The 110532-nt window shown below is 68.3% G+C and carries 109 protein-coding genes, 3 tRNA genes and 2 pseudogenes (1 of these 114 running past the window's edge); 52 read left to right on the forward strand and 62 right to left on the reverse strand.

What is annotated here, in order from left to right; genetic code table 11:
- Positions 1-23 precede the first annotated feature (23 nt).
- Positions 24-146 (forward strand): annotated as a pseudogene (locus ACP7AI_RS15160) (PEPxxWA-CTERM sorting domain-containing protein); the annotation flags it as partial.
- A 51-nt stretch (positions 147-197) separates the two neighbouring features.
- Here the strand turns inward: ACP7AI_RS15160 and rplA are convergent.
- From rplA to ACP7AI_RS15185, 5 genes are all read right to left on the reverse strand, one after another.
- Positions 198-896 (reverse strand): 50S ribosomal protein L1, encoded by a 699-nt coding sequence (gene rplA / locus ACP7AI_RS15165; RefSeq protein ID WP_426169076.1) that lies wholly within the window; start codon positions 894-896, stop codon positions 198-200.
- A 4-nt stretch (positions 897-900) separates the two neighbouring features.
- A complete protein-coding gene (rplK, locus tag ACP7AI_RS15170) occupies positions 901-1335 on the reverse strand; it encodes a 50S ribosomal protein L11 (RefSeq protein WP_426169079.1) in 435 nt (144 codons plus the stop codon).
- 96 nt (positions 1336-1431) lie between these two features.
- Entirely contained in the window at positions 1432-1968 is a 537-nt protein-coding gene (gene nusG, locus ACP7AI_RS15175) for a transcription termination/antitermination protein NusG (RefSeq protein ID WP_426169082.1), read from the reverse strand.
- A 17-nt stretch (positions 1969-1985) separates the two neighbouring features.
- A complete protein-coding gene (gene secE, locus ACP7AI_RS15180) occupies positions 1986-2234 on the reverse strand; it encodes a preprotein translocase subunit SecE (RefSeq protein ID WP_426169084.1) in 249 nt (82 codons plus the stop codon).
- A 155-nt stretch (positions 2235-2389) separates the two neighbouring features.
- Positions 2390-2465 (reverse strand) — tRNA-Trp (locus tag ACP7AI_RS15185).
- A 91-nt stretch (positions 2466-2556) separates the two neighbouring features.
- Between ACP7AI_RS15185 and ACP7AI_RS15190 the strand changes: the two genes are divergently transcribed.
- The 6 genes from ACP7AI_RS15190 (at position 2557) to ACP7AI_RS15215 (ending at position 6948) form a co-directional block, all read left to right on the forward strand.
- A tRNA-Gly gene (locus ACP7AI_RS15190) sits at positions 2557-2630 on the forward strand.
- Between the two features lie 93 nt (positions 2631-2723).
- The gene (locus tag ACP7AI_RS15195; RefSeq protein ID WP_426169087.1) at positions 2724-3770 is read left to right on the forward strand and encodes a diguanylate cyclase; all 1047 of its coding nucleotides are present in this window, start codon (positions 2724-2726) and stop codon (positions 3768-3770) included.
- Positions 3771-3853: 83 nt separating this feature from the next.
- Positions 3854-3939 (forward strand) — tRNA-Tyr (locus ACP7AI_RS15200).
- 102 nt (positions 3940-4041) lie between these two features.
- Positions 4042-4584, forward strand: coding sequence for a hypothetical protein (locus ACP7AI_RS15205; protein WP_426169089.1), 543 nt, complete (start codon positions 4042-4044; stop codon positions 4582-4584).
- A 47-nt stretch (positions 4585-4631) separates the two neighbouring features.
- Positions 4632-5393, forward strand: a complete 762-nt coding sequence (rlmB, locus tag ACP7AI_RS15210; RefSeq protein ID WP_426169092.1) for a 23S rRNA (guanosine(2251)-2'-O)-methyltransferase RlmB — start codon at positions 4632-4634, stop codon at positions 5391-5393.
- 133 nt (positions 5394-5526) lie between these two features.
- Positions 5527-6948 carry a porin gene (locus ACP7AI_RS15215; RefSeq protein ID WP_426169095.1) on the forward strand — a complete coding sequence of 474 codons (1422 nt, stop codon included), beginning with the start codon at positions 5527-5529 and terminating at the stop codon, positions 6946-6948.
- On the opposite strand, the gene ACP7AI_RS15220 is transcribed toward ACP7AI_RS15215, so the two are convergent.
- Complete coding sequence (locus tag ACP7AI_RS15220) at positions 6949-8322, reverse strand: glutamate--cysteine ligase (protein ID WP_426169097.1); 1374 nt, start codon at positions 8320-8322, stop codon at positions 6949-6951.
- A 114-nt stretch (positions 8323-8436) separates the two neighbouring features.
- Here ACP7AI_RS15220 and ACP7AI_RS15225 point away from each other — a divergent pair, with 114 nt between their 5' ends.
- Positions 8437-8943 (forward strand): hypothetical protein, encoded by a 507-nt coding sequence (locus tag ACP7AI_RS15225; RefSeq protein WP_426169099.1) that lies wholly within the window; start codon positions 8437-8439, stop codon positions 8941-8943.
- 36 nt (positions 8944-8979) lie between these two features.
- Here ACP7AI_RS15225 and ACP7AI_RS15230 read toward each other — a convergent pair whose 3' ends face one another.
- Positions 8980-9381, reverse strand: a complete 402-nt coding sequence (locus tag ACP7AI_RS15230; protein ID WP_426169102.1) for a DUF3224 domain-containing protein — start codon at positions 9379-9381, stop codon at positions 8980-8982.
- A gap of 150 nt (positions 9382-9531) precedes the next feature.
- Here ACP7AI_RS15230 and ACP7AI_RS15235 point away from each other — a divergent pair, with 150 nt between their 5' ends.
- Complete coding sequence (locus ACP7AI_RS15235) at positions 9532-11274, forward strand: N-acyl-D-amino-acid deacylase family protein (protein WP_426169104.1); 1743 nt, start codon at positions 9532-9534, stop codon at positions 11272-11274.
- 3 nt (positions 11275-11277) lie between these two features.
- Here ACP7AI_RS15235 and ACP7AI_RS15240 read toward each other — a convergent pair whose 3' ends face one another.
- Entirely contained in the window at positions 11278-11838 is a 561-nt protein-coding gene (locus ACP7AI_RS15240; protein ID WP_426170182.1) for a hypothetical protein, read from the reverse strand.
- A 170-nt stretch (positions 11839-12008) separates the two neighbouring features.
- Positions 12009-12467, reverse strand: a pseudogene (locus ACP7AI_RS15245) (MgtC/SapB family protein); the annotation flags it as partial.
- Positions 12468-12497: 30 nt separating this feature from the next.
- Here ACP7AI_RS15245 and ACP7AI_RS15250 point away from each other — a divergent pair.
- Complete coding sequence (locus tag ACP7AI_RS15250; RefSeq protein WP_426169106.1) at positions 12498-14816, forward strand: penicillin acylase family protein; 2319 nt, start codon at positions 12498-12500, stop codon at positions 14814-14816.
- Here the strand turns inward: ACP7AI_RS15250 and ACP7AI_RS15255 are convergent.
- Positions 14813-15580 (reverse strand): 16S rRNA (uracil(1498)-N(3))-methyltransferase, encoded by a 768-nt coding sequence (locus tag ACP7AI_RS15255; protein ID WP_426169109.1) that lies wholly within the window; start codon positions 15578-15580, stop codon positions 14813-14815. The genes ACP7AI_RS15250 and ACP7AI_RS15255 overlap by 4 nt on opposite strands.
- 18 nt (positions 15581-15598) lie before the next feature.
- Between ACP7AI_RS15255 and ubiA the strand changes: the two genes are divergently transcribed.
- The 4 genes from ubiA (at position 15599) to ACP7AI_RS15275 (ending at position 19421) form a co-directional block, all read left to right on the forward strand.
- Entirely contained in the window at positions 15599-16522 is a 924-nt protein-coding gene (gene ubiA, locus ACP7AI_RS15260) for a 4-hydroxybenzoate octaprenyltransferase (protein WP_426169112.1), read from the forward strand.
- A 54-nt stretch (positions 16523-16576) separates the two neighbouring features.
- On the forward strand, positions 16577-17011 hold the full coding sequence (locus tag ACP7AI_RS15265; protein ID WP_426169115.1) for a hypothetical protein: 435 nt from the start codon (positions 16577-16579) through the stop codon (positions 17009-17011).
- Between the two features lie 208 nt (positions 17012-17219).
- Complete coding sequence (locus ACP7AI_RS15270; RefSeq protein WP_426169118.1) at positions 17220-18566, forward strand: TldD/PmbA family protein; 1347 nt, start codon at positions 17220-17222, stop codon at positions 18564-18566.
- Positions 18567-18572: 6 nt separating this feature from the next.
- Positions 18573-19421 carry an inositol monophosphatase family protein gene (locus tag ACP7AI_RS15275; RefSeq protein WP_426169120.1) on the forward strand — a complete coding sequence of 283 codons (849 nt, stop codon included), beginning with the start codon at positions 18573-18575 and terminating at the stop codon, positions 19419-19421.
- Here ACP7AI_RS15275 and ACP7AI_RS15280 read toward each other — a convergent pair.
- Together ACP7AI_RS15280 and ACP7AI_RS15285 are read right to left on the reverse strand one after the other, a co-directional pair.
- Entirely contained in the window at positions 19375-19818 is a 444-nt protein-coding gene (locus ACP7AI_RS15280) for a CoA-binding protein (RefSeq protein ID WP_426169123.1), read from the reverse strand. The genes ACP7AI_RS15275 and ACP7AI_RS15280 overlap by 47 nt on opposite strands.
- Before the next feature lie 55 nt (positions 19819-19873).
- Entirely contained in the window at positions 19874-20899 is a 1026-nt protein-coding gene (locus ACP7AI_RS15285) for an Mrp/NBP35 family ATP-binding protein (RefSeq protein WP_426169125.1), read from the reverse strand.
- A gap of 113 nt (positions 20900-21012) precedes the next feature.
- Here ACP7AI_RS15285 and hflK point away from each other — a divergent pair, with 113 nt between their 5' ends.
- The 4 genes from hflK to ACP7AI_RS15305 all read left to right on the forward strand — a co-directional run bounded on the left by hflK (position 21013) and on the right by ACP7AI_RS15305 (position 26435).
- On the forward strand, positions 21013-22122 hold the full coding sequence (gene hflK / locus ACP7AI_RS15290; RefSeq protein ID WP_426169127.1) for an FtsH protease activity modulator HflK: 1110 nt from the start codon (positions 21013-21015) through the stop codon (positions 22120-22122).
- Positions 22123-22131: 9 nt separating this feature from the next.
- Positions 22132-22977 (forward strand): protease modulator HflC, encoded by an 846-nt coding sequence (hflC, locus tag ACP7AI_RS15295; RefSeq protein WP_426169130.1) that lies wholly within the window; start codon positions 22132-22134, stop codon positions 22975-22977.
- Between the two features lie 208 nt (positions 22978-23185).
- Positions 23186-24775 (forward strand): Do family serine endopeptidase, encoded by a 1590-nt coding sequence (locus tag ACP7AI_RS15300; protein WP_426169132.1) that lies wholly within the window; start codon positions 23186-23188, stop codon positions 24773-24775.
- A 109-nt stretch (positions 24776-24884) separates the two neighbouring features.
- Entirely contained in the window at positions 24885-26435 is a 1551-nt protein-coding gene (locus ACP7AI_RS15305; protein ID WP_426169134.1) for a helicase HerA-like domain-containing protein, read from the forward strand.
- 55 nt (positions 26436-26490) lie between these two features.
- On the opposite strand, the gene ACP7AI_RS15310 is transcribed toward ACP7AI_RS15305, so the two are convergent.
- The 8 genes from ACP7AI_RS15310 to thyA form a co-directional block, all read right to left on the reverse strand.
- Complete coding sequence (locus ACP7AI_RS15310; protein ID WP_426169137.1) at positions 26491-27204, reverse strand: DUF642 domain-containing protein; 714 nt, start codon at positions 27202-27204, stop codon at positions 26491-26493.
- A gap of 168 nt (positions 27205-27372) precedes the next feature.
- Positions 27373-27795: a DUF3035 domain-containing protein gene (locus tag ACP7AI_RS15315; protein WP_426169139.1), complete on the reverse strand. Its 423-nt coding sequence runs from the start codon at positions 27793-27795 to the stop codon at positions 27373-27375.
- Positions 27796-27801: 6 nt separating this feature from the next.
- A complete protein-coding gene (gene lspA, locus ACP7AI_RS15320; protein ID WP_426169141.1) occupies positions 27802-28266 on the reverse strand; it encodes a signal peptidase II in 465 nt (154 codons plus the stop codon).
- On the reverse strand, positions 28263-31262 hold the full coding sequence (locus ACP7AI_RS15325) for an isoleucine--tRNA ligase (protein ID WP_426169143.1): 3000 nt from the start codon (positions 31260-31262) through the stop codon (positions 28263-28265). Before ACP7AI_RS15325 ends, lspA begins: the two co-directional genes overlap by 4 nt.
- Before the next feature lie 181 nt (positions 31263-31443).
- The gene (locus tag ACP7AI_RS15330) at positions 31444-32367 is read right to left on the reverse strand and encodes a bifunctional riboflavin kinase/FAD synthetase (RefSeq protein WP_426169145.1); all 924 of its coding nucleotides are present in this window, start codon (positions 32365-32367) and stop codon (positions 31444-31446) included.
- 9 nt (positions 32368-32376) lie between these two features.
- Entirely contained in the window at positions 32377-33561 is a 1185-nt protein-coding gene (locus tag ACP7AI_RS15335) for a dipeptidase (RefSeq protein WP_426169148.1), read from the reverse strand.
- A gap of 13 nt (positions 33562-33574) precedes the next feature.
- On the reverse strand, positions 33575-34075 hold the full coding sequence (locus ACP7AI_RS15340) for a dihydrofolate reductase (protein WP_426169151.1): 501 nt from the start codon (positions 34073-34075) through the stop codon (positions 33575-33577).
- Positions 34072-34992: a thymidylate synthase gene (thyA, locus tag ACP7AI_RS15345; RefSeq protein WP_426169154.1), complete on the reverse strand. Its 921-nt coding sequence runs from the start codon at positions 34990-34992 to the stop codon at positions 34072-34074. Before thyA ends, ACP7AI_RS15340 begins: the two co-directional genes overlap by 4 nt.
- A gap of 296 nt (positions 34993-35288) precedes the next feature.
- Between thyA and ACP7AI_RS15350 the strand changes: the two genes are divergently transcribed.
- Together ACP7AI_RS15350 and ACP7AI_RS15355 are read left to right on the forward strand one after the other, a co-directional pair.
- A complete protein-coding gene (locus ACP7AI_RS15350) occupies positions 35289-36698 on the forward strand; it encodes a glycosyl transferase family protein (RefSeq protein ID WP_426169156.1) in 1410 nt (469 codons plus the stop codon).
- Complete coding sequence (locus ACP7AI_RS15355; RefSeq protein ID WP_426169159.1) at positions 36698-37870, forward strand: hypothetical protein; 1173 nt, start codon at positions 36698-36700, stop codon at positions 37868-37870. The genes ACP7AI_RS15350 and ACP7AI_RS15355 overlap by 1 nt, the downstream gene beginning before the upstream one ends.
- 60 nt (positions 37871-37930) lie before the next feature.
- On the opposite strand, the gene ACP7AI_RS15360 is transcribed toward ACP7AI_RS15355, so the two are convergent.
- Complete coding sequence (locus ACP7AI_RS15360; protein WP_426169162.1) at positions 37931-38629, reverse strand: MerR family transcriptional regulator; 699 nt, start codon at positions 38627-38629, stop codon at positions 37931-37933.
- A 138-nt stretch (positions 38630-38767) separates the two neighbouring features.
- On the opposite strand from ACP7AI_RS15360, the gene ACP7AI_RS15365 reads away from it, so the two are divergent.
- Both ACP7AI_RS15365 and ACP7AI_RS15370 read left to right on the forward strand, forming a co-directional pair.
- A complete protein-coding gene (locus ACP7AI_RS15365) occupies positions 38768-40363 on the forward strand; it encodes a cisplatin damage response ATP-dependent DNA ligase (RefSeq protein WP_426169164.1) in 1596 nt (531 codons plus the stop codon).
- Positions 40364-40846: 483 nt separating this feature from the next.
- Positions 40847-41503 (forward strand): PEPxxWA-CTERM sorting domain-containing protein, encoded by a 657-nt coding sequence (locus ACP7AI_RS15370; RefSeq protein WP_426169167.1) that lies wholly within the window; start codon positions 40847-40849, stop codon positions 41501-41503.
- A gap of 76 nt (positions 41504-41579) precedes the next feature.
- Here ACP7AI_RS15370 and ACP7AI_RS15375 read toward each other — a convergent pair whose 3' ends face one another.
- Together ACP7AI_RS15375 and crcB are read right to left on the reverse strand one after the other, a co-directional pair.
- Positions 41580-42650 carry an RluA family pseudouridine synthase gene (locus tag ACP7AI_RS15375; protein ID WP_426169169.1) on the reverse strand — a complete coding sequence of 357 codons (1071 nt, stop codon included), beginning with the start codon at positions 42648-42650 and terminating at the stop codon, positions 41580-41582.
- Entirely contained in the window at positions 42650-43039 is a 390-nt protein-coding gene (crcB, locus tag ACP7AI_RS15380) for a fluoride efflux transporter CrcB (RefSeq protein ID WP_426169172.1), read from the reverse strand. The genes ACP7AI_RS15375 and crcB overlap by 1 nt, the downstream gene beginning before the upstream one ends.
- A 114-nt stretch (positions 43040-43153) precedes the next feature.
- Between crcB and ACP7AI_RS15385 the strand changes: the two genes are divergently transcribed.
- The gene (locus tag ACP7AI_RS15385) at positions 43154-44419 is read left to right on the forward strand and encodes a patatin-like phospholipase family protein (RefSeq protein WP_426169174.1); all 1266 of its coding nucleotides are present in this window, start codon (positions 43154-43156) and stop codon (positions 44417-44419) included.
- On the opposite strand, the gene ACP7AI_RS15390 is transcribed toward ACP7AI_RS15385, so the two are convergent.
- From ACP7AI_RS15390 to ACP7AI_RS15425, 8 genes are all read right to left on the reverse strand, one after another.
- Positions 44416-45231, reverse strand: coding sequence for a hypothetical protein (locus ACP7AI_RS15390; RefSeq protein WP_426169177.1), 816 nt, complete (start codon positions 45229-45231; stop codon positions 44416-44418). The two genes, ACP7AI_RS15385 and ACP7AI_RS15390, sit on opposite strands and share 4 nt — an antisense overlap.
- Positions 45228-45557 carry an MmcQ/YjbR family DNA-binding protein gene (locus ACP7AI_RS15395; RefSeq protein ID WP_426169179.1) on the reverse strand — a complete coding sequence of 110 codons (330 nt, stop codon included), beginning with the start codon at positions 45555-45557 and terminating at the stop codon, positions 45228-45230. The genes ACP7AI_RS15390 and ACP7AI_RS15395 overlap by 4 nt, the downstream gene beginning before the upstream one ends.
- Entirely contained in the window at positions 45544-46860 is a 1317-nt protein-coding gene (locus ACP7AI_RS15400; RefSeq protein ID WP_426169182.1) for a replication-associated recombination protein A, read from the reverse strand. The genes ACP7AI_RS15395 and ACP7AI_RS15400 overlap by 14 nt, the downstream gene beginning before the upstream one ends.
- A gap of 6 nt (positions 46861-46866) precedes the next feature.
- Complete coding sequence (locus ACP7AI_RS15405; protein ID WP_426170156.1) at positions 46867-47103, reverse strand: DUF3297 family protein; 237 nt, start codon at positions 47101-47103, stop codon at positions 46867-46869.
- 270 nt (positions 47104-47373) lie between these two features.
- Complete coding sequence (gene rplI / locus ACP7AI_RS15410) at positions 47374-47976, reverse strand: 50S ribosomal protein L9 (protein WP_426169185.1); 603 nt, start codon at positions 47974-47976, stop codon at positions 47374-47376.
- Between the two features lie 11 nt (positions 47977-47987).
- A complete protein-coding gene (gene rpsR, locus ACP7AI_RS15415; protein ID WP_152578201.1) occupies positions 47988-48212 on the reverse strand; it encodes a 30S ribosomal protein S18 in 225 nt (74 codons plus the stop codon).
- A gap of 15 nt (positions 48213-48227) precedes the next feature.
- On the reverse strand, positions 48228-48689 hold the full coding sequence (gene rpsF / locus ACP7AI_RS15420) for a 30S ribosomal protein S6 (RefSeq protein WP_426169188.1): 462 nt from the start codon (positions 48687-48689) through the stop codon (positions 48228-48230).
- Between the two features lie 263 nt (positions 48690-48952).
- Entirely contained in the window at positions 48953-50470 is a 1518-nt protein-coding gene (locus ACP7AI_RS15425) for an amidase (protein ID WP_426169191.1), read from the reverse strand.
- A gap of 364 nt (positions 50471-50834) precedes the next feature.
- Between ACP7AI_RS15425 and ACP7AI_RS15430 the strand changes: the two genes are divergently transcribed.
- Positions 50835-51431, forward strand: a complete 597-nt coding sequence (locus ACP7AI_RS15430; RefSeq protein ID WP_426169194.1) for a PEPxxWA-CTERM sorting domain-containing protein — start codon at positions 50835-50837, stop codon at positions 51429-51431.
- Between the two features lie 101 nt (positions 51432-51532).
- A complete protein-coding gene (locus ACP7AI_RS15435) occupies positions 51533-52078 on the forward strand; it encodes a gluconokinase (RefSeq protein WP_426169196.1) in 546 nt (181 codons plus the stop codon).
- Here ACP7AI_RS15435 and ACP7AI_RS15440 read toward each other — a convergent pair.
- Positions 52041-53579: a 2-isopropylmalate synthase gene (locus ACP7AI_RS15440; protein WP_426169198.1), complete on the reverse strand. Its 1539-nt coding sequence runs from the start codon at positions 53577-53579 to the stop codon at positions 52041-52043. The genes ACP7AI_RS15435 and ACP7AI_RS15440 overlap by 38 nt on opposite strands.
- 240 nt (positions 53580-53819) lie before the next feature.
- On the opposite strand from ACP7AI_RS15440, the gene ACP7AI_RS15445 reads away from it, so the two are divergent.
- Positions 53820-54254, forward strand: a complete 435-nt coding sequence (locus ACP7AI_RS15445) for a YHS domain-containing (seleno)protein (RefSeq protein WP_426169201.1) — start codon at positions 53820-53822, stop codon at positions 54252-54254.
- Here ACP7AI_RS15445 and ACP7AI_RS15450 read toward each other — a convergent pair.
- Complete coding sequence (locus ACP7AI_RS15450) at positions 54238-55023, reverse strand: glycosyltransferase family 2 protein (RefSeq protein ID WP_426169204.1); 786 nt, start codon at positions 55021-55023, stop codon at positions 54238-54240. The genes ACP7AI_RS15445 and ACP7AI_RS15450 overlap by 17 nt on opposite strands.
- A gap of 166 nt (positions 55024-55189) precedes the next feature.
- Here ACP7AI_RS15450 and ACP7AI_RS15455 point away from each other — a divergent pair, with 166 nt between their 5' ends.
- From ACP7AI_RS15455 to ACP7AI_RS15465, 3 genes are all read left to right on the forward strand, one after another.
- A complete protein-coding gene (locus ACP7AI_RS15455) occupies positions 55190-55651 on the forward strand; it encodes a DUF2721 domain-containing protein (protein WP_426169207.1) in 462 nt (153 codons plus the stop codon).
- Positions 55652-55669: 18 nt separating this feature from the next.
- Complete coding sequence (locus tag ACP7AI_RS15460; protein ID WP_426169210.1) at positions 55670-56107, forward strand: YHS domain-containing (seleno)protein; 438 nt, start codon at positions 55670-55672, stop codon at positions 56105-56107.
- 169 nt (positions 56108-56276) lie between these two features.
- Complete coding sequence (locus ACP7AI_RS15465) at positions 56277-56981, forward strand: PEPxxWA-CTERM sorting domain-containing protein (protein WP_426169213.1); 705 nt, start codon at positions 56277-56279, stop codon at positions 56979-56981.
- Between the two features lie 72 nt (positions 56982-57053).
- Here the strand turns inward: ACP7AI_RS15465 and ilvC are convergent, their stop codons facing one another.
- The 6 genes from ilvC to miaA all read right to left on the reverse strand — a co-directional run bounded on the left by ilvC (position 57054) and on the right by miaA (position 63358).
- Entirely contained in the window at positions 57054-58073 is a 1020-nt protein-coding gene (ilvC, locus tag ACP7AI_RS15470) for a ketol-acid reductoisomerase (protein WP_426169216.1), read from the reverse strand.
- Between the two features lie 108 nt (positions 58074-58181).
- The gene (ilvN, locus tag ACP7AI_RS15475) at positions 58182-58691 is read right to left on the reverse strand and encodes an acetolactate synthase small subunit (RefSeq protein ID WP_426169219.1); all 510 of its coding nucleotides are present in this window, start codon (positions 58689-58691) and stop codon (positions 58182-58184) included.
- Entirely contained in the window at positions 58688-60439 is a 1752-nt protein-coding gene (locus tag ACP7AI_RS15480; protein ID WP_426169221.1) for an acetolactate synthase 3 large subunit, read from the reverse strand. Before ACP7AI_RS15480 ends, ilvN begins: the two co-directional genes overlap by 4 nt.
- 116 nt (positions 60440-60555) lie before the next feature.
- Complete coding sequence (locus ACP7AI_RS15485) at positions 60556-61527, reverse strand: SGNH/GDSL hydrolase family protein (RefSeq protein WP_426169224.1); 972 nt, start codon at positions 61525-61527, stop codon at positions 60556-60558.
- A gap of 100 nt (positions 61528-61627) precedes the next feature.
- Positions 61628-62311: a PEPxxWA-CTERM sorting domain-containing protein gene (locus ACP7AI_RS15490; protein WP_426169226.1), complete on the reverse strand. Its 684-nt coding sequence runs from the start codon at positions 62309-62311 to the stop codon at positions 61628-61630.
- Positions 62312-62449: 138 nt separating this feature from the next.
- On the reverse strand, positions 62450-63358 hold the full coding sequence (miaA, locus tag ACP7AI_RS15495; RefSeq protein ID WP_426169229.1) for a tRNA (adenosine(37)-N6)-dimethylallyltransferase MiaA: 909 nt from the start codon (positions 63356-63358) through the stop codon (positions 62450-62452).
- On the opposite strand from miaA, the gene serB reads away from it, so the two are divergent.
- A complete protein-coding gene (gene serB, locus ACP7AI_RS15500; RefSeq protein ID WP_426169232.1) occupies positions 63339-64235 on the forward strand; it encodes a phosphoserine phosphatase SerB in 897 nt (298 codons plus the stop codon). The two genes, miaA and serB, sit on opposite strands and share 20 nt — an antisense overlap.
- A 1-nt stretch (position 64236) precedes the next feature.
- Here serB and ACP7AI_RS15505 read toward each other — a convergent pair whose 3' ends face one another.
- The 3 genes from ACP7AI_RS15505 to ACP7AI_RS15515 all read right to left on the reverse strand — a co-directional run bounded on the left by ACP7AI_RS15505 (position 64237) and on the right by ACP7AI_RS15515 (position 67716).
- Positions 64237-64698, reverse strand: coding sequence for a hypothetical protein (locus ACP7AI_RS15505; protein WP_426169234.1), 462 nt, complete (start codon positions 64696-64698; stop codon positions 64237-64239).
- Positions 64699-64703: 5 nt separating this feature from the next.
- Positions 64704-67013: a hypothetical protein gene (locus tag ACP7AI_RS15510; RefSeq protein ID WP_426169236.1), complete on the reverse strand. Its 2310-nt coding sequence runs from the start codon at positions 67011-67013 to the stop codon at positions 64704-64706.
- 85 nt (positions 67014-67098) lie between these two features.
- Positions 67099-67716 (reverse strand): TetR/AcrR family transcriptional regulator, encoded by a 618-nt coding sequence (locus ACP7AI_RS15515; protein ID WP_426169239.1) that lies wholly within the window; start codon positions 67714-67716, stop codon positions 67099-67101.
- 78 nt (positions 67717-67794) lie between these two features.
- Between ACP7AI_RS15515 and ACP7AI_RS15520 the strand changes: the two genes are divergently transcribed.
- The gene (locus tag ACP7AI_RS15520) at positions 67795-68907 is read left to right on the forward strand and encodes an aldo/keto reductase (protein ID WP_426169242.1); all 1113 of its coding nucleotides are present in this window, start codon (positions 67795-67797) and stop codon (positions 68905-68907) included.
- Positions 68908-68960: 53 nt separating this feature from the next.
- Here ACP7AI_RS15520 and ACP7AI_RS15525 read toward each other — a convergent pair whose 3' ends face one another.
- Genes ACP7AI_RS15525 through ACP7AI_RS15540 form a run of 4 tightly spaced genes read right to left on the reverse strand, consistent with a single transcriptional unit; the run spans position 68961 to position 72895 of the window.
- Positions 68961-69851 carry a LysR family transcriptional regulator gene (locus tag ACP7AI_RS15525; RefSeq protein WP_426169245.1) on the reverse strand — a complete coding sequence of 297 codons (891 nt, stop codon included), beginning with the start codon at positions 69849-69851 and terminating at the stop codon, positions 68961-68963.
- Position 69852: 1 nt separating this feature from the next.
- Positions 69853-70635 carry a hypothetical protein gene (locus ACP7AI_RS15530; RefSeq protein WP_426169247.1) on the reverse strand — a complete coding sequence of 261 codons (783 nt, stop codon included), beginning with the start codon at positions 70633-70635 and terminating at the stop codon, positions 69853-69855.
- Positions 70635-71744 (reverse strand): CaiB/BaiF CoA transferase family protein, encoded by a 1110-nt coding sequence (locus tag ACP7AI_RS15535; RefSeq protein ID WP_426169249.1) that lies wholly within the window; start codon positions 71742-71744, stop codon positions 70635-70637. The genes ACP7AI_RS15530 and ACP7AI_RS15535 overlap by 1 nt, the downstream gene beginning before the upstream one ends.
- Positions 71744-72895, reverse strand: coding sequence for an acyl-CoA dehydrogenase family protein (locus ACP7AI_RS15540; RefSeq protein WP_426169252.1), 1152 nt, complete (start codon positions 72893-72895; stop codon positions 71744-71746). The genes ACP7AI_RS15535 and ACP7AI_RS15540 overlap by 1 nt, the downstream gene beginning before the upstream one ends.
- A gap of 126 nt (positions 72896-73021) precedes the next feature.
- On the opposite strand from ACP7AI_RS15540, the gene ACP7AI_RS15545 reads away from it, so the two are divergent.
- From ACP7AI_RS15545 to ACP7AI_RS15565, 5 genes are read left to right on the forward strand one after another with little or no spacing between them, the layout of a single operon-like run.
- Complete coding sequence (locus tag ACP7AI_RS15545; protein ID WP_426169255.1) at positions 73022-73564, forward strand: hypothetical protein; 543 nt, start codon at positions 73022-73024, stop codon at positions 73562-73564.
- Positions 73564-74130, forward strand: a complete 567-nt coding sequence (locus ACP7AI_RS15550; RefSeq protein ID WP_426169257.1) for a thiamine pyrophosphate-dependent enzyme — start codon at positions 73564-73566, stop codon at positions 74128-74130. The genes ACP7AI_RS15545 and ACP7AI_RS15550 overlap by 1 nt, the downstream gene beginning before the upstream one ends.
- Positions 74127-75263 carry an NAD(P)/FAD-dependent oxidoreductase gene (locus ACP7AI_RS15555; protein WP_426169260.1) on the forward strand — a complete coding sequence of 379 codons (1137 nt, stop codon included), beginning with the start codon at positions 74127-74129 and terminating at the stop codon, positions 75261-75263. Before ACP7AI_RS15550 ends, ACP7AI_RS15555 begins: the two co-directional genes overlap by 4 nt.
- A 10-nt stretch (positions 75264-75273) precedes the next feature.
- Positions 75274-76053, forward strand: coding sequence for an SDR family NAD(P)-dependent oxidoreductase (locus ACP7AI_RS15560; RefSeq protein WP_426169262.1), 780 nt, complete (start codon positions 75274-75276; stop codon positions 76051-76053).
- Positions 76050-76490 (forward strand): VOC family protein, encoded by a 441-nt coding sequence (locus ACP7AI_RS15565; protein ID WP_426169266.1) that lies wholly within the window; start codon positions 76050-76052, stop codon positions 76488-76490. Before ACP7AI_RS15560 ends, ACP7AI_RS15565 begins: the two co-directional genes overlap by 4 nt.
- Here ACP7AI_RS15565 and ACP7AI_RS15570 read toward each other — a convergent pair.
- The 4 genes from ACP7AI_RS15570 to ACP7AI_RS15585 form a co-directional block, all read right to left on the reverse strand.
- A complete protein-coding gene (locus tag ACP7AI_RS15570; RefSeq protein WP_426169268.1) occupies positions 76487-77365 on the reverse strand; it encodes an alpha/beta fold hydrolase in 879 nt (292 codons plus the stop codon). The two genes, ACP7AI_RS15565 and ACP7AI_RS15570, sit on opposite strands and share 4 nt — an antisense overlap.
- Positions 77362-78159 (reverse strand): glutathione S-transferase family protein, encoded by a 798-nt coding sequence (locus ACP7AI_RS15575; protein ID WP_426169270.1) that lies wholly within the window; start codon positions 78157-78159, stop codon positions 77362-77364. Before ACP7AI_RS15575 ends, ACP7AI_RS15570 begins: the two co-directional genes overlap by 4 nt.
- Positions 78160-78225: 66 nt before the next feature.
- Positions 78226-79227: a nuclease-related domain-containing protein gene (locus ACP7AI_RS15580; RefSeq protein ID WP_426169272.1), complete on the reverse strand. Its 1002-nt coding sequence runs from the start codon at positions 79225-79227 to the stop codon at positions 78226-78228.
- Between the two features lie 94 nt (positions 79228-79321).
- Positions 79322-80083: a dimethylarginine dimethylaminohydrolase family protein gene (locus ACP7AI_RS15585; RefSeq protein WP_426169274.1), complete on the reverse strand. Its 762-nt coding sequence runs from the start codon at positions 80081-80083 to the stop codon at positions 79322-79324.
- Between the two features lie 391 nt (positions 80084-80474).
- Here ACP7AI_RS15585 and ACP7AI_RS15590 point away from each other — a divergent pair, with 391 nt between their 5' ends.
- On the forward strand, positions 80475-81179 hold the full coding sequence (locus ACP7AI_RS15590; protein ID WP_426169276.1) for a L,D-transpeptidase: 705 nt from the start codon (positions 80475-80477) through the stop codon (positions 81177-81179).
- A 1-nt stretch (position 81180) separates the two neighbouring features.
- On the opposite strand, the gene gatB is transcribed toward ACP7AI_RS15590, so the two are convergent.
- The 4 genes from gatB to ACP7AI_RS15610 all read right to left on the reverse strand — a co-directional run bounded on the left by gatB (position 81181) and on the right by ACP7AI_RS15610 (position 86539).
- Positions 81181-82647, reverse strand: coding sequence for an Asp-tRNA(Asn)/Glu-tRNA(Gln) amidotransferase subunit GatB (gatB, locus tag ACP7AI_RS15595; RefSeq protein ID WP_426169279.1), 1467 nt, complete (start codon positions 82645-82647; stop codon positions 81181-81183).
- A gap of 23 nt (positions 82648-82670) precedes the next feature.
- Complete coding sequence (gene gatA / locus ACP7AI_RS15600; RefSeq protein ID WP_426169281.1) at positions 82671-84137, reverse strand: Asp-tRNA(Asn)/Glu-tRNA(Gln) amidotransferase subunit GatA; 1467 nt, start codon at positions 84135-84137, stop codon at positions 82671-82673.
- On the reverse strand, positions 84134-84421 hold the full coding sequence (gene gatC / locus ACP7AI_RS15605; RefSeq protein WP_426169283.1) for an Asp-tRNA(Asn)/Glu-tRNA(Gln) amidotransferase subunit GatC: 288 nt from the start codon (positions 84419-84421) through the stop codon (positions 84134-84136). Before gatC ends, gatA begins: the two co-directional genes overlap by 4 nt.
- Positions 84422-84490: 69 nt before the next feature.
- Entirely contained in the window at positions 84491-86539 is a 2049-nt protein-coding gene (locus ACP7AI_RS15610; RefSeq protein ID WP_426169286.1) for an amidohydrolase family protein, read from the reverse strand.
- Positions 86540-86638: 99 nt separating this feature from the next.
- Between ACP7AI_RS15610 and ACP7AI_RS15615 the strand changes: the two genes are divergently transcribed.
- The 3 genes from ACP7AI_RS15615 to ACP7AI_RS15625 all read left to right on the forward strand — a co-directional run bounded on the left by ACP7AI_RS15615 (position 86639) and on the right by ACP7AI_RS15625 (position 89733).
- Positions 86639-87772 carry an alpha/beta fold hydrolase gene (locus tag ACP7AI_RS15615; protein WP_426169288.1) on the forward strand — a complete coding sequence of 378 codons (1134 nt, stop codon included), beginning with the start codon at positions 86639-86641 and terminating at the stop codon, positions 87770-87772.
- A gap of 7 nt (positions 87773-87779) precedes the next feature.
- Positions 87780-88793 carry a potassium channel family protein gene (locus ACP7AI_RS15620; RefSeq protein ID WP_426169291.1) on the forward strand — a complete coding sequence of 338 codons (1014 nt, stop codon included), beginning with the start codon at positions 87780-87782 and terminating at the stop codon, positions 88791-88793.
- 157 nt (positions 88794-88950) lie between these two features.
- Entirely contained in the window at positions 88951-89733 is a 783-nt protein-coding gene (locus tag ACP7AI_RS15625) for a hypothetical protein (protein ID WP_426169293.1), read from the forward strand.
- Between the two features lie 486 nt (positions 89734-90219).
- Here the strand turns inward: ACP7AI_RS15625 and ACP7AI_RS15630 are convergent, their stop codons facing one another.
- The 4 genes from ACP7AI_RS15630 to ACP7AI_RS15645 form a co-directional block, all read right to left on the reverse strand.
- Positions 90220-91905 carry an N-acyl-D-amino-acid deacylase family protein gene (locus ACP7AI_RS15630; protein ID WP_426169295.1) on the reverse strand — a complete coding sequence of 562 codons (1686 nt, stop codon included), beginning with the start codon at positions 91903-91905 and terminating at the stop codon, positions 90220-90222.
- 63 nt (positions 91906-91968) lie between these two features.
- Positions 91969-92607: a PadR family transcriptional regulator gene (locus tag ACP7AI_RS15635; protein WP_426169298.1), complete on the reverse strand. Its 639-nt coding sequence runs from the start codon at positions 92605-92607 to the stop codon at positions 91969-91971.
- A gap of 20 nt (positions 92608-92627) precedes the next feature.
- Entirely contained in the window at positions 92628-93116 is a 489-nt protein-coding gene (locus ACP7AI_RS15640; protein WP_426169301.1) for a hypothetical protein, read from the reverse strand.
- 57 nt (positions 93117-93173) lie between these two features.
- Positions 93174-94106, reverse strand: coding sequence for an L-threonylcarbamoyladenylate synthase (locus tag ACP7AI_RS15645; protein WP_426169304.1), 933 nt, complete (start codon positions 94104-94106; stop codon positions 93174-93176).
- Between the two features lie 45 nt (positions 94107-94151).
- Here ACP7AI_RS15645 and ACP7AI_RS15650 point away from each other — a divergent pair, with 45 nt between their 5' ends.
- Both ACP7AI_RS15650 and ACP7AI_RS15655 read left to right on the forward strand, forming a co-directional pair.
- Positions 94152-95906 (forward strand): acyl-CoA dehydrogenase, encoded by a 1755-nt coding sequence (locus tag ACP7AI_RS15650; protein WP_426169306.1) that lies wholly within the window; start codon positions 94152-94154, stop codon positions 95904-95906.
- Positions 95907-95977: 71 nt separating this feature from the next.
- Positions 95978-96979 (forward strand): fumarylacetoacetate hydrolase family protein, encoded by a 1002-nt coding sequence (locus tag ACP7AI_RS15655; RefSeq protein WP_426169308.1) that lies wholly within the window; start codon positions 95978-95980, stop codon positions 96977-96979.
- Here ACP7AI_RS15655 and ACP7AI_RS15660 read toward each other — a convergent pair.
- Positions 96976-98229, reverse strand: coding sequence for a cation:proton antiporter (locus tag ACP7AI_RS15660; RefSeq protein WP_426169311.1), 1254 nt, complete (start codon positions 98227-98229; stop codon positions 96976-96978). The two genes, ACP7AI_RS15655 and ACP7AI_RS15660, sit on opposite strands and share 4 nt — an antisense overlap.
- Before the next feature lie 154 nt (positions 98230-98383).
- Here ACP7AI_RS15660 and argS point away from each other — a divergent pair, with 154 nt between their 5' ends.
- The 6 genes from argS to ACP7AI_RS15690 all read left to right on the forward strand — a co-directional run bounded on the left by argS (position 98384) and on the right by ACP7AI_RS15690 (position 104975).
- Positions 98384-100105: an arginine--tRNA ligase gene (gene argS / locus ACP7AI_RS15665; RefSeq protein WP_426169313.1), complete on the forward strand. Its 1722-nt coding sequence runs from the start codon at positions 98384-98386 to the stop codon at positions 100103-100105.
- Positions 100105-100959, forward strand: coding sequence for an SPOR domain-containing protein (locus ACP7AI_RS15670; RefSeq protein ID WP_426169315.1), 855 nt, complete (start codon positions 100105-100107; stop codon positions 100957-100959). Before argS ends, ACP7AI_RS15670 begins: the two co-directional genes overlap by 1 nt.
- Before the next feature lie 2 nt (positions 100960-100961).
- On the forward strand, positions 100962-102005 hold the full coding sequence (locus ACP7AI_RS15675; protein ID WP_426169317.1) for a glycoside hydrolase family 3 N-terminal domain-containing protein: 1044 nt from the start codon (positions 100962-100964) through the stop codon (positions 102003-102005).
- Positions 102006-102146: 141 nt separating this feature from the next.
- Positions 102147-102911 carry a segregation and condensation protein A gene (locus ACP7AI_RS15680; RefSeq protein WP_426169319.1) on the forward strand — a complete coding sequence of 255 codons (765 nt, stop codon included), beginning with the start codon at positions 102147-102149 and terminating at the stop codon, positions 102909-102911.
- 40 nt (positions 102912-102951) lie between these two features.
- Positions 102952-103521, forward strand: coding sequence for an SMC-Scp complex subunit ScpB (gene scpB, locus ACP7AI_RS15685; protein WP_426169321.1), 570 nt, complete (start codon positions 102952-102954; stop codon positions 103519-103521).
- On the forward strand, positions 103521-104975 hold the full coding sequence (locus ACP7AI_RS15690) for a S41 family peptidase (RefSeq protein ID WP_426169323.1): 1455 nt from the start codon (positions 103521-103523) through the stop codon (positions 104973-104975). Before scpB ends, ACP7AI_RS15690 begins: the two co-directional genes overlap by 1 nt.
- 143 nt (positions 104976-105118) lie before the next feature.
- On the opposite strand, the gene ACP7AI_RS15695 is transcribed toward ACP7AI_RS15690, so the two are convergent.
- Positions 105119-105811 carry a cell cycle transcriptional regulator TrcR gene (locus ACP7AI_RS15695; RefSeq protein ID WP_426169326.1) on the reverse strand — a complete coding sequence of 231 codons (693 nt, stop codon included), beginning with the start codon at positions 105809-105811 and terminating at the stop codon, positions 105119-105121.
- A gap of 157 nt (positions 105812-105968) precedes the next feature.
- Between ACP7AI_RS15695 and ACP7AI_RS15700 the strand changes: the two genes are divergently transcribed.
- The 3 genes from ACP7AI_RS15700 to ACP7AI_RS15710 are packed head-to-tail and all read left to right on the forward strand — an operon-like array spanning position 105969 to position 108308.
- Entirely contained in the window at positions 105969-106382 is a 414-nt protein-coding gene (locus tag ACP7AI_RS15700) for a phosphate-starvation-inducible PsiE family protein (protein WP_426169329.1), read from the forward strand.
- A 25-nt stretch (positions 106383-106407) separates the two neighbouring features.
- Entirely contained in the window at positions 106408-107064 is a 657-nt protein-coding gene (locus tag ACP7AI_RS15705) for a hypothetical protein (protein ID WP_426169332.1), read from the forward strand.
- Positions 107061-108308: a kynureninase gene (locus tag ACP7AI_RS15710; protein WP_426169334.1), complete on the forward strand. Its 1248-nt coding sequence runs from the start codon at positions 107061-107063 to the stop codon at positions 108306-108308. Before ACP7AI_RS15705 ends, ACP7AI_RS15710 begins: the two co-directional genes overlap by 4 nt.
- A gap of 3 nt (positions 108309-108311) precedes the next feature.
- On the opposite strand, the gene ACP7AI_RS15715 is transcribed toward ACP7AI_RS15710, so the two are convergent.
- Positions 108312-109373, reverse strand: a complete 1062-nt coding sequence (locus ACP7AI_RS15715) for an SDR family oxidoreductase (RefSeq protein WP_426169337.1) — start codon at positions 109371-109373, stop codon at positions 108312-108314.
- 91 nt (positions 109374-109464) lie between these two features.
- A complete protein-coding gene (locus tag ACP7AI_RS15720) occupies positions 109465-110214 on the reverse strand; it encodes a hypothetical protein (protein ID WP_426169339.1) in 750 nt (249 codons plus the stop codon).
- Between the two features lie 155 nt (positions 110215-110369).
- On the opposite strand from ACP7AI_RS15720, the gene ACP7AI_RS15725 reads away from it, so the two are divergent.
- On the forward strand, positions 110370-110532 hold the start of the coding sequence (locus ACP7AI_RS15725; protein ID WP_426169342.1) for a glycine zipper 2TM domain-containing protein. The gene runs 374 nt beyond the window's last position; only the first 163 of its 537 coding nucleotides appear in the window; the start codon lies at positions 110370-110372; its stop codon lies off the right edge, out of view.

The following is a 110532-nucleotide window of genomic DNA, read 5'->3' on the forward strand; positions in this document are numbered from 1 at the left end:
GCACGACGACCTTCACGGCAACGGCGGCCGCCGTGCCCGAGCCGGCGAGCTGGGCGCTGCTCGTCGGCGGCTTCGGCGTCGTCGGTGCGACGTTGCGCAAGCGCCGGATGGCCAGCGTCACCACTGAGGTCGCCGCCCGAACATGAAAAGGGCCGGGATCGCTCCCGGCCCTTTTGCACATCAGTCGGCGCGAACGATCAGACCGTGTGGCCGACCGTCGTCGTGTCGACGCGGACGCCGGCGCCCATCGTCGAGCTGACCGCGACCTTCTGCAGATACTTGCCCTTGGCACCCGACGGCTTGGCGCGGACAACCGCGTCGAGCAGCGCGTCGAAATTGGCGCGCAGGTCTTCCTGGGGGAAGCTCGCCTTGCCGAGCATGCCGTGGATGATCCCGGCCTTCTCGACGCGATATTCGACCTGGCCGCCCTTGGCCGCCTTGACCGCCTCACCGACGTTCATGGTGACGGTGCCGAGCTTCGGGTTCGGCATCAGGCCCTTGGGGCCCAGCACCTTGCCGAGGCGACCGACGAGACCCATCATGTCCGGGGTGGCGATGCAGCGATCGAAATCGATGGTGCCGCCCTGGACGATCTCGAGCAGGTCTTCGGCGCCGACGACATCGGCACCGGCCGCACGGGCTTCATCCGCCTTGGGACCGCGGGCGAAAACGCCGACGCGGACGGTCTTGCCGGTGCCCTTGGGCAGGGTGACGACGCCGCGGACCATCTGGTCGGCGTGGCGCGGATCGACGTTGAGGTTGATGGCGACTTCGATGGTCTCGTCGAACTTGGCGGTCGCGTTGGCCTTCACCATCGCCAGCGCCTGGTCGAGATCATAAAGCGTTTCGGGATTCACCGCGGCAGCGAGCGCCTTGGCCTTCTTGGACTGTGCCATGATCTTAGCCCTCCACCACTTCGAGGCCCATTGCGCGGGCGCTGCCTTCGATCGTCTTCATCGCCATCTCGATGTTGTTGGCGTTGAGGTCGGGCATCTTCTGCTCGGCGATCGCCTTCAACTGCGTGGTGGTGATCTTGCCGGCGGGCGCACCCTTGCCGGGGGTCGTGCCGCCCGACTTGAGACCGGCCGCCTGCTTGATCAGGAACGACGCCGGCGGCGTCTTGGTGATGAAGCTGAACGAACGATCGGCATAGACCGTGATGACGGTCGGGATCGGGGTGCCCTTTTCGAGGGATTCGGTCTTGGCGTTGAACGCCTTGCAGAATTCCATGATGTTGACGCCGCGCTGGCCCAGCGCGGGACCGATCGGCGGCGACGGGTTGGCACTGCCGGCTTTCACCTGCAGCTTGATGTATCCGGTAATCTTCTTTGCCATGATGGCTCTCCTGTTGTGGTGCGAACGGCCCGAAAGCCTCCCACGGTGAAATCGAAAAGCAGTTTTCCGTTGACCTCTCGCCCCGCGGCTGTCGGCTTACTTCTGCTTCTCGACCTGTTCGAAGCCGAGCTCGACGGGCGTTGCCCGACCGAAGATCGACACCGAAACCTTGACGCGGCCATGGTCGAAGTCGATTTCCTCGACAAGGCCGTTGAACGACGCGAACGGGCCATCGAGAACGCGAACCTGGTCGCCGATCTCGAAATTGGCCTTGCGCTTGATCTTTGCAGCCGGGGTTTCCTCGGCCTTGGTATTCAGGATGCGCGCCGCTTCGCTCTCGCTGATCGGCTGCGGCTTGTTCTGCTGGCCAAGGAAGCCCGTCACCTTCGGCGTGTTCTTGACGAGGTGATAGACGTCGTCGGTCATGTCGAGCTTCGCCAGCACATAGCCGGGAAACACCTTCTTCTCGACGGCGCGCTTCTTGCCCTTGAAGACCTCGTTGACGGTCTCGGTCGGCACCGACACTTCATCGATGAAGGCGTCGAGGCCCATGCGCGTCGCCTCGGTCAGGATCGCCTCGCGAACCTTGTTCTCGAAGCCCGAATAGGCGTGAATGATGTACCAGCGCGACATGAAAGTCCTTTTACCCCTTAACCGGCGAGACTGAGCAGGAACTTGACCAGCCGGCCGAGGACCTGGTCGACACCGAGGAAAAACACCGAGAGAATCAGCGTCATGATCATCACCATGATGGTCATGCGAATGGTGTCGCCGCGGCTCGGCCACGACACCTTGGCGATCTCGGCCTTCACCTGGTTGACGAAGGTGCCGATCGACACGCGCGGCTTTGCCGGGGCCGGAGCCGCCTTGGTCAGTTTTGCCTTTGCCTCGATCGCCATCGAATCAGCCAATCTTCACTTGCCGAACAGCAGGAAACACCAAAATCCGGCTGTTGCCCCATTTCGCCGGGGCGGACAACCGGTGCCTAATCTCGTACCGACCCAACATCGTCGGGCTTCAAGTCTGTCGCCGGCCCCGCCTTTTCAAGCAGGACTGGCAGGAGTGGAGGGGTTCGAACCCCCGGCCCTCGGTTTTGGAGACCGATGCTCTACCAGCTGAGCTACACTCCTAGGGTCGGGCTGCGGCCTATACCGATGCCGGCGGACCGGCGCAAGCGTGACGGTTGAATCAACCGGCCTTGGCGACTATGGCCGTCCGCACGCGGGTATAGCTCAATGGTAGAGCACTAGCCTTCCAAGCTTGTGATGCGGGTTCGATCCCCGCTACCCGCTCCATATTCCATGTTCCGGCGCCTAAATCCGCCGCCGCTGCCGCCGTTCACCCGGCCATTCAGGGCGGAGAGTCGAATGCAGATGGAGAGCGGGCGCATGCGGGCCGTCGCCGAAGTGCCGCTGCCGGCAGAGCTCGGGGACCAGGACCTGCACTGGTTCGACCAGGTCCGCGGGTTGCTGGTCGCCACGCGCCTGCCGCCATTGCCCGACATCTACGAGCTGTTCTGGCGCTATGTTCGCGACGAGGACCACGACCTGTCGCTCGCCGTCGACAGCGCCATCGCACTTGGCGATCTGAACCTTGCCGGCGTTGCCGCGCTGCGCCGCGCCCACTGCGGCGATGTCGGTGCCTCCGAAGTCGCCGCGCTGGTCGCCGCCGCGCGCCACCAGGCCGAGGCGCTGACCGGGCTCATCGAGGCCGGGCGCACCGATCTTGCGGATTACGGCCGGGCAATCGCCGACGGCGGTGCCCGGCTGGCGGCGCCGGTCGATCCGGCCGGGCTCGCCGCCCTCCTCGAACAGCTCGGCGCCGCCACCACCGCCATGCAGGCGGCGAACGCGCGCCTTGCCACCGAGCTGGCGACCGCTGCCGCCGAGGCGCGCGGCCTGTCGGAACAGCTCGGCCGCGCCGAACGCGCCGCGATCACCGACCAGCTGACCGGCGTGCTCAACCGCCGGGGCACCATCGAGGCGCTGCAGCGGGCCCAGGCCGACACCCGCGCCACCGGCACGCGGCTGGCGCTGGCAATGGTCGACATCGATCACTTCAAACGCTTCAACGATCGCTTCGGCCATGCCCTGGGCGACGAGGTGCTGCGCTTCGTCGCCCGCCATGTCGCCGATCACGTCGCACCGACAGGGGGCAGCGTCGGACGCCTGGGGGGCGAGGAATTCATTGCGCTGCTGCCCGACCATGACGTGTTGGCCGCCGCCGCGATCATCGACCGGGCGCGGGCAGAGCTTGCCGGACAGATCATCCGCAACGCCGCCGACGGGTCGTCGATGGGCCGCGTCAGCTTTTCTGCAGGGATCGCCGGCGATCGTCACGACGACGACGCCGACAGCCTGATCGAGCGCGCCGACCGGGCGTTGTACTCGGCAAAGCGCATGGGCCGCGATCGCGTGGTGCCCGACCGCAGCTAGAAAATGCGCGCCGAGCGTTGACACCCGCCCCCCCATTCGCCACTAGGCCCGCTCTTCGTCGGACGTCGCGGCGAGGGCTCCGTGGAGGGGTGGCCGAGCGGTCAATGGCAGCAGACTGTAAATCTGCCGGGTTTTCCCTACGTTGGTTCAAATCCAACCCCCTCCACCACTTGCCGCATCTATGCAGGCGTTCACCGCACGATCGCAGCCAATTGCGTCGCGATGCATTAGGTTCCGTGTCCGGCATGATCCGGCTCATCAGGAGGCTTAAATGCGTGCCATTCCCCTGGCTTTGGCCAGTCTTGTTTTTGTTGCCGGCGCCGCGAGTGCCCAACAGGCCCCCGCCGCGCCTGCCGCTGCGGCAGCCCCCGCAGCGCCGGCACTCGCCGCCGGCAGCAAGGTCTATGACCCGCAGGGCACCGAAATCGCGACGATCGATTCGGTCGCCGGTGGCAACGTCGTCGTGTCGACCGGCACCAACAAGGTCACCATCCCTGCGAGTTCGTTCGGGACCAGTCCGAACGGCCCGGTGATCGCTGCGACCCGCGCCCAGCTCGACGCCGCCGCCGCCCAGGCCGCTGCCGCCAACAAGGCTGCGCTTGATGCCCAGCTTGTCGCCGGCGCCGATGTCCGCGGCGTCAGCGGTGTCGTCGTCGGCAAGGTCAAATCGCGCGACGAATCGGGCGTGCTGCTGACGACGCCGAATGGCGACGTGCGCGTGCCGCTGACATCGTTCACCACGGCCGCCAATGGCGCCGTCATCGGCATGACCGCCGCCGAGTTCGAGGCCGCCGTGGCTGCTGCCAAGAGCTGACCGGCACGGTACATGACACGGCGGGGCTTAGCGGCTAAGCCCCGCCGATGGGCCGCAGACCACATCCGAAAACTCCCGCCGGGCAGAAGAGCCCGTATCCGCGCCTGTACGGGCGCCACGCGGTGTTCGCCGCGCTCGACAATCCGCATCGGGTGTTCCGCAAGCTGCATGTTACCCATGCCACCGCCAAGACCATCGTCATTCCGCGCGGCCTTGCTGTCCAATATGGCGACGATGCCGATCTTGGCCGGCTGGTCCCGTCCGACGCGCCGCACCAAGGCTTCGTGCTGGAGGTGGAGCCGCTCGAATCGGTCTGGCTCGGCGATGTGCTCGCCGACGCGCAGCGCGACAATGCCAACCGCCCGATCATCGTGCTCGACCAGGTCACCGATCCGCACAATGTCGGCGCGATCATGCGCTCCGCCGCCGCCTTTAATGCCCGCGCGCTGGTCACCCAGGATCGCCATGCGCCCGGCGAATCGGGGGTGCTGGCGCGATCGGCCTCGGGCGCCCTGGAGATGCTGCCCTGGTGCCGGGTCGTCAATCTGGCCCGCGCCCTCGACGAGATCGGCGACGCCGGCTTCTGGCGCATCGGGCTGGAGGGTGAGGCCACCGTCGAGCTCGAAGCCGCGCTTGCCAAGACCCAGCCGTGCCTCGTGCTCGGTGCGGAAGGCGAGGGCATGCGCGCCCTGACCCGCGAGCGCTGCGACCAGCTGGCCAAGCTGCCGATCGCCGCCGCAATGGAAAGCCTCAACGTGTCGAACGCCGCGGCGATCGCGCTTTACGCGGCCGCGCGCCGGGGACTCTGACCCGGCCGCCGCGCGGCTGTCATCAAACACCGCTATCGACGCTCCAGGGAAATCCCGCGTCCACCGGTCGGCTGTCATCAATCTGTCTTGCAACGGTGGTTAGGGGAGTTCGTTACAGATTGAAGGCAGATTGATGACACGCGCTCTGACTGCGCTGCTTCTGTGCAGCGCCCTGACCGCGCCCGCGGCCGCGGCCGAGCCCACCGTGGCCGAGCTGCAGCGGCAGATCGACGAGCTGAAGGCGATGGTGCAGGAGCTGAAGGCGGCGCAGCGCGGCACGGCGGCCGCAGCCCCGCCGATAACCGCCGCAGCCCCGCCGCCCGCGCCGGCCCGCGAGGTCGCGGCCACACCGCCAGCGCCGGCCGTCCAACAGGCTGCTGCACACGTCCCCTCGCCCAAGGGCAAGGCCTGGTACGAGCGCCTGACGCTGCGCGGCTATACCCAGATGCGCCTCAACGAGATCGTGTCGGGCGATCGCACCGCGCCCGCCGGCCTGTCGCGGCTGCGTTCGGTGCAAGATTCAGGGATAAGCGACCAGAACAACTTCTCGCTGCGGCGCGTCCGCCTCGTCCTGCAGGGCGACCTCGGCGACAATGTCAGCCTCTACCTGCAGCCGGACTTCGCCACGGCGGTCAGCAACCAGTCCGCCAATGAGCGTCGCGAAGGCTTTGGCCAGTTGCGCGATGCCTATGTCGACCTGCACTGGGGCAAGGCGGACGAGTTTCGCCTGCGTTTCGGCCAGTCGAAGGTGCCCTTCGGCTGGGAAAACCTGCAATCCTCATCGAACCGGCTGGCGCTGGACCGCACCGATGCCATCAATTCCGCCACGCCCGGCGAACGCGACCTGGGCGTCGTCGCCTACTACACACCGGCCCATGTCGCGCGAATCTGGAAGCGGCTGGGCGACGATGGTCAGAAATTGTTCGGCAATTACGGCGCCTTCGGCCTGGCGCTGTACAATGGCCAAGGCATCGGCCGCACCGAGACCAACAACAACCTGATGACGGTGGCGATGGCAACCTGGCCGTTCGAGCTCGACGGCCTCGGGTCGGCATTCGAAGGCCAGGTGATCGAGGTCGGCGGCTCCGGCATGCTGAACAAATACCAGCCGGAGCTGCGGTCCGGCGGCGTCAGCCCGGTGGCGTTCGACGACAATCGGGTCGTCGTCCATGCCATGCTCTATCCGCAGCCCTTTGGCATCCAGGCCGAATGGACCTGGGGCCGCGGTCCCGAATTCGACCAGCCGACCAATCGCATCGCCACCAAGTCGCTCAACGGCGGCTATATCCAGTCGATGTTCCGGGTGAAGGATTCGCCGATCGGCGCTTTCATGCCGTTCGCGCGCTGGCAATATTACCGCGGCGGCTTCAAATCCGGGCTGAATGCCCCGCGGCTCGAAACCGACGAGATCGAGTTCGGCGTCGAGTTCCAGCCGATCAAGCCGATCGAATTTACCCTGTCCTATTCGCACATGAAGCGCCGCGAAGCCGACGAACGGCGATCGGGCCAGGCCGAAGGCGACCTGATCCGCGCCCAAGTGCAGTTCAACTACTGATCAGTAACTCTCCGCCGCATACACCTTCGACACATCACCGCCCCAGGCGCCTTCATACAACGCCAGCATGCGGTCGGCATTGGTCAGGCCGCTCGCAGCGATCTCGCGCAGCGGGTTGAGGAAGCCCTGCTCGGTATCGCCCATGCGGTTGAGCCGGGCGCGGCGGGCAAGGCCCCTGTCGGCAATCTCCAGCACCTGTTTCGCCAGGTCCTGCAGCGTGCCGCCGTTGGGGCTCGCCGCCTTCAGCGCCAGTCGCGGCACCTCGACGCGCAGCCGGTCATGGTCGGCATGGCTCCAGCCCTTGACCAGGTCCCAGGCCGCATCCATCGCGACATCGTCGTACAACAGCCCGACCCAGAAGGCCGGCAACGCGCAGATGCGATCCCAGCGGCCACCATCGGCGCCGCGCATCTCCAGATAGCCCTTCATGCGGACCTCCGGGAACGCCGTCGACAGATGGTCCTTCCAGTCGCCGAGCCTTGGCTTTTCACCCGGCAGCACCGACAATCTGCCGTCGAGGAAATCCCGAAAACTGAGCCCGGCGGCGTCGATGTACTTGCCGTCGCGGTAGACGAAGTACATCGGCACATCGAGCGCATAGTCGGTGTAGCGTTCGAAGCCGAAGCCGTCCTCGAAGACGAACGGCAGCGTGCCGGTGCGCGCCGGATCGGTATCGGTCCAGATATGGCTGCGGAAGGACTTGAAGCCGTTGGGCTTGCCCTCGGTGAAGGGCGAATTGGCGAACAGCGCCGTCGCCAGCGGCTGCAACGCCATCGACACGCGGAACTTCAGCACCATGTCGGCTTCGCTGGCGTAATCGAGGTTGGTCTGGATGGTACAGGTGCGCAGCATCATGTCGAGGCCGAGATTGCCGACGCGCGGCATGTGGCTGCGCATGATGACATAGCGGCCCTTGGGCATCACCGGCAGCTCGGCGCGCGTCTTGTCGGGCCAGAAGCCCAGCCCCAGGAAACCGAGGCCAAGCCGGTCGCCGACGTCGCGGCATTGGGCGAGGTGGCGGTTCGATTCGGCGCAGGTTTCGTGGATGCTGTCGAGTGCGGCGCCCGACAGCTCGAACTGGCCCGCGGGCTCCAGGCTGACGGCGCCGTCGGCCCCCTTCAGCGCAATGACGTTGCCGCCCTCGATGACCGGTTCCCAGCCGAACGCCGTCATGCCGTCGAGCAGGTCGCGGATGCCGCCGGGCTCGTCATAGCTGGGGGCGCGATGGTCGCTGGTCCGATAGACGAATTTCTCGTGCTCGGTACCGATCCGCCAGCCGGCCTTGGGCTTGTTGCCCGTTTCGAACACGCCGACGAGCTGTGCCCGGTTTTCGATGGGGGCGTCATCGCCCGTGGCCGCGACTTGATTGCTCATGGACCGCCTCTAGCCGGGCCGTTGCCGTCGCGCAATTGAGCGGCGCTTGAACTTTGACTCTTCCCGTCGCGCCCGTAACATCCGGCTTCCGTTCGGATCGAAAGGCGTCGCTCGATGCGTCATACATTGGCCCTGCTGTCCCTGGCCCTCGGGCTCGCCGCTTGCGGTGGCGACAGCGATACGACAACGACGGTCAGCACCGCCGACGGCGATGTCGCCGTCACCACCAGCCGCGATGGCCAGTCGACGGTGACGGTGAAGGGCAGCGACGGCAGCGGCATCACCATCGACGCCGGCGCCACCAGCTGGCCTGCCGATGCCCCGGCCCACGCCCCGCCCTACCCCGGCGGCACGATCACCGGCGCCATGAAGAGCGTCGGCAAGGGCACGACCGGCAGCCAGGTGATCTTCGAAACCGGCGATGCCCCGGCCAGCGTTATCGCCTTCTACAAGCAGCGCGCCGAAAAGGCCGGCCTGCCCGAGCAGGCGACACTGACCAATGCCACCACGGCGCTGTACAGCGCCGGCGCGAATAACGGCCCGAGCATCATCATCCAGGCGTCGACCGAAGCCGGCAAGACCACGGCCGTCCTGACCTTCGGCAACGGCGTCGCCGGCTAGCGGGAGAGCGTGGACCCGCCTGCCTGCACGCACCCGTCAGCGCTGCTCGGGCAACCTGTACGCGAGGTCGTAATGATGAACGCCGCCATCATCGATCCGCATCGTCATCGCGCCGCTGATGCCGGCCAGCCCGCCGCTGCCGCTGTCGGGAACGATGCTGATATGCTGGTCGGGCTTGCCGCGATCCATCGTGGCATGGTGCATGAAGGCAAAGCTGCCGGCCTTGCCGTCGATGCTGCCGGTAACCCGCTCGATCAGCACATAGGCAGCCGATTCGGGCACGGCGCCGGCGGCGGTCAGCATGTCGCCTTCCGCCGTCGCGGTCATTCCGCCGCTGAACGCCTTGGTCACCGTCATGCGCGCCAGCGCCACGCCGCCGGCGCTCGTCTGCGCGGCGGGCGCCATCTTCACGGCGAACGTCCCGGTGGCGTGCTGCATGACTGTCTCCCCGAGTGCCGGCGCAGCAATCAGCATGGCCGCAACTGCAATATGTTCCGCATATGTTCGCCTCCCGTGCCCTTGTACTTCGCATAGTGCCTCCGTCAACCACATGATGATACCCTGCCGGGAAATCTCGGGAGTCGAAGCATGCACGACATGGTCATCCGCAACGGCACGATCGTCGACGGCACCGGCGCCCCGGCCTTCACCGGCGACATCGCCATCGACGGCGGGCTGATCAGCGCCGTCGGCACCGTCACCGCAAGGGGCCGCGAGGAAATCGACGCCACCGGCCTCACCGTCGCCCCCGGCTTTGTCGACATCCACACCCATTATGACGGCCAGGCGACCTGGGATTCGGAAATGGCGCCATCGTCGTGGCACGGCGTCACCACCGTCGTCATGGGCAATTGCGGCGTCGGTTTCGCGCCCGCCAAGCCCGACAAGCACGACTGGCTGATCGCGCTGATGGAAGGCGTCGAGGACATTCCCGGCACCGCGCTCGCCGAAGGCATGGCGTGGAACTGGGAAACCTTCCCCGAGTACATGGACGCGCTGGCCCAGCGGCCGCGGACCATCGATGTCGCGACGCACGTGCCGCACGGCGCCGTCCGCGCCTATGTCATGGGCGAGCGCGGCGCCCGCAACGAGGCCCCGACCGAGCACGAGATCGCGCAGATGAGCGCCATCGTCGAGGAAGGCCTGAAATCCGGCGCGCTCGGTTTCTCGACCAGCCGCACCGTCCTCCACAAATCGATCGACGGCGAACTGGTGCCCGGCACGACGGCCACCAAGGAAGAGCTGATCGGCATCGGGCGCGCCGTCGCCCGCGCCGGGCATGGCGTGTTCGAAATGGCCAGCGACCTCAGGCGCGAATGGGACGAATTCGGCTGGATGGGCGCGCTATCGAAGGAAACCGGGCTGCCCGTCACCTTTGCCATGCTGCAGTCGATCGCCAAGGAACTGCCCTGGCAGGAACAGATGTCCGAAACCGCGCGCTGGAATGCCGAAGGCGCCAACATCGTCGCCCAGATCGCACTGCGCGGCAACGGCATCCTGATGGCCTGGCGCGGCACCGTCCACCCCTTCAAGTTCAAGCCAAGCTGGGCCGCAATCGACGCCGCCCCCTGGGCCGAGCAATGGGCGAAAATCTCCGACCCGGCATGGAAGGCACGGCTGCTCGCCGAGGCCGATGTCATCCCCGAATCGGATGTGCAGGCGCTGCTCCATGTCGTCGCCCAGGGCTTCGGCCTCCATTACGAAATGGGCACCGATTTCGATTATGAACCCACCCAGGACCAGACGATTGCAGCCCGCGCCGCCGCCGCCGGCGTCAGTCCTGCCGAATATACCTATGACCTGCTGTCGGCGAACCAGGGTACCGGCTTCATCTATTTCCCGATCCTCAACTATGCCGACGGCAACCTCGATTTCGTCGAGGGGCTGCTGCAGCGCGACGATGTGGTGATCTCGCTGTCCGACGGCGGCGCCCATTGCGGCACCATCTGCGACGCCGCCAGCCCGACCTTCCTGCTCCAGCATTGGGTTCGCGACCGGAAGCGCGGCACCATCACCATCGAAAACGCCATCAAGCGCCAGTGCAGCGACACAGCGCGCCTGTACGGCATGAACGATCGCGGCGTGCTGGCGCCGGGCTATCTCGCCGACATCAACCTCATCGACATGACCCGGCTGAAGCTGGGCGCGCCCTGGATGGCGTTCGACCTGCCCGCCGGCGGCAAGCGCCTGCTGCAAAAGGCGGATGGCTATGTCGCGACCATCAAGTCGGGCGTCGTCACCTTCCGCGAAGGCGCGATGACCGGGGAACTCCCCGGCGTGCTGATCCGCGGCCCGCAGGATCGGCCGGCACTGGCGATCGCGGCGGAATAGCGTTCAACGGCGACCCGGCCGCGCCGGCCTGGCCGCCTGTGGCCAGGCCGCGCTGCCAATGACGATGGCGATGCCAACCAGTTCCAGCACCGTGTGCAGCTTCAGGCCCTGCACCGGGGTTCGCATCGCCACGTCGATGTGATGGAATGACGCCAGCCGCACCAGCACGAAGGCCCCGAGCAGCCCCAGACCTGCCAGCGCCGCCAGCACGCGCGGCGAAAGGCCCCGAACCAGCCAGGCCAGCCCCGCACCGATCACCATCGCCACCAGCGCGACACCGATAACGAACTCCTTCTGATACGCGCGGCGCTGCGCGTACCAGCCGCCGTCGCGCGCCATCTGCCGCCCCCAGCCGGTCAGCAGCGTCTGCAGATCGAGCTGCTTGTTGAGCCCCAGCGCCAGCATCGCCAGTGCCGCCGCCAGCCAGAACAGCCGCTCCCGCCCACTGCCGGCGCCGCCGCGCCGCCACAGGCACAGGCCGGCGCCGACCAGATAGCCGGCGACCGCCAGCCAGGGCAGCGTGCCGGCATCCTGGCTCGCCCATGTCGAAGCCGCTTCGCGCATCGGTCGTCCCTACTGCAATTGCAAAGTGGACGTCGATGCCGCGCGGCGTCCGTCAGCCTTCGACCGGGTCGCGCAGGTCTGCTTCCGGGCTGAGCGTACGCTTCATCGGCGACAGCAGCCAGGGTGACCAGCGTCGTCAGCGACACCATGATCGCCACCTCATGGCTGCCCAGCCCGACCGACACGCCGATGGCGCCGGTGGCCCACAGGCTGGCAGCGGTGGCGGTGCCGGTCACCGCCGTCTTCAGCCGGAGGATGGCGCCGCCACCGATGAAGCCCATGCCGGTGATCAGCCCTTCGACGATGCGCGCCATCGCCTCCGGATTGCCGACGACCAGCGTCTCCGACGCCTGGATGAAGCCGCAGGTCGCGATTGCCACCAGCGGAAAGGTGCGCAGGCCGGCACTGCGCGCCGATCGCTCGCGATTCCAGCCGATCGGCAGCGCCAGCACATAGGCGATCGCCAGGGCAGTGAAGTGCGGCAGCAGGTCGAGCGTGCCGAGGCCGAACGGCAGTGTCATCATCTTGTCATATCCTTCCTCCCGGCAAACACGCCCGGCGCCGCGTTTCGCCCCGCCGGCAGGCATTTCGGCACCGGCCTTGACGCCGGCGGCCGGTGCGCGCGACATCGCCGCCCCGACCCAGGCCAAGGAACCGACATGCTGCGCCACGGCCTTGCCATCGCTCTCGTCCTCACGGCCACGACGACCGCTGCAGCGCCGTCCCGCGAGGCCGCCCGCGCCGCCGGCCTCGCTGCGCCCGGCGAGATCGTCATCGACCGCTGGGGCATCTCGCACATCTATGCCGGCAGCAGCCGCGACGCCTTCTTCCTGCAGGGCTATGCGGTGGCGCGCGACCGGCTGTGGCAGATCGACCTGTGGCGCAAGCGTGGCCTCGGCCGCCTTGCCGCCAGCTTCGGGCCAGCGTTCGTCGCCCAGGATCGCGCCGCACGCCTGTTCCTCTATCGCGGCGACATGGCCGCCGAATGGGCGGCCTATCCCACCGAGGCGAAGGGCTGGACCGCAGCTTTTGCCGCCGGCATCAACGCCTATGTCGGCGACGTCGCCGCCGGCCGCCGGCCGCTGCCCGAGGAGTTTCGCGCCACCGGCTCCACCCCCGAACGCTGGCAGGCCGATGACATCGTCCGCATCCGCTCCAATGCGCTGGCCAGCAACCTGCCCTCCGAACTCGCCCGCGCCCGCAGCCTGTGCGCGGGTGGCCTCCCCTATGAACCGCTGCGCCGCAAGCTCGAGCCGCCGCATGCCATCGTGCCGCCCAAGGGGCTCGACGCCTGCGTGCTTACGCCCGAGGTGCTGACCGACTACGCGCTCGGCACCGCCGGCGTGCGCTTCGACGCCGGCAAGGTCGTCGCCCAGACGCCGGCCGAACGCCTCGCCGCCGCCGCCGACCCGGAGATGCGCGAGGGCAGCAACAACTGGGTGATCGCGCCGGCGCGCAGCGCCACCGGCCGCGCCATCCTCGCCAACGACCCGCACCGCGAACATTCGGTGCCGTCGCTGCGCACGCTGGTGCACCTTGAGGCACCCGACCTGCACATCGCCGGCGCCGGCGAACCCGCCCTGCCCGGCGTCAGCTTCGGCCACAATGAAGACGCCGCCTGGGCGCTAACGATCTTCTACATCGACCAGCAGGACCTGGTCGTCGCCGACGCCGGGTCGGCGATCCGCGATGTCGTCGAGACCATCGCCGTCAAGGGCGAGGCACCGCGCCAGGTCACGCTGCAGTTCACCGCCGACGGCCCCGTCATCCACCGCGACGCCGCCGGCCGCGCCTTTGTCCTGCGCGCCACCTGGGACCGGCCGGGCGCATCGGCCTATTTCAACGCGTCCTGGCTGTTCCGCGCCAAAAGCTGGGCCGATTTCAAGATCGCACAGGCGCATTGGGGCGCACCGCCGCTCAACCTCCTCTACGCCGATCGCAGCGGCGACATCGGCTGGGCGGCGGCGGGCTTTGCGCCGGTGCGGGCCGGCGGCGATGGCCTGCTGCCGGTGCCGGCGGGTGGCGCCTATCGCTGGGACGGCCTGCTCGATGCGGGGCTGCTGCCCAGCCTGCACAATCCGGCGCGCGGCTGGCTCGCCACCGCCAACGAGATGAACCTGCCCGCCGATTATCCGGCCGAGGCGCGCAAGCTGGGCTTCGAATGGGCCGACCGCTCCCGCATCGACCGCATCGAGGCGGTGATCGCGGCAAAGCCGAAATTCTCGCTCGCCGATGCCATGGCGTTGCAGACCGACACCCACAGCCCGCTGGCTGCCCGCGCCGTCGCGCTGCTGAAGGGTCTCAACGGCGAAGATGCCGACCAGCAGGCGGCGCTGCGGCTGCTGGCGGGCTGGGACGGCAACGAGAGCGCCGACAGCGCCGCCGCGGCGCTCTACGAGGTCTGGGCCGGGCGCCATCTCGGCGATGCGGCGATGCGGCTGGCGGTGCCGGCGGCGGTGGCGCGCGGCATGGACGGGCCGTCGATCCCGGCGCTGATCGCCCTGATGGAGCGCCGCGACCCGCTGGTCGAAGCGCAGCGCGCCGCTATCCTGAAAACTTCGCTCGGCGCCGCCTGGCGGGCGACTGCCACGCGCCTCGGCCCCGATCCGGCGCGCTGGCGCTGGGACCAGCTGCACAAAGCCGTCTTCACCCCGGCACTGGCGATTCCCGGCCGCGAGGCCCAGCGCCAGGTCGGGCCGGCCGGCGTCGGCGGATCGGGATCGACGCCGATGGCGACCAGCCCGCGCGCCGACCTGACCGTCGCCGGCGGCGCGTCGGTGCGCATGGTCCTCGATGTCGGCAACTGGGACGATTCGATGGTGATCAACACGCCCGGGCAATCGGGCGACGCCGACAGCCCGCATTACGGTGACCTGTTCCCGCTCTGGGCCCAAGGCCGCTATGTGCCCTTCCGCTGGACCCGGGCCGCGGTCATGCGCGATGCGGACCTCGTGCTGACGGTGTCGCCGACGCCTTAGCGTCCGTCCCCCATCACAGCCTGCCAGACTCCCACTGCCACCGCCGCCGCGGTATCGGCGCGCAGGATCCGCGGCCCCAGCGACACCGGCCGGCACTGCGGCAGCGCCCGGATGGCATCGCGCTCGGCGGCGTCGAAGCCACCCTCCGGCCCGATGAGGATCGCCGCAGGGGCCGGGGCCGCACGCAACGCCTCGGCGAGGGGGGCGCCGCCGGTTTCGTCGGCGAATATGAGTGCACGCTCCGCCGGCCAGGCCTTCAGCAGCGCCGTCAGCGTCACCGGCTCCACCAGCTCCGGCAGCGCCGTCCGCTCGCACTGTTCCGCCGCCTCGACCATGTGCGCGCGCAGCCGGTCGAGGTTCAGCTTGTCGACAACCGTCCGCCGCGTCAGCACCGGCACCAGCCGGGCGACACCCAGCTCGCAGCCCTTCTCGACCACCCAGTCGATCCGCCCGCGCTTCAGCGGCGCAAAGCACAGCCACAGGTCGGGCACCGTCTCGCGGGGCGAAATCCGGGTCTCGATGCGCACCTCCACGGCCTTGCGGCCCGCCACCAGTACCCGCGCCGCCCATTCGCCCGACCGGTCGTCGAACAGCCGCACCATGTCCCCCGGCTGCCGCCGCATCACCTGCGCCAGATAATGCGATTGCGGCACCGGCAGCGTCAGCACCGCGTTGGCCGCCAGCGCCAGGTCGACATACAGCCGCGGCGTCCCCGGCAATGTTTCGGGGTGCGTGGTTGACAGATCGGGCCCGTTCTCGCTCATGACGCCGTGGCTAGCACAGTGCCCCCTTCCCCGAAACACGGGGCCACGCCGGATGCCCAGCCGGGCTGGATCGACCGCCTTCCCGCGTCATGGCAGCCCTATGCCCGGCTGGCGCGGCTCGATCGCCCGGCGGGCAGCTGGCTGCTGTTCTGGCCCTGCGCCTGGGGCGTCGCGCTCGCCGACGGGCTGGTCGCCGATGCGGCCCTGATCGCCTGGTTCGCGCTCGGCAGCGTCACCATGCGCGCCGCCGGCTGTGTCTGGAACGATATCATCGACCGCGATCTCGACGCCCAGGTCGAACGCACCCGCGCCCGCCCCGTCGCCAGCGGCGCGATCCCGGTGCGCAAGGCGCTGGCCTTCGCGATCGCCCTGTCGCTGATCGGGCTGCTCGTCGTCCTCCAGCTCCGCCCGCTGGCGCAGTTCGTCGCCGTCGCGAGTCTCGGCCTTGTCGCCGCCTATCCGTTCATGAAGCGCATCACCTGGTGGCCGCAGGCCTGGCTCGGCCTTACCTTCAACTGGGGGGCGCTGGTCGGTTTCGTCGCCATCACGGATCCGGTGCCGGCGATGGCGCTGCTCTATGCCGGCGGCGTCGCCTGGACGCTCGGCTACGACACCATCTACGCGCTGCAGGATATCGAGGACGATGCCATGGCGGGCATAAAGTCCTCCGCCCGCGCGCTCGGCCCCCGCGCCCGCGGCGGCGTGGCGTTCTTCTATGGCGCGGCGCTGCTGCTCTGGGCCGGCGCGCTGTGGCTGGTCCGGCCCGATCCGCTGACACTGCTGGCGCTGCTGCCGCTGGCCGGGCATTTCGCCTGGCAGGTCTGGCGGCTTGCCGACACCGCCCCCACCAATGCGCTGGCGCTGTTCCGCTCGAACCGCACCGCCGGCCTGCTGCTGTTTGCCGCAACCACCGTCACTGCTCTCGACCGCAGTTTTATGTAGCACTCGCTACATAAACGCGGTACGTCTGCAACCCTGATCACAGGGAGACAGGTGATGACGACATTCTGGCGTAACTGGATGCTGGCCTGGTGCCTCGGGGTGACGCTGTTCGGCCTTGTCCTCGCCGGGGCAGGCTTTGCGGAAACGAGCGGCCCGGCGCAGGCGCTTATCGACCGGATGAATGGCGAGCCCCTGCCGCTCGACAGGCCCTTGCGCTTCGCCATCGGCTTGCAGGGCGCGCTGTCGATCGCCATCGCCGGCCTGGCCTGGGGCGCGATCCGCGGCGCCGACGCACTGGGCCCGGATGGCGCGCCGGTGTGGCGCCTGCTCCTGTGGTCGATGCTGGCCTGGTATGTCATCGACAGCGCGATCTCGTGCGCCAACGGTTTCTGGCTCAATGCCGTGTCGAACACGCTGCTGATGGTCGCGCTGCTCGTGCCGCTGATGGCGTCGGGCGTCCTCCGGTCCGCCACCCCGGCGCGGGTCTAGCGCCGGGGGGCCGGCCGGGTGGAGGCCGCTCGCGCCGCGCGGAGGGAAGACGCGCCGCGTTGGAAAGGCTGCGGGTCGATGCCGGATTGGCCGTCGACCCGCGCCGATATCGTGACAAATAGCCGGCGACGTCGCGGCGCGATTGCACAAAAGCGGCAAAAGCGCGTCGGGGCATGACAATCGCCTGTCCACGACCTAAGTCAGGGTCATGCTCTCAGTACCCCAAGCTCTCGACCGCCTCGATGCCGCGCTCGCCGCGGCCCGCACCGCCGGCGCCGATGCCGCCGACGCCCTGTATGTCGGCGACGGGTCGACTTCGGTCAGCGTCCGCCTCGGCAAGCTCGAGGATATCGGCCGCAGCGAAGGCGAGGAGGTCGGCATTCGCGTCTTCGTCGGCCAGCGCTCGGCCAGCGTGTCGTCGTCCGACCTGTCGGTCGCTGCGCTCGCCACCGCCGCCACCCGCGCCGTCGCCATGGCGCGCCTTGCGCCCGAAGACCCCTGGGCCGGGCTCGCCCCTGCCGACCGGCTGTTGCAGGGCGACGCCCCCGACCTCGACATCGACGACGGCGGCGATCCCAGCGCCGAAATGCTCCGTGACCGCGCCATGGCCGCCGAAGATGCCGCCCGTGTCGTCGCCGGCGTCACCAACAGCGAAGGCGGCGGCGGCTCGGCCGGCCGCGTCGTCACGGCGCTCGCCACGTCCACCGGCTTTCGCGGCGGCAAGCGCTCGACGAGCTATGGCTGTTCGGCCAGCGTCCTCGCCGGCGAGGGCGGCGACATGCAGCGCGACTATGCCTGGCATTCGTCGCGGCACTTCAGCGATCTCGAGGATGCCGCCATCATCGGCCGCCGCGCCGGCGGACGCGCCGTCCGGCGCCTCAATCCGATCAAGCTGGAAACCAGCCAGCTGCCGATCATCTTCGACCCGCGTGTCGGCTCGACGCTGATCGGACACCTGGTCGGCGCCATCACCGGCAGCGCCATCACCCGCGGCACCAGTTTCTTGAAGGACGCGCTCGGCACTGCGGTGTTCGGCAGCCACATCACCATCATCGACGATCCGCTGCGCCCGCGCGGCCTGCGCTCACGCGGTTTCGATGGCGAGGGCCTGCCCGTGCAGCGCTCGGCCCTCGTCGATCGCGGTATCCTGACCGGCTGGCTGCTCGATGCCGCCAGCGCGCGGCAGCTCGGCCTGCAGCCGACCGGCCATGCCGCCCGCGGCACCTCGGGGCCACCGGGCGCCGGCGCCAGCAATCTGCATCTCGAGTCCGGCACCGACACGCCGCAGGCACTGATGGCCGGGGTGAAGCGCGGCTTCTACGTCACCGAACTGATCGGCATGGGCGTCAACGGCCTCACCGGCGACTACAGCCGCGGCGCCAGCGGCTTCCTGATCGAGGACGGGGAGATCACCGTGCCCGTCGCCGAAGTGACCATCGCCGGCAATTTGAAGGACATGTTCAAGGCCCTGGTGCCCGCCAACGACCTGCAGTTCCGCCATGCCAGCAACGTGCCGACGCTGCGCATCGACGGGATGACGGTCGCCGGCGCGTGATGCCGCGTGGCTGACTCCGCGGCACCGGCGACGCGACGGCAGAGCGATCTCGCTGTCGCCGTCCGTGCTGCCCACGCCGCCGGCGAACTGGCGCTGCGCCATTTCAACGCCAAGTCGGAATGGTGGGACAAGTCGCCCGGCAACCCGGTCGGCGTCGCCGATCTCGAATGCGACGCCTATCTGAAGGAACGGCTCCTCGGCGCCCGGCCCGACGACGGCTGGCTGTCGGAGGAAACCGCCGACACTGCCGATCGCCTGACCAAGCGGCGCCTGTGGGTCGTCGATCCCATCGACGGCACGCGTGACTTCATCCGCGGTCGCACCGGCTGGGCGGTGTCGGTCGCGCTGGTCGAGGATGGCGAGGTCACCGTCGCTGCCCTGGCCGCTCCGGCGCGCGGGCAGCTGTTCGCCGCCCTGCGCGGCCGCGGTTCACAGCTGAACGGCAAGCGGCTGCGGGTCAGTGGCCTTGCCACGCTCGACGGCATCCGCCTGCCGATCGACGCCGCCAACATGAATGCCGCGTTCTGGCCCGAGCCCTGGCCCGGCGAGGCCGTCGAAAAGCCCAACAGCCTGGCCTTGCGCATGGCCAAGCTGGCGGCGAACGAGGCCGATGCCTGGATGGAGGGCCGCACCATCGCCGAATGGGACGTCGCGGCGTCGGCGCTGATCCTGGCCGAAGCCGGCGGCGTGGTCACCGACCGCGCCGGCGAGCCGCTGGCATTCAACAAGCCCGACCCGGTGCTCCATGGCATCGCCGCCGCGACGCCGGCGCTGCACGGGGTGGTGCGCGACCGGCTCGACCATGCGCTCAGGTCGCTTGCGGCGGCGCGACGGGGTCGATCCCCAGCCGCCTGATCTCGATCTTGGGGCAATGGTCCATGACGACCTTCAGCCCCGCCGCTTCGGCCCTGGCAGCGGCTTCTTGGTTGATCACGCCCAGCTGCATCCAGATCGCCTTGGCACCTGCCGCAATGGCATCGTCGACGATGGGGCCGACGGCGTCCGACCGCCGGAAAATGTCGACGATGTCGATCGGCATGCCGAGCTGGTCGATGCTTTCCCAGACATATTCCCCGAGCACATGCGTGCCGGTGATCTGCGGATTGATCGGCAGCACGCGATAGCCATGCTCCTGCAAGGCACCCATCACGCCATAGCTGGCGCGATCGGGCCGATCCGACGCGCCGACGAGCGCGATGGTGCGGGCATTGGTCAGCAGGTCACGGATCTCGGCATCGGTGGTAAGGGGCATGGGTATTCTCCTTGTCGTTCCCTGGCCTAACGCGAAACGGTGAACGCCGGGTCCGTCACAACCCCACCGTCACCCGCACTGCCTGCGCTATCGCGTCGAACACCGCCGCCTGCTCGCCCTCGCCTGGCCGGCCCGCATCCGACGCCAGCCGCAGCGCGAGGTCGAGCGGCACGCGCCCCAGGAACGGCACGCCCATCGCCGTCGCCTCGTCCTCGGCGCCACCATGGCCGAACGGGTCGCTGGCCTCGCCGCAATGCGGGCAGCGATAGCCGCTCATGTTCTCGACGATGCCCAGCACCCGCACGTCGACCTCGGCGAACATCGCGACCGCGCGGCGCGCGTCGATCAACGCGAGGTCCTGCGGCGTCGACACGATCACCGCGCCGTCGGGCTTCAGCTTTTGCGCCAGCGTCAGCTGGATGTCGCCGGTGCCAGGCGGCATGTCGATGACCAGCACGTCGAGCACGCCCCAGTCGGCCTGCTCCACCATCTGCACCAGCGCCGAGCTCGCCATTGGCCCGCGCCAGACGATCGCCTTGTTCGGATCGGTCATCATGCCCATCGACAGCGCCTTGATGCCATGCGCCGCCGCCGGTTGCAGCCGGTTGCCGGCCAGCGCGGCGCGGCCGGTGACCCCGAGCAGCGTCGGCACCGACGGCCCGTAGATGTCGGCGTCGAGCAGGCCCACGGCAAAGCCCTGCCGGGCCAGCGCCACCGCCAGGTTGACCGCCACCGTCGACTTGCCGACTCCGCCCTTGCCGCTGGCGACCGCCACCAGCTTGCGGATGCCGGGCACCGTGGGTGCCACCGGCCGGGCGCCCGGTGCCGGCGCGCCGGTGCGATCGGCGGTCAGGATGATGCGCGCCGCCGTCACGCCCTCCACCCGGTTGACCGCCACCTCGACCGCCGCCTGCAGGCGCTCCGCCGCGACCCGGTCGAGGCCGTCGACGGCCAGCACCAGCCCGACGCTGCCATCCGCACGCGCGACGATCCCGCTCGCCCGGCCGGCGGTGATGACGCTGCCCCCGGCCGGATCGGCGACCCCCGCCAGCGCCGCCGTCACATCGTCTTTCAATGGCATCGAAAATGATCCTTGTAGGGGAGCGGCAACAGCGACATCGGCGCGCCCTCGCAATCCCTGAATGGTCACCGTATATAACCGTCAAGCTTTGGAAGACGAGACCTGGAAACCGGATGCCCTGGCAGAACAACAACGACGGCGGATCGCAGGACCGTGGCCCCTGGGGAGAAGGTGGCGGCTCGGGCGGCGGCGATGGCCCGCCACCGCGCAATCCGTGGGGTGATGGCCCGCCGCGCCGGCCGAATGGCCCGCGCCCCGGCGGCAATCGTGATTTCGACGACATCATCCGCCGCGGCCAGGAAAAGCTGCGCCAGTCGTTTCCCGGCACCGGCGGCGGCCGCGGCGGCTTCGATCCGCTCGGCGGCACCAATTGGCTGTGGATCGCCGGTGGCCTGTTCATCCTCTGGATCGCGCTGAGCAGCGTCTACAAGGTCGATGCCCAGGATCGCGGCGTCGTGCTGCGCTTTGGCGCCTATGCCGGCACCACCGACCCGGGCCTGCACTTCAAGCTGCCCTGGCCCATCGACAGCGTCGTCATGCGCAAGGTGGAGCAGATCAATTCGGTCGACATCGGCGCCGGGGACGGCAGCAACGAGAACCTGATGCTGACCGGCGACCAGAACCTCATCAACCTTGCCTACGCCGTGCGCTGGAAGATCCGCAATCCGGAGCTGTTCCAGTTCGAGCTCGCCGAGCCCGAGCAGACCGTCCGCGAAGTCGGCGAATCGGCGATGCGCGCCGAAATCTCGAAGGCATCGCTGACCGACGCCATCGGACCGCAGCGCGCCCAGATCGCCGAGCAGGTGCGTGAGCGGATGCAGGAGATTCTCGACAGCTATCGTTCGGGCATCGAAGTCCGCGGCGTCGACATCAAGCAGGCCGATCCTCCCGCCGCCGTCGACGACGCCTTCAAGGACGTGACGGCCGCGCAGCAGGATTCGCAGGCCTATCTGAACAAGAGCCGGGCCTATGCCCAGCAGGTGCTCAACCGCGCCCTCGGCGAGGCGGCACAGTTCGACGCGCTTTATGCCCAGTACAAGCTGGCCCCCGAGGTGACCCGCAAGCGGCTGTACCTCGAGACCATGGAGAATGTGCTGTCGAAGGTCGACAAGACCGTCGTCGAGCCCGGCAGCGTGCAGACCTATCTGCCACTGCCCGAAGTCCAGAAGCGCGCACGGCCGGCCGATACGGCCACGACCGTCACCGCGTCGCCCGCACAGTAAGGCGCAGCCATGACCCTGACCCGCAACCCCATCCTCTGGGCCGCCCTCGCCTTCGTGCTGATCGTCGTCGCGATGGCGAGCCTGTACACCGTGCCCGAGACCAAGCAGGCCATCGTGCTCCGCCTCGGCAAGCCCGAGCGGATCGTCAACGCCTATGACGTCAAGGCGCCGTTCGGCACGTCGGGTGCCGGCCTCGTCATGAAGGTGCCGTTCGTCGAGAACGTCATCTTCGTCGACAAGCGGGTGCTCGACCTCGACATGGAGGCACAGACGGTGCTGACGACCGACCAGTTGCGCCTGGTTGTCGACGCCTTCGCCCGCTTCCGCATCATCGATCCGCTGCGCATGGTGCAGACCGTGGGCTCTGAACAGAATGCCAATGACGCGCTGAAACGCATTCTGGCATCCAAGCTCAGGAACGAACTCGGCAAGCAGCCCTTTGCGGCCCTGCTCAGCCCCGAACGCGGCTCGCTGATGGAGGAGATTCAGCAGACGGTGAACCGCCAGGCCCGCCAGTACGGCGCCGAAATCGTCGACGTCCGCATCAAGCGCGCCGACCTGCCGACGGGTGCGACACTCGATTCCGCCTATCAGCGCATGCGTTCGGCGCGGCAGCAGGAGGCGGCGACGATCCGCGCACAGGGCCAAAAGCAGGCGCAGCTGGTCACCGCGGCCGCCGATGCCCAGGCCGCCAGCACCTATGCCACCAGTTTCGGCAAGGACCCCGACTTCTACGCCTTTTACCGCGCCATGCAGGCGTATCGGACGACGTTCAGCGACAACAGCTCCACGGTTATCCTGTCGCCGAACAACGAGTTCCTGCGGGAATTCGAAGGTCGGCGGCCCAATCGCTAGCAGCACAGACCGGGAGCCCGTGCCATTCGCCGGCTCCCGGCAACGTTTCGTCGTGCACAGCCTTCCGTTCATCGCAGGTTAGTTTCCGGCGCGGCAAGGGTGCGATGATGTCGCGGCACAGCTTTTCCGGCGGGTCTGCCCCTTGCCTGCCGGATGCCGACACCGCACATCATGGACAGTTTCCCGATCCCGAAAGGTTCGCCATCCCGTGCGTATTGCCCGCAGCCTGATCCCAGCCGCCCTGATCCTCGGTGGCGCCGCCGCCGTATTGATGCCCGCCGGTGCGCAGACCCCCAATCAGCCGCAGCCGTCCGCGACCATGCCACCGCCGCAGAACGCCGTGCCGCCGGCCGTGCCGGTGTCGCCCCCGGGCGGTGCGCCGCGCAGCTTCGCCGACCTGACGGCACGGTTGACTCCGGCCGTCGTCAACGTTTCCACGACGCAAAAGGTCGAGGTCGGCAAGATGCGCGGCATCCCGCCCGGCTCTCCGCTCGAGGAGCTGTTCCGCCGCTTCCAGGAACAGCAGGGTGAAGCCGGCGAGCCGGTGACCCGCGAGGCGACGTCGCTCGGGTCGGGCTTCATAATCTCGCCCGACGGCTATGTCGTCACCAACAACCATGTCATCTCGGCCGAGGCGGGCAAGGATTCGCCGGTCGAGACCATCACCGTCACCCTGTCCGACCGCACCGAATACAAGGCGCGTATCGTCGGCCGTGACCCGCTGACCGATCTCGCGCTGCTGAAGATCGACGCGACCAATCTGCCCTATGTGAAGTTCGGCAACAGCCAGGCCGCGCGCGTCGGCGACTGGGCGATCGCCATCGGCAACCCGTTCGGCCTTGGCGGTACCGTTACCGCGGGCATCGTGTCGGCACTCCACCGCAATATCGGCTCCGGCCAGTATGATCGCTACATTCAGACCGATGCGTCGATCAACCAGGGCAATTCCGGCGGGCCGCTGTTCGATCTCGAGGGCAATGTCATCGGCATCAACACCGCGATCTTTTCGCCGACCGGCGGCAATGTCGGGCTCGGCTTCTCGATCCCGGCCGAACTCGCCAAGCCGGTCGTCGACCAGCTGCGCGCCACCGGCACCGTCAAGCGCGGCTATCTGGGCGTCGCCATCCAGCCGCTGTCGACCGACATCGCTGCGGGGCTCGGCTTGCCCAAGGACAAGGGCGAGATCGTTGCCTCGGTGGAGGCCAACGGCCCCGCCGCGCGTGCCGGCATTCGCCAAGGCGACGTCATCGTCAAGATCAACAACAGCGACGTGACCTTCGACAACACGCTGTCCTATGTCGTGGCCAACACCCCGATCGGCGCCACCGTGCCGATCGAGCTGGTCCGTGACGGCACCCGCCGCACGATCACGGCGACGATCAGCCAGCGCCCGGCGGAATCGGTCGTCCAGGCCCGTGCCGGCCTGATCCCCGACGCCACCGATTCGCCTGACAGCAAGACGACGCCGGGTGCCGCATCGGCGCGCGCCAGCCTCGGCATCACCCTCCAGCCGCTGACCGCGCAGTTGCGCCAGCAGCTGAAGATTCCCGAGACCGTCCGCGGTGTCGTCGTCGCCGGCATCAACCCGGCGAGCGATGCGGCGTCGAACGGGCTGCAGCGCGGTGACGTCATCCTGCAGATCAACCAGCGCCCCACCACCACCCCGGCCGAAGCCGCCGAGGCCGTCGATGCCGCCCGCAAGGCCGGCCGCGACACGGTGCTGATGCTGGTCCAGCGCGGCACCAACCCGCCGCGTTATGCAGGGATCAAGCTGATGGCGAAGGGCGACGGAAAGTAGCGCCAGGCGCCGAGACGTTGCGGCGCGGGCCTCCCCGCGCTGCAACGCCCCTCCCCTTCTACCTCCGCCCAAAACCCGCTATCCCCGTGTCACAAGCAGGGGAACAGCAATGGCCGACAGCATCTTCATCGGTAAGGGCGAGGAGCACGCGCAGGCGCTGGTCCTGAAACGCGCCAATCGCCACGGGCTCATCGCCGGCGCCACCGGTACCGGCAAGACCGTCACGCTGCAGACATTGGCCGAAGGCTTTTCGCGCGAAGGCGTGCCGGTATTCCTCGCCGATGTGAAGGGCGATATCGCCGGCATGGCGATGGCCGGCAGCAGCGATGCCGGCTGGACGGCCAAGCGCGCCACCGAGATCGGCGTCACCGATTACGACTATGCCGCCAACCCGGTCGTTTTCTGGGACCTGTTCGGCGACCAGGGCCACCCCGTCCGCACCACCATCAGCGAAATGGGTCCGCTGCTGCTCGCCCGGCTGATGGGGCTCAACGAAACCCAGGAGGGCGTGCTGTCGGTCGCTTTCCGCTACGCCGACGACCTCGGCCTGTTGCTCCTCGACCTGAAGGACCTGCAGGCGATGCTGACCTTCTGCGCCGAAAATGCCGGCGAGCTGGCGAGCAGGTACGGCAATGTCACCAAGGCGACGATCGGCATCATCCAGCGCCAGCTGCTCCAGCTCGAAGGCCAGGGCGCGACGCATTTCTTCGGCGAACCGGCGTTCGACATTCATGATTTCATGCATGTCGACGGCAACGGCATGGGCCAGGTCAACATCCTCGCTGCCGACAAGCTGATGCAATCGCCGCGGCTCTATGCCAGCTTCCTGCTCTGGCTGCTGTCGGAACTGTTCGAGACACTGCCGGAGATCGGCGACCCCGAAAAGCCCAGGCTGGTGTTCTTCTTCGACGAAGCCCATCTGCTGTTCGACGAAGCGCCGCCGGCGCTGCTCGACAAGGTCGAACAGGTCGTGCGCCTGGTCCGCTCCAAGGGCGTCGGCGTTTACTTCATCAGCCAGAACCCGATCGACATCCCCGAAAAGGTCGCCGGCCAGCTCGGCAACCGTGTCCAGCACGCATTGCGCGCCTTTACGCCGCGCGATCAAAAGGCCGTGCAGTCGGCGGCGACGACATTCCGGGCAAATCCCAGGGTCGATGTCGCGACGGCAATAACCGAGCTGAAGGTCGGCGAGGCGCTGGTGTCGCTGCTGCAGGCCGACGGCGCGCCTTCGATGGTCGAGCGCACGCTGATCATGCCGCCGCGCTCGCGGGTCGGGCCGGTCACGCCGGCGGAGCGCGAGGCGATCCTGCGTGCCAGCCCCTATGGCGACAAATACCGCCAGAGCGTCGACCGCGAATCGGCCTATGAAAAGCTGAACACCCGTGCCCTGGCAGCGGCCGAGCAGGCGGCGCAGTCGGCGGCCGAAGTCGCAGCGCGGAAACAGGCGACGTTGCAGGCCAAGCTCGACGCCGCCGAAGCCGCCGCAGCGGCCAAGCAGGCGGCGGCGGCAGCGCGCGCCGAGGCCGCGGCACGCCGCGCCCAGCCGGCAAGCTTTACCGAGAAGCTGATCCAGTCGACGATCCGGTCGGCGGCATCATCGGCGGGCCGGCAGCTGACGACCAAGCTGCTGCGCGGCCTGCTCGGCGGCTTGCTGAAATAACGAAAACGGCCGCGGTGCCATCGCACCGCGGCCGTTTGTTCGTCGGGTCGCCAGGTCAGGCGGCGACGGCGGTCTTGCGACGGCGGGCCGCGAAGCCGATCATGCCGAAGCCGGCGATCATCATCATCCAGCTTTCGGGCTCAGGCACCTGGGTGGCGAAGGTCTGCGCGATGGCAACATTATCGAGCGCGATGCCGGCAGACTTCAACGATGCGCGCGCGCTGGCAGCCAGCGGCACGCCGGCAAAGGTGAGCAGCGCGGTGTTCCCCGTCGCAATGAACGTGTAGCTTTGCGTCGACCAGTTCATGTCGGCCCGCGTGCGGGTCGGATCGAGGAACGTGAAGGTCGTCGGCGTCAGGGCGCCGACCGACAGCAACAGCGAACGCGGCGCCGCGCCAGCGCCGGGGTTCGACGAGATATCGAACGTGATGGTGTACGAGAATCCGGTGGTAAGGCCGGTCAGCGTCTGGGAGATCGAGCCGGCATCACGAGCCGCGAGATCGAGGCTGTAGCTACCATCCGACGCCTGCCAGAAGCTGCGGACGACATCGACGCCGGCGCTCCCCAGCGGGCCCGACAGGCCGACCATCCAGCCCGGCAGAGCAACGGCGTTGGGCGCCAGCACTTCGCGATAGCTGTTGTTGGCCGGCGTCGCCGGAATGGTGATGCCAACCGTCTCGAAGCTGCCATTGACGATCGACACGGCACTGGCGGCCCCGGCCGATCCGATGGCCGCGATAGCGGCGGCAACGGCGAATATCTTGTTCATTTCTCAACCCCCAGATGATTTGTTCAGTGAATGCATTGCAAGTTCCGGGCCAACCAACACGCCTGCCAGATTCAATGATATTTCAGAGTGTTAGGAGATAAAAAAGGGGTTAACAGAATATTAGTGTAAAATCTGCCGACACTTTGAACATTACTGGACCGATCCGTGTCAGTTCGGCGCCGTCACGGCTGCAACCTCGGCATTGCGCGTCGCCGCCGGGGCATCCATCAGTTCCCGCAGGAAGGCGCCCTTGTTGACCGTCGGCGTCTGAGGGTCGCCAGCCTGGCTGCGGATCGACGGATCGGTGGCGGCCGCACCGGCACGATCGAGCAGCTGCTGCTCGGCCGGCGACTTCGGCGGCACCTTCACGCCGGGGCCGAACAGCGCCTCCATCGCGGCACCCTGGGCATCCTGGCCTGCGGCGCGCGGCGCGCCAGGCCGCGGCGGCGTCAGCGCGAAATCCTGCGGCACGACCAGTGGCGCATTGCGGCTGATCGCCAGCTCGTCGGGTGCATTATGCGCCGCCAGGCCCGATTTCCCGCACGCCGCCAGCGCCATCGCCGCGCCGCAAATCACCAGAATATTACGCATGACCCATCATCCTTTCGGCGCCAGCAGCGCCCGCAGCAGCAGCAATAGCACACCTGCGGTGATCGCTGCATCAGCAACGTTGAACACCCAGAAACTGTGCGCACCCCAGAAGAAGTGCAGGAAATCGACGACATAACCGAACCGTACGCGATCGATGATGTTGCCCAGCGCTCCGCCCAGGATCAGCCCCAGCGCCACGACCTCGCCGCGCTGCTTCTCGCGCGCGATCCACACCGCGACGATCAGCGCGATGCCCGCCGTCAGCGCGACCAGCAGCCAGCGCCCGCCGTCCGAATTGGCGCGGAACATGCCCATCGACACACCTATATTGCCGACGAACGTCAGCCGGAAAAACGGCAGCACATCGACAAAGCCGCGTTCTGGCAGCCGCACGATCGCCAGGATCCAGTATTTGACCAGCTGGTCGATAGCGAAAACGACGGCGGCAAGCCCGTAACCCAGCCGCATCATGCCGCGACGACTTCCGCACAGCGGCTGCACAGGCCGGTTTCCGGTACCACATCGGGCAGGTGCCGCCAGCAGCGGGCACATTTCTCGTCACCCACAGGCCCCACCGACAGGCCCTCGCCACCATCGGTCTTCTGCACCAGCACCCGGCCGACGATCAGCATTTCGGCCAGGTCGACCCCCGACAGCTCGACGAAGCGGTCCTCGTCGGCGACCTGGATATCGACCCCGGCCTCCAGGAAGCTGCCGATCACCTTGTCACGGCGCAGCACTTCCAGCTGCAGATACACGGTGTCGCGCAGCACCCGCAGGCGGCCGATGCGCGCCGACAGCGCATCGTCGCGCCAGCCGCTGTCGATCGCCGGCCATTCGAGCAGATGGACCGAGCCACCATCCGGGTTCAGCGTGCCCCACACCTCCTCCGCGGTGAACACCAGCACCGGCGCCAGCCAGCGCGTCAACGCCTGGAACAACGTGTCGAGCACGGTGCGATAGGCGCGCCGCTTGGGGTCGTGCACCCCGTCGCAATAGAGCGAATCCTTGCGGATATCGAACACGAACGCCGACAGGTCGTTGTTCACGAAGGTCGAGATCGTCGTGACATAGGTGTTGAAATCATAGTTGCCGACCGCCACCCGCAGCTCGCTGTCGATCACCGCCAGACGGTGCAGCACCCAGCGCTCCAGCTCCGGCATGTGCTCAGGCCCCACCCGCTCGCTCGCGTCGAAGCCTTCGAGCGCGCCGAGCAGGTAGCGGAAGGTATTGCGCAGCTTGCGATACTGGTCGGCGACACCGGCCAGGATCTCCTTGCCGATGCGGTGATCCTCGGTGAAATCGACCGTCGCCGCCCACAGCCGCAGGATATCGGCGCCATATTCGCGCATCAGGTCGAGCGGATTGGTGGTGTTGCCGAGCGATTTCGACATCTTGCGGCCCGACTGGTCCATGGTGAACCCATGGGTCAGCACGGCATTGTACGGCGCCCGGCCACGCGTGCCGCAGCTTTGCAGCAGGCTCGACTGGAACCAGCCGCGATGCTGATCGCTGCCTTCGAGGTACAGGTCCGCCGGCCATTTCAGATCGGGCCAGCGGCCGGATGCCAGCACGAAGGCATGGGTGCAGCCGCTGTCGAACCAGACATCGAGAATGTCGGTGACGCGCTCATAATCGGCGAGGTCGTGATCCGGCCCGAGCAGGTCGGCGGCGGCCGCCTCGCTCCAGGCATCGACGCCCTGTTCGCGCACCGCGGCGACGATGCGCGCGTTGACTTGCGGGTCGCTGAGATACTTCCCCGTCGCGCGATCGACGAACAGCGTGATCGGCACGCCCCAGGCGCGCTGCCGCGAGATCACCCAGTCGGGCCGCCCCTCGACCATCGATCCCAGCCGGTTGCGACCCTTTTCGGGAATGAAGCGGGTGTGGGCGATGGCGCGCATCGCCGTCTTGCGCAACGTCGTACCTTCGGGATCGGTGTCATAGGCCGAATCCGAACCGCCCCGGCCATCCCAGGGCAGTTCCACATCCTGGTCCATCGGGATGAACCACTGCGGGGTGCAGCGGTAGATGACCTTCTTCTTCGACCGCCACGAGTGCGGATAGCTGTGCTGGAACTTGTCCGCCGCCAGCAGCGCCCCGGCCTCGCGCAGCGCCGAGCAGATGGCGCCATCGGGGGCATTCAACTTGTCGCTGATGACATTGCCCTGGCCCTGCAGCCACAGCCAGTCGGGCCGATCGGTGCGATAGGTGCCATCGCCGAGCACAGCGAACACCGGATCGATGCCATGCGCCTTGCACAGGGTGAAATCGTCCTCGCCATGGTCGGGCGCCATATGGACGAGCCCCGTGCCGGCGTCGGTGGTGACGAAATCGCCGGGCAGGAACGGACGCGGCGTCGCGTAGAAGCCGCCAAGATGGTGGAGGGGGTGACGGGCCAGCGTGCCGGCAAGGTCGGAGCCCTTGATCGTGGACACCCGGACCTGCCCACCGTCCTCGTCGGTCACCGCGGCAAGTGCAAACCGCATGCCGGTGATGCCGAGGTCCGTCACGTCGATCGAAGCAAGCGCCGCGTTCAGCCGGGCGTTGACCGCCTCCAGCAGCGGCTGGGCGATAAGGAACAACTGTCCATCGGCAAACCACGGCACGACATCGGCGACGCGCGCCATGGCCTCGCTTGACGCGTCATCCGACACATCGCCATCGAATCCGAGCCACAGGTCCGCCAGCGCGTATTCGACATCCGGCCCATAGGCCAAGGCCTGGTTGACCGGGATGGTCCACGGCGTTGTCGTCCAGATCACCGCATAGGAGCCTATCAGTTCCTCGATCGGCGCCTCCACGATCTCGAACGCCACATCGACCTGTGTCGAGATGATGTCCTCATATTCGATCTCGGCCTCGGCGAGCGCGGTCTTTTCCACCGGCGACCACATCACCGGCTTGGCGCCGCGATAAAGCTGGCCCGAATCCGCGAACTTCAGCAATTCCGACACGATCGTCGCCTCGGCCTGGAAATCCATTGTCAGATAGGGATGGTCCCAGTCGCCGTTGATGCCCAGCCGCTTCAGCTGCTCGCGCTGCACATCGACCCAGCTTTGCGCATAGGCGCGGCATTCGGCGCGGAATTCCTTCGCCGGCACCTCGTCCTTGTTGAGCTTTTTCGCCCGGTATTTCTCCTCGACCTTCCATTCGATCGGCAGCCCGTGGCAGTCCCAGCCCGGCACGTAGGGCGCATCCTTGCCGAGCAGGCTCTGCGTCCGCACCACCAGGTCCTTCAGGATATGGTTGAGCGCATGGCCGATGTGCATGTCGCCATTGGCATAGGGCGGGCCGTCGTGGAGGGTGAACGTCTCGCGCCCCTGCCGGCTCTCGCGCAGCCGCTCGTACAGGCCGTCGGCGCGCCACTTCGCCAGGATGGTCGGCTCCTTTTCGGGGAGGCCAGCCTTCATGGGGAAATCGGTCTTCGGCAGGAAGACGGTGCTGCGGTAATCAGGGAGGGTCATGGTGGGACGCGTCTAGGGCAGCGGCGACCGCATTTCTACCCCTCTCCCGCCTGCGGGAGAGGCGAGAGACGCGCCACTTGGCGCGGCCCGGGTGAGGGTGTTTTCACGCGCCGACGCCGGGCACACCCTCCCCCGCCGCGCGGGCGCGCGCGTCGCCTCTCCCGCAAGCGGGAGAGGAAAGCTAAGCCAGCACCCCTCGCGCCGCATCCGCATCCGCGGCAATCTGCGCCTTCAGCGCGTCCAGCCCATCCAGCTTCATCTCCGGCCGCAGATAGGCCACCAGCTCGACCTCGATGACCTTGCCGTACAAATCGCCATCCCAATCCATCAGCCAGGTTTCGAGCAGTTCCACCGGCGGCTCGATCATCGGCCGGATGCCGAGGTTGGCGACGCCGGCGACGCGCTTGCCGCCCGGCAGCCGCACCCGAACCGCGTAAACGCCATAGGCCGGCCGCTGGTAATCGCCGAGCCGCAGGTTGGCGGTCGGAAACCCAAGCGTCCGCCCCAGCTTGGCGCCATGCTCGACCATGCCGCGGATGGTGAACGGCCGGGTCAGCAGCGTCGCAGCACCGGCCGGATCGGCTTCGCGCAACAGCGCCCGCACCCGGCTCGACGAGATGGTGCCGCCGCTGTCAGCGACCGGCGCCACGACCTCGGCCGTAAAGCCAAGCGCCTCGCCCAGCGCCGCCAACTCGGCGACATCGCCGCTGCGGCCCTTGCCGAAGGTGAAATCGCCGCCGGTGACGACGCCCGTCAGCCCCAGCCGCCGCACCAGCCACTGGTTGACGAAATCGGGCCCCGACAGCGCCGCCAGTTCGCGAGTGAAGGGGATCATCACCGTCGCGTCGATGCCGAACGCCGCCAGCAGGTCCATGCGCTGCGACACCATCGTCAGCGCGAACGGCGCCAGTTCGGGCTTGAACAGCCGCGCCGGGTGCGGGTCGAAACTCGCCACAAGCGCCGGCACCTCGCGTTCCCGCGCCAGCGCCAGCGCGCGGCCGACGACGGCCTGGTGGCCGGCGTGAAAGCCGTCGAAATTGCCCAGCGCCGCGACGCCGCCGCGAAACCGTTCGGGCAGTATCGCCCCGCCTGTGATGCGTTCCATGCCCTGCGCTTATGCGGGCAACGGCTTGGGGGCAAGCGGCCGCAACCCCGCCGCGATCAGCCGCAAGGCGTTGCCGCCCATCACCTTGGCGATATCGGCCTCCGCCATGCCGGCGCGCAGCAGCGCATCGGTGATGGCGGCGACATGGGCGGTATCGAAGCCCGTCGTGGTCGCCCCGTCGAAATCCGACCCCAGCCCGACATGGTCCACCCCAGCCACCCGCACGGCATGGACGATCGCCCGGGCCGTCGCATCGGGCGTCGCCGCGCAGACCGCCGCGTCCCAGTAACCGATGCCGATCATGCCGCCATTGGCCGCCAATTGCCGCAGTTCCGCATCGGTCAGGTTGCGATTGGTGTCGCACGTCGCCTTGACGCCGCCATGGCTGACGACGACCGGCCGCGTCGCCATCGCCATCACATCGGCAAAGGCGCGGTGGCTGCTGTGCGCCAGGTCGATGATGATGCCCTTTTGCTCCATCGCCGCCACCGCCTGGCGGCCGAGCGGCGTCAGCCCGTACTTGCCCTCGCCATGCATCGACCCGGCGATCTGATTGTCGAAGAAATGCGCCAATCCCATCATGCGAAAGCCGGCACGATACAGCACGTCGATATTGGCGACCTTCCCTTCGAGGTTCTGCGTGCCCTCGGTCGACAGCAGCGCACCAGTGACCAGCTGACCCGCCGCCCGTGCGGCGAGCAGGCGGTCGACATCGTCCGGGCCGCGCACGATCAGCAGCCGGCCCTCGGCACGTGTCGCGGCGGCACGCAGCTTTTCGGCATGCCACAGCGAGCGTTCGAGCAGGCTCGTCCAGGTCCGCACCGGCTGGGCCTGGGCCACCGCCAGCAGCGTGATGTTGTCGGTCCGGTCGCTGTTGGACTCGTAATTCTGGCCCTTGGGGGTCTTGGTGACGCTCGAAAACACCTGCAGTGCGACATTGCCGGCCTCCAGCCGCGGCAGGTCGACATGGCCGCGCGTCGCCAGCGCATCCAGGTGCCGCTGCCACATCAGCGTGTCGCTGTGCAGGTCGACGATCGTCAGCCTTTTGTGCAGCGCCGCGGCCTCCGCCGACACCGGCCAGCGACCGCCGGCAACCTTGTTCATCGATTTCTCGGCCAGCATGGGGGCGAGGCCGAAGAAGCCCGCTACCGCGACGGCGAAGATGACCAGCAGGCCGATCAGAAATTTGCGCATGGTCCCCCGATTGTCACGCCCGCACCAACGTCACGAAGGCAAAGCCCGGCCGTTCGCCGTCGGCCGGATGCGCCTCGCGCGTCACCTCGCGCCAGCGCGCCGGATCGAACGCCGGCAGCAACGTGTCTCCCACGGGCTCGGCATCGACCTCGGTCAATTCGATCCGCGTCGCCGACGGCAGCGCCTCGGCATAGACCTGCGCCCCGCCGATGACCATGATGCCATCGGCGCGGGCCCGCGGGTCAAGCCCGGCAGCCGCCACCGCCTCCGCCAGGTTCGGCACCACGGTGACCCCATCGGCCCGCCAGCCGCCATCGCGCGTCAGCACGATGTTGTGGCGGCCGGGCAGCGGCTTGCCGATCGATTCGAAGGTCTTCCTGCCCATGATCACCGGCTTGCCGACGGTCATCCGCTTGAAGCGCTTCAAATCCTCCGGGATCTGCCAGGGCAGCGCGCCATCCTTGCCGATGACGCCGTTGCGCGCCCGCGCCACGACCAGCACCAGATCGATCATACCGCCACCGGCGCCGGGATATGCGGGTGCGGATCATAGCCGGTGACGATGAAATCCTCCGGGCGGTAGCCGAAGATGTCGTCCGGCCGGCGCACGATATCCAGTGTGGGAAATGCCCGCGGCGTTCGCGCCAGTTGCTGTGTTACCAGATGCTCGTGATTGACGTATAAATGACAGTCCGCGCCCATCCAGACAATTTCGGCCGGCCTGAGATCGCATTGTTGCGCCAGCATGCGAAGAAGCAGCGACGCTTCGAAGATGTTGAAGGCGAAACCCAGTCCGAGGTCGCACGACCGCTGATACAAAATGCCGCTGAGACTGTTTTCGTTAACGAAATATTGATATGTCATATGGCACGGCGGCAACGCCATCTGATCGAGTTCGGCCACGTTCCAGCCGGTAAAAATGTGGCGACGGCTATTGGGGTTGTGCTTCAGACCATGAACAAGGGCCGAAATCTGGTCGAAGCCGGCGGGGCTGCGTGCGTAATGCCCGTCGCCGGTCGTGTCATAGGTCGGCCAGTGCCGCCATTGCGCGCCGTAAACCGGACCCAGATCGCCCCATTCCGCCGCAAAATCCGCGTCGGCCAGGATGCGCGCCTCGAAGCCATCCCGGTCGAGCCCCTCGCCAGTCGCGGCGTTGAACCGCGCCAATGGCCAGTCGGTCCAGATATGGACGCCCTGCGCAACGAGCGTCCGGATATTGCGGTCGCCCGACAGGAACCAGATCAACTCCTTCACCGCCGATTTCCAGAAGACGCGCTTCGTCGTCAGCAACGGGATCGTGCCGTCGGACAGGTCGAACCGCATGGTCTCGCCGAACAGCGCCCGGGTGCCGGTGCCGGTCCGGTCGCCGCGCAGCGCGCCGCCGTCCCAGACACGGCGCATCAGGTCGAGATACTGCAATTCGGCGGTCATGACCCCCTATCGGGGATATGGGGCGGCGAAATCAACCGCGGCATTGCACGCAGGCGCCGAGCACCGCCGCGAGGGCGCAGGGCCCGGCTGCTTGGCTACCGGGGTTCGACGGAACCGCGTCCGGCACCCGTCCAGAACGATCGGCGGCGGCGGCGCAGTGGAGTCTTGACCCTGCACAACCGCCAGCGGCTGCCGAGGGTGCCCCTGGGCACGGCGACACGGGCACACGGTCCTCCTCGTCTGCCGCCGTGCCGTGTTCAAGGGGCACCCACCCGATCCGGACCGCCGCCGCTCCGATGACCGACAGCGGGGGGCCGTCACTGTTGCTCCTGGTCGCCTGGCACGCCGTGCTGGGCGAGCTGCTGCTGGTCGCCGCGATCGGCATCGCGCTGTCCAGCCTCGACGACCTGTTCATTGATTGCGTCTATTTCGCCCGGCTGCTGTGGCGGCGGATCACCGTCTATTCGCGTCACCACCGCGCCACCGCCGAATCGCTGCGCAGCGACGATCCGGCGCCGATCGCCATCATCGTGCCGGCCTGGGACGAGGCCGCGGTGATCGGCGCCATGCTGCGCAACCTGATCGCCCGGCTCGACTATCCGCGCTACCGGGTGTTTGTCGGGGTCTATCCCAACGATCCCGAAGGCATCATGGCGGTGTCGCGCATCGGCGACTACCGGCTGCACACCGTCGTCTGTTCCGATGCGGGCCCGACGACCAAGGCCGATTGCCTGAACCATCTCTGGGCCGCCGTCGTCGCGCACGAGGGCCGGGTCGGCGTGATATTCAAGGCGGTGGTGCTGCACGATGCCGAAGACGTCGTCCACCCCCAGGAACTCTGGGTCTATGATGCGCTGATCCCGCGGATGGCGATGGTGCAGCTGCCGGTGCTGCCGCTTCCCGACGCCGGTTCGCGCTGGATCAGCGGGCATTACCTCGACGAATTCGCCGAAAGCCATGCCAAGGACCTGGTCGTTCGCGAGGCGCTGGGCGCTGCGGTCCCCTCTGCCGGCGTCGCCTGCGCCATCGACCGGCACATGCTCGGCCGCATCGCCGCGGCCGCCGGTGGCAAACCCTTCGACGCCACCTGCCTGACCGAGGATTACGAGCTCGGCCACCGCATCAAGGCGCTCGGCGGCCACGGCGCGCTGGTCCGGCTGCGCAGCGGCGACGACCGCATCATCGTCGCCACCCATGAACATTTTCCCGACAGCTTCGCGACCGCCTTGCGCCAGAAAAGCCGCTGGCTGACCGGCATCGCGCTCGCCGGCTGGGATCGCATCGGCTGGCCCGGCGGGCTCGCCGACCGCTACATGCTGCTGCGCGACAGGAAGGCGCTGCTGACCGCGCTGCTGACCGTGATCGGCTATGCGGTAGCGCTGCTGGTCCTTGCCGACGCCATGCTGCGCGCCGCGCTGCCGGCGGCGGCCGCCATGCCCCCGCTGGCCGGCAAGGGGCTGACGGCACTGCTGTGGATCAACGCCGCGCTGCTCGCCTGGCGGCTGCTGATGCGCGCGCTGTTCACCGCCCACGCCTATGGCCCGGTGGAGGGCATCCGGTCGATCCCGCGCGCACTGGCCAGCAACGCCATCAATGCCGCCGCGGCATGGGTCGCCGCCCGTCGCTATGCCGCCATGCTGCGCGGCGCGCCGGCGATGGGATGGGACAAGACGGCGCATCGTTATCCGGCAGGCGACAGCGGCTGATGGCAAGCCGGGGGGCCGCAACGCAGGGGACGATCGGCCGGCCGCAGCGGGCGCTGGCCTGGCTTGGCCTGATACTGGCGCTCGGCCTGTCGGCACGGCTGCCGGCGCTGATGGCCGATGCCGGGGCAACGCTGGTGGCGTTGCGCCCGCGGCTGCCGGTCCCGGTGGCTGAACCGCCGGTCGAATTCGCCGCCACGGCACCGCCGACGTTGCTGGCGATCGCCGCCCCGTCGCTGCCGCCACCACCACCGCTGCTCGCCAGGCCGGCGCCGGCCGCACCGGGCGCCAGCGTGCTCGCGATGCCAGCGCTGGCCTACAGCCTTCCCGCGGCGTCGCCGGCCGCAACGGCCGCCGCCGCAACCACCTTGCCCGCCATTCCGGCACCCGATCCCGCTTCTCCCGGCGCTCTTGCTACCGCCGCCTATGCGCGGCTGGCCGCCGACGATCGCCGCGCCGCGGCCCGGCTGTTCGACGCCGCGCTTGTCGCAGGCCCCGACCCCCGCGCGGGCCAGTGGCAGCGCGATCGCCGTGCCCTGTCGCGCCGCTGGTCGGCCGACGCCTATGCGCTGCTCCGCGACGGCGGCATCGCCGGGCCGGCGGCATCGCCGGTGCTGGGTGGCGGCCAATCGGGTGTCAGCCTCGCCTGGACGCTCGATCCGCTCGCGCGCCGCCCGCTGGCCATCGTCGCGCGCAGCAATGCCGCCAACGATGATCCGCAGTCGGCCCAGGCCGCACTCGGTCTGCGCTGGCGGCCGCTGCCGGGCATCAGCATCGCCGCCGAGCGGCTGTTCGCCATCGGCAGCACCGCGCGCAGCGACTGGACCCTGCGGATTGCCGCGGGCGCCGACGGTCAGCGCGGGCGCCTGCGCTGGCGCGGCTATGGCGAGGCCGGCGTGCTCGGCAACGGCGACATCTATACCGGCGGCCAGGCGCGGACGGTGCTGCCGCTGGCGCGTTTCGGCCCGGCGGACCTGGCCATCGGGCCGGCCGGCTGGGCCAGCCTCCAGACCGGCGACTTCACCACCGGCCGCTTCGACCTGGGACCGACCATCGTTGCCACCACACCCGTCGCAGGCTTTGCGGTGGAAGTATCGGCCGACTGGCGATTTCGTGTTGCCGGCAATGCCGATCCGGGCAGCGGCCCGGCGCTCACCGTCTCGACGCGCTTCTGATCCGGATAAGGCCCCTCCCGCCGCGTCGGCGGCAGAAGGGGCCAGCCCTCCCCGGCTAGCTCAGCTGTTGTCGTTGGCGACGCGGCGCCGTTCGCCCAGTTTACGCAAAAGCGCCCGCGTCCGCAGTTGGGACAGCAGATCGTTCACCGCTGAAACGCCACGCTCTGCCATGTCGAGCGCCCTTGCCTCGCCGACATGGCCGGCGGTGCGCTCGAAGAACAGCCGCATTTCCTGGTTGGTGACCCATTCGATGAAATCGATGTAGAACCGTACCTGGTCACCAACAAAGCCCAGGTCCTCGGTAAAGCCGATGTCGGCCAGTTCCTTCAGCGATCGGAGGATGGCGACATCGCGCGCGGATACCGTGCCGGCGGCATCGACGGCGATCATGCCGGTCGCGGTATGTTCGGCGATGACCTTGGTGTCGATGCCCAGCTGGTCGATGACATCGCCGATCGCAACGCGCTCCTGGCCGGCGCCGAGCCGCGCCGCGAGCATCGAATCGAGCATCGGAAACGCCGCCGGCGCCAGCCAGCGCTCGCCATCCTCGGCTTCCAGCAGGCTGCGGATGACCGCCAGCGGCAGGAACCGTTCCTCCTGCAGGCGCTTGATGGCGCGCAGCCGGCTGACATGGTCGTCGCTGTAGAATGCCGAATTGCGGCTCGCCCGCGCCGGTTCGGGCAACAGGCCTTCGCGGATGTAATAGCGGATGGTTTCCCGCCCGACGCCGCTGGCCTTTTCCAGTTCGCGCATGCGCATTGGCGAGATAAACCCCTGGTTGCTGTCGGCCCCGCTGTATCGCGGCGGCATGTAGCAGAATCTGCGGAGTGTGGATACGCGGAACGTTACCGGAATGGCAATCGTTCTCAGGGCTTGCTGCTGCTACACAGGGTTTCGATGCTCGCCTTCGCCGCCCTGCTCGACGCGCTGCTCTACACGACATCGCGGAATGCCAAATTGCGCCTGATCGGCGCCTATCTGCGCGCCACGCCCGATCCCGATCGGGGCTGGGCATTGGCGGCGCTCACCAGTGGCCTCGACCTGAAGGCGATCCAGCCGCGGCTGATCCGCGAGCTGATCGCCGCCCGTGTCGATCCGGTGCTGTTCGCGATGAGCCATGATTTCGTCGGCGACATGGCCGAAACCGTGTCGCTGCTCTGGCCCGACCCGCCCGGCGAGCAGCCGCCGGCGCCCTCCCTCGACACAATCGTCTGCGAGCTGTCGGCGCTCACCCGCGCCACCGCCCCCGCGGCGCTGACGGCGCTGATGGACCGGCTGCCGGCACAGGGGCGCTATGCCCTGCTCAAGCTGGCGACCGGATCCTTGCGCATCGGCGTGTCGGCGCGGCTGGCCAAGACGGCGCTCGCCGAAGCCTTCGACCTCGATGTCGAGGCGGTCGAGGAGGTCTGGCACGGCCTGCAACCGCCCTATGCGCCGCTGTTTGCCTGGGCCGAGGGCCGCGGCCCGCAACCGACCGCCGGCGATGTGCCGGTGTTCCGGCCGTTCATGCTCGCTCATCCGCTGGAGGAGGGCACGGTCGCTCTCGCCGATTATGCCGCCGAATGGAAATGGGACGGTATTCGTATCCAGCTCGTCCATATCCCCGCGTCGGACACTGGCGACCGCGCCGCCACCACCCGGCTGTTCAGCCGCGCCGGCGACGACATCACCGGCAGTTTCCCCGACATCGCCGCGGCCTTCACCACCGAGGCGGTGCTCGATGGCGAGCTGCTCGTCCGCGGCCAGGCGCAGATGGGCGAGGCGGCGAGCTTCAACGCGCTGCAGCAGCGGCTCGGCCGCAAGGCGCCGCCGGCCAAGACGCTGAGCGACTTCCCGGCCTTCGTGCGGCTGTATGATGCCCTGTCGATCGGCCGCGCCGACCTGCGCGCCCTGTCCTGGACCGAGCGCCGGTCACGGCTGGAAGCGATCGTGCCGCGCCTCGACGCCACCCGCTTCGACATCTCGACGATCGTCGAGGCGCCGGACTTCGCCGCCCTCCAGGCGCTGCGCGACAATGCCCGCGACAGCGCCATCGAAGGGCTGATGCTGAAGCGCCGCGACAGCCCTTATGTCGCCGGGCGCCGCGTCGGCCTTTGGTACAAATGGAAGCGCAGCCCGCTCACCTGCGACTGCGTGCTGATGTATGCCCAGCGCGGCCACGGCAAACGATCGAGCTATTACAGCGACTACACCTTCGGTTGCTGGTCCGCCGAAGGCGAGCTGCTGCCCGTCGGCAAGGCCTATTCGGGCTTCACCGACGAGGAACTGCGCTTCCTCGACAAATGGGTGCGCAGCCACACGACCGCCAAGTTCGGCCCGGTGCGCGAAGTCGAAAAGGCGCTGGTGCTCGAGGTGGCGTTCGATTCCATCCACCTGTCGAAACGCCACAAATCCGGGCTCGCCATGCGCTTTCCGCGGATCAGCCGCATCCGTACCGACAAGCCGGCCCATGAGGCCGACACGGTGGCAACGCTGCTGAACGCTGCAACCTGAGGCAGCCCCTGCAGCACCAGCGCCGCGACGACTCTGCGCGGCACGATTGCACCAACAGTAGCGGCCGCATCACCGACCCGGCGACTGTGCTGGCGAGGCAGGCGACTGGCCTGCACATGTTCCCGAAGGCAGTCGATCGCCGCATCTTGCCGCGCAATTTCCTGTTCGACTGCAGACAGACCTTCGCTCTCCGCGGCCCCTACGGGTGACGTGCTATCCCTGAATGATCGAATACCTCCTGATTTGCGCCATTTCGTTCATCAGATATTATTGTCGTTTCGTGCACTTTACGAAGTGATTACTTCGGCGTTATATTGGCCGTTGTGGTATATTCTTCGCCTAATAGTGTCGGATTATTTTACATTCCGCGTCGTTAACGAAGATGCAAGGTTTTGATATCGCTTCATCGCGACGATTGGCACAAACATTGCAGAGAGGTTTCTGCGGGGTGAACCACGGGGGGTTTGCAAAGGAAGCCACAACATGCGTGTTAAGATACTGCCCGTCATTGCCGCCGCGCTCGCGGCCACGATGGCAATGCCGGCTGCTGCGGTGACGGTCTCCACCGTTTTCGGCGCCCCGGATCCGGGCGCTCCCGGCCAGACCCTGCTCGTCGATTTCGAAGGTGACCTGCCCGACGGCTATACGCTCAGCGGTGACTATGGCCTGCAGACCGGATCGAACGGCAGTGCGGCAGCGCCGGCCGGCAACGATACCCAGTATCTGTTCGTCTCCTCGGCCATTCCGAACGGTTCGGCGACCCTGTCGACACTCGACCTGACCGCGGTCAGCTTCTATTGGGGCTCGATCGACAGCTACAATTCGGTCGACATCCTGCTGTCGAACGGCAGCATGTTCACCATCGCCGGCGACGCGCTGCCGCCCGCCAATGGCAACCAGGACCTGCCGTCGACCAACCGCCGCGTCTTCTTCACCGCCGAAGGCGATGAGCTGATCAGCGGCATCCGCTTCAATTCGACCGGCGTCGCCTTTGAAGTCGATGACGTCTATGGCGTCCTCAGCGAGGGCGGTGCCGGCGCCACGGTGCCAGAGCCCGCGTCCTGGGCCATGCTGATTGCCGGTTTCGGCCTGGTTGGCGCCGCCGCCCGTCGCCGCCGGATGGCAGTCGTCAGCGCCTGATCTTCAGGGCCTGATCTTCAGGGCCTGATCGAATGGAACGGCCCGGCGCCTCGCGCCGGGCCGTTTTCATTGCCCGTCAGCCGCCGCGTGAACGGCGCTCGCCGCGACGGTTGCCACTCGTCGCCGACGACAGCCGCCGCGACTTGGGCTTGGGTGTCGCCGATTTCGGCACCTCGACCAGCGGCGCGCCGAGCGCCGGGTCGAACCCCAGCAGGGCAAAGCTTTCGGCGATGTGCGCCGGAAGTTCGGCGCTGATATCGATCTTGCCGCCATCGGGCGCGTCGATGACCAGCCGCCGCGCATGCAGGTGCAGCTTGCGGCTGATGCCGCCGGTGAGGAACGCGTCCTTGCCGCCATATTTGCCGTCGCCGACAATGGCATTGCCGATCGCCGCGGCATGGACACGGATCTGGTGGGTCCGGCCGGTCAGCGGTGAAAATTCGACCCAGGCGGCGCGTCCGGCGGCGCGATCGAGCACGCGATAGCGCGTCCTGGCCTTCAGCCCGCCTTCGGGATCGACATGCATCTTCTCGCCGCCAGTGCCGGGCTGTTTCGACAGCGGCGCGTCGATTTCGCCCGATTCGACATTGGGTACGCCGATGGTCAGCGCCCAATAGGTCTTGCGCGCATCGCGACCGGCGAACGACTTGGAGAAAAACGCCGCCGCCCGCGCCGTGCGCGCCAGGAGCAGCACGCCCGACGTGTCCTTGTCGAGCCGGTGCACCAGCTTGGGCCGCGTCGCCGCATCGAACTGCAACGCATCGAGCAGCCCGTCGACATGGGTGGTGATGCCGCTGCCGCCCTGCGTCGCCAGCCCTGGCGGCTTGTTGATGACGATGGCGTGCGCATCCTGGTGGATGATCATGCCGCGGATATAGCCGATCTGCGCATCGCTCAGGGGCTCGCGATACTCGACCTCCGCCCGCGCGCGCGTCGCCGCCGATGGCTCGGGCAGGTGATCGGGATAGAGCAGGGTCTGCCCCGCCGCGATCCGGTCCCCCGGCGCCGCTTTGGCGCCATCGAGCCGGATGCCGCCGGTGCGCGCCCAGCGCGACACGATGTTGAAGCTGGTGTCGGGCGCGTGCCGCTGGAACCAGCGGTCGAGCCGGATGCCGTCGTCGTCGTCGGCTATGATAATCGTCGGCATCAGTTTCTCATCACATAAACGCCGGTCATCACGGCGAGCACGCTGCCGGCGACCGAGGACACGGCATAGGCAGCGGCAAGGCCGATGTCGCCGCGGTTGATCATGGCGAACAGCTCGAGGCTGAACGCCGAAAAGGTGGTGAAGCCGCCGAGCACGCCGACGCCGAGCAGCAGGCGCAACTGCTCGCCGCCCTCGTCGACCCGTGCCAGCCAGCCCACCAGCAGACCCATCAGCAGCCCGCCGGCGATGTTGACGGCCCAGGTGCCGGCAGGGAAATTGGTGCCGAAATTCACCAATGCCCAGCGCCCGACCAGATAGCGCAGCATCGATCCGATGCCGCCGCCAATGGCAACGAGCAACAGGGGCGGGACGGACGACAGCACGGGCATCGCCACCCCTTAGCGCGAGGCGGCGCTTTTGACCAATCGAAGCCGCTTGTTACGCAGGCAGTCGCGCCATAGACTGGCGGCAAAACAGGTCGCGCCAGCCAAGGGAGCACCGCCATGATGGCGAAGACCGGCCTGTTGCTGTCCGTTGCCGCCCTCACCCTCGCAGGGTGCGCGCACAAGCCCATCGATGTCACAGGCTGCGACCTGCCGCTGTCGGCGCTGTCGACACCGCCGCCGCCCCCGGGGCTGGAAGCGGTCGGCGCTCCCCCCAGTGCGTATGAAGCCGCCATCGCCGCCGCGCTCGCGCCGCCGACGACCGAGACGCCGCAGTCGAACCGCGCCGCCCTGCTGCGGCCCGTCTCGCTGTTCCTGTCGGGCGGCAGCCAGAACGGTGCCTTTGGTGCCGGCTTCATCGACCAGTGGCGCACCGGTGGCGGCGGCAGCCTGCCCGAATTCCGCGTCGTCAGCGGCATCAGCACCGGCGCGCTGATCGGCACCACGGTGTTCACCGGCCATAGCGACCGTGCCGTCGCCGGCTACACGATCGACAGCGAGGCCGACCTGGTCGACGTCAAGGCGCGCGGCCTCATCGGCCGGGTCCGCGAAGGCGCCGCCGGCACGCTCGACCCGCTGCGCCGCCGGCTGGGTGGCACGCTCGACGACACGCTGCTGGGGGAAATCGCCGCCGCTGATGCCGCCGGTCGCAAGTTTTTCGTCGGCGTCGTCGATGTCCGCGACGGCGAGGCCTATGCCGTCGACATGACCGCGCTCGCCTCGCGCTGGGCCGCCGCCGACCCCGCCGCCCGCCCGCGCCTGAAGCAATGCTATATCGAGGCGCTGATCGCCTCGTCATCGGTGCCGCTCGCTGCGCCGCCGGTCTATATCGACGGCCGCATGCTCGTCGACGGCGGCATGCGCTTCGGCGTGTTCCGCGCCGCCGAGGCCAGTGGCGCGGCGCTGGCCCGCAGCCTGGCGGCCGACCAGCGCAGCCCGGCACCCGCCAGCTTCGTGATCGTCAACGGCACGCTGGCCATCGAGAAACAATGCCCGTTCGCCGCCAACAAGGATGGCAGCTGCCCCGCCGCCGGCGTGCCAAAGGACTGGGACCTCGTCGACCTCGGCCTGCGCTCGGTCGATATCCTCACCAACCAGGTCTATCGCTTCTCCGCCGGTGCAGCGGCGCCGGCCGGCACCAGCTTCGTCCGCATCGAGCCCGACGCCCGCGCCCATGTCTTCAACGGCCGCAGCTGCGCCGACTGGCGGGCGCTCGACAAGGCCGACAAGCCGCCACCGGTGCAGTTCCACAAGCGCGAGATGCTGTGCCTGATCGACTATGGCCGGGCGCGGTCGCGGGCGGCCAAATGGTGGGAGCGGGACTAACCGACCCCGAACGTCCACCCCTCCGTCACCGCAATCCCCGGCGTCATGGCCGCCGGCGCCCACCAGCGCGCGTCGCCGGCGATGGCGCGCAGCCCCGCCGCGGTGATGATTGCGTCCCCCACATGGTCCGGAAACACATCGGGAAACCCCGCCGGCAACGGGGCCGAGCCATGCACCGCCAGCGTCGCATCGAGCGCCACCCGGTCGCGCAGCTTGCCCCGCACCCCGCCCATCCGCGCAAAGGCCTGCGCATAGATTTCCAGGATCACCGGGCCGCGGTCGGGCAGCGGGTCGAACGGCCACACCGGCCAGCCCAGCCGGTGCACCAGCCGCATCGCCGACAATGTCGCCTTGCCGACCTGCGCCGCCCCCAGCAACACGAAGTTCGACGTCGGCGTGCCCAGCCGCGACGCCGCATAGACCTGTTCGGTCACCCGCAGATGCGCCCGCAGATGGCGCGGGCCATCGGCGGCCCCCAGCCAATAGGCGTCGCGGCGATGCGCGATGAAGCTGTGCCCGCCAAGGTCCGCATCGCCCGCCGCCACGGCATCGATTTCCGCCCACAGATCCCGCGCCGGCCCCAGGAACGGCGGCACCGCGGCAAAGCCGAAGCCCGCATCCATGCCGACCAGCACATCGCCGGACAGCCCACCCAGCCAGTCGAGCACCCCGGCCCGCGACCACACCCCCGACGCCGGCAGCACCAGCCGCGGGGCCTCCGTGCCGGTTTCGCAGACGGCGACCTGCACAGATGGATGCCGGCTCCCGACCGCGCCCGACCAGTCGATGCCGACGAAGCGGCTGAATCTCACCCGCGCGCCGCCAGTTGCGCCTTCGATGCCCGGCGCGCCCACGCCCGTGCGACCAGCACGGCGATGCGTTCGGGATCAGCCGTGGCGTAGCGTACCAGCACGCTCGGCCAGCCGACGTAATGCGGTGTCTGGAAAAAGCAGTCCGGCTCGGTGGCCATCAGCATCTCGACCTCGTCGAGCGTCGCCGTCAGCACGAAATGATCATCGTCCTTTCCGGTCACGACGAACATCTTGCCCCCCACCTTGATCGCCTCGCGGCCATAGCGCGTCGACCGCTCCGCACCCGGCAGCGCCAGGGCTATCGCGGCGACCTCATCCCAGGTCATTGCGCCTGGCCGCCCGCCGCCGCGCCCATTCCGCCAGCCGCTCGCCGATCCGCGCCTCGTGCCCGCGCGGGCTCGGCGTGTAATAGGTCTGGGCGCTCATCCCTTCCGGCCAGTAATCGGCGCCCGAAAAACCATCCTCTGCATCATGGTCATAGGCATAGCCCTTGCCATAGCCGATGTCCTTCATCAGCCGCGTCGGGGCGTTGAGGATGTGCGGCGGCGGCGACAGCGATCCGGTGGCGATGGCGCTGCGCTTTGCGGCCTTTTCGGCGACATAGGCGGCGTTCGATTTGGGCGCCGTCGCCAGGTACAGGCAAGCATGGACGATCGCCAGTTCACCCTCGGGTGACCCCAGGAAATCATAGGCGTCCTTGGCCGCCAGCGTCACCGCCAGCGCGTTCGAATCCGCCAGCCCGATGTCCTCGCTGGCAAAGCGCACCATGCGGCGCAGCAGGTACAGCGGCTCCTCCCCCGCCGTCAGCATGCGCTCCAGATAGTAGAGCGCCGCGTCGGGATCCGAGCCGCGCAGCGCCTTGTGCAGCGCCGAAATCAGCCCGTAATGGCCCTCGCGATCCTTGTCATAGACCGGCATCCGCCGATGCAGCAGCGCCGCCAGTCCGGCGGGGTCGAGCGGTTCCGACAGCTTGACCGCATAGAGCGATTCGACCTGGTTGAGCAGGAACCTGCCGTCGCCATCGGCCGACGCCAGCAGCGCGCTGCGGGCGTCCGCCGTCAACGGCAGCGGCCGTCCTTCGCTGGCCTCCGCCCGGTCGAGCAATTCGCCGAGCGCCGCCTCGTCTAGCCGCCGCACGATCAGCACCTGGGCTCGGCTGAGGATGGCGGCATTGAGCTCGAAGCTGGGATTTTCCGTCGTCGCGCCGACCAGAGTAACCGTGCCGTCCTCGACAACGCCCAGGAAACCGTCTTGCTGGGCACGATTGAAGCGGTGAATCTCGTCGACGAACAGCAATGTCTTCTGGCCAGCTCGCGCCGCGTCACGGGCCTCCGCAAACAGCTTCTTCAGTTCGGCAACACCGGAGAACACCGCCGAAATGCCGACGAAGCGCAGCCCCACCGCCTCGGCCAGCAGCCGCGCGATGCTGGTCTTGCCGGTGCCGGGCGGCCCCCACAGGATCAGGCTCGACAGCGACCCCGCCGCGACCATGCGGCCGATGGCGCCTTCCGGCCCGGTCAGGTGCGCCTGGCCGACGACATCGGCGAGGCTGCGCGGCCGCAGCCGTTCGGCGAGCGGCGGGTTGGGGGCCGGGCCCGGCGCCGCATCCGTGCCGAACAGGTCGGCCATCAGCGCTCAGCTCTTGAAATAAGGCTCGACGACACCCTTGACCTTGATGGTCAGCGGCCGGCCATAGCGATCGCGGCTGTTGCCGGCGGCGACCTTCACCCAGCCTTCGGACACGCAATATTCGTCGACATTGGTGCGCTCGACGCCGTTGAAGATGATGCCGACGCCGCGTTCCAGCAGGTCGGCATTGTAGAACGGGCTGTTCGGCTGGGCCGCAAGCCGGTCGGGCGGGGTTTCGGTCACCACCGGGGCGGTTTCGGGGATGGTCTCGGGTTCTTCGCTCATGGCGGGGGAGTGACGCGTCGGGGCGTAAGGGTCAAGCCCTTCCCGCTCCTGTCACCCCGGCGCAGGCCGGGGCCCATGAAACACCAGTGCCGATGCCAGCGGACCCAGACCTCCCGGCTTGTGGCCCATGGGCCCCGGCCTACGCCGGGGTGACAGTTGCTCTGGCCGCACACGAAAAAGGGCCGCGCTGCTTGCGCAGCACGGCCCCAATTCTCGTATCGAACAGCCTCAGGCTTCGGTCGCGGGCTCCGCGGCCGGCGCTTCGTCGTCGACCGGCAGCGTGCCGGGCTCGGCGCCGGGGTCGAAGGCTTCGGTGAAGCCGGCTTCCTCGCGCTCGAACATGTCGGCGTTGACGTCGACACCCTTGGCCTGCAGCTCGGCTTCTTCCGGCGAGCGGGCGATGTTGACCTTGACCATCACGACGACTTCGGGATGCAGGGCCACGCGCACGTCGTGGATGCCGAGCGACTTGATCGGCTTGTCGAGGACGATCTGGTTCTTGGCGACCTTGTGGCCACCGGCCACCAGCACCTCGGCGAGATCGCGCGCGGCGACCGAACCGAACAGCTGGCCGGTCTGCGAGGCCTGGCGGATCATCACGACAGTGGCGCCGTCGACGTCCTTGGCTTCGGCCCGGGCGATATCGCGGCGCTTGGCATTTTCAGCCTCGATGCGGGCGCGATCGGCTTCGAACTTCTTCTTGTTGGCTTCCGATGCGCGCAGCGCCTTGCCGCGCGGCAGCAGGAAATTGCGGGCGAAACCCGGCTTCACATTGACGATATCGCCAATGGCGCCCAGCTTTTCGACCCGCTCGAGCAGGATGATTTCCATGGGGGTTACTCCTACTTAACGAGGTAGGGCAGCAGGCCCAGATGGCGGGCGCGCTTGATGGCCTGGGCCAGTTCGCGCTGCTTCTTGCCCGAAACGGCGGTGATGCGCGACGGCACGATCTTGCCGCGCTCGGACACGAAGCCCTGCAGCAGGCGCACGTCCTTGTAGTCGATGACGGGAGCATTGGCGCCCGAGAAAGGGCAGCTCTTGCGGCGGCGGAAAAAGGGACGTCCCATGATCTATCCTTCCGATCAATACGCGCGCGGGGCGCGGTCGGGGCGGTCACCGCCCCGGGGCCGGTCACCACGGTCACCACGGTCACCGCGGTCGCCACGATCCGGGCGGTCGCCGCGGGGGGCGCCGTCACGATCGCCGCGTTCACGCTCGCGCTCGCCGCGCTTCATCATCGCCGACGGCTCGGTCGGCAGCGTTTCGATGCGGACGGTCATGTAGCGGATGATGTCTTCGTTTAGCGCGACCTGGCGCTCCAGCTCGGCAACGGCCGGGGCCGGTGCATCGATGCTGAGCATCACATAATGCGCCTTGCGATTCTTGGCGATGCGGTAGGCGAGGCTGCGCAGGCCCCAATATTCGTTCGAGGCAACGGTCCCGTTGCCGTCGGCGATAATGCGCGAAAATGTCTCCGTCATCGCTTCGACCTGGGCAGCGGCCAGGTCCTGTCGCGCGAGAAAGACATGCTCATAGAATGGCATGTGTCATCACTCCTCTGCCGATCGCTGATGCCGCACCATGCGACACCCCTCCGGCTTGCGTCCGAACGACAACGCCGGGGCGGACCCCGGCGCAATCGAGAAGCGGCCCTATGACGGATCAGGGCGCGAAAGGCAAGGCGAGTCTGTTGTTCACCGGTCACCCCGGCGCAGGCCGGGGCCCATAAACCGCAAGCTCTCGGTTGATGCGCGCGTGTGCAACAGCGATCGTGGTGTATCGGCCCCGGCCTTCGCCGGGTTCACAACTAGCGGGGCGGCGCCAACGCCGCCGCCACATCCGGCATCGTCTCCACCGACGCCGCGAACGTCGGCGTCACCTTCGCCCGGCTCGCCTGCTCATAGGCATAGCCCAGCCCCAGCAGCCGCGCCTCGCTCCATGCCGGGCCGATGAAGCTCAACCCGACCGGCAGCCCGCGGACCGCGCCCATCGGCACGGTCAGGTGCGGATAGCCCGATACCGCCGCCAGCCCGCCGGCGCCGCCGCCCGGGCTCTGGTCGCCGATCACGGCGTCGATCGGCCAGGCCGGCGCGGCGGTGATGCCGACCAGCGCCACGACATTGTTCTTGGCCAGCATCGCATCGAGCGCGTCTTTCGCGCCTTTGAGCGATGTTGCGCGGGCATCGAGATAGGCCTTGTCGTCGAGCCCCTTCGTCGCCTCCGCCTTCACGAAAATGTCCTGCCCGAACAGCACCGTCTCGCGCGGCGTCGCGGCGTTGAAGGCGATGGCATCGGCCAGCGTCCGCACCTTCACGCTGGCCGGCGTCGTCGCCAGATAGGCGTTGAGGTCGGCCTTCAATTCGCTCAGCAGCACCTGCAACTCGCCGGCGCCGATGGCACGGCGGTCCTTGGGCGCCTCGACATCGACCAGCACCGCGCCCTGCGCCTTCAACACCGCCAGCGCCGTTTCGAACACCGCATCGGTCGCGGGCGACCAGCCGGTGGTGAAGCGCATCACGCCGATACGCGCCCCCTTCAGCGCCCCGGCATCGAGCGCCGCCACATAGTCCGCGCGGTGCGCGTCCGCCGCCGCGGTCTGCGCATCGGCGGGGTCGCTGCCGGCGATGGCGCCGAGCACCAGCGCCGCCGTCCGCACATCGCCGGTCATCGGCCCCGGCGCATCCTGGCTGTGGCTGATCGGCACGACATGGGTGCGCGAAACGAGGCCGACGGTGGGCTTCAGCCCGACGATGCCGTTGATCGCCGCCGGGCAGGTGACCGAGCCATCGGTTTCGGTGCCGATCGCCGCATCGACCATGCCGGCGGCAACGGCAGCGCCGCTGCCCGACGACGACCCGCACGGCGTCCGGTCGAGCGCATGCGGGTTGCGGACCTGGCCGCCAAGCCCGCTCCACCCCGAAATCGAATAGTCGGAACGGATATTGGCCCATTCGGAAAGGTTGGTCTTGCCGAGAATGACAGCACCTGCCGCACGCAAGCCCGCCACCAGCGGCGCATCGCGGCCGGTGACATTGTCCTTCAGGGCCAGGCTGCCGGCCGTCGTCGGCAGTGGCCCCCTGGTTTCGATATTGTCCTTGATGAGCACCGGCACGCCGAACAGCGGCCCGCGCGCCTTGCGCTGGCGATCGAGGCTGCGCGCCTGGTCGACCGCCGTCGGATCGAGCGCCAGCACGGCGTTCACTTTCGGGTTGAGCGCTTCCACCCGGGCGATCGCGGCGCGCGTCGCGGTTTCCGCAGGGCCGGTGGGCTGGGCCGCCACCGGCACCGCCATCGCCAATGCCACGCACCCCAACAGCCTTTGCATGCCCGTCCCCCGTCGTTGTCCGCTGCTCGGTGTCGCGCCACGGCAGCCCAATAGCAACGGGGTGTTTTGCCCCATCACCCGGGTTGCCGCCACGGCGGCGATTGCCGATCCGGCACGGGCGGTCGCCCCGGTAGCGCGATCCGGGTTGCTCCGACCGTCGTTCGCCGCTGGCGCGTCAGGCACCGGCCGACACGCACAGCCGGCGCCGAAGTGTCGGGAAATTTTACAGTTTTAACACGCCTGAGATGATACGGGCTCGCAACATCTTGAATATTTGGTAAATTTAACAGACCGCGAATATGGCACAAGTTGTGCATGAACCCGACCAGCGTCCTCAACGGCACGCCTAACTTGGGAAAAATCAATGAAGTTCACCATTTTCGCAGCTGCCATGGCGCTTACGGCCGCCACCGCCGGCCATGCCGCCGTCACCACCTATACCAGCAGCAGCGCCTTTGCCGCCGCGGTGTCCGGCGCCGTCACCGAAGATTTCGAGGATAGTACCCTGGTTTCGGGTCTGTCGTTCACTTCGACCGTCGGCTCCATCGGCGGCGGCCTGTTCAACGACCGTCCGGTCAAGAACGAGGCCGATACCACCTTCTTCTTCGCTGGCGGCACCAATGCGTTCGGCGGCATCTTCAACCTCGATCCGGGCGGCCGCGGCCAGGGCTTGGAGTTCACGCTCAACCTGACCGGTGGCGGCACCGAAGTCGCCGGCCGTATCCAGTATGAAGCCCCCGGCTTCTTCGGCTTCACCTCGACCAACAGCTTCGATTCGGTCACCTGGCGCGGTTTCGACGACATCAACGGTTCGGCCGAGACCTTCAATCTCGACAACGCCATGTTCGGCAGCGTGTCGGCAGCGGTTCCGGAACCCGCCTCCTGGGCCCTGATGATCGTCGGCTTCGGCATCGTCGGTGTCGGCATGCGCTCGCGCCGCCAGGCCACCATCGCCGCCTGATCGACCGCGGACGTCACGGGGGCGGCGCATTCCGGTGCGCCGCCCCTGTCATGTCCGGTGACGGTCATTTCCTCGGGTCGGCGATCCCGCTATCCTGCGGCATGATCCTACCCCATTCGCTCGTCCTCTGCGGCGTAGCCGGCGCCGGCAAGACGCGGCTGGCGACCGCGCTGGCAAGGCAACTCGGCGTGCCGCTCCAGGAAGGCGACGACCTGCATCCGCCGGCCAATGTCGCCAGGATGGCGGCGGGCACGCCGCTCGACGACGCCGATCGCGCGCCCTGGCTCGACGCCATCGCCGCGGTGATCGCCGGCTGGCACGCCGCCGATACCCCCGGCATCGTCACCTGCTCGGCGCTGAAGCGCGCCTATCGCGATCGGCTTCGCGCGGCAGGGCCAATAGGCTTCGTCTTCCTTGCCATCGATGCCGACCTCGCCCGCGCCCGGCTCGGGGCGCGGGCGGGGCATTTCATGCCGGCGACGCTGGTCGCCAGCCAGTTCGCGGCGCTGGAGGTGCCGGCGGCGGAAGCCGACGTCCTGACCCTGCCGGCCGACCTGGATACCGCGACGCAGGTCGCCGCGGTCCTGGCCGCGCTGGCCGACCCGCCGGTCAGCCCGTCGCCGCCAGCGCGTGGCGCCCGCGCTTGACGATCAGCTTGTTGAGCGCGTTCACATAGGCCCGGGCGCTGGCGACCAGCGTATCGGTATGCGCCCCGGACCCGCGCGCCGTGCGACCGTCTTCCGACAGCACCACCGACACTTCGGCCTGGGCATCGGTCCCCGCCGTCACCGCATGAACCTGATACAGCTGCAGCGTCGCGCCCTCGTGCGGCACCAGCTTCCGAACCGCATTGAACAGCGCATCGACGGGGCCATTACCACGCACCGCTGCCGTCGCTTCTTCGCCATCGATGCTGAGTGTCAGGATCGCCCGCTGCGGACCATTGCTGCCGCAATAAACCTCGACCTCGATGACCTGGATACGGTCATGGCCGCGCAGCACCTCGTCATCGACCAGCGCCACGATATCCTCGTCGAACACCTGCTTCTTGGCATCGGCCAGATCCTTGAAGCGCTTGAAGGCGTCGCCGAACTCGTTGTCGGACAGGTCATAGCCCATCTCCGCCAGCTTCTGCTTGAACGCCGCCCGGCCGCTATGCTTGCCCAGCACCAGGTTGGTCGCCCCCATGCCGACGCTTTCGGGCGTCATGATCTCATAGGTGCCGGCGTCCTTCAGCATGCCGTCCTGGTGGATGCCGCTTTCATGGGCAAAGGCGTTGGCGCCGACGATCGCCTTGTTGGCCTGCACCGCCATGCCGGTGATGCCGCTGACCAGCCGCGACGCCTTGGTGATCTCGGTCGTCACGATGCCGGTGCGCACCGGCAGCACGTCGTGGCGGACGCGGATCGCCATGGCGATTTCCTCCACCGCGGCATTGCCGGCGCGCTCGCCGATGCCGTTGACCGTCGCCTCGCACTGCCGCGCCCCGGCCATGATCGCCGCCAGCGTATTGGCCACCGCCAGCCCCAGGTCGTTATGGCAATGTGTCGAAAATATCGCCTTGTCCGAGTCCGCCACCCGGCCGATCACATCGCGGAACATCGCGCCATAGGTTTCGGGCGTCGCATAGCCGACGGTATCGGGCAGGTTGATCGTCGTTGCCCCCGCACGAATGGCGGTTTCGACGGCGCGGCACAGGAAATCCGGGTCGCTGCGCGTCGCGTCCTCCGCCGACCATTCGACGTCCCCGCACAGGTTGCGCGCCTGGCCGACCGAGGCGGCGATGGCCTCCAGGACCTCCGACGGCGTCTTGTTGAGCTTGGCGCGCATGTGCAGCGGCGATGTCGCGATGAAGGTGTGGATGCGCGGACGACGGGCATGGCGCACCGCCGCCCAGGCGCGATCGATATCGGCGACGGCGGCGCGCGCCAGGCTGGCGACGATCGCCGTCTCGCATTGCCTGGCCACCGCGGTCACCGCCTCGAAATCGCCCTCGCTGGCGATGGCGAACCCCGCCTCGATGACATCGACCCCCAGCGCCTCCAGCTGCGCCGCGACCTTCAGCTTTTCCTCGAGGTTCATCGAGCAGCCCGGCGATTGCTCGCCATCGCGCAGCGTCGTGTCGAAAATACGGATATGGTCGGTCATCATCATGTCTGCCTGTCTGAATTCGGGTTCCGGTCGGAAGGTCCCTCAGGCGCGGTGGCTCGCACAGGCGAGCAGGACGTCGCGCCTAAGGGCGCGTAAGTCGAAGCAGCAGGAGGCCGGACAGATGCATGCCGGTTTTATGCCTGTGCGATCGCCACCTGTCCAGCCCGCCGGCAATCCGCCTGTAACCTGGCGACGATCGGCGGCGAATGACCGGCTGCAGACGACAGGATGCCCGCCATGTTCCGCCCCGCCTTTGCTGCCCTCACCCTCCTCGCCCCTGCGCCCGTTGCCGCAGCACCGGTATGGACCGGGCTGCTCGGCACCTCGGCCGCAGTCGGCGGCTATGACAGCGTCAGCTATTTCGCCGGCCGGCCGGTCGAGGGCAGCGACAAGTTCACCACCGTCTACAAGGGCGCCACCTTCAAATTCGCCACCGCGCGGAACCTCGCCGCCTTCGAGGCCAATCCCGCCCGCTATGCCCCGCAATATGGCGGCCATTGCGCCTGGGCCGCCGCCAACAACTATCGCTTTGCCGGCGATCCCAAGGTCTGGAAGATCGTCGATGGCAAGCTCTACCTCAACTACAACCGCGACACCCAGGTGAAGTGGGAGAAGGACATCCCCGGCCTGGTCGCCAAGGGCGACATCAACTGGGTCAGCCTGGGGAAGTAGGGCTCCAGGCGCGCTGGCGCAGCACGGTGTCCTTCATGCCGCGCGCCGCCAGCCGCGGCCCCAGGAACCGATAGAAGAACCAGTCCTTCGCGACATAGGGCGTCGCGTGGTACAGCAGCCGTTCCGCCAGGGTCCAGCGCACCCCGCCGCGGTCGCTGCGCCTGTCGGAGGCCAGCACCCACAGCTCGGGGCTGCGGCCGAAGCGGCCCTGTTTGGCCATGCGGTGCACCAGCTCATGATCCTTCAGCACATAGGGCCATTGCCCCGGCGCATAGCCGCCTGCCGCGCGCAGTGCCGCCGTCCGGTACAGATGGGCATAGCCGCCGGCATAGGTCTGGCCGCGGGTCAGCCCCAGCAGCAGCAGGTCGCGCGCCTGCCGCGCCAGCCGTTCCTGCCACCCTTGCGGATCGCCGGCGCTGTCGTGCGCGAACACCGCCACCGTGTCGGGCGGTCCGGCCCGAAACGCCGCATCGGCCTTGGCGAGATAATCGGGTGGATAGATGGTGTCGGCATCGCCGATGGCGATAAATTCTGTCCGCACCGCCGCAATCCCCGCCGCCAGCGCATGGACCTGGCCCGGCTCGGGCTCGTCGATAACCTGGGTGAACACGCCCTTCTGCGTGGCCGCCCAGTCGCGCGCGATGGCGCCGCTGGCATCGGTGGAGCCATTGTCGACAAGCACAAGCCGGAACGGCCGCAGCGTCTGCGCCGCCAGCGACGCCAGCGTCGCGCCCAGGAAATCCGCCTCGTTGTAAAAGGCGATGACCATCGTCCAACCGGGGTGCAACGCCGGCGAGCGAGGTTTCGCCGCAACTTTATCGACCACTATGCCTTACACCTGTTCGCATCCGCAGCATTGCGCGCCGGGCCCGCCTGTGTGACGAAAGTCGCCCGACTAGAACAGCCCCAAGTGGGACCGCAACAGGTAGAACACCATGGTTTTCGGACCGGTCGACACGATCGCCGCCAGTATCCAGCTTGCCGTCACGCCGATCTTCCTGCTGACGGGCATCGGTTCGTTCCTCAACGTGCTCGTCCACCGGCTCAGCCGCGTCGTCGACCGCGCCCGCAAGCTCGAATCGGAGATACCGGGCTATCCGTCACCCCGCCGCGCCACCGCCATCGCCGAACTGGTGGCGCTCGATCGCCGGATGGCGTTGTCCAACTGGGCAATCGCGCTCTGCACCTCGTCGGCGCTGCTGGTCTGCATCGTCGTCGCCATCCTGTTCATCGGCGAACTGGTGCCGATGCGCTGGACGGGCAGCGTTGCCATCCTGTTCATCGCCGCCATGGCGCTGGTCATCATCGGGTTGCTCATGTTCCTGCTGGAAGTCCGCATTTCGCTGCGCTCGGTCCGCATTCGCGCCGCGGTCCTGACCGGCGAAGCTGTCGATTGATTGGAAAGGCCCTGCCCGATGTCGCGTCCCCTTCTCGCCGTCCTGCTCTGCCTCGCCGTCCCGCTGCCGGCCGCCGCACAGGGGCCGTCAGGCGCCGTGCAGCCCGCCGGCCCCGCCATCGGCGGCCATGACCCCGTCGCCTATTTCAGCGGCACCCCGGCGCTCGGCAGCGCCGATTTCACGACCGTCCACGCCGGCGCGACCTATCGCTTTGCCAGCGCCGCCAACCGCACCGCCTTCCTTGCCGATCCGCAACGCTATCTGCCGCAGTTCGGCGGCAATTGCGCCTGGGCCGCGTCGCAGGGCCGGCTGGCGAAACCCGATCCGAAAATCTGGCGCGTCGTCGGTGGCAAGCTCTACCTCAATTGCAGCCCGGAAGCGGAGGCGAAGTGGCTGGCCGATGTTCCGGGAAATATTTCCAGGGCCGAAGCATTCTGGGCGACGCAATCGAAGTAGCGCCGGCGACCGATCCTGATGCGCAACTGTCGGTCGATTTTACACCGGCGCCAGGGGCCGATTCGCCGCTGCATCGGATTCCAGCACCTTGCCGTTCGTTTCGCTCGTGGCATGAAAATTGCAACGCTGGCGGTGCCTCCATGTCGAGGCCTTGCGAAAGGGATGCGCCATGATCCGTTTCCTGCTTTCGGCCAGTGCCGCCGCCTTCATTGCCGGCCCGGCCCTGGCTGCCAACCTCCTTACCAACGGCGACTTCGAAACCGGTGACCTGTCGGGCTGGTCGCTGACGGTCAATCCATCGTCGTTCGGCACCGGCGGCATCTATGCCAATGGCGCCAACGCACCGACTTCGGGAAATTCGACTGCGACCAACCCGACCGGCGGCAGCTTTGTCTACCTGACCGGCCAGGGCGGTGCGGGCGCCTATGAGCTGCGCCAGGCCTTCACGCTGGCATCGGCGACGACGATCACCATCAAGTTCGACCATTTCGCCAACGACTACAGCGGCACCGTCTTTACCGGCAACGGGCTCGATCCGTTTCTTGGCGACCCGGTACAGCTGGCGCTGGTCGACCTCATCGACGCCTCGACGCCGTCATTCGGTACCGGCGGCGTGCTCCAGACGTTCTACAGCGGTGCCGACGCCGGCGCCAATCCGAACCCCTGGACCAGCTACAGCTTCACGACGACGCTGGCGGCCGGCAGCTATGCCATCCGCTTCGTCGAAGCCGACAATCAGCTGTTCTTCACCCAGGGTGTCGACAATGTCTTCGTCGGCAGCGCGGTCCCGGAAGCGGCCAGCTGGGCGATGCTGATCGCCGGCTTCGGCCTTGTCGGCGCTGCCATGCGCCGCCGGGTCGTCGCGGCCGCCTGAACCTCGCCTGCCGCCAATCAAAAGGGCCGCCGGATCGGATCCGGCGGCCCTTTCTCGTTGCGGTTCGTGCCTTCAGTTCTTCGCCTTGTCGACCAGCGCGTTCTTGCCGATCCACGGCATCATCGCCCGCAGCCGGGCGCCGACTTCCTCGATCGGATGCGCCTTGGCGGCGATGCGGCTGGCCTTCAGCTCGGGCTGGCCGGCGCGGTTGTCGAGGATGAAGTTCTTCACGAACCGCCCGCCCTGGATATCGGCGAGCACGCGCTTCATCTCGGCCTTGGTCTCCGACGTGATGATCCGCGGCCCGGTGGTGATGTCGCCATATTCGGCGGTGTTGCTGATCGAATAGCGCATGTTGGCGATGCCGCCCTCGTACATCAGGTCGACGATCAGCTTCACCTCGTGCAGGCACTCGAAATAGGCCATTTCGGGGGCATAGCCGGCCTCGGTCAGCGTCTCGAACCCGGCCTGGATGAGATGGGTCAGGCCGCCGCACAGCACCGCCTGCTCGCCGAACAGGTCGGTCTCGCACTCTTCCTTGAACGTCGTCTCGATGACGCCCGAACGGCCGCCGCCGATGGCGCTGGCATAGGACAGGGCGACGTCATGGGCATTGCCGCTGGCGTCCTGGTGGATGGCGATCAGGCAGGGCACGCCGCCGCCGCGGGCATATTCGCTGCGCACGGTATGGCCGGGGCCCTTGGGCGCGATCATGAACACATCGATGTCGGCGCGCGGCTCGATCAGCTGGAAATGCACGTTGAGGCCATGGGCAAAGGCCAGCGCCGCACCGGGCTTCATGTTGTCGCGCAGGTCGTCGGCATAGATGCCGGCCTGGTGCTCGTCGGGCGCCAGCACCATGATGACATCGGCCCAGGCCGCGGCTTCGGCGTTCGACAGCACCTTGAAGCCGGCAGATTCCGCCTTGGCCGCGGTCGCCGAACCCTTGCGCAGCGCGACAGCCACCTCGCCGACGCCCGAGTCGCGCAGATTTTGCGCATGGGCATGGCCCTGGCTGCCATAGCCGACGATCGCGACCTTCTTGCCCTTGATCAGGCCGACATCGGCATCGGCATCATAGTAAACGCGCATTTCGTGTCTCTTCCTGTTGTTTTTCGCCATCCCCGCGAAGGCGCGGATCCATCACCACAGCGCGCCGGCGATGGATCCGCGCCATCACGGGGATGACGATCGTGAAACTTAAACCGCGTCCGCCCCCCGGGCGATCGCCACCACCCCGGTCCGCGCCACCTCGACCAGCCCGACCTCGCGCATCAGCGCGATGAACTGGTCGACCTTCGACGTCGGCCCCGACACTTCGAACACGAACGACCCCGTCGTCGTATCGACCGGCCGCGCCCGGAAAATATCGGCAATGCGCAGCGCCTCGTCGCGCTGGGCGCCCTTGCCCGCCACCTTCACCAGCGCCATCTCGCGCTCGACATGCGGGCCCAGGGCCGTCAGGTCGAGCACCCGATGCACCGGCACCAGCCGGTCGAGCTGCGCGATGATCTGCTCGATCACCGGCGGCGGCCCGTTGGTGACGACGGTGATCCGCGACACCGCATGATCGCCCGACACATCCGCCACCGTCAGGCTGTCGATGTTGTAGCCGCGCGCCGAAAACAGCCCGACGATGCGGGCGAGGACGCCCGATTCATTGTCGACGAGGATGGAGAGCGTGTGCCGCTCGGAAGGAAGGTGCTTCACACCAGCGCCTTTGCATCTTCATCGCGCTCGCCCTGCGCATCGCGGGCATCCAATATCATGTCCGTATGCGCCGCTCCGCTTGGAATCATCGGGAAACAATTCGCCAGCTTCGACACCCGGCAATCGACCATCACCGGGCCGTCATGCGCCAGCATCGCGGCGATGCCGGCATCGAGCCCGTCGGCATCCTCGATCACGATGCCCTTCCAGCCATAGGCCTCCGCCAGCTTGACGAAATCGGGCAACGAATCCGAATAGCTTTCGCTGTACCGGCTGCCGTGGTTCAGCTCCTGCCACTGGCGGACCATGCCCATATATTCGTTGTTGATGATGAACACCTTCACCGGCAGGCGATATTGCGTCGCCGTGCCCAGCTCCTGGATGTTCATCTGGATGCTCGCTTCGCCGGCGATATCGATGACCAGCGCGCCCGGGTTGGCGATCTGCGCGCCGATCGCGGCGGGCAGGCCATAACCCATCGTCCCCAGCCCGCCGCTGGTCAGCCATTTGTTGGGCGCGTCAAAGCCGAAATGCTGCGCCGCCCACATCTGGTGCTGGCCGACCTCGGTGCTGATGATCGGCTTCTGGGCCCTGGTCATCTCGTACAGCCGCTTGATGGCGTGCTGGGGCAGCAAATCCTTGCCCTTTTGCGTGAAGCCGAAGCTGTCCCGCGCCCGCCAGCCGGCGATATCGTACCACCAGGGCTCCAGGTCCTGCGGCTTCAGCCCGCGCGACCGCCAGATCTTCAGCATGTCCTCCATGACACCGCCGACATCGCCGACGATGCCAAGGTCGACGCGCACCGTCTTGTTCATGCTCGACCGGTCGATATCGACATGGATCTTCTTCGAATTCGGCGAAAAGGCATCGAGCCGCCCCGTTACCCGGTCGTCGAAGCGGGCGCCGAGGCAGACCATCAGGTCGCAGCGGTTCATCGCCATGTTGGCTTCGTATGACCCATGCATCCCCAGCATGCCGAGGAACTGCGGATGCTCGTTGGGCATCGTCCCCAGCCCCATCAGCGTCGATGTCACCGGCGCACCGGTCAGCTTCGCCAGGTCGCGCAGCAACTGCGTCGCCACCGGCCCCGAATTGATGATGCCGCCGCCGGTGTAGAAGATCGGGCGCTCCGCCGCCGCCAGCATCTCCACCGCCGCCTCGATGCTGGCGCGGTCGCCCTTCACCTGCGGCTTGTAGGTCTTGTGGCCGATGCCGGCGCCGGGCTTGTCGTAGCGGGCGCGCATGATCTGCACGTCCTTGGGGATGTCGATCACCACCGGGCCCGGCCGGCCGGAGCGGGCGATGTAATGCGCCTCGTGCAGCACCGGGCCCAGCCGGGCGGTGTCCTTCACCAGGTAGTTATGCTTCGAACAATGGCGGGTGATGCCGATGGTGTCGCATTCCTGAAAGGCATCGGTGCCGATGAGATGCGTCGGCACCTGGCCGGTCAGCACCAGCAGCGGCACCGAATCCATCATCGCATCGGTGATGCCGGTCACGGCATTGGTGGCGCCCGGCCCGGACGTCACCAGCACGACGCCGACCTTGCCCGTCGACCGCGCGTAACCTTCGGCGGCATGCACCGCCGCCTGTTCGTGGCGGACGAGGATGTGGCGGATGCGCCCTTGCGCGAACAGCGCGTCATAGATCGGCAGCACCGCGCCACCGGGATAGCCGAACACGACCTCGACGCCCAGATCGGCCAATGCCTGCACGACGATGTCCGCGCCTGTCAGTTCCGCGCCCACGACTCAGCCCTTCGATGCCGTTGAAGGACTGCGACGTAGAAGCATCAAGTTGCGCTGTCAACCGGTTCTAGCGCAATAAAACAACAAAATAAACCTTCGACGCAGAATATTCTGCGTCAGGCGGCTGTCCGCAGCGCGGTGCGACGCCGCGCAAAAGCTCCGACAAGGCCGAAGCCGGCGATCATCTGCAGCCAGGTCCCGGGCTCGGGCACCGTCGGCAGCCCGGCCTGGATCAGCACCTCGCGGGCGATGGCCCGCTGGATCGGCGCCGTCACATGGATGCCGTCGAAGCTGAAATAGCCGGTGCAATCGATGCTGCCGTTGATCACCGGCCGTACCGCGATGCACGGCGTGGTGAAATCGACATCGGCGGTCAGTCCATAGGCCTGGGGTGTCGCCAGCACGCGGCCGAAGAAATCGAAGAAGTCGAAGCGTGTCAGGTCGGCGGTGAGAAACGGCGATATACTGTCGAGCCCGGCATCGAGCTGGGCCTGCAGCGCCACGCCCTCGGCCTCCGTGCCGTTGGGCACGCCGAGCACGATGATCCGGGTCGCGCCGCCGGCGTTGAGCCCGAGCACGGTATTGACGATATTGGCGGTGAACAGGTCGCCATATTGCGCGGCGGTCAGCCCATAGGTGTCGCCACGTTCGATGGCGCTGACATCGTTGTTGCCGAAATTGATGATGTAGAGGCCATCGGGGTCGACATAGCTGCCGAACACCGAGCCATAAAAGCCGAGCTGGCTGTTGAGCCCCGGGATGACGCCCGGGAACGGCGCCGCACTGGCATCGCCCGCCGCGCGCGCGCCGCCGACCGCGAAATTGGTGCCGCCGGCGAGGAAGGGCGTCGCATAGTCCCCGGTCAGGCGCTTCGAGATGATGTCGGCGAAGTTGTAGCCGTCGCCGAAGCGGCCCTGGAAATAGCCCTGCGCCGCATTGGCGGCGAGACCGCCGGTACCGATGTTGGCATTGCCCGAATCGACGAAGCTGTCGCCAAAGACATAGACCTGGCTTGGCAGGGCGGCCGCTGCCGGCATCAGGGGCGCCGTCGCCAGCACCGCCGCCATCACCCAATGCCCGATCGCCATCACCCTGCCCCCGTTGCCTGCCGCCGTCGTATCGGCGGCGCATCAGACAACGAAGCGGTTAAAATCCCGCTAAAGGCGCGGCGGTCGGCGCGAACACCATTCAGGCCGCGACGACCCCCTGCCGCCGCCGGGCGCTGAAACCGACAAGGCCGAAACCGACCAGCAACAGCGCCCAGGTCTGGGGTTCGGGAACGCCGGCGACGCGGATGACATAGACCTGGTCGATGGCGATATCCTTCGACGGCGCCAGGTTCGAATTGAACAGGAAATCGATCGCGTAATTGCCCGGGGTGGTCACCATGACCTGGCCGAGCCGCGTCACCCAGATGCCGCCCGGCGTGGCGTTGGTGATCGCGGTGGCAGCGACCGTGGTGCCGTTGAAGTTGGCGGCAAAGCTGGCATTGCCGGCATTGTTGAGGCCGTTGAAGGTCAGATAGCGGCTGAAACCGAACTCATAGGTGCCCGGCGCCAGGAACAGGGTCTGCGACAGTGCTTCGTTGGTCGCGAAGTCGCTGGCGAAATAGGCCGCCTTGCCGCCGACCGCGTCGGGGCTGGCGGTCACTGCATTGTTCGCTGCCACCGCCTCGCCGAAGGCACCGGTCGGATAGGCCGCGGCGACGCCATAGTTGATCACGACGGCCGGCGCATTCGACGGAATGTTGGTCCGGGTCCAGCCGGCGAAGCCGAGTTCGAAGCTGCCGTTGGCGACGAGGTTGGTCGCGGCGGCGGCCGGCACGGTACCGGCCGCAATGGCGACGACGGCAAGCAACAGTTTCTTGAACATGGTGGCGGACCTGTATGACTGCGGACATGTCCACCGTGCGCGGCGGACCTTGACCAACCCGCATGCATGGACCGTGCCAATATCTGCGGCTTCACGAATTCATGGGGTTAGGCCAGGCCTCGTTTCGACGGTGTAAATTTAACCAACAGTTAACCGTTCGGTCAGCCGAGCCGTGTCATGCGCCACGCGCGGCCAGTCGCCCGCCTGTGATCGCCCCCAGGTCAGTTGCCGTTTCTGATATTGTCGCGTCGCCGTCGTCGCCGCCGCGAGCGCCGCGTCGATCGTCATCGTGCCGTCCAGGACCGCCGCCAGCGGCGCGACGCCGAGCGCCCGCAGGATCGGCCGGTCGGCGGGCAGCCGCCGCGCCACCAGCGCCGCCACTTCGTCGATCGCGCCCGCCGCCACCATCGCGTCCAGCCGCGTCGCGGCGCGCGCCTGCAGCAGCGCGCGCGGGCAATCGACCATCCGCAGGTCGAGCGCATGCCGCCCGCGCAGCCCGCCCTCCCGCACCGCCTGCCAGTCGCGCAGCGAGCGCCCGGTTGCCCGCACCACCTCCAGCCCGCGCAGGATGCGCTGCCGATCGCCCGGCATCAGCCGCGCTGCCAGCGCCGGGTCCTCGGCCGCCAATGCCGCCGCCGCGTCCGCCGTCGGCAACGCCCGCACCGCCGCGCGCACCGCGGCATCGATTTCGGGCACCGGCGCGATGCCGTCGACCAGCGTCGTCAGGTACATCCCCGATCCACCGACGACGATCGGCACCCGCCCCACAGCCAGCACATCGGTGATCGCCGCCCTGGCCATAGCCGCCCAGCTGGCCGCGCTGGCGATCGCATCGCCATCGAGCACGCCGTACAGCAGATGCGGCACCAGCGCCTCGTCGGCCGCCGAGGGCCGGGCCGTCAGGATGCGCAGGTCGGCATAAAGCTGGCTGGCATCGCCGTTGATGATGGTGCCGCCGATGCGCCGCGCCAGGTCGATCGCCAGCGCCGACTTGCCGCTCGCCGTCGGCCCTGCGATGACCACCACCATGGATTCCGTTTCGCTCATTGTCACCCTTGTCGCCGAAGGCGCCTTGTCGTCCGGCGACGCCGCCACCGCAAGCGATGTGCTGCGCGCCGCCGGCGGGGAACCGGGGCTGGCCGAATGGATCGACACCGGCGACGCCATCGACGTGCACGTCACCGACATTGCGGCGCCGGCGGCCCGCGCCGCGCTGGAGGCGGCGCTACCCGGCCTCGACATCATCGTTCAGGCTGCACCTGATTCCGGCGACGCCCCCCGCCGCAAGGCGCTGATCATCGCCGACATGGATTCGACGATGATCACCGTCGAATGCATCGACGAACTCGCCGATTACGCCGGGCTGAAGGCCGAGGTCGCCGCCGTCACCGAGGCGGCGATGCGCGGCGAACTCGATTTCGAAGCCGCGCTCGACGCCCGGGTGGCGCTGTTGAAGGGCCTCGACGCCGCCGTCATCGACCGCTGCCGCGCCGAACGCGTGCGGCTGATGCCCGGCGCGCAGACCCTCGTTCGCACAATGGCCGCGCACGGCGCCCGGTCGATCCTGATCTCGGGCGGCTTCACCGCCTTTGCCCGGCCGGTGGCTGCCGAGATCGGCTTTGCCGAGGTCCATGCCAACACGCTGCTGGTCGTCGATGGCCGGCTGAGCGGGACGGTCGCCCGGCCGATCGTCGATGCCGCCGCCAAGCGCGCCCGGCTGTTGGGGGCCGGCATCGCCCTGCCGGCGACGCTGGCGGTCGGCGACGGCGCCAATGACATCCCGATGCTTGCCGCCGCGGGCTTGGGCATCGCCTATCACGCCAAGCCCAAGGCCGCCGCCGCCGCCGACGCGGCGGTGCGCATCGGCGACCTGACGGTGCTGCTGCGCGCCCAGGGCTATCGCCGCGCCGACTGGGCAGGATAGTTCAGCCCTCCGCCGGCCCCAGCTGTTCGCCCCAATAGAGGCAGATCTCGCCGCCGGCCGGGATCAGGAACTTCTTGACGATGACGACCGACACCGCGGCGGCGATCGGCGGCGATACCAGCGGCATGATCAGCGCGGTGACCGCGGCGATCGCGGCGGCCTCGCTGATCCCGACCGCCGACAGCAGCTGCGTCCGCGTCGGGTCGTCGTCCTTGGCGCCGCAGACGAGATCGAACAGCGCCCGCGCCCATTTGTTGGCGATGCGCTCGCCGATGGTCTTCAGCTCGGTGACCAGGCCCTGGTGGGCGGTGTCGTAACCAGGGCTCAGCCGCGCATCGAAGGCCAGCACCGGGTTGCGCTCGATGGCCTTTTCCTGCGTGCCGATCAGCACATACAGCGCCGCCTCGTCGAGGCCGGCCAGGTCCTGCGCCGCCGCCACCGTTTCTGCCTGAATATTCGCCATGTCTGTCATCCGACGTCCTCCCTCTGCAAAGCTAGTCCATCAGCGCCGGCGGCAGGCGCCAGCATCGTGTCGCCCCGGCCATAGACCACATAGGTCAGCGCCAGCGGGCTGTGTGCCGTGTGAAACTTGCGGCGGCTCGCCAGCATCGCCGCGCCCAGCGGTTGCCCGGCCAGCAGCCGCGGCAGCAGGTCGCCGGCAAAGGCATCGCCGAACTGGGCATTTATCGGCGATTCGGTACCGATCACCGCCACCGCATCGCGATCGAGGAACACCGCCGGCAGCCCGGCGCGCGACGCCGGCAGCGTCGCCGCCGAATGGCACATGTTGAGGAACACCAGCGGGCGCCGGTTCGCCTTGAAGAAATCGCTGTCGCGCAAGCCCTGCTCGCTAAGCTCGCCGCTGCCGAAGAAGATGCGCGCACCCTGCCCGTCGGTGACCTTCAGCTGTTCGAGCAGCCGGTCCCACGGCGCCCGCGCCGCATCGTCGGGCAAGCCCTTGGCGGCGCCGCGGATCACCGCGGCGATATCGGCCGGCAGCCCCGACGCCGCCCCGCCCATGATGCCGTGGCAGAAGAAATAGAACAGCTCCGACGGGTCCTCGGCCGCCAGCGCACCGTCGATGTCCGTGCGGTCGGCGGCAATGGCCAGCGTTGCCGCGCGACCGGCCGCTTTTGCCAATGTCGCCGGATGGTCGACGAACTTGGCAAAGCCCGCGTCGACGACGGCGGTGATCCGCGGCGCGCCCGGCGGCGGCGGCGCCCGGCCCTGCTTGCGGGCGATCTCGATCCGGTACGACAGGCCCCAGAAGTGCGGCTCCGCCTCGGCCGGCGCCGGGGGGCAGACGATCGTCCAGGGGAACACGAAACCCCGCGCTTCTTCGGCGCAGGTGACGCGGATGATGCTGTCGGGCGGCAGCGGGCTGTCGGCGAGCAGCTTGCCGAACGCCTCGCTCGATCCGGCCTGGCTGCCGCGGCCATCCCCGAACAACAGCCGCCAGGCATCGCGGCCATGGGCGGCAAGCTCCGCGCTCGCCTTCCGGTACGACGGCATGCTCAGGCTCACCTTGTCGACCAGCGTGCCGATGACCAGCTCCGTCCAGTGGTTGCGGACGCCGGCGAGCAGGTCGGCAATGCCGGCCGGCAGCATCGTCTGCCCTAGCGGCAGCGCCAGCGGTGCCCGGCCATCGCGAGCCAGCGTCGCCTCGATGGCATAGCCGGCGCCGGCGGGCACGACATGCAGCGCCAGCACATCGCGCTCGGCCGCGCCCGCCGGGCGGGCGAACGGGATCGCCGCGTCGACGGCGCGAAGCCGCCATTCTCCCTGGTCACGCACCAGCTCGACATGGTCGAGCAGCGCCAGGTCGGCGCTCAGCAGTCGCACCTCGGCCAGCACGCCGTCGGTGACCGCGGCGTCGGTGCGAAAGCGGAAGAACGCCGGCGTGCTGTCGGCGTCATGCGGCCAGGCCAGCGGCAGCAGCATGTCCTCGAACACCACCCCGGCACGCGCCGTCACCCGCGCGTAGACGGTGATCGTCTCCCGCCCCTGCCGCGGTGCCGCGATGGCCTTTTGCGCGCCGCCGAACCCCAGGCGATCGGCCCGGATCGCCACCTCGATCGTATAGTCGGCATCCGCGGCAAGGGAGGCAGTGGCCGGCAGCCGCGCCTCGGCCGCGACGATGTCGCCCGCCGCATAATGATCGGCGAGCAGCGCCAGGTCGACGAAGCGCTCGGCCTCGCCATCCGGGCCCGGCTCGGCGCTCTCGGGGGTAAGCACCGTCTCGAAACTTTCGTCGCCGACGGACGCGGGGGCAGCCCCCGACCGGGCGAACCCCGGGTCGACATCGATCCAGCCCGTGACGCCGGCGCCGGCGACCTCGCGCGCCAGCCGCCCCGACACCGCCACCGATCCCACCAGCGCCCGGTCCAGCGCCAGCGCCGTCAGCCTGTCGACCGCGAAGGTGGCGATCGGCGCCAGCATGACCGCCGCGATGTCCTCCACCTGCTCGCGCTGCCACCGCACCGGCGGCTTCCTGACCTTCAGCCGCACGGGCCGATCGTCGCTGGCAGCGGCGAACGACTGTCGCCAGGCGGCCGCAAGCGCCGGCAGCTGCCCGGCCATCGCCGACGACGCCGCCGCCGGCGGTGCCGTCCACGACCGCTCCGCGCCGAGCGCCGCCATGGCCGCCGCCGCGCGCGCCGGGTCGAAGTCCGTCGTCCAGTCCCAGCCGGCCGCCGTCAGCACGCCGAGCGCCGCCATCGCATCCGACGCCTCGCGCAGCGAAGCCGCGCCGGAGACAAGCTGGACAAGCGATCGCACGGCTGTGGGCATCCCCGTTCGAAACCGGGCGTAATACTATCGCAAAACAACTTGCGACGCTGCACGGAAACGACTGGCAGTTGCGCTAGGCGCCAGGCCACGCCCGCATCGCGCCATCGACGATGCGCAGCAGCTTGTCGCGGCCGGCGCCGTCCTTGGCCAGCGTCGACATGCCCTGCACCACGGCGAACACCAGCCCGGCCATCGCGTCGGCATCGCTGTCGGCCGGCAGCACGCCGTTCGCGACGTCGCGCGCGATCCGCGCCCGCAGCGCCGCCTCGATGCCGCGCCGGATCGCCGCCACTTCCTCGCGCACATCGGCGGCGCTCGCCGAGCTGCTGACGATCGCGCTGGCGAGCAGGCAACCCGCCGGCGTGTCGTCGCCGGTGTCGCCCAGCGCCGCCGCGGTCAGCAGGTCGCGCGCCGCGTCGCGGGCACTGGCGGCGCCCGCGATCGCTGCGGTTACCGTCGCCGCGCCGCCCAGGTACCGATCGACCGCCGCCCGGAACAGTTGCCGCTTGTCGCCGAACGCCGTGTACAGGCTCGGCGGCGTGATCCCCATGGCGCGGGTCAGGTCGGCGATCGACGTCGCCTCATAGCCGTGCTGCCAGAACAATCGCATCGCCACCACCAGCGCGGCATCGCGGTCGAACGACAGCGGCCGGCCGGTTCGCCGGGCAACGACAGGCTCGGACAGTTTCATAGCGATCGCTATATATCGCTTGACGCGCGACGGCAATGGCGTCAGGTCTTCCATATCGATCGCTATGAAAGTCTGTCCATGTCGCTTGCAGATTACCGCACCCTCGGCCGCTCCGGCCTTGTCGTCAGCCCATTGGTGCTCGGCACCATGACCTTCGGCGTCGCGCGCTGGGGCATGGACCGCCCGGCCGCCGAAGCCGTGTTCGACGCCTATGTCGAGGCCGGCGGCAATGTCGTCGACACCGCCGATGTCTATGCCGGCGGCCGCAGCGAGGAGATGATCGGCGCCATCATCGCCGATCGCGGCCTGCGCGACCACATCGTCATCGCCACCAAATCGGGCTTTGCCAGCGGCACCGGGCCGCACGCCGGTGGCAACGGCGCCAGGCACATCCACACCGCCCTCGACGCCTCGCTGCGCCGGCTCGGCACCGATTACATCGATCTCTACTGGATCCATGTCTGGGACGGCGTCACCCCGGCCGGGGAGCTGCTGGAAACCATGGCCGGCCTCGTCCGCCAGGGAAAGATCCGCTATTGGGGCCTGTCCAACACCCCCGCCTGGTATGTCGCGCAGCTGGCGACGCTGGCCGCCGAACGCGGCCTGCCGGGGCCGATCGCCCTCCAGTATTTCTATTCGCTGGTCAGCCGCGAAGTGGAGGCCGAGCATCTGCCGCTTGCCCGCGACATGGGCCTCGGCATGATGCCGTGGAGCCCGCTTGCCTATGGGCTGCTGACGGGCAAATACAACCGCGCGACCGTCGAGGCCGGGGCCCCGCGCGCCGGCGGCCTGCCCAGCGACGCCGGCAGCGGCGCCGCCCGCGCCGAAGGCGACAAGCGGCTCGACGGCGCCAACCCGTTCGGCGACACGCTGTTCACGCCGCGCAACTGGGACATCGTCGCCGCGCTGCAACGCATCGCCACCGCGATCGAGGAACCCCCGGCGCGGGTGGCGCTGGCCTGGGTGCTGTCGCGACCCGGCGTCGACACCGCGCTGATGGGCGTCAGCCGGGTGGAGCAGGTCCATGACAACATCGCCGCCACCGACCTGCGCCTGTCGGCCGCCGACCTTGCCGCGCTCGATGCCGCCAGCGCGCCGCAGCAGGCGATGCTCTATGGCCTGTTCACCGCCCCGATGCGCAAGGCGGTCGTCTTCGGCGGCAGCGCGGTCGCCACCCGCGACGGTCGCTGACAAGGCGGTCCGCAGCCGCGTCCGCCCAAGGCGCACCGTGCGGCGTAGCGCGGTCAGCCGAGCTCCGCCACCGCCGCCCGCACGATATCGGCCACCGTGCGCGTCGCCAGCGACCGGCCGTCGCCGACCGGCATCGCCAGCACCAGTTCGCGGTCGAGCCGCGGCGTGATCGGCACCGCCAGCAACCGGCCCGCCGCCACCCTGTCGGCCACGGCATAATGCGGCAGCACCGTCATGCCGACGCCTGCCGACACGACATCGACCAGCGCCGGCCAGCTGTCGGCCTCCACCCGTGTCGACAGCGTCAGTCCGGCCACGGCAAAGCGTGCCTCCAGCAGCGCGCGCAGGCCATGCGGCGCGCTCGGCAGCACCAGCGGCTGCGTCGCCAGCCAGGCCAATGTTACCGATCGGCGCCGCTCCAGCCCCTGCCCCGGCGCCGCCACCGCGAACATCGCGTCGCTGCGCATCGCCTCGGCCGCCAGGTGCAGCGTCCGCGCCCGGCCATAGACGACGGCGAGGTCGATCTCGCCGCGGTGCAGCCAGTCGATCAGATAGCCGCCATAGGCATCGACCAGCCGCAGCTCGATGCCCGGATGATTGTCGACAACGGCGCGGGTGATACGCGCCGCCAGCGCCGCCGACACCGTCGGCACCAGGCCGACGACGACTCGCCCGATGGGCTCGCCGGCCATCGCCAGCACATCCTCGCGCGCCTGTTCCAGCCGCCGCACCAGCCCGGCGGTCCGCTCGAACAGCAGCTCGCCTGCCTCGGTCGGCACCATGCCGCGCCCGTGGCGGGTAAACAGCGGGGTCTTCAGGTCATGCTCGAGCAGCTTGATCTGCCGGCTCAATGCCGGCTGGGCGATGCGCAGCCGGTCGGCGGCCTTGCTCAACGAGCCCAGTTCGGCAACGGCGCGAAAGGTCTTCAGCTGGCGCAGGTCCATATCAGATCGCCGTCGCCCGCAACGTCGCCACCCCCGCGGCATCGTGCATGGCGAGCGTAGCCCCAGCCGGCGTCCGCACGCCGCGCGCCACGCCGCCGCCGCCGGCCAGCAATGGCGCCGTGGCGCGATAGTCGAACCGCGCCGGCGCGTGCCCCAGCAGCGTCGCCGCCAGGTTGAGCAGCAGCGTCGCCTGCAACGGGCCATGGACGACAAGGTCGGCATAGCCCTCCACATCCCGGGCATAGTCGCGGTCGTAGTGGATGCGATGGGCGTTGAAGGTCAGCGCCGAATAGCGCAGCAGCAGCGTCGTCGGCGTCGCGATGGGCCATTCCAGGTCGGCCGGCGGCAACGCATCGGCAACCGCGGCCGGCTGGCCCGCCACCGCCGGGCCAAGAAAGGCGATGTCCTGCCGCTCGCTCAGCACCTCGGCGCCGTCCACCGACAGCCGATGCGCCGCTCCGCTGAGGCAAAGCGGCCCCGCCGACCCGGTCTTGAACATCAGCGGCAGCAGCGTCGATACGCGCGTGACCTCCACATCCAGCCGCAACGGCGCGCGAAGATCGACCGCGCCGCCGACCCACATCCGTCGCGGATAGGTCGCCATGTCGACATCGTGCAACCGCGGCCCATGCCCGTCCGGCCCCAGCATGGCCTGCGCCGCCAACCCCGGCGCCAGGCACCAGTGCAGCCCGAGCGGCGCCGTCCCCGCCGGCACCGGCGCCAGCCAGTCGCCCAACGTCGCCACATATTCGCCGACCAGCCGCGCCGAGACGCGGTCGCGCATCACGCCGCGAACTCCGCGCGGATCGCGGCGCCATGCTGGCCGACAGCCGGCACCTTGCCGGGCAGGTCGCCGTCCCGCCCCGCCGGTCGCGGCAGCCGGAATGCCCGCCCCCCCGCCTCCGCCGGGATCGTCCGCAGCGCCGGATGCACGGCGACGTCGCCGACCTCCGACACCCGCCCCCAGGCGATGCGCGCCGCCTCCAGCCGCGCCACCACGTCCGCGACCGGCAGCGCGCCGAACACGCCGGCGACGACCGCCGCCAGGGCGTCACGGTTGCTCACCCGCTCCGGATTGCCGGCAAAGCGCGGGTCCGCCGCCAGCGCCGCATCGCCGAGCACGCCGGCACAGAACCGCCGCCACTCGTCGGGCGACTGGATCGCCAGCATCACGCTGCCATCGGCGCAGGCAAAGGCGCCATACGGCGCGATCGCGGCATGCGACAGGCCATGCCGCGCGGTCGTGCGGCCGAAATGCCCGAGGTGCAGCAGCGGCACTGCCATCCAGTCCGCCATGCCATCGAACATCGCCACTTCGATGGCCCGGCCGCGTCCGGTGACGCCGCGGCCGACCAGCGCCTCCAGGATCGCCGCATGGGCGTTCATCCCGGTCGCGATATCGGCGATCGACACCCCAACCTTGGCCATGGCGTCGGGCGTGCCGGTGACGGCGCAGATGCCGCTTTCGGCCTGCACCAGCAAATCATAGGCGCGCATGTCGCGATAGTCGCCGTCCTGCCCATAGCCGCAGATATCGACGGCGATCAGCCGCGGATAGCGCGCCACCAGCGCCGCCGCATCCAGCCCCAGCCGCGCCGCCGCCCCCGGCGCCAGATTCTGCACGAACACATCGGCACGGGCGACCAGCCGCTCGACCAGCCCGCGATCCTCCGCCGCCTTGATGTCGACGGCGATGCTTTCCTTGCCGCGGTTGATCCAGGCGAAATAGGCCGATGTGCCATGCACGGCGCTGTCGTAATGCCGCGCCGTCTCGCCCTCCGCCCGCTCCAGCTTGACCACCCGCGCGCCGCCATCGGCCAGCCGCTGGGTGCACACCGGTGCCGCCACCGCCTGTTCCAGCGACACCACCAGCAAGCCGTCGAGCGCGCCCATCAGTACGACCGCGGCAGCCCGAGCACATGCTCGGCAAGATAGGCGAGGATCAGATTGGTCGAGATCGGCGCCACCTGGTACAGCCGGGTCTCGCGGAACTTGCGCTCGATGTCGTATTCGGCGGCAAAGCCGAAGCCGCCATGCGTCTGCACACAGGCATTGGCCGCCTCCCACGACGCATCGGCGGCGAGCATCTTGGCCATGTTGGCCTCCGCGCCGCAATTGGCGCCGGCCTCATAGGCGGCGGCGGCGTCATGGACCATCAGCTCGGCAGCGCGCATCGCGGCATAGGCCTTGGCGATCGGGAACTGCACGCCCTGGTTGACGCCGATCGGCCGGCCGAACACCTGGCGCTCGTTGGCATAGGCGGTGGCGCGTTCGATGAACCATTTGGCGTCGCCGACGCATTCGGCGGCAATCAGGATGCGCTCGGCATTCATGCCGGTCAGGATGTAGCGAAAGCCCTGGCCCTCCTCGCCGATCAGGTTTTCGGCCGGCACCGGCACATTGTCGAACCACACCTCCGTGGTGGCATGGTTCATCATCGTCCGGATCGGCCGGATCGTCATGCCGTTGGCCAGCGCATGGGCCATGTCGATAATGAACACCGACAGCCCGTCGGATTTTTTCGCCCCCGCCGGCGCGGTGCGGGCGAGCAGGATCATCAGGTCGGAATGTTCGGCGCGGCTGGTCCAGATCTTCTGGCCGCTGACCCGATAGCTATCACCCTCGCGCTTCGCCGTGGTACGCAGCGCCAGCGTGTCGGTGCCGCTGGTCGGCTCGGTGACGCCAAAGGCCTGCAGCCGGATGTCGCCGCGTGCAATGCCGGGCAGGTACCGCGCCTTTTGCGCCGCGCTGCCGTGGCGCAGCAGCGTCCCCATCGTGTACATCTGGGCATGGCAGGCGCCGCCGTTGCAACCGGCGCGCTGCACCTCCTCCAGGATCGCCGCCGCCGCCGACAGCGGCAGGCCGGCACCGCCATATTCCTCGGGGATCAGCGCCGCGAGAAACCCGGCTTGCGTCAAGGCGGCGACGAATTCGGTCGGATAGGCCATGCGCGCATCGAGATCGCGCCAATAGGGCCCCGGGAATTCGGCGCACAGCCGCGCCACCGCCTCGCGAACCTCCGCATGATCGACCTGTCGCGCCATCGTCACCTCTATCCCACCGAGCCATAGCATTTCAGCACGACGAGGTGATGTCCTATCGATATCAGCTATAGCTGAAAGCCGATGTTGCTGCACGACACCCCGGCATCGCACCCTATGATGGCTGCCATGACCACCGCGACCGCCCTTTCGCCACCCGCAACCGAGCCTGCCTGGCCCGACCGGCTGCACACCCTGCTGCGCGGTGCCGGCGTCACCCAGGCCAGCTATGTCCCCGATGCCGGCCATGCCCGGCTGATCGAATTGCTGCGCGCCGACCCGGCGGTGACCGCGACGGTGCTGACCACCGAGGAAGAAGGCGTCGCCATCGCCACCGGCGCCTGGCTCGGCGGCGAGCGCAGCGTCATCCTGATGCAATCGAGCGGCGTCGGCAATTGCATCAACGCGCTGTCGCTGCCGGTCATCGCCCGCGTGCCCCTGCTGATGCTGGTGACGATGCGCGGCGAATGGGCCGAATTCAACCCGTGGCAGGTACCGATGGGCCAGGCGACGGAGGCGGCGCTGACGGCGATCGGCGTCCGCGTCTTTCGCGCCGACACGCCCGACGAACTGCTGGCGACGGTATCGGCGGCGCTGGTCGAGGCCTTTGACAGCGACCAGCAGATCGCCATCCTGATCAGCCAGAAGATGCTGGGAACCAAGACATGGTAATGGACCGCCGCGCCGCCGTGGCCGCGCTGCTGCAGGACCGCGGCGACACCCTGGTCGTTACCGGGCTGGGCTCCCCGAGCTACGACGTCCATGCGCTCGGCGATCACCCCGGCAACTATTACCTCTGGGGCGCGATGGGCAGCGCCGCGCTCGTCGGCCTCGGCCTCGCCCGGGCCCGGCCGGATGCCCGCGTGCTGGTCATCACCGGCGACGGCGAGCAGTTGATGGGACTGGGCGGCCTTGCCACCATCGCCGTCGCGGCACCGGCCCACCTGACCATCGCCGTCATCGACAACGGCCATTTCGGCGAAACCGGCATGCAGACCAGCCACACCGGCTTCGGGATCGCGCTCGATCGCGTCGCTGCCGCCTGCGGTTTCGCGGTCGCCGGCGTCGCCACCGACATGGCCGGCGTCGCGGCGATCCGCGCCGGGCTGTCGGCGCCGGGGCCACGGCTGCACGTCATCAAGGTCAGGGCCGAAAACCTGCCGCGCTCACTGCCGCCGCGCGACGCCGTCTTCATCAAGAACCGCTTTCGCCAGCACCTCGGCCTCGCCACCGCGTGACGCCGCCGGTCGTCATCATCGGCGGCGGCATCATCGGCTGCTGCACCGCGCTCCACCTGAAATGCCTCGGCCATGATGGCTACGTCACCGTCGTCGAGCGCGACCCCGCCTATCGCTTCGCCTCGACAACGCTTTCCTGCGCCTCGATCCGCACCCAGTTCGCCACGCCGGTCAATGTCGCGCTCAGCCTCTATGGCGCCGGGGTCCTCGCCGAACTGGCCGGCGAGATCGGCCTCGTCGATCGCGGCTATCTCGTCCTCGCCACCGCCGCGACCCTGCCCGCGCGCCGCACCGCGCTTGCCATGCAGCGCAGCCTCGGCGCCCGCATCACCGAACTCGACCCCGCCGCCCTCGTCGCCCGCTTCCCGTGGATCGACGCCGCCGACACCGCCATGGCGACCTATGGCGAGGCGCACGAAGGCTGGTTCGATGCCTATGCGCTGCTGATGGCCACCCGCCGCGCCGCGCAAGGGCTGGGCGTGCGCTTCCTCGCCGCCGAGGCGACCGCGATCCACGCCGCCGGCGACACCATCACCGCGGTCGAGACCGCCAGCGGCGAGCGCCTGCCCGCCGCCTGGTGCGTCAACGCCGCCGGTCCGCAATCGGCGCGCGTCGCCGCCATGCTCGGCGTCGACATCCCGGTCCGCGCCAGAAAGCGCACGGTGTTCCGCTTCAAGGCACCGCTCGACGGCAGCGCCATGCCGATGCTGTTCGACACTTCGGGTGCCTGGATGCGGCCCGACGGAAACGGCTTCATCGCCGGCATCGCCCCGGCCGACGATCCTGACGCCGACGGCGATTTCGAGCCCGACCATGCGCTGTTCGAAAGCCTGCTCTGGCCGATCCTCGCCGCCCGCGTGCCGGCGCTCGAACAACTGCGGCTGACCGGCGCCTGGGCCGGCCATTACGAGATGAACCTTTTCGATCACAACGGCATCGTCGGCGCCCCGCCGAAATGGCCTGGCTTCGTGCACGCCACCGGATTTTCGGGCCATGGCGTCATGCATGCGCCGGGCATCGGCCGCGCCGTGGCGGAGATCATCCTCGGCCTGCCGGCGACGATCGACACGAGCCCACTGGACTTTCGCCGCCTGGCGACGGCAACGCCGTTGCTGGAAACCGCCATCTACTGAAAGAACCGCCATGAAACTCGACAACCGCGTCGCCATCGTCACCGGCGCCGCCCGCGGCATCGGCCTCGCCTGCGCCCGGCGGTTCGCCGAGGACGGCGCCCGCGTGCTGCTGTCGGACATCGACCGCGCCGCGCTCGACGCCGCCGTGGCGCTGCTGGCGGGCGAGGGCCACACCGTTGCCGGCCACGTCGCCGATGTCAGTCGCCGCGCCGATGTCGAGGCATTGGTCGCCGCCGCCGTCGCCCGCTTCGGCCGGCTCGACATCATGCTCAACAACGCCGGCATCGCCCAGGTAAAGCCTTTCCTGACCGTCACCGAGGCCGATTTCGACGCGGTGCTCGGCGTCAACCTCAAGGGCGCCTTCTTCGGCGTGCAGGTCGCCGCCGCAGCGATGATCGCCGGCGGCCGCCCCGGCGTCATCATCAACATGTCGTCGATCAACTCGCGCATGGCCAACCCCGATGTCGCGACCTATGCGATCTCCAAGGGCGGGCTGAACCAGGTCACCGGCACCGCCGCGGTGGCGCTCGCCCCGCACGGCATCCGCGTCGTCGGCATAGGCCCGGGCACGATCATGACCGACATGCTCAAGGTCGGCTTCATGCACGACGACGCCTCGCGCCGCATGATCCTGTCGCGCACCCCGGCCGGCCGCTGCGGTGAACCGCACGAAGTCGCCGCCGTCGCCGCCTTCCTCGCCAGCGACGACGCCAGCTACATGACCGGCCAGACCGTCTATCCCGACGGCGGCCGCATGATCCTCAACTATACCGTGCCGGTGACCGAATGAGCCTGTTTCGCACCCTCCATCACGTCTGCATCGTCGTCCAAGACATCGATCGCACGGTGGCGCATTATGAATCGCTTGGGCTCGGCCCCTGGCTGGATTACCCGCCGCTCGACCAGTACACCGACCTCGACGTGCCCAGCCGCGGCGCCTTCCTCGGCATGCGCTACAAGTTCTGCGACATCGACAATATCCAGATCCAGCTCGCCCAGCCGCCCGCCGACGACGGCCCGCAACGGCGCTTCCTCGACGCAAAGGGCGAAGGCGTCTTCCACCTGGGCTTCACCGTCGCCGATTGCGACGCCGCCGAAGCCGAGGGCCGGGCGCTCGGCCTCGACGTGCTGATGCGCGGCCGCCGCCCCGACCGCAGCGGCTTCACCTATTTCGACAACGCTGCCGACGCCGGCGTCATCCTCGAGATCCGCAAGGCCAGGGCCTAGCGTTCCGCCAGGAACGCCCGCACCTCGGCGATGAAATCCGCCGTGCGGTCATGGTGCACCCAATGCCCGGCGCGCTCGTACAGCGACACCCGGGCATTGCCGAACAGCGCCGCCCGGCCATCCGTCGCCGGATTGCTTGCCCAGCTTTCGGCGCCATAGACCAGCAGTGTCGGGCAGGTGATCGCGCCCCATAGCCTTTCGAGGTCGGCATAGGCGATGTCGACACCCGAGAACGACCGCACATAATTGTCGAACTTCCAGCTCCAGCTGCCGTCCTCGTTCTGCAACATGCCGTGGACGGTGAGGTGCCGCGCCTGTTCGGGGCTCAGATGCTTGTTCTCGGCTTGCATCCGCGCCAGCGCTTCGTCGATGCCGGCATAGCGTTTCGGCAGCCGCCGGCTCAGCTCGCGCTGCTCGCCGATCCAGGTCCGTAACCGGTCGGCGGCATCGATGCTGCCCCGCTCTGCCAGCATCTTGGGCGACGGCCCCAGCCCCTCGATGGCGACGATCTTGCTGACATTGTCGGGGTACAGCCCGGTGTAGCGCAGCGCGATATTGCCGCCCAGGGAGTGGGCGACGATCGTCAGCGGCGCCAGCTGTTTCTGGTGGATGATCTGCGCCAGGTCATAAACGAACGCCGCCATCGAATAATTGCCGTCGGGCGACCAGGCGCTGTCGCCGTGCCCGCGCAGGTCGGGCGCGATGACATGCCAGTCACGCGCCAGGTCGGCCGCCACCCAGTCCCAGTTGCGGCAATGGTCGCGGCCGCCATGCAGCAGCAGCAGCGGCGGCGCCTCCGGGTTGCCCCAGTCGACATAGTGCAGCCGCAACCGCTGGCTGATGAAGCTGCCGGAACTCGGCCCGATCAGGCTCATGCCGATATCTCGCTCGAAAAGCGGATGGTGCCGGCCTGCAAGCCATCGACGAGTACCTGCAACCCGCCCGACCGGATCATCCATTCCAGCCGATGGTCGCGATATTCGCGCTGGAACCGCCCCGAAGCGATCGCCTGCGGCACAACCCTGGCCACCACCACTGCCGCCGCCTCGGCCTCCGCCGCGGTCTGTGCCACCGTCGGCCGCGCCAGACAGCGCGCCAGCCAGTCCGCCAGCCGGCTGCCCGGCGCCGGCGGCACGCCGAAACCGACGGCGCCCATCACGAATGGCACCACCGCGATATCGCCCCAGCCGAAATCGGCCCCGTTGAACCAGTCGGCGACACCCAGCTGCGCCTCCGCCCACGAATTCAGCCCGGCGATCTGCCCCGCCGCCCTTGCCAGCAACGCCTCGGCCTCGGCACCCTGCGCCCGGCCGAACACCCGCACCTCCATCATCCCCCAGACGACGGCCTCATACTGGGTGTCCATCACCTCCTCGATCATCCGCACCCGGGCGCGGGCAGCGGCGCCAGCAGGGAGCAACGCCGGGCTCGGCCAGCGTTCCTCGATATAATCCTGGATGATCGTCGAATCGAACACCGACACGTCGCCATCGACCAATGTCGGCACCTCGGCGCGCGGATTGGCGGCAACGAAGTCGCCGCCAGCCCCGCCGGAGCCCATGCCGTCGGGCGTCACCAGATCGAAATCGACGCCCTTCTCGCGCAGCGCGATCTTGTTCTTCTGAGCATAGGGCGAGAGCGGATGCTCATACAGCAGGGGCCTGGTCATGCCGTCACTGTCGGACAGCGCGCGGCAGAGGGCAAGCGAGCCGTGCCCCGGGCGCCTCTGAAGCCGTCAGCCAGGCAAAGCGGCCTGGCAGGGCTGACAAAGGATGGCGCCCGCGAAACGTTCGGCATTTTTGACGCAATAGCTTTTCACGCCGCTCGAAACCGGCCCGCCACACTGCTTGCAGTTGGCGGCGGGTGGCCGTGGCGCCTTGGCGGCTGCCAGCGGCACCACCGTAGGGGCCGCGGCAACCTCGGCGGGCGCCTCAGTCGCCGACGGCACTGCAGCCGCAGGTGCATGTGGCGGCTGCTGGGTCGTAGACTCCTTGCCGGCACGTGCTGCTGCCTCAAGGCGAGCATGCCAGTCGAAGACGATCGGCTTGTGCAATGCAAGTAATTGCCGGCCGATATCCTCGAGTGTCGTCGGGCTGACGATCTTGGCAATGTCCAGCGGGTTACCGCCCTCGTCGCTCCCGGTGACATGGTCCTTCAGATGCTCGCCTTTGATGACCGTCTCAAGACCAGGGAATGGCACTTTCGGTCGCGTAATCGCGCCATTGGCGATCAGGATAAGGCTGCGAAAGCGGGGTTTGAGCAGAAAGCCCAGCCTTTTCGGCATGGTCACCAGCCCGGCGTCGAACACGGTGCGCAAGAGCCTGACATGACGCTCATTCTGCTCGATCGGTGACGCCATACCGCGCGGCCGGCCATTGAAGAATGTCGTGAATTCGCGGCGGTCGTTGATCTTAACACCGCCCGAGCAGCTTTTGCTTTCGCACACCCAGATGTCCAGCATGCGGCCGATCAGAATATGGTCGATCTGCGCCACTAGGCCATCGTGTTCGATGCGCAGATCGTTGAGTACAATCCAGTTCTTGGAATCGCCGAAAAACGATTTCAGGTGATAGGCAACGCCCGCCTCGCCACGATCGCCAGCCCTGAGCTTTCGTATTTCGGTATCGATCTGCTGGCGATAACGTGAATCCGCCCGTGTATCGCGCATCAGTATTTCAAGCTTCTCGATGTCGCGATGCACACCTTCGTGTTGTTTCAAAATCACAGCAAGCCCCACCCACCAATGCCTGTGGGCTGTTTAGCAAGAGCGCAATCGATCCGACAAGCGGCGGATTTCACAGTTGTTTCTGTCTGCGCTTGGTCGCGCCGACTTAGTACACCAGACTCAGACACGTCAGCCCGGCCTCGCACTTCGCGAACTCCGAAATGTCGAGGTACTCCACCGCAAACCCCGCCGCCGCGATCCGCGCCAGCGTCTCCGCTCCCGTCGCATGGAACACGGTGTTGCCGACGGTCAGGCTGTTGCCGGCGAACGGCTCGCCCGGCGCGCTGGCGATGTGCCGCCGCCCGAACACCTGGGGGTCGATCCAGTCGGCGTTGACCAGCACGAGGTCATCGGCCAGCGCCGACACCGCCGTCTTCAGGTGCAGGGCATCGGCGAGCGGCACGCCCGTTACTCGGTAACCATGCGGCGCCACCGCGTCCGCCGCCTGCGCCACCGCCGCGGCGTTGGTGCGCAGGGTCAGCCCGATGAAGATGTCGCGCCCGACGACCATCACGTCGCCGCCGTCGATCGTGCCGGGCGCGGTGACGGTGAAGTGCGGCCGATCGGCCGGCAGGTGCGGCGCCATGTGCGCCACCTCCCCCTGCCGCGACACCGCCCCCGGCCGGGTCAGGATCACCAGCTGCGGCAGGATCACCGCGACATCCTCGACGAAACAGCTGTCGGGATAATCCGCCAGCGCCGGCAGCACCGTCACCCGCGCCCCGGCGCGCTCCAGCGCCGCCCGATACGCCGCATGCTGCGCCGCGGCGCGCCCCATGTCGGCCGGCACGCGGTCGATATGGGTCAGCTCTCCGCGATCGAGGAAGCCGGGCAGGCGGGTGATGGCGTGGATGGTACCGGCGGTCATGGCGGGCATATTGGCGGGCTGCCGAATGCCGCGCAACGACCCTCTCCCGCCTGCGGGAGAGGCGACTGGCGCACCAGCGCGGCGGGTGAGGGTGTATTCGCGCGCCGACGCAAGAGCAGGCCCTCACCCGCCTCTCTTGCAAGCGGGAGAGGGTTGACATTTATCACCGATTTGGTTATCAGAGCGAGCGTCTCGTTCTTTGACATCGCTGGCCACGACCAGGCACCGCCGAACAGCGGTCGCCGAACTGCAAACACGGTGACTTTCGAGACTTTCGTTGGATTGGCGCCGGCACCAACACACCCGCTAACCGCAGACCAAGGCTGTGCCGTAACGTCGCAGGTGTCTAAATAGCTGCCGGTTTTCAACAGATCGCAGCTAAGTGTTAATTATGTGTTTACCTATATGTTCATGTCCGACGTTCGGATGCAAATCGCTCCTCGCCGCAGTCCTTCTCCTCACCACGGCCACGCCCGCCGGCGCCTTCAGCCTAGCGTTCCCTGGACCCGCCGCAGCCGCGGATGCCGGTGTTCGGACCCTGTCGGCCGAAACCCGGCGCGTCGCCGACTGGGTCGCCGGATCGCACGACAATCGCGGCCTGCCCTACATCATCCTCGACAAGGCCGATGCCCGGCTGTTCCTGTTCGATGGCGGCGGCGCCTTGCAGGCTTCGGTGCCGGCACTGATCGGCGCCGCGACCGGTGACGATTCGGTGCCCGGCATCGGCAGCCGCCGCCTCGCGGCCATTCGCTCGGCGGAACGCACCACCCCGGCGGGACGCTTCCTGGCGACGCTGGGCCATGACAGTTCGGGCGAGGACCTGCTGTGGGTCGATTACGATACCGCGATCGCACTCCACCGCGCCTCCGATCGCAAGCCGGGCATGACCGCCAAAAGCCGCGTCGATCGACTCGCCACGAGGACGAGCGCCGACAATCGCGCTTCCTACGGCTGCATCGGCGTCACCACCGCCTTCTACGACGGCTTCATCCGGCCGGCGTTCGCTGCCGGCGGCATCGTCTATGTGCTGCCCGAAACACGGACGGCGACGGCGGAATTCCGGATCCCGGCAGCAGCCACCACCACCGGCGACTAGATTAACCCGCCAGCGCCGCCTTCAACCGTTCGTTGACGACGCCCGGGTTGGCCTTGCCGGCCATCGCCTTCATCGTCTGGCCGACGAAAAAGCCGAACAGCGCCTCCTTGCCGGCCTTGTACTGGTCGACCTTGTCGGCATTTGCGGCGATGATCGCGGCGATGGCGGCGTCGATGGCGCCGGTGTCGCTGACCTGCTGCAGGCCGCGCGCCTCCACGATCGCGGCCGGGTCCTCGCCGGTCTCGACCATCACCTCGAGCACCTGCTTGGCGATCGAGTTGGAAATCGCGCCGTCGCCGACCAGCTTCAGCAGCGCCGCCGCCTGGCCAGGCTTGACCGGGCTCGCCTCGATGCCGACGCCGGCCTTCTTCAGCGCGCCGAACAGTTCCGACGTCACCCAGTTCGCCGCCGCCGTGGCGAGGCTCGGCCCGGTACCGTCGAGCACTGCCTCGAAATAGCGCGCCGTCTCGACATCGGCGGTCAGCACCGCGGCATTGTAGGGCGAAATCCCCAGCGTATCGACGTAGCGTGCCCGCTTCGCCACCGGCAGCTCGGGCAGGCTGGCCAGGCATTCGGCGACAAAGGCATCATCGAACTCGACCGGCAACAGGTCGGGATCGGGGAAATAGCGATAGTCGTGGGCGTCTTCCTTGGACCGCATCGACCGCGTCGTGCCGCTGTTGGGGTCGAACAGCCGGGTTTCCTGGACGATGCTGCCGCCGGCCTCGATGACTTCGACCTGACGTTTCGCCTCGACCTCGACGGCCTGCATGATGAAGCGCACGGAATTGACGTTCTTGGTCTCGGTCCGCGTGCCGAAGGGTTCGCCGGCCTTCCTGACCGACACATTGACGTCGGCGCGCATCGATCCTTCGTCCATGTTGCCGTCGCAGCTGCCGACATAGCGCAGCAGCTGGCGCAGCGCCGCGACATAGGCCCCCGCCTCTGCCGGTGACCGGATATCGGGTTTCGACACGATCTCCATCAGCGCGCAGCCGGAGCGGTTGAGATCGACATAGGACATGGTCGGGTGCAGATCATGAACCGACTTGCCGGCGTCCTGCTCCAGATGGATGCGCTCGATGCCCACGGTTGTCCGTGCGCCGTCGTCGGTTTCCACATCCAGCGTGCCCTCGCCGACAATCGGGTGATAGAGCTGGCTGATCTGGTAGCCCTGCGGCAGGTCGGCGTAGAAATAATTCTTGCGATCGAAGCGCGACCATTTGTGGATCTCGGCGCCGAGCGCGAGGCCGGTCCGCACCGCCTGGCGCACGCATTCGCCGTTCAGCACCGGCAGCATCCCCGGCATCGCCGCATCGACGAGGCTGACCTGCGAATTGGGCTCGGCACCAAAGGTCGTCGCGGCACCGGAAAACAGCTTGGACTGGGCGGTGACCTGGGCATGGACCTCCAGCCCGACAACGATTTCCCAGTCGCCGGTGGCGCCCTTGACGGTCCAAGGTTTCATGTTCGCCTCTGTCATGGCAGTCGTCATAAGGGTTTGGCCGTGAAATTGGCCGCCCGCTCGATCGCCAGTCCGGCGTCCAGAACCCCGGCTTCGTCGAGCGGCTTGCCGATGATCTGCAGGCCGAGCGGCAGGCCGTCTGGCGAAAGCCCCGCCGGCACGGACATCGCCGGCAGGCCGGCGAGCGACGACGGCACCGTAAAGACGTCGTTGAGATACATCGCCAGCGGGTCGGCCTTGTCGCCGAAGGCGAACGCCGCGCTGGGCGCCGTCGGCGTCAGCAGCAGGTCGCAATGTTCCCAGGCCTGTTCGAAATCGCGGGCGATGAGCGCCCGCACCCGCTGCGCCTGGGTGTAATAGGCGTCGTAATAGCCCGCCGACAGCACATAGGTGCCGATCATGATGCGGCGCTTGACCTCGGCGCCAAAGCCGGCGGCGCGGGTGGCGCTGTACATGTCGGCAAGGTTTCCGCCCGGCGGCGTCACGCGCAGGCCGTAGCGGACGCCGTCATAGCGGGCGAGGTTGGACGAAGCTTCGGCAGGCGCGATGATGTAATAGGCCGGCAGCGCGTATTTGGTGTGCGGCAGCGACACATCGACGATGGTCGCGCCGGCGGCATTCAGCCATTCCAGGCCCTGGTCCCAGAGTTTCGCGATCGTCGCGTCCATGCCATCGAGGCGGTATTCCTTCGGCACGCCGACCCGCTTGCCGCGCAGGTCGCCGGTCAGCCCGGCGGCGAAATCGGGCACCGGCACGTTCAGCGAGGTCGAATCCTTGGCGTCATAGCCGCACATCGAGGTCAGCAGCAGCGCGCAATCCTCGACGGTGCGCGCCATCGGCCCGGCCTGGTCGAGCGACGAGGCAAAGGCGACGACGCCCCAGCGCGAGCAGCGGCCATAGGTCGGCTTGATGCCCGAAATGCCGACGAAGGCCGCCGGCTGCCGGATCGAGCCGCCGGTATCGGTGCCGGTGGCGCCGGCGGCGATTCGCGCCGCGACCGCCGCCGCCGAGCCGCCCGACGAGCCGCCGGGCACGAGCTCGCGGTTCGAATTCTCCGCCTTCCATGGCGAGATCACCTTGCCATAGGCGCTGGTCTCGTTCGACGAGCCCATGGCGAATTCGTCCATGTTCAGCTTGCCGAGCATGACCGCGCCATCGGCGAGCAGCTTGCCCGACACGGTCGATTCATACTGGGGGATGAAGCCTTGGAGGATCTTCGACCCGGCCGTCGTCTGAACGCCCTGGGTGCAGAACAGGTCCTTGATGCCGAGCGGAATGCCGGCCAGCGGCCGCGCCTCGCCGCGGGCCAGCGCCATGTCGGCAGCGGCGGCCTGGCCGGTCGCGATTTCCGGCGTTTCGACGATGAAGGCGTTGAGCCCGCGCGCCTGCTCCATCGCGGTCAGATGCGCAGCGGTCAGCTCGGCGGCGGAAAAGTCGCGCCTGGCCAGCCCGGCCTTCATGCCGGCAATGGTGAGATCGGTCAGCACGGTCATTCGATCACTTTCGGCACGGCGAAAAAGCCGCTAGTCGCATCGGGGGCATTGGCGAGCACCTTGGCCTGCACATCGCCATCGGTGACGCCATCGGCACGCCAGGCGAGATGGTTGGGGATCACCGCCGTCATCGGCGCGACGCCGGTCGTGTCGACCTCGCCCAGCTGCTCGATCCAGCCGAGAATCGCCGACAACTCACCGGCCAGCGCCGGCACCTGCTCCTCGGCGATGCCGATGCGGGCGAGGCGGGCGATCTTTCTGACGGTGGCGTCGTCGACGGACATGTTGGGCTTTCGTGTTGCGCTGCACAGCCGCTAGCAGGCGGCGGCGAAACGCTCAACCACTGCCTCTCGCTACTTCGGCCGCCCCGAGAACCCCGCTGCCGCGCGCAGGGCATCGGCATCGAGCAGCTTGCCCCCCAGCATCACCGTCCGAGTCTGCCGCAAATCGTCGATCCGCACCGACGGATTGCCCTCCACGAGCACCATGTCCGCCACCTTGCCGACCTTGATCGAACCCGTGGTCGCCGCCTTGCCGACCAGCCGCGCCGGGTTGATCGTCGCCGTCGCCAGCGCCTCCCCCGGCGTCATCCCGGCTTCGACGTACAGTTCCAGCTCGCGGATGATCTCCAGCCCGCTGCCGTCGGTGCCGGCGACGATCGGCACGCCGGCGCGCTGCATCTTGACCGCCAGCGCCTTCATCTTGGCGAAGCTGGCGCGATAATCGGCGCGGGTCAGGTCCTTGGGCACGGCGAACCCGCCCGAGCGAAAGCCGCGCTCGGTCGTCGGCGGCATCGTGCCGGCAAAGGGCGCATAGGCCGGCGACAGGTCGCCATTGTCGGGCACATAAAGCCCTTCGAACGTCACCAGCGTCGGATCGCTGACGATCTTCTTCTTCGCCATCGTCGCCACCATGGTCTTCATCGGCTCGGCATCGAGGTCGACTTGCCTGGCATAGCGCCCCGGCCCCTCGAACCGCATGATGCCGTTGGATGCCGCGATGACGCTGTCGGGCATCGCCTGCATCATCACCCAGTTGATATGCGTGATCTCGTCATAACCGGCGGCGATCGCATCCATCGGGCGGATGCCCTGCGGCACATGGCCATGGACGTGCAGCCCCAGCCGGTGCGCCTTGGCAATGGCGGGCTTCAGCCATTTGGGGTCGAGCGTGCCGTAGAATTTCACCCCGATGAAGCCGCCGGCCTTGGCCTTTTTCACCGCGGCGATGGCCTCGACCTCGCTGGTCACGACATTGGCGACCTGGGCGGTGTTGGGCCCCTTGCCGTCGATCAGCGACGAGGCATAGACATTGGGCATCAGCAATTCGCCCGCCGCCCGGCGCCGCGCCCGCTCGATGGTCTGCACATCGTTGTTGCCGGGGTCGCGCACCGAGGTGACGCCCAAGGACAGCTCCTGCGTGCCGGTGAAATCGTCGCCGACATGCATGTGGCTGTCCCACAGGCCCGGCACCAGCGTCTTGCCGGCGCCGTCGATGATCATCGCCTTGCCAATCGGCGTCTTCGCCGCGGCGCCGACGCGCACGATCAACCCCTTGTCGACGACCACCGTCTGGTCGGGGCGGAAGATGCCGGCATCGGCGTCGTACAGCCGGACATGGGTGAAGGCGACGGGGCCATCGGGCGTCTTCAACAGCGCCTTGACCCGCGCCGGCGCATCGGCGGCCAGCGCCTTCACCTGCGCCGCCTCCATCCTCGCCATGTCCTTCTCATAGCCGACCGGCAGCCAGCCCATACCGAAGGTGACGCCGAAGAACTTGCCCGCGGCGTCGGTCCAGATCGGCACCGGCGTGGTGCCGAGCCCGCTGATCGCCCAGGCCGTCAGCGTGTGCTTCGCCGCGCCCTCGCCGACCTCGATCGTCGTCAGCGGCTTGGCCGTGGCGCGGCCGCCCGGCAGCAGCGCGAGCGACTTGTCGGGGCTGGCCAGGATCGCCTCCACCAACTGGGCATTCAGCCCCATCGGGCCGCCCATCGTGGTGTAGAAGGCCGGCGCGCCATAGGCGGCGCTGCCGGCGTCGATCTGGCTTTTCCAGCTCGCCTTGCCGCCCGCCACCGCGAACGTCTCGCCGGCATCGCCCTGCGGGCTGAAACCACGCACGGTCACCGCCGCCGGCATGCCGTCGGGGCCGACCTTGGTCGCCGATTCCACCTCCCAGACCTGGCCGCGCAGCACCATCGATTCGCGGCCCATCACCGTCCCGTCGGCCGCCGTCCAGGCCCAGCTGTCGCCATGCTTGCCGCCGGTCGACTGGATGATGAAATGCCGCGCCTCTGCAGGCGGTTTCGCCAACTCCGCCACCGGCACCTGCGCCAGCGCCGTGCTCGCCAGCAACACCCCGGCCAGCGCCGTCCCCATGACCATCGTCGCACCCATCGTCCGCATGTCGTTCTCCCTGCTCGCCGCAGCATGCCATGAACTGTGTTGCAACAGCGAGGCACCCGGCGCAGTTGACCGGCACCGCCAGACCGTTAGCAAGGTCACATGATCCGCACCCTCGCCGCCGCTTTCGCCCTCGCCACCACGACCATCGCCGCCGCCCAGGCCCCGCCGGCGACGGCGCCGGCCGCCCGCCCGCCCGTCGCCACCCTGCCGACGACGCCCGCCGCCAGCAAATGGCCGGTGGCAGAGGCCGATTATGCCATCCCCAACTTCCGCTTCGGCAGCGGCGAGACGCTGCCGAAGCTCAACCAGCATTACCGCACGCTTGGCACGCCGCGCCGCGACGCTGCCGGCAATGTCGTCAACGCGGTCATGGTGCTGCACGGCACCGGCGGCACCGGCGCGCAATTCCTGCGGCCGCAGTTCGCCGACGCGCTGTACGGCCCCGGCCAGCCGCTCGACATCACCCGCTATTTCATCATCCTGCCCGATGCCATCGGCCATGGCGGCTCGACCAAGCCCAGCGACGGCCTGCGCATGACCTTCCCGAAATACGACTACGACGACATGGTCGATGCCCAGTACCGCCTGCTGACCGAGCATCTGAAGGTCAAGCAGCTGCGCCTGCTGATGGGCACCTCGATGGGCTGCATGATGGATTTCGTGCACGGCACCCGCCACCCCGATGCCGCCCGCGCCATCATGCCGACCGCCTGCCAGACGGTCGAGCTTGCCGGCCGCAACCGGCTGTGGCGCCAGATGACCATCGACGCGATCAAGGCCGATCCGCTGTGGCAGGGCGGCAACTACACGTCGCCGCCGCTCGGTGGCCTGCGCACCGCCGCGGTTCTGGGCGTCATTGCCGGTTCCGCCCCGGTTCGCATGCAGGCCGATTGGCCGACCCGTGAAAAGGCCGAGGCGGCGCTGAAGGGCATCGTCGAGCGCGCCATGGCCGAAACCGATGCCAACGACACGATCTATCGCCTCGATGCCTCGCGCAACTACAACCCCTCGCCGCTGCTCGGCCGCATCACCGTGCCGGTCACCTGGATCAACAGCGCCGATGATTTCATCAACCCGCCCGGCCTGGCTTTGCCCGAACGCGAGGTGAAGAAGATGCCCAACGCCCGCTTCGTGCTGATCCCGGAAACCGCCGAAACCCGCGGCCACAGCACCCACACCTGGGCGCAATTCTGGACGGCCGAGCTCGTCGACCTGCTGAAGCGCACCGAATAGCGCCGCCATGGCCGACGACGACGATCGCCATATTCCGCTGCATCGCCGCAGCCGGCTGTCGACAACGGCCTCGCTGGCCCTGCGCGCGCTGCTCGTCGCCGGGCTGTTCGGCATCGCCGTCGCCGGCCACTGGTATGACCGCGACGGCCTGCGCGACAACACCGATGGCAGCGTCAGCTTTCTCGATGTCATCTACTTCACCGCGGTCACCGTCACCACCGTCGGCTATGGCGACATCGTGCCGGTCACGCCCTCGGCGCGGATGTTCGATACCTTCGTCGTCACGCCGATCCGCCTTTTCGTCTGGCTGATCTTCCTCGGCAGCGCCTATAGCTTCGTCATCAAAGACAGCTGGAGCCGGGTTCGAACGCGCATGATCGGCGACAAACTCCACGACCATTTCATCGTCTGCGGCTATGGCGCCAGCGGCGCCGCGGCGGTGGAGGAACTGTGCCGCGAAGGCATATCCGCCGATGCCATCGTCGTCGTCGACAGCGACCCCGCCGCGATCGCCGCCGCGGTGGCCACCGGCACCACCGGCGTGACCGGCGACGCCACCCATAATGCGACGCTGGAGGCCGCCTTCATCCACCGCGCCCGCGGCGTGCTGATCGCCACCGGCCGCGACGACACCGCGGCGCTGGTGACGCTGACGGCGCGGCAACTCAACCATGCCGTGCCGATCAGCGTCAGCGTCCGCGCCCATGAAAACGAGGATCTGCTGCGCCAGGCCGGCGCCAACGCCATCATCAATCCGGTGCGCCTCGGCGGCCATCTGCTGGCGCGCTCGTCGAGCCATCGCCACGCCGTCGACTATATCGCCGACCTCGCCGGTGCCGCGGGCTGTGTGGCGCTGTGCGAGCGCCCGGCGCTGCCTGCGGAGGTCGGCAAGCCGCTACGCTCGGTCAGCACCGGCCTGGCGGTGCGCATCATCCGCGACGGGAAGATCGTCGGTTTCTGGGAGCCGGGCGCCAACACCATCGCGGCTGGCGACACGATCGTGGAGATCTTGCCGGTCTAAGCAAGATTGGCTGCCTGGAATGACCGAGATTGGTGGACTGCGGACAGGCAGGTTCCGGGGACGCAAGGGGCGATAGCTGCCATCATCCGACCAGAAGGCTCACCCGGTGCCGCACACGCTTGCTGCCGATCGAGTGGACTGTTATCAAGCATCTACGATGGGTGGCTATATGCGGCGACTAATTCTGCTGGTGCTGCTCTGCCTTGCCGCCTGCACCCAGCAAGGTTGGAATGATCGCCTCGCTTCCCCAAAGGAGCAGGCTCTCGCTATAGGGGCCGCAGAGGACCTTCGAGCGGGCCAGATGGAGCCACTTGCAAAGCAAGCAGCGCCTGAGCTTCGGCAACAGCTTCCCCGTTACATGAAGCAGGTCGCCCCCTTGCTCATGCCGGTCCAAGGCAATTTCCGTTTACAGACGGTCAACAGCTTCAGTCTCAGCGGCGGTCCGACAACTAAGACCTTTATTGTTCAAGGTGGCTCAGGTGACCACTGGGCTATTGTGCGCGTTGTTTTCCAAGCATCGGGCGACGAGATGCGGCTCGCAGGCCTCAACGTCACGCCTTTCAAAGAGGACCCATCGGAGATGGATAGCTTTGAGGTCGGCAGGCGGGGGCCGCTTGGCTATCTCTGGTTGGCCATCATGCTAACATGCGTCAGCTCATGTATATGGGCTACCGTTCTGATCTGGCGACGTCGGTGGCTGAAGCGAAGATGGCTTTGGACATTAGGAAGTTTGTTTGGCTTCGTGGGCTTCGGGCTGAACTGGTCCACAGGTGCTTACGCGGTTCTTTTGGTAAACGTTTCGCTACTCGGGGCTCAGGCCAGCAAGGCCGGGCCATACGCGCCGTGGCTTCTTAACTTTGGCATCCCGGTCGTAGCATTGGTTGTCATCGCGCGCTGGTATCGACATGAACGCGGAAGCGACGGGGGCCGAGTGCAATAGACCGTAGCATCCGATCGGCTGCTTTTAGGCATAAAAGATGACGACAGCTATGTCGGGCATTGGGCGAAAGCCGCCGTTCTGCTCCCTCCCCCCACCGTCGCAGACGGTAGGGTGGGGAGGGTCGGGGTGGGGGTCTTACCCACCCGCGTCTACAGCCCCACCCCGACCCTCCCCACTCTATTTTCGCTGCGCTCAACTAGAGGGAAAGAGCAGCGAAGTTGGCGCGGATACGGCCCAGGCGAGAGCGGCCGGCGCTCCTCGGGCTAGCGTTGTCAAATCCTCCAAAAGTCTCGAAAGTCACTCACTCTGCGTTTTTTACACAGCGGCGGTCTTCGCTCGCCGGCTCCTGCAGTTCATCACGATGTCAAAGAGCAGAACGCTCGACTTGATAACCAAATCGGTGAAAAATGTCAAGGCTTTTCTCGATGGCCGCTGGAGCGAAACCATCCTTTGCGCGTGTGTGGAAGACCGGCGGAGGCTATCCGCTCACCCCGCACACTTCCCCGCCCCCGGCCCCTTTACGAACCGCCCTGCCGCCGCCCCGGTCGGCTCGCCGTCCTTCAAGACCTGAATGCCGTTGACGAACACCTGCGCCACCCCGGTCGCGTACTGCGCCGGCTTCGCGAACGTCGCATGGTCGGCGATGGTCGCGGGATCGAACACCACGACATCGGCGAAATAGCCGGCCTTGAGCAGCCCCCGCTCCTTGATGCCGAGATTGGCGACCGGCTGCGACGTCAGCCGGCGGATCGCATCGGGCAGCGTCGTCGCCTTTTCGTCGCGCACATATTTGCCCAGCAGCCGCGCGACATTGCCATAGGCGCGCGGGTGATCCTGGCTGAGCAGGAACACCCCCTCCGCCGCCGGCGCCCCGGCATCCGAGCCGAAGCCCACCCAGGGCAGGCCGATCTGGCGCTTCACATTGGCTTCGGTCATCAGGAAATAGGCGGTGCCGACGCGGCTGCCGTCCTCGATCACCAGGTCCATCGCGGTGTCGGCGGGGGACGTGCCGCGCAGTTTCGCGACCTCTGCCAGCGTCTTCCCCGTCAGCGGCTTCAGTTTCGGGTTTTTGAAACCGAGCAGCAGCAGGTTTTCGGGCGTGCCGGCGCTGTGGAACAGATTTTCCCACCCCTGCCCCTTGGCGCCCATCTCCGCCTTCACCCGCGCCCGGATCGCGGGGTCCTTCAGCCGCTCGATCCACGCCTCCAGCCCGCCGTCCTGCACCCAGAGCGGCATCGACGCATCGAGGCCTGTGGCGCCGGCGGTGTAATTGTACATGTCGGCGGTGATGCGGATGCCCGCCGCCCGCGCCGCCTCGACCCTGGCGATGATGCTGTCGAGCTTGCCCCAATTGTCCTTGCCCGACTGCTTCAGATGCCAGATCTCGGCCGGGCCGCCCGACTGTTTCGCGATGGTGATCAGCTCGTCGACGGCCGCTTCGACATTGTCGCCTTCCGACCGCATATGGCTGATGTACATGCCGCCGCACTTGGCGCTCTCGGTCGCCAGCGCCACCAGCTCCGGCGTTTCGGCATAGGCGCCCGGTGCATAGATCAGCGAACTGCCGACCCCCAGGGCGCCCTCGTTCATCGCGGCACGCACCAACCCGCGCATCCGGCCCAGCTGTTCGGGGGTCGGGTCGATGTCCTTTTCGCCGAGTTCATGGATGCGCACCGTCGCCGTGCCGACAAAGCTGGCGACATTCGGCGCGATGCCCTTTTTCTCCAGCATCGCCAGATATTCGCCCAAGGTCGTCCAGCTGACCGGATATTTGACATCGTCCTGCCGCTGCTGCGCCAGCCGCTTCATTTCGGGATTGAGCGGCCCCATCGAATTGCCTTCGCCCATCACCTCCAGCGTCACGCCCTGGCGAATGTCGCTCTGCGCGCGGCCGTCGACGATCAGGCTTTCGACCGCCCAGGACAGCATGTTGACGAAGCCCGGCGCGATGGCCTGGCCGTGGACGTCGATGGTGCGCGCCGCGGCGGGGGCCTTGCCCCCGGAATCACTACGCCCCATGGCGCTGATGCGATCGCCGGTCAGCGCCACCCAGCCCGGATAGGGCGCGCCGCCGCTGCCGTCGTAGATGACGCCGTTGGCGATGACGGTGTCGGGCGCCGCCAGCGCCGGGGTCGCTGCCGACAACAGCAGCAAAGTCGCAAAACGCAGCATGGCCCGGTCCCCTTTGGAACAGGCTAGGCCCCGCTCCCCTCCCTTTCAAGGGAGGGGAGAAGGCTAGAGCCGCTCGATCCTGCTCGCCGCCTCGTCGAGGATGGCGGCGACCTTCAGTTGCAGTTCGCGGTCGCTGTTGTCGTCCGACAGGCGCGTGTGCAGCGCCGTGTGCAGGTTGCGCATGGCACGGCGGACGGGCGCCGAATCGGTGCGCTCGCTCATCTTCGCCAGCGCCTCCAGCCGGGCCATGGCGGATTTCACCGCATCGGCCTCCGCCGCCAGCGCCGCGGTGCCGGCCTCGGTGATCGCGTAGAGCTTGCGGCTGCCTTCGGCCTTTTCATCGGCCTCGCCGACATCGGCGATCAGCGTCAGCGTCGGATAGACCATGCCCGGGCTGGGCGCATAGACGCCGCCCGACAGGGTCTCGATCGCCTTGATCAGTTCATAGCCGTGGCGCGGCTGTTCGGCGATCAGGTGGAGCAGGACGAGGCGCAGATCGGCCGCATCGAGCACGCGTTTCCGGCCACCGGGACGACCGCCGCCACGGCGTGGACCGCCGAAGCCGGCCGCGAAGCCCGGGCCGGGGCCGAACACCGCCTCGGTGATCTGCTCGCCGAAGCGATCGGCAAAGGCCGAAAACGCCTGGCCGCGCCAGTTGAAGCGCCGATCGGAACCGCCGCGATTGCCGCAATTGTCGTGCATGGGATGCCTCCTTGAGTTTCTCATGCCCTCCAAGATATATCTTGGACGGATTTTGACAAGCCCCTGGCATGCGAATTCGTCACAAGCTCGCCGACCGTCGCCAGGAAGGATACCAATCGCCCGGCACCGGCGACGCCGGCGAGCGGCACCAGCGCGGCGATCGCCGCCGTCTCGTCACCGCCGGCCAGCCGCAGCGCCAGCAGCAATTGCGCCTCGTCCTCGGTCAGGATCGGGCAGGCCGGCGCGCCGATGGCGAGGCGCCGCGGTGCAAAGCGCGACAGGCCGAACAACAGGCAGCGCAGCAGATGCTCGAGCCCCTGGCCGGCATCGCCATAATCCTGCTGGAGGGCGACATGGACGGCGTGGCAGCGCGCGCCGCCGAGCGGTTGCATCAGCGCCAGCCGCCGCAGCGCCCACAGCAGCCGCTGTTCGTCGGGCGGCAGCGCCTCGACCCCGCCGCGCCGCGCCGGCCACTGGCCATAATCTTCGCCCGACCCGACAATCTTCACTGCACATCCTCCCGATCGACAGCCGGGATATTATGCTATTGAGAATCGTTCGCAAGCCTATTTCGGGGCAGCGGCGCGATTCAGCCGATCGTTGATGGCAAGCCCCAGGCCGTGCCCGGGAATCGGCGCAACGGCGATGGCGGCGCGCCCGCTCGCCTCCGCGACATGCAGCAGGTCGAACAGCCTGGCGGCGGCTTCGGTAAGGTCACCCGCGGGTGACAGGCTGGCGTCGCCGGCGACGGTGCCGAAGCCGATGTGGAACTCCGCCGGCGCGGCGGTTAGCGCGTCGAGCCGCACCGGCTGCAACGGCGCATAATGCGACGCCATCATGCCGGGGGCAACGACACGCCCTCCCCCTTGCGGGGATGGCGGCTCCGCGATGGGGCCGGGGAGCAGCACCGCCCCCGGCCGCAGCAGCGTCACCACCCCATCCGCCACCTGCACGATCGTCGATTCCACCCCCGCCGCGCACGCCCCGCCATCGAGCACCAGCGGCACCCGGTCCCCGAGCGACGCCGCGACATGCGCTGCCGTCGTCGATGAAATCCGCCCCGATGCGTTTGCGGACGGTGCCGCCAAGGGCCCGGCCCCGGCGATCAGCGCCTGCATCACCGGATGCGCCGGGCAGCGCACCGCCAGCGTCGCCAGCCCTGCCGTCACCAGCCCGGCAACCGCCGCACCGGGCTTCAGCGGCAGCACCAGAGTCAGCGCACCGGGCCAGAATTCCGCCATCAGCGCCGCCGACACCGGGTCGATCTCGACCAGCTTCGCTGCCTGCGCGACCCCCGAAACATGGACGATCAGCGGGTTGAAGCTCGGCCGGCCCTTCGCCGCATAGATCCGCGCCACCGCCGCGCCATCGGCCGCCCGCGCCGCCAGGCCGTACACCGTCTCCGTCGGCGCCGCGACGATGCCGCCGGCGTCGAGCAGCGCCACCGCCTCGGCGATGCCCGCAGGATCAGCGGCGATGATGCGGCTTTTGTCGGTCATGGCGCTTCGTCTATAGCGGGACGGTCACCAGCCCAAGGCGAAACCATGACCTATACCGCGCCCACCGCCGAACAGCGTTTCGTCCTCGACGTCATCGCCGACCTGCCCGGCCTCGCGGCGCGACCGCACTATGCCAACGCCACGCCCGACATGGTCGACGCCATCCTCGCCGAATCGGGCAAGCTCGCCACCAACGTCTTCGCGCCGCTGAACGCCGTCGGCGACAGGACGCATGCCAAACTCGCCGACGGTGTCGTCACCCTGCCACCGGGCTTTGCCGATGCGTACAAACTCTACATCGACGGCGGCTGGGCCGGGCTGGGCGTCGCGGAGGTCCATGGCGGCCAGGGCCTGCCGTTTGCCGTCAACGTCGCCGTGCAGGAACAATTGACCAGCGCCAACATGGCGTTCGCGCTGTGCATGATGCTGAGCCAGGGCGCCATCGAGGCGCTTGCCGCACACGCGTCCCCGGAATTGCAGGACCGCTATCTCGCCAAGCTGGTCAGCGGCGAATGGACCGGCACGATGAACCTGACCGAGCCGTCCGCCGGCAGCGACGTCGGCGCACTGAAATCCCGCGCCGAGCCGCATGCCGACGGCAGCTATCGCATCAAGGGCACCAAGATCTACATCACCTGGGGGGAACATGACGCGGCGGCGAACATCGTCCACCTCGTCCTCGCCCGCCTGCCCGACGCGCCGCCGGGCACCAAGGGCATCAGCCTGTTCCTCTGCCCGAAATTCCTGCCGGACGGCGCGCGCAACGACCTGAAATGCGTCGGGATCGAGCACAAGCTCGGCATCCACGCGTCGCCCACCTGCACCATGAGCTTCGGCGACAATGACGCCTGTGTCGGCTACCTCGTCGGTGCGGAGGGTTCCGGCATGCGCGCCATGTTCACCATGATGAACAACGCCCGCGTCCAGGTCGGCCTGCAGGGCGTCGCCATCGCCGAGGCCGCGACGCAGCACGCGCTCGCCTATGCCCGGCAGCGGGTGCAATCGGCGAAGTTCGGAGGTGGCCGCGACGCTGTCCGGATCATCGAGCACGCCGATGTCCGCCGCACGCTGATGACCTGCCGGGCGCTGACCGAGGCGACCCGGGCGCTGGTCTATCTCAACGCCGCCGCCGTCGACCGCGCCCATGCCGGCGACGCCGCGGGTGCCGGCCTCGCCGATTTGCTGACGCCGATTTCCAAGGGCTGGGCGACCGATGTCGGCGTCGAAGTCGCCAGTCTCGCCCTGCAGGTCTTCGGCGGCATGGGCTATGTCGAGGAGACCGGCGCCGCCCAGTTTCTCCGCGACGCCCGCATCGCGCCGATCTACGAAGGCACCAACGGCATCCAGGCGCTCGACCTCGTCGGGCGCAAGCTCGGGGCAGACGGCGGCGCCCATTGGCAGGAGGTGTTCGCGCAAGTCCGGGACACCGTTCACGACCTTACCGCCAGCCCCGATCTCGCCGGCCTGGCGCCCTGGCTGGAGGATGCGCTCGCCGCGACAAAGGCCGCAACATTGTGGCTCGCCGGTGCCAACAACCCCGACGATGTCGCCGCCGGCGCGACGCCGTACCTGCGCATGATGGGCCTCACCCTCGGCGGCTGGCTCCTTGCAAAACAGGCACTTGCCGCGCAGCAAGGCCTTGCCGCCGGCACCGGCGATCCGGCCTTCCTCGCCGCCAAGATCGCCACCGCGCGCTTCTATGCCGAGCAGTTGCTGCCGCAAGTCGGCGCCCTGTCAGGGCCGGTGACGCGCGGCGCCGCCTCGCTTTACGCGATCAGCGAGGAAGACCTGGCAGCCTGAACGCCTCCCCTCCCGCAAGCGGGAGGGGAGATCGCTTGCACCCGTTCCCCGACAGGACCACGATAGCTCGCATGAAATTAGCCTCGCTCAAACATGGCCGTGACGGCCGCCTTGTCGTCGTCTCGGACGATCTCGCCTGGTGCGCCGCGCCGCCGCCGATGTTCGCCACACTACAGGCCGCGCTCGACGACTGGGGCCATGCCGAGCCGGTGTTGCGCGGCGTCGCCGACAGCCTGGCGCACGACGCCGTGCCGCACAGCCGCTTCCACGAACGCGAAGCCGCCGCGCCCTTGCCGCGCGCCTATCAATGGGCCGACGGCAGCGCCTATGTGAACCATGTCGAGCTGGTGCGGAAAGCCCGCGGTGCCGAACTGCCCGCCAGCTTCTGGACCGACCCGCTGATGTACCAGGGCGGCAGCGACCGTTTCCTTGCCCCTCGCGACGCCATCCCGTTCGTCGATGACCAATGGGGCCTCGATCTGGAGGCCGAAGTCGTCGTCGTCACCGGCGACGTGCCGCAGGGCGCCAGCCGCGAACAGGCGATCGCCGCCATTCGCCTCGTCGGCCTTGTCAACGACGTCTCGCTGCGCGGCCTCATCCCGCAAGAACTCGCCAAGGGCTTCGGTTTCGTCCAGTCGAAACCCGCGTCGGCGCTGTCGCCGGTCTTCGTCACCCCCGACAGCCTGGGCGACGCCTGGCGCGACGGCAAGCTGCACGGCGTCCTCAACGTCGACCTCAACGGGCAACCCTTCGGCCGCGCCGATGCCGGCGAGGACATGACCTTCGATTTCGGCACGCTGATCGCGCATCTGGCGAAAACCCGCGAGCTCGGTGCCGGCAGCATCATCGGATCGGGCACCGTGTCCAACCGCGACGCCGACGGCGGCTCCGGCAAGCCGGTCGCCGCCGGTGGCCGCGGCTACAGCTGTATCGCCGAGCTGCGGATGATCGAGACGATCGAAGGCGGCAAGCCGGTGACGCCGTTCCTGCGCCCCGGCAACACCGTCCGCATCGAGATGCTCGACGCCAGGCACCGGTCGATCTTCGGGGCCATCGAACAGACCGTCGGCTAGCCTTCGACTTTCTGTGCCGACTCGTCCCCGATGGCCTTTTCCAGCGCCAGCCCGGCGGTAAAGCCGTGCACGATCGTCGACACCAGCACGGTAAAGGCGATGATCGCCCATAGCTGCGCGATGTTGACCAGCGCGACATGGGTCGCGGCATAGGCGAGGTAGTAGATCGAGCCGACACCGCGCACGCCATAGAAGGCCACCACCGCGCGCTCGCGCGATCGCGGCATCACCCGGCCGAGCGCCACCCAGCCGACCAGCGGCCGCACCACCAGCACCAGCGCCAGCCCGATCGCCGCATCGCGCCACGTCAGCGCCGGCAGCAGGGCCGGCAGCGCCGCCCCCAGCGCGATCAGCAGCAGCGCGGTCAGCGCATGCTCGATCGAATCCGAAAAATTGTGCAGCCGGGTGTGAAATTCGTGGCCCGCCTCGGCCTGGCGCAGCGTCAGCCCGGCGAGGAATGCGGCAATGAAGCCATAGCCCTCGGCCAGTTCGGTGATACCATAGGCGGCGAGCACGCCGGCGAGCGCAATGACGCCGCTTTCGGTCTTGGCCAGCGCATTCTCGCGCGGGAAGGCGAACAGCACCCTGCCGAGCAGCCAGCCGACGCCGACGCCGCCGAGCACACCGACGACGACGCGCCAGGCGACATCCTTCCACAGCCATTCGCCCAGCACTTCGCCGGTCAATCCGCCCGCCCCGGCCACCGCCAGCGCCAGATAGACAAAGGGAAACGCAAGGCCGTCGTTGAGCCCGGCCTCGGTAGTGAGGGTAAAGCGCACCGGATGCTCGCCGCCTTCCAGCGGCGGCCCGACCTGAACATCGGTGGCGAGCACCGGATCGGTGGGCGCCAGCACGGCGCCGAGCAGCAGCGCGCCCGCCAGCGTCATGCCGCCGACCGCCCAGCCGAGCAGCGCCACCGCGGCGATCGTCGCCGGCATGCCGATGGCGAGCAGGCGCACGGTCGGCCGCCACAGTTTCCAGCGCCGCGGCTTGTCGATGCGCAGGCCGACACCGAACAGCCCGACGATGACGCAGATCTCGCTGACGATCTCCCACACCTTGGGCTCGGCAATGGGATCGATCGCCGGCGGCATTCCCGGCACCAGCGTGAACGCCGCCCAGCCGATGCCGATCAGCAGCGCCGACGCCGCCGGCTCCCGCCCCGACACGAACCGCGGCAGCCAATAGGCGAGAATGGTCGCCAGGCCGATGGCGACAAGCAGCAGGTGATAGGACTGGAATTCGAACAAGCGGCAGCTCCCGACGGGTCGCGGTCGCTTCCCTTGCCAGTGGCAAACGGGCCGCGGCGCCGATCGTTGCCGCCACCGTCAAGGAAGACCGCGCGTTGCAGCGCGGGCAGCCCGGCGGTAGGAGAGGCTTCACGTCTTCATTCCGGACCGCACATTGAGCCTTTACCCGCGTTTTTCCGCCCATGTCGCGGATGCCCTTGCCGCGCTGACCGCCGCCGGCGACCTGCCGGCCGGGCTCGACACCCGCGCCGTGACGGTGGAGCCGCCGCGCGATCCGACGCATGGCGACCTCGCCACCAATGCCGCCATGGTGCTGGCGCGGCCTGCGGGCATGAAACCGCGCGACATCGCCATCATGCTCGCCCAGAAACTGGCGCGGCTGCCCGATATCGAGGCTGCCGAAGTCGCCGGTCCCGGCTTCATCAACCTGACGCTGCGCCCCGATGTCTGGCGCGCCGAACTTCGCCACATCGTCGCCGAAGCCAGCGATTACGGGCGCTCGGGCATCGGTGCCGGGCACCGCGTCAACGTCGAATATGTCTCCGCCAACCCCACCGGCCCGATGCACATGGGCCATTGCCGCGGCGCCGTCGTCGGCGATGCGCTGGCCGGACTGCTGTCCTATGCCGGCTATGGCGTGACGCGCGAATATTACATCAACGACGCCGGCGGCCAGGTCGACACTCTGGCCCGCTCGGCGCACCTGCGCTACCGCGAGGCACTGGGCGAGACGATCGAGATCCCCGAAGGCTTCTACCCCGGCGACTATCTCGTCCCCGTCGGTGAATCGCTCGCCCGCGAATATGGCGACAGATATGTCGGCGCGCCCGAGGCCGAATGGCTGGCGCTGTTCCGCCGCGAAAGCGTCGCCCGGATGATGGTCCGCATCCGCGCCGACCTGATGCTGCTCGGCATCGCCCAGGACGTGTTCTTTTCCGAAGCCTCGCTCGGCAATCGCGTCCAGGAGGCGCTGGAAACGCTCGACGCCAAGGGCCTGATCTACGAAGGCGTGCTCGAGGCGCCGAAGGGCGAGGCCGCCGAAGACTGGGAGCCGCGGCCGCAGACGCTGTTCCGCGCCAGCCAGTTCGGCGACGACAGCGACCGCGCCATGAAGAAATCCGACGGCAGCTGGACGTACTTTGCCGGCGACGTCGCCTATCACTGGGACAAGCTCGCCCGCGGCTATGACGCGCTCGTCGACATGTTCGGCGCCGACCATGGCGGCTATGTGAAGCGCATGACCGCCGCCGTTCGCGCCCTGAGCGACGACAAGGTCCCGCTCGACATCAAGATCGTCCAGATGGTCAAGCTGCTGCGCGCCGGCGAGCCGGTGAAGATGTCGAAGCGTTCGGGCAACTTCGTCACCCTGGCGGATGTGGTCGACGAGGTCGGCAAGGACGTCGTGCGCTTCATCATGCTGACCAAGCGCAGCGATTCGCAGCTCGATTTCGATTTCGCCAAGGTCGTCGAGCAATCCCGCGACAACCCGGTCTTCTATGTCCAGTACGCCCATGCCCGCATCGCATCGGCGCGCCGCAAGGCGGTGGAGGCCGGCATCGCCCTGCCCGAGCCCGATTTTGCACTGCTCGACGATACCGACCTGGCGCTGGTGAAGGTCGCTGCGCAGTGGCCGCGCATCGTCGAACAGGCCGCCGAAGCGCGTGAACCGCACCGCATCGCCTTCTACCTCGGCGACCTCGCCGCCGCCTTCCACACCCATTGGAACCTCGGCAACGACGATCCGCAGCGCCGGCTGGTGCTGGCCGACAACCCGGCGCTGACCGCGGCGCGGCTGGCGCTCGCCGATGCCGTCGGCCAGGTCATCCGCAACGGCCTGTCGGTGATGGGCGTCGAAGCCGCCAACGAACTCCACTGATGGCCCGCCGCGATCTCGACGACGATGCGCCCTGGCTGGCCGAAGCCAGCCCGCGCGCCGAAACCCATGTCACCCGCGCCTCGTTCTTCTGGACCGCGGCGATCCTGCTCGGCCTTGCCGCCGTCGTCGCCATCGGGCTGGTGCTGCTGCTGTCGAAAAAGAACGCCGGTTCAACGCAGGGCTATATGGAGGCCGAACAGGCGCCGGTGATCACCGCCGAGCCGGGGCCGTACAAGATCCCGCCGGTCGATCCCAAGGGCATGCAGGTCGAAGGCCAGGACCAGACCATCTATGCCGCCGGCGAGGGCATCGACGCCGGCAGCGTCATCGACCAGTCGGCGATGCCGGAGGCCGTGCTGCCCCGCCCGGGAACCGCGCCGCCGCCGGGCCTGCCGGAGGACCTGGTGCCGCCGATGCAGGCCGCGCCGACCGTCAACGCGCCCGGCGCCGCGCCGCCAAAGCTGGTGCTGCCGCCGCCGGCGACCAGGCCGGCCGCAATCCCGCCGGCCCTTGCGCCAAAAACAACCGCGCCAGCCGCGATCGCCGTGGCAAAGCCCCCGATCGCGGCCCCCGCCGCGACGCCGAAGCCCGCCGCCGCAACGCCGAAAATCGTCGAGCTGCCGGCGAAGAAGCCCTCGAGCGTCCAGCTCGGGGCCTTCTCCAGCCCCGAAAAGGCCGATGCCGCCTGGGCGGCGCTCGCCGGCAAGCCGGGTATCGCCGGGTTCGGCAAGCGCGTCATCAAGATCGAGAGCAACGGCCAAACGCTGTATCGCCTGCGCGCTAGCGGTGGCGACGCCGCGGCGCTGTGCGCGTCGCTGAAGGCCGCCGGCCGGGCCTGTGCGGTGGTGGAGTAGCAATGCAGCCGACGTTCCTGGGCCTGTCGGGCCTCACCATCACCGCCGACGAGGCCGCGCTGTTCCGTGCCGCCGACCCCGCCGGCTACATATTGTTCAAGCGCAATGTCGACAGCCCTGACCAGGTCCGCGCCCTCACCGCCGCGCTGACCGACCTGGCCGGCCGCCGCCTGCCGATCCTGATCGACCAGGAAGGCGGCCGCGTCGCCCGGCTGCGGCCGCCGCACTGGCCCGAATTCCCGACCGGGGAGACCTTCGACAAGCTGTATGACCTCGCCCCGGTCACCGCGATCGAGGCGGCGCGGCTCAACGCCCTGGCGCTGGCGGCCATGCTGCGCGACCTCGGCATCACCGTCGACTGCCTGCCGCTGCTCGATGTTCGCGATCCGGACGGCCACGACATCATCGGCGACCGCGCCTTCGGCCATGAACCGATGCGCGTCGCGGCGCTCGGCCGTGCCACGCTCGACGGGCTGAAGGCCGGCGGCGTCTGCGGTGTCGTCAAGCACATCCCGGGCCATGGCCGCGCCGCCGCCGACAGCCACCTCGAACTGCCGATCGTCACCGCCAGCCGCACCGAGCTTGAGCGCGATTTCGAACCCTTCCGCACCCTCGCCGCCCGTTCCCCGATGGCGATGACCGCGCATGTCACCTACACCGCGCTCGATCCGCGCCGCTGCGCCACCCTGTCGCCGACGGTCATCGACTTCATCCGTACCGACATCGGCTTCCAGGGCCTGCTGATGTCCGACGATCTCGGCATGCACGCGCTCGGCAACCCGGCGTCGGGCGGCCATGACCCCGGCAGCAATGCGCTGACCGACTTCGGCGCCCGGGCGCTCGCCAGCCTCGATGCCGGCTGCGATATCGCCCTCCACTGCTCGGGCGACTTCGCCGAAATGCGCGCCATCTGCGACGCGGTGCCGGGGATCGCCGCCGCTGCGGCCGCCCGCCTCGACGCCGCCATGGCCTGGGCCGGGACCGGCGACGCGACGCCGATGCAGCAATGGGCCGACGCCCGCGATGAACTGCTCGCCCTGGCCTGACCTTCCTCTCCCGCCTGCGGGAGAGGCGAGACGCGCGCCGGCGCGCCGGGTGAGGGTGGACCCGCGCGGCGGCACCCAAAGGACACCCTCACCCGCTCGCCCAAGTGGGCTGGTCGCCTCTCCCGCAAGCGGGAGAGGGGCATGACCACCGACGACGAATTCGACCTCCCGCCGCGCGCCGCGCCGCCGACGCTCGTCCTCCAGCTCGGCAGCTGGGAGGGCCCGCTCGATCTCCTCCTCGCCCTTGCCCGGGCGCAAAAGGTCGACCTCGCCCAGATCTCCATCCTCGCCCTTGTCGACCAGTATCTCGCCTTCATCCGCGATGCGAAGGCACTCAGCCTCGAACTCGCCGCCGATTATCTCGTCATGGCGGCGTGGCTGACCTATCTCAAATCGGCGCTGCTGCTGCCGCCCGACCCGGAGGTGGAGCCCGATCCCCACGACCTGGCGCTGAAACTGCAATTCCAGCTGCAGCGCCTCGATGCCATGCGGGAAGCCGGCGCCCGGCTGCTGGCGCGCCCGCAGCAGGGCTGGGACAGCTTCACCCGCGCCGAACCCGAGGGTCTGCGCCTCGAAACCGTCGCCCGCTACGATGTCAGCCTTTTCGAACTCCTGTCGGTCTATGGCGACATCAAGGCGCGCAACAGCGCCAGCACCCATGTCGTGCGTCGCCGCCCGGTGATGGCGCTCGACGAGGCCATCGAGCGGCTCGAACGCCTGCTCGGCACCAGCCTCGACTGGACCGAACTCGCCCGTTTCCTGCCCCGCGACCTCACCGACGAGGGCTATGCCCGCTCGGTGCTCGCCAGCACCTTCGTCGCCGCGCTGGAACTGACCCGACAGGGCCGCGCCACGCTGTCGCAAGGTGCAGCGTTCGCACCGATTCTCGTCCGCGCCGCAAATTGATGCCTTCCCCCTCGCGGCCGGTTCTGGTCTGTTGCGTGCCGTGACCGACCCCGAAACTCTCCGCGCGCTGGAGGCGATCATCTTCGCCGCCGAGGCGCCGCTGACCCTTGCCGACATCGCCCGCCATGTCGGTACCGCCGGCGACCTCCCCGAACTGCTGCGCGAACTCGCCGACAGCTATGCCCCGCGCGGCATCAATCTCGTCGAACGCGGCGGCCGCTGGCTGTTCCAGACCGCGCCCGACCTCGCCCACCACCTCCGCCCGAGCCGCGAGGCGGTGCGGAAACTGTCGCGCGCCGCCACCGAAACGCTCGCCGTCATCGCCTATCACGAACCCGTGACCCGGCCGGAGATCGAGGAAGTCCGCGGCGTCGCGGTCAGCGGCGGCACCATCGACGTGCTGCTGGAGGCCGGGTGGATCCGCCCCGCCGGCCGCCGCGAAACCCCCGGCCGGCCGCTGCAATATGCCACCACCCCGGCGTTCCTGACGCATTTCAACCTGACCTCGCGGCGCGACCTGCCGGGCCTCGCCGACCTGAAGGCCGCCGGGCTGCTCGATCGCGAGCCGCCGCGCGAGATGGCCCTGCCGCTGGTCGGCGGCGAGGATTGATGGTGCACTCCAGAACGGCGCGCCAGCTCGTCTCGGCCCTGCTCACGCTGGCCCTCGCCGGCTGCGGGGGCGGCGGCAGCCCCGGTGCCCCCACGGGTGGGCGCGGCGCCACCCCGACCCCGACGCCGACCCCCACCGCCAGCTGCTCGCTCCGCTCCCGCCAGGACTGGGCGGCCGCCCAGCTGCGCGAATGGTATCTCTTCCCCGAAACGCTGCCGGCCAGCCTCGACCCGACGCCGTACAGCACCGTCGACGACTATATCGACGCGCTGACCGCTACCGCCCGCGCCGAGGGCAAGGACCGTTTCTTCACCTACCTGACCTCGATCGCCGAGGAGAACGCCTATTTCAGCTCGGGCGCCACCGCCGCCTTCGGCATCCGCCTGCAGACCGACAGCGTCGCCAACCGCCTCTATGTCGCCGACGCCTATGAGGGCGCCCCGGCGCTCGCCGCCGGCATCGATCGCGGCGCCGAAATCCTCGCCATCGGCACCAACGCCGGCGACCTGCGCAGCGTCACCAGCCTGCTCGCCGCCGGCGGCAGCGCGCTCGGCAACGCCTTCGGCCCTGCCACGCCCGGCGTCACCCGCGCGCTGCAGATCCGCGACACCGGCGGCACCCGCGTCATCAGCATCACCAAGGCCGACTTCGCCATCCAGCCGGTGTCGCCGCGCTTCGGCGCGCAGACGCTGTCCGCCGATGGCCAGCGCATCGGCTATGTCAATTTGCGCACCTTCATCGAGACCAGCGAGCCACAGCTGCGCAGCGCCTTCGACAGCTTCCGCATCCAGGGCATCAACCAGGTCATCGTCGATTTCCGCTACAATGGCGGCGGCCTGCTCGAACCGTCGCAGGTCATGGCGGACCTGCTCGGCGCCAATCGCTTCACCTCCGACGTCGTCAACTATCTGACCTATCGCCCGTCGAAAGCGAGCGAGAACGAAACCCGGCTGTTCCGCCGCCAGCCCCAGGCCATCGGGCCGCTGCGCATCGCCTTCATCGCCACCGAGGAAACCGCGTCGGCCAGCGAACTCGTCATCAATGCCTTCACGCCCTATCTGAAGGCTAATTCGATCCTCGTCGGCGCCGACACCTATGGCAAGCCGGTCGGCCAGATCGCCATCGACCGTACCGCCTGCGACGACCGGCTGCGCATCGTCGCCTTTGCCCTGCAGAACGCCGATCGCCAGGGCGCCTATTACAACGGCCTCGCAAGCACCGTCGGCGCCAGTTGCCAGGCGGCAGACAACGTCGACCGCCAGATGGGCGACCCGGCGGAAGCATCCACGAAGGTGGCGATCGACACGCTGGCCGGGCGGCTGTGCGTGCCCATCGGCGGGGCCGCCCCGACCGCGTCGCTGCGCACGCCGGGGGTCAATGCGCGCGAGCGGCGGGAGCTGCTGGTGGCGGCACGGCCGAACGCGGCGCAGCGGGATTTGCCGGGGACGTTCTAGGTTTCCCTGTCACCCCGGCCGGACAAGAGCGCACGGGCAAAACCCGTGCTGGCGCCGAACGGGTTCGGTTGGCCAGGCCAACCGCCCCGCCGATCGGTCTTGTGCCTGTCGGCGCGCTGCGCTGCGCGCTGCGCGCTCGCGGCTCAGCGACGAAACAACGCCTCGCCCTGTTCCAGCGCCGTCCCGCCATGCTGCACCGGCTCGCCATGCTCGGCGATGTGCGCCGCGGCGACGCGTTCGGCCTGCAGCTGCTCGATCAGCGCGGCGCGGTCCTCGCCCAGCTTGCCGAGGTCGGGGGAGGTGTCGATGCCGGCCTTCTTGGCCGCCGCCGCCACCAGCGCGTCCATCTCGCGCTGGCCGGCGAGGCCGAGCGTGACGGGATCGCGCGCCTGCAGGTTGGCATAGTTCCAGTGGCTCTTGTCGCGGATCGCGGCGATCGTCGTCTTCGTCGTGCCGATCAGCTTGGAAATCTGGTTGTCGGTGATTTCCGGATGGTTCTTGATGATCCACAGGATGCCGTCGGGTTTGTCCTGGCGCTTCGACACCGGCGTGTAGCGCGGGCCCGTCGTGCGGCGCGACTGTTCCGGCTGGCGCGACAGCTTCAGCACATAATCGGGGTTGGCCTGGCCACGCTCCAGTTCGTCGGGGCTCAGCTCGCCGCTGCGGATCGGATCGCGGCCGGTCAGCTTCGTTGCCGCGGTATCATCGGCGATCGCCTGGATCTCGAGGATGTGCAGCCCGCAGAACTGGGCGATCTGCTCGAACGTCAGCGCCGAATTGTCGACCAGCCAGGCTGCTGTCGCATGCGGCATCAGGGGAGTGGTGGGAGCAGCCATGGCGCGGATTCCTGTCTGTGGAACGTAAAACAGCCGCCCCTTTTCGGAGCGGCTGTGCAACCTTTCCTGTAGAACGACCGGGCGCGGCAATCAAGCACGGTCCACCGCAGCGGATTAACGGTGGTTTCGGCCGCCGATTTGGAGTTTCATGCCGATGATGGCGACGCCGCTCCCGACCGATCCGCCCGAACACGGTGCCGGCCCCGCCGAACGCGCCATCGCGCTGACCAGCTTTCGCGCCATCGAGCGCCTGCTGCTGCTGATGATCGTCGCCATGACGCTGGCCGCCGCCGGCTTCGAAATCTATCGCGTCATCGCGCAGCAATCGGTCAATCTTGCCGATATCCTGCTGATGTTCCTTTATGCCGAAGTCATCGGCATGATCGCCGCCTTCTACGGCGGCCGCGAATCGCCCTTCGTCTATCCGATCTTCATCGCCATCACCGCGCTCGCCCGGCTGATCGTCCTCCAGGGCAAGGAAATGGCGCCCGAGAACATCGTTTTCGAGGCCGGCGCCATCCTGCTGCTGGCCATCGCCGCCGTGATCATCGCCCGCGCCAGCCGGGCATAGACAGCATCGCAACAGGGGGAACGAAATGGCTTATCTCGACGATTTCTGTAACAATACCCTGCAGTTCATGCAGCAGAACGTGGTCTATGTGATCCTGCCGCACGACACCACCGGCATCGTCGAGGTGGTCGTGGAGCCGCGCGTCCCCGCCGCCACCATCAGCAACATCGCCGTCGGCGTCGTCGGCGGCGTGGTGGCCGGCGGCGTCTACAAGATGCGCCGCCGCGCCGCGACCGATACGAATGGCCTCAACGTCTATTTCTGCCCCTACAGCAACAATTCGACCAAACCGCTGATGCTCGGCAATGGCGCGCTGTGGATGTTCACTGCGACGATGGACGGCTGCACCTTCGGCGTCGGCAGCCAGGGCCCCGGCAGCAACGGCAATGTCCGCGTCTGCCACGCCAACAATGCCTCGCAGGCGCGCCCCGACATCGTTTTCGGCGGCGACACCGGCCGTGCCGCGCAGGGCCGCATGCAGGCGATGTTCGCGCGCTCGCACGTCGGCCCCGACGGCATGCTGATCGAGCCAGCGTCGTACATGGGCGATGATTTCGGCCAGAAGGCGACGACCTTCGGCACCCATGCGCATGGCGCGGCCTGGGGATTCCGGGCGCTGACCTATCGCCAGGCCGGCAACGTCTTCACCCACGGCGGCATCGTCGACTATCCGGTGCCATGACCCGCAACGCAGCTGCCACCGACCGCGCCGAGCTCGCGGCGCTCGATGCCAAAGATCCTCTCGGCCATGCCCGGGAACGTTTCCGCCTGCCGCCGGGCGTCATCTACCTCGACGGCAATTCGCTGGGGCCGCTACCGGTCGCCACCGCCGGGCTGGTCGCCGACGCCGTGGAACGGCAATGGGGCGAAGGGCTGATCCGCAGCTGGAACGACGCCGGCTGGATCGACCTGCCGCAGCGTATCGGCGCCGGCATCGCGCCGCTGCTCGGCACCACGCCCGACTGCGTCATCGCCTGCGATTCGGTGTCGGTGAACCTGTTCAAGCTCGCCGGCGCGGCGCTGGCGGCCCAGCCCGGCCGCCGGGTCATCATCGCCGAGGCCGATGATTTCCCCACCGACAGCTATATCCTGTCCGGCCTCGCCCGCATCGCCGGGGCGGAACTGCGCCTGGTCGCCCGCGACGCCATCACCGCCGCGCTCGGTCCCGACGTGGCGCTGCTCGTCCTCGCCCATGCCCATTATGCCACCGGCGCGGTCCACGACATGGCGGCGACCAATGCCGCCGCCCATGGTGCCGGCGTGCTGACGCTCTGGGATCTCAGCCACAGCACCGGCGCGCTGGCGCTGGCGCTGGATGCCGACGGCGCCGACTATGCCGTCGGCTGCGGCTACAAATATCTGAACGGCGGCCCCGGCGCCCCGGCCTTTGCCTGGATCGCCCGGCGCCACCACGACCGGTTGCAGGCACCGCTGCAGGGCTGGATGGGCCATGCCAAGCCGTTCGACTTCACCCAGGACTATGCCCCGGCGACCGGGGTGGCGCGGCTGGCGATCGGCACCCCGCCGATCCTCGCGATGACAGCACTGGCCGCCGGCGTCGCCACCTTCGACGGCATCGACCTGGGGCTCGCCGAGGCCAAGTCGGCGGCGCTCGTCCACCGCTTCGCGATCCTCGCCTCAGGGGTCGCCGCGCGTTTCCCGGCGCTGACCGTCGACCCGGCAGCATCCGGTCGCCACGGTGCCCAGCTCGTCCTCCGCCATCCGCAGGGCCGCCGCGTCATGGCCGCGCTGATCGCCCGCGGCATCATCGGCGATTTCCGCCCGTCCGATCGCCTGCGCTTCGGCTTTCCGGCGCTCTACACGCGGTTCACCGACCTGTGGGACGCCGCCGAAGCCCTTACGCAGGTCCTCGCCGGCGACGAATGGCAGGACGCCCGCTTCGATGCGCTGGGAGTCGTCAGCTAGGGGTCAGGGGATCAGGCGACCAGCTCGCAGCGCGGCAAACAGCGCAAAGAAGGCGTCGTCGGTCGGCTGGTAGCGCGTGAAGCCGAGCCGCCGGCTCTTGCCCATGTCGGTGACGACCTCGATCGGACGCCCCAGGTCGGCGTCGGTGTGCCACGGCGAGGCGAGGCGCATCACATCGGCTTCGGCAAGGCCATGGCGCGCGGCGATGCTCGCCCATTGTTCCGGGGCATCGGCCATCTGCACGGCCAGAGGCACCACGGTGCCGTCGAAATCCGCCGGTTCGACGTCGAACCAGCCGGCAATGCGGCTCCACATCCATTTCCAGCGGAAGATGTCGCCATTCACGACATTGAATGCCTCGTCGCGCGCCGCGGGCGTTTCCGCCGCCCAGAGCAGATGGTGGGCCAGCAGGCCGGCGTCGGTCATGTCGGTCAGGCCGTCCCACTGCGCCGCCGAACCCGGGAAACGGAACGGCCGTCCGGTCTCGCGGCACAGCGTGGCATAGACGGCGAGCGTCGTGCCCATGTTCATCGCATTGCCGACCGCCTGGCCGATGATCGTGTGCGGGCGATGCACGCTCCAGCCGAAACCGTCGCGCGCGGCGGCGGCAAACAATTCGTCTTCCTGGGCGTAGTAGAAATTCTCGACATCGAGCCGCCCCTGGTCCTCGCGGAACGGCGTCTGCGGCAGCACGCCCTGGCCATAGGCTTCGAACGGCCCGAGATAATGCTTGAGGCCGGTCACCAGCGCGACATGGCGCACGCTGCCGGCCGGGCGCAGGGCATCGAGCAGGTTGCGGACCATCGCGGCGTTGACGCGGATATTGTCCGCCTCCGTGGCTTGCCGCGACCAGGTGGCGATGAAGACCGCATCGGGCTCCCGGCCGGCAAGCGCGGTCGCCAGCGCCACCGGGTCCTGCAGGTCGGCGGCCACCGGCGTGACCCCCGGCTGCTCCGTCGGCCGCCGGGCGAGGCCCAGCACCGTCCAGCCTTCCGCCGCCAGCAGGGCCGCCGTTGCGCTGCCCACAATGCCGCTGGTGCCGACGACGAGTGCCGTTCTGGCCATGATGCAATCCTTGTAAGTGGCCGGGGCCGACGCGGCCGACGGTCATGCTAACGCGGCAACCCTGCCGATGGCCGCAAGGCGCGTGGCAAGGTCAGCGTCCGCTGCTCTCCCCCTTCTCGCTGAAGCTGAAGCGGATCTTCACCCATTCGCCGACCTGCGGCTTGGCATTGATGCGCGGCGGCTTGACCCGGAACTGCCACGCCGCATTGACCATGGCGCGCGCCAGCCCCGACCCGGGCGGCGATTCGCCCAGCTGGACACAATCCTCGACCTGGAACCGCGGCACGGTGCGGCAGGCGATCAGCGCCCAGCTGTCACGGGGTGCACCGCGCGGCAGGTAAAAGGCGAGCTCGGCCTGGGTCGGCTCACGCTGCCATTCGGCATTGTACAGCCGCACGCCGCCCGGCCCTTCGCCCGGGCCATAGGCGGAGCTGCTGTCGCCCTCGCTGCCCTCGGTCGCGGCGACCTCGGTATCGGGCCGGCCCTTGGGCAGCTTGGCCAGGTCGAAGCCGTCGAGCAGCAGCTTGTCGAACAGCTTGGGCTGGGGTTCTGCCACCGGTTTCGGCGCCACGGCGGCGGCCGGGGCCTTGGCGGCCTTTTTCTCCGCCTTTTTCGGCGCCGGCTTCGGTGACGGTTCGGGCGCCGGCTGCAGGCTCGGCGGCAACAGCTCGAAGATCCGCGGCGCCGGCGGCAGCGCCTTGCGCACCGGCGACAGCAGCAGGAAGATCGCCACCAGCAGGACATGCAGCCCGACGACAAGCAGGAAGGTCGCGAGCCGCCCACCAAAGCGGTCGTCGAGCCGGTTCCAGCCGGCGCCGCCCACAGGGAATGTCGCACGCATCGCTGTGTCGCGTAGCTGGCTCGCCGCAGCGCGGCAACCGCGGTGCGACAGGTTGCCGGGGGTTCATGCCCCGGGGCGTAAGCCATCTGCAAGGAACATTACGCGTCCCTAACCGTTACCGATCGCAACCAGATAGAAACAGCAAGGAATTCCACATGAGGATCGCAATCCTGTCGGCACTCGTCCTCGCCACCGCAATGCCGGTGGCCGCCGCAAGCGCCGCGCCGCCGCCCTGGTCCAATGCCGGTGGGAACCGTGACGACCGGCGCGACGATCGACGCGACGACCGCCGTGATGATCGGCGCGATGATCGCCGCG

It is taken from the genome of Sandarakinorhabdus sp. DWP1-3-1, assembly GCF_049896705.1.
Lineage (GTDB): Bacteria > Pseudomonadota > Alphaproteobacteria > Sphingomonadales > Sphingomonadaceae > Sandarakinorhabdus.

Bases quoted from the DNA above. Each gene is read 5' to 3' on its own strand.
- rplA (WP_426169076.1), bottom strand. From the start codon at position 896: ATGGCACAGTCCAAGAAGGCCAAGGCGCTCGCTGCCGCGGTGAATCCC.
- rplK (WP_426169079.1), bottom strand. From the start codon at position 1,335: ATGGCAAAGAAGATTACCGGATACATCAAGCTGCAGGTGAAAGCCGGC.
- nusG (WP_426169082.1), bottom strand. From the start codon at position 1,968: ATGTCGCGCTGGTACATCATTCACGCCTATTCGGGCTTCGAGAACAAG.
- secE (WP_426169084.1), bottom strand. From the start codon at position 2,234: ATGGCGATCGAGGCAAAGGCAAAACTGACCAAGGCGGCTCCGGCCCCG.
- ACP7AI_RS15195 (WP_426169087.1), top strand. From the start codon at position 2,724: ATGCGGGCCGTCGCCGAAGTGCCGCTGCCGGCAGAGCTCGGGGACCAG.
- ACP7AI_RS15205 (WP_426169089.1), top strand. From the start codon at position 4,042: ATGCGTGCCATTCCCCTGGCTTTGGCCAGTCTTGTTTTTGTTGCCGGC.
- rlmB (WP_426169092.1), top strand. From the start codon at position 4,632: ATGGGCCGCAGACCACATCCGAAAACTCCCGCCGGGCAGAAGAGCCCG.
- ACP7AI_RS15215 (WP_426169095.1), top strand. From the start codon at position 5,527: ATGACACGCGCTCTGACTGCGCTGCTTCTGTGCAGCGCCCTGACCGCG.
- ACP7AI_RS15220 (WP_426169097.1), bottom strand. From the start codon at position 8,322: ATGAGCAATCAAGTCGCGGCCACGGGCGATGACGCCCCCATCGAAAAC.
- ACP7AI_RS15225 (WP_426169099.1), top strand. From the start codon at position 8,437: ATGCGTCATACATTGGCCCTGCTGTCCCTGGCCCTCGGGCTCGCCGCT.
- ACP7AI_RS15230 (WP_426169102.1), bottom strand. From the start codon at position 9,381: ATGCAGCACGCCACCGGGACGTTCGCCGTGAAGATGGCGCCCGCCGCG.
- ACP7AI_RS15235 (WP_426169104.1), top strand. From the start codon at position 9,532: ATGCACGACATGGTCATCCGCAACGGCACGATCGTCGACGGCACCGGC.
- ACP7AI_RS15240 (WP_426170182.1), bottom strand. From the start codon at position 11,838: ATGCGCGAAGCGGCTTCGACATGGGCGAGCCAGGATGCCGGCACGCTG.
- ACP7AI_RS15250 (WP_426169106.1), top strand. From the start codon at position 12,498: ATGCTGCGCCACGGCCTTGCCATCGCTCTCGTCCTCACGGCCACGACG.
- ACP7AI_RS15255 (WP_426169109.1), bottom strand. From the start codon at position 15,580: ATGAGCGAGAACGGGCCCGATCTGTCAACCACGCACCCCGAAACATTG.
- ACP7AI_RS15265 (WP_426169115.1), top strand. From the start codon at position 16,577: ATGACGACATTCTGGCGTAACTGGATGCTGGCCTGGTGCCTCGGGGTG.
- ACP7AI_RS15270 (WP_426169118.1), top strand. From the start codon at position 17,220: ATGCTCTCAGTACCCCAAGCTCTCGACCGCCTCGATGCCGCGCTCGCC.
- ACP7AI_RS15280 (WP_426169123.1), bottom strand. From the start codon at position 19,818: ATGCCCCTTACCACCGATGCCGAGATCCGTGACCTGCTGACCAATGCC.
- ACP7AI_RS15285 (WP_426169125.1), bottom strand. From the start codon at position 20,899: ATGCCATTGAAAGACGATGTGACGGCGGCGCTGGCGGGGGTCGCCGAT.
- hflK (WP_426169127.1), top strand. From the start codon at position 21,013: ATGCCCTGGCAGAACAACAACGACGGCGGATCGCAGGACCGTGGCCCC.
- hflC (WP_426169130.1), top strand. From the start codon at position 22,132: ATGACCCTGACCCGCAACCCCATCCTCTGGGCCGCCCTCGCCTTCGTG.
- ACP7AI_RS15305 (WP_426169134.1), top strand. From the start codon at position 24,885: ATGGCCGACAGCATCTTCATCGGTAAGGGCGAGGAGCACGCGCAGGCG.
- ACP7AI_RS15310 (WP_426169137.1), bottom strand. From the start codon at position 27,204: ATGAACAAGATATTCGCCGTTGCCGCCGCTATCGCGGCCATCGGATCG.
- ACP7AI_RS15315 (WP_426169139.1), bottom strand. From the start codon at position 27,795: ATGCGTAATATTCTGGTGATTTGCGGCGCGGCGATGGCGCTGGCGGCG.
- lspA (WP_426169141.1), bottom strand. From the start codon at position 28,266: ATGATGCGGCTGGGTTACGGGCTTGCCGCCGTCGTTTTCGCTATCGAC.
- ACP7AI_RS15325 (WP_426169143.1), bottom strand. From the start codon at position 31,262: ATGACCCTCCCTGATTACCGCAGCACCGTCTTCCTGCCGAAGACCGAT.
- ACP7AI_RS15330 (WP_426169145.1), bottom strand. From the start codon at position 32,367: ATGGAACGCATCACAGGCGGGGCGATACTGCCCGAACGGTTTCGCGGC.
- ACP7AI_RS15335 (WP_426169148.1), bottom strand. From the start codon at position 33,561: ATGCGCAAATTTCTGATCGGCCTGCTGGTCATCTTCGCCGTCGCGGTA.
- ACP7AI_RS15340 (WP_426169151.1), bottom strand. From the start codon at position 34,075: ATGATCGATCTGGTGCTGGTCGTGGCGCGGGCGCGCAACGGCGTCATC.
- thyA (WP_426169154.1), bottom strand. From the start codon at position 34,992: ATGACCGCCGAATTGCAGTATCTCGACCTGATGCGCCGTGTCTGGGAC.
- ACP7AI_RS15350 (WP_426169156.1), top strand. From the start codon at position 35,289: ATGACCGACAGCGGGGGGCCGTCACTGTTGCTCCTGGTCGCCTGGCAC.
- ACP7AI_RS15355 (WP_426169159.1), top strand. From the start codon at position 36,698: ATGGCAAGCCGGGGGGCCGCAACGCAGGGGACGATCGGCCGGCCGCAG.
- ACP7AI_RS15360 (WP_426169162.1), bottom strand. From the start codon at position 38,629: ATGCGCATGCGCGAACTGGAAAAGGCCAGCGGCGTCGGGCGGGAAACC.
- ACP7AI_RS15365 (WP_426169164.1), top strand. From the start codon at position 38,768: ATGCTCGCCTTCGCCGCCCTGCTCGACGCGCTGCTCTACACGACATCG.
- ACP7AI_RS15370 (WP_426169167.1), top strand. From the start codon at position 40,847: ATGCGTGTTAAGATACTGCCCGTCATTGCCGCCGCGCTCGCGGCCACG.
- ACP7AI_RS15375 (WP_426169169.1), bottom strand. From the start codon at position 42,650: ATGCCGACGATTATCATAGCCGACGACGACGACGGCATCCGGCTCGAC.
- crcB (WP_426169172.1), bottom strand. From the start codon at position 43,039: ATGCCCGTGCTGTCGTCCGTCCCGCCCCTGTTGCTCGTTGCCATTGGC.
- ACP7AI_RS15385 (WP_426169174.1), top strand. From the start codon at position 43,154: ATGATGGCGAAGACCGGCCTGTTGCTGTCCGTTGCCGCCCTCACCCTC.
- ACP7AI_RS15395 (WP_426169179.1), bottom strand. From the start codon at position 45,557: ATGACCTGGGATGAGGTCGCCGCGATAGCCCTGGCGCTGCCGGGTGCG.
- ACP7AI_RS15400 (WP_426169182.1), bottom strand. From the start codon at position 46,860: ATGGCCGACCTGTTCGGCACGGATGCGGCGCCGGGCCCGGCCCCCAAC.
- rplI (WP_426169185.1), bottom strand. From the start codon at position 47,976: ATGGAAATCATCCTGCTCGAGCGGGTCGAAAAGCTGGGCGCCATTGGC.
- rpsR (WP_152578201.1), bottom strand. From the start codon at position 48,212: ATGGGACGTCCCTTTTTCCGCCGCCGCAAGAGCTGCCCTTTCTCGGGC.
- rpsF (WP_426169188.1), bottom strand. From the start codon at position 48,689: ATGCCATTCTATGAGCATGTCTTTCTCGCGCGACAGGACCTGGCCGCT.
- ACP7AI_RS15425 (WP_426169191.1), bottom strand. From the start codon at position 50,470: ATGCAAAGGCTGTTGGGGTGCGTGGCATTGGCGATGGCGGTGCCGGTG.
- ACP7AI_RS15430 (WP_426169194.1), top strand. From the start codon at position 50,835: ATGAAGTTCACCATTTTCGCAGCTGCCATGGCGCTTACGGCCGCCACC.
- ACP7AI_RS15435 (WP_426169196.1), top strand. From the start codon at position 51,533: ATGATCCTACCCCATTCGCTCGTCCTCTGCGGCGTAGCCGGCGCCGGC.
- ACP7AI_RS15440 (WP_426169198.1), bottom strand. From the start codon at position 53,579: ATGACCGACCATATCCGTATTTTCGACACGACGCTGCGCGATGGCGAG.
- ACP7AI_RS15445 (WP_426169201.1), top strand. From the start codon at position 53,820: ATGTTCCGCCCCGCCTTTGCTGCCCTCACCCTCCTCGCCCCTGCGCCC.
- ACP7AI_RS15450 (WP_426169204.1), bottom strand. From the start codon at position 55,023: ATGGTCATCGCCTTTTACAACGAGGCGGATTTCCTGGGCGCGACGCTG.
- ACP7AI_RS15455 (WP_426169207.1), top strand. From the start codon at position 55,190: ATGGTTTTCGGACCGGTCGACACGATCGCCGCCAGTATCCAGCTTGCC.
- ACP7AI_RS15460 (WP_426169210.1), top strand. From the start codon at position 55,670: ATGTCGCGTCCCCTTCTCGCCGTCCTGCTCTGCCTCGCCGTCCCGCTG.
- ACP7AI_RS15465 (WP_426169213.1), top strand. From the start codon at position 56,277: ATGATCCGTTTCCTGCTTTCGGCCAGTGCCGCCGCCTTCATTGCCGGC.
- ilvC (WP_426169216.1), bottom strand. From the start codon at position 58,073: ATGCGCGTTTACTATGATGCCGATGCCGATGTCGGCCTGATCAAGGGC.
- ACP7AI_RS15485 (WP_426169224.1), bottom strand. From the start codon at position 61,527: ATGGCGATCGGGCATTGGGTGATGGCGGCGGTGCTGGCGACGGCGCCC.
- ACP7AI_RS15490 (WP_426169226.1), bottom strand. From the start codon at position 62,311: ATGTTCAAGAAACTGTTGCTTGCCGTCGTCGCCATTGCGGCCGGTACC.
- serB (WP_426169232.1), top strand. From the start codon at position 63,339: ATGGATTCCGTTTCGCTCATTGTCACCCTTGTCGCCGAAGGCGCCTTG.
- miaA (WP_426169229.1), bottom strand. From the start codon at position 63,358: ATGAGCGAAACGGAATCCATGGTGGTGGTCATCGCAGGGCCGACGGCG.
- ACP7AI_RS15505 (WP_426169234.1), bottom strand. From the start codon at position 64,698: ATGGCGAATATTCAGGCAGAAACGGTGGCGGCGGCGCAGGACCTGGCC.
- ACP7AI_RS15515 (WP_426169239.1), bottom strand. From the start codon at position 67,716: ATGAAACTGTCCGAGCCTGTCGTTGCCCGGCGAACCGGCCGGCCGCTG.
- ACP7AI_RS15520 (WP_426169242.1), top strand. From the start codon at position 67,795: ATGTCGCTTGCAGATTACCGCACCCTCGGCCGCTCCGGCCTTGTCGTC.
- ACP7AI_RS15525 (WP_426169245.1), bottom strand. From the start codon at position 69,851: ATGGACCTGCGCCAGCTGAAGACCTTTCGCGCCGTTGCCGAACTGGGC.
- ACP7AI_RS15530 (WP_426169247.1), bottom strand. From the start codon at position 70,635: ATGCGCGACCGCGTCTCGGCGCGGCTGGTCGGCGAATATGTGGCGACG.
- ACP7AI_RS15535 (WP_426169249.1), bottom strand. From the start codon at position 71,744: ATGGGCGCGCTCGACGGCTTGCTGGTGGTGTCGCTGGAACAGGCGGTG.
- ACP7AI_RS15540 (WP_426169252.1), bottom strand. From the start codon at position 72,895: ATGGCGCGACAGGTCGATCATGCGGAGGTTCGCGAGGCGGTGGCGCGG.
- ACP7AI_RS15545 (WP_426169255.1), top strand. From the start codon at position 73,022: ATGACCACCGCGACCGCCCTTTCGCCACCCGCAACCGAGCCTGCCTGG.
- ACP7AI_RS15550 (WP_426169257.1), top strand. From the start codon at position 73,564: ATGGACCGCCGCGCCGCCGTGGCCGCGCTGCTGCAGGACCGCGGCGAC.
- ACP7AI_RS15560 (WP_426169262.1), top strand. From the start codon at position 75,274: ATGAAACTCGACAACCGCGTCGCCATCGTCACCGGCGCCGCCCGCGGC.
- ACP7AI_RS15565 (WP_426169266.1), top strand. From the start codon at position 76,050: ATGAGCCTGTTTCGCACCCTCCATCACGTCTGCATCGTCGTCCAAGAC.
- ACP7AI_RS15570 (WP_426169268.1), bottom strand. From the start codon at position 77,365: ATGAGCCTGATCGGGCCGAGTTCCGGCAGCTTCATCAGCCAGCGGTTG.
- ACP7AI_RS15575 (WP_426169270.1), bottom strand. From the start codon at position 78,159: ATGACCAGGCCCCTGCTGTATGAGCATCCGCTCTCGCCCTATGCTCAG.
- ACP7AI_RS15585 (WP_426169274.1), bottom strand. From the start codon at position 80,083: ATGACCGCCGGTACCATCCACGCCATCACCCGCCTGCCCGGCTTCCTC.
- ACP7AI_RS15590 (WP_426169276.1), top strand. From the start codon at position 80,475: ATGTGTTTACCTATATGTTCATGTCCGACGTTCGGATGCAAATCGCTC.
- gatB (WP_426169279.1), bottom strand. From the start codon at position 82,647: ATGAAACCTTGGACCGTCAAGGGCGCCACCGGCGACTGGGAAATCGTT.
- gatA (WP_426169281.1), bottom strand. From the start codon at position 84,137: ATGACCGTGCTGACCGATCTCACCATTGCCGGCATGAAGGCCGGGCTG.
- gatC (WP_426169283.1), bottom strand. From the start codon at position 84,421: ATGTCCGTCGACGACGCCACCGTCAGAAAGATCGCCCGCCTCGCCCGC.
- ACP7AI_RS15610 (WP_426169286.1), bottom strand. From the start codon at position 86,539: ATGCGGACGATGGGTGCGACGATGGTCATGGGGACGGCGCTGGCCGGG.
- ACP7AI_RS15615 (WP_426169288.1), top strand. From the start codon at position 86,639: ATGATCCGCACCCTCGCCGCCGCTTTCGCCCTCGCCACCACGACCATC.
- ACP7AI_RS15620 (WP_426169291.1), top strand. From the start codon at position 87,780: ATGGCCGACGACGACGATCGCCATATTCCGCTGCATCGCCGCAGCCGG.
- ACP7AI_RS15625 (WP_426169293.1), top strand. From the start codon at position 88,951: ATGGGTGGCTATATGCGGCGACTAATTCTGCTGGTGCTGCTCTGCCTT.
- ACP7AI_RS15630 (WP_426169295.1), bottom strand. From the start codon at position 91,905: ATGCTGCGTTTTGCGACTTTGCTGCTGTTGTCGGCAGCGACCCCGGCG.
- ACP7AI_RS15635 (WP_426169298.1), bottom strand. From the start codon at position 92,607: ATGCACGACAATTGCGGCAATCGCGGCGGTTCCGATCGGCGCTTCAAC.
- ACP7AI_RS15645 (WP_426169304.1), bottom strand. From the start codon at position 94,106: ATGACCGACAAAAGCCGCATCATCGCCGCTGATCCTGCGGGCATCGCC.
- ACP7AI_RS15650 (WP_426169306.1), top strand. From the start codon at position 94,152: ATGACCTATACCGCGCCCACCGCCGAACAGCGTTTCGTCCTCGACGTC.
- ACP7AI_RS15655 (WP_426169308.1), top strand. From the start codon at position 95,978: ATGAAATTAGCCTCGCTCAAACATGGCCGTGACGGCCGCCTTGTCGTC.
- ACP7AI_RS15670 (WP_426169315.1), top strand. From the start codon at position 100,105: ATGGCCCGCCGCGATCTCGACGACGATGCGCCCTGGCTGGCCGAAGCC.
- ACP7AI_RS15675 (WP_426169317.1), top strand. From the start codon at position 100,962: ATGCAGCCGACGTTCCTGGGCCTGTCGGGCCTCACCATCACCGCCGAC.
- ACP7AI_RS15680 (WP_426169319.1), top strand. From the start codon at position 102,147: ATGACCACCGACGACGAATTCGACCTCCCGCCGCGCGCCGCGCCGCCG.
- ACP7AI_RS15690 (WP_426169323.1), top strand. From the start codon at position 103,521: ATGGTGCACTCCAGAACGGCGCGCCAGCTCGTCTCGGCCCTGCTCACG.
- ACP7AI_RS15695 (WP_426169326.1), bottom strand. From the start codon at position 105,811: ATGGCTGCTCCCACCACTCCCCTGATGCCGCATGCGACAGCAGCCTGG.
- ACP7AI_RS15700 (WP_426169329.1), top strand. From the start codon at position 105,969: ATGGCGACGCCGCTCCCGACCGATCCGCCCGAACACGGTGCCGGCCCC.
- ACP7AI_RS15705 (WP_426169332.1), top strand. From the start codon at position 106,408: ATGGCTTATCTCGACGATTTCTGTAACAATACCCTGCAGTTCATGCAG.
- ACP7AI_RS15710 (WP_426169334.1), top strand. From the start codon at position 107,061: ATGACCCGCAACGCAGCTGCCACCGACCGCGCCGAGCTCGCGGCGCTC.
- ACP7AI_RS15715 (WP_426169337.1), bottom strand. From the start codon at position 109,373: ATGGCCAGAACGGCACTCGTCGTCGGCACCAGCGGCATTGTGGGCAGC.
- ACP7AI_RS15720 (WP_426169339.1), bottom strand. From the start codon at position 110,214: ATGCGTGCGACATTCCCTGTGGGCGGCGCCGGCTGGAACCGGCTCGAC.